The sequence below is a fragment of the Streptomyces sp. NBC_00872 genome (assembly GCF_045161915.1).
In the GTDB taxonomy this organism is placed as follows: domain Bacteria; phylum Actinomycetota; class Actinomycetes; order Streptomycetales; family Streptomycetaceae; genus Streptomyces.
This window is the reverse complement of record NZ_CP108806.1, coordinates 8,398,506-8,513,616: the sequence shown is the minus strand read 5'-3', so window position 1 is coordinate 8,513,616 and position 115,111 is coordinate 8,398,506. Positions and strand designations below refer to the sequence as shown.

Sequence of the window (115,111 nt, the reverse complement as noted above, 5' to 3'; positions counted from 1 at the left end):
GATGATCGCCGGAGCCGCCGCTGTCGTGGTGGTCGCCGGAGCGGGCATCATGTGGGCCGCGCGCAAGCGTCGTACCGTACAGAACTGACCTCACGCTCCACGCACCACCCCGTCGCCACGCCGGCAGCCGTCCACACCTTCACCGCCAACACTCGGCGGCCTGGACGGCGCTCATCCGGCCGAGAGGCATGGACCGGCCGACAGCCCACCAGGCCCCGCCTGGGGCGCGTCGCCCGGATTCCGTAACGGCGGGAGGCGTGCGCGTCGTCGCACCGGGCCACGGTGAACGACGAGCAACGGTCCAGGCAGGCCCCGCGGCACATCCCCCGTCTGCGGGGCCTCGCCATGCGCGGCGCCGGACCCGCGCCGAGAATGGCCGGGACGCGACCGACACCCTGGGGGCGCCCATGGATCCGGTGGAGGCTCTCGACAGGATCGCCTTTCTGCTGGAACGCTCACTGGCCGAGACCTACCGGGTCCGGGCGTTCCGTACCGCCGCCGGGGTGGTGGCGGGCATGTCCCCCGACGAGATCGCGCGCCGCACCGCGGCCGGCACGCTGAGCGGGGTCCGGGGCATCGGCCCCAGAACGGCGGAGGTCGTCGAGGAGGCGGTCGCGGGTTCCGTCCCCGGCTATCTGGCACGGCTGGAACAAGAGGCCGGAGCGCCGCTCGCCGATCACGGGCAGACCCTGCGCGCCGCGCTGCGCGGCGACTGCCATCTGCACTCGGACTGGTCGGACGGCGGCGGTTCCATCGAGGCGATGGGGCGGACGGCCGCGGCGCTCGGTCATGAGTGGGCCGTGCTCACGGACCACTCCCCGAGACTCACCGTCGCACGGGGTCTGACGGCCGAGCGGCTGCGTGAACAGCTCGATGTGATCGCGGAGCTGAACGAGCGGTGGGCGCCGTTCCGGCTGCTCACCGGGATCGAGTGCGACATCCTGCCGGACGGTTCGCTCGATCAGGAACGGGAACTGCTCGACCGGCTCGATCTGGTGGTCGCGTCGGTGCACTCGAAGCTGCGGATGGACGCCGCTCCGATGACCGCTCGGATGATCACCGCCGTACGCGATCCGCTCACCGACGTCCTGGGGCACTGCACCGGCCGGCTGCTGACGGCGCGCCGGGGAACGGGCCGCCGGGACCGGCGCGAGGGCGGCAGGCCCGAGTCGGGGTTCGACGCGGAGGCGGTGTTCGCGGCCTGCGCCGAATCCGGTACGGCGGTGGAGATCAACAGCCGCCCGGAACGGCTCGATCCGCCCCGCCGGCTGCTGCGCGAGGCGGTCGCGGCCGGGGTCTTCTTCGCGGTCGACACGGACGCCCACGCGCCGGGGCAGCTCGACTGGCAGCTCCTCGGCTGTGCGCGGGCGGAGGAGTGCGGCGTACCGGCGGACCGGGTCGTCAACACCTGGACGGCGGAGGGGCTACGGGAGTGGACACGGACCCGCGGGACCCCGTCCCCCGGGAAGACCGGGTCCCGCAAGACCCGGTCCCGCGGGACCGGGTCCCAGAAGTGAGCGGGTGCGGGTCCGGACCCTCGCACCGTGCCGGGTGCGAACCGTCCGGGCCGTCCGACGGGGCCGCTTCCGGCGCCCGCGCGGCGGCGCCCAGCGGTGCTCAGCGGCCGTCGAGCTCCGCGAACACACTCGTGTCGAGACGGGCCAGCAGCGCGGTCGGGTCCTCGTAGACCGCCGTGGCGCCCGCCGACTCCAGCGCGGTACGCGGAATGCCGCCCGACAGCAGGGCGACGGCACGTACACCGGCTCTTGTCGCCGCCTCCACGTCCCAGACGGTGTCCCCGACGAACACCGCCCGCTCGGCGGACGCCCCGGCCAGTTCCAGGGCCCGGTACACCGGGTCGGGCGCGGGCTTGCCCACGACGGCGCCGTTCGAGCCGACCGCGGCCGTGATGACCTCGTCGGCGTCGAGCGCACGGCGCACCGCGGCCAGTTCGGCCTCTCCGGCGGAGGAGGCGAGGACGATCCGCCAGCCGCGGTCGTCCAGTGACCGCAGCAGATCAGCCGCCCCCTCCAGGGCGGGCAGCCGGTCGAAGTAGGTCGCGTACAGCGTGGTGTGCGCGGCGCTGATCACGGCGTCCTGATCGCGGTCGCGCTGATCGCCGAGGAGACGCGCGATCAGTTCACCGGCGCCCAGCCCGATCGAGTGGTGGATCCCGGACATCGACACCTTGTGCCCGTCCTGGCGGAACGCCTCCCACCAGGACGTCACATGGAGGTGATTGGTGTCGACAAGCGTTCCGTCGACATCGAACAGTGCCGCGCGCATGGCCATGGGTGTCGCTCCCGTCCGGTCGGGCCCCAGGGCCCCGGGCCTGGAGCAGCGCCTCGATCATGCCGTCTCCCCCGGCCGCGACGGCCTCTCCCGTACCGCTTCGGCGCGTCTCCGGGCCCGCGGGCTACGCGTAGAGCCCGTCGAGCCAGTTCCGCCACGCGCCCTCGATCCGCTCGGCGTCCGCGCCCGGAGCGAAGTCGTGCACGCTGATCCCGACGGGCGCGCCGAAGTGGTTCCTGCCGAAGAGCCGGTACATCGCCGTATCCGTGCGCAGCCCGACGAAGTACGGATCGCGGTAGTCGACGACGGCGTCCACGGTCCCCTCGGCGGGCACCTCGACCCGTACGGTGGCTCCCACGGCCGTGTCGTCCGGCAGTCCGAGTCCCCGGCTCGCCACCTCGAACGCGCCCGGCGCGTCGGAGGCCGCGGGACCGTCGGTGGTCGCGAACACGACGGACCGCCCGGCGAAGTGCCGCAGATACTCGCGCAGGGTGTGCAGATAGAAGTCGGTGTGCTTGCTCGCACCGTCGTACTGGTTGTCCCAGTCCTCGACGAATATGCCGCTGTGTACGTAGCGCACCCAGGAACCGCCGCCCTCGCGGGGCTCGATGAGATGGTCGACCTGGTTCAGCGTCTGCTGCTCGATACCCTCCGCGCTCTCGGTTCGGGCGGTCAGCCGCCTGTGCGGATCCCATGCGGTGATGGTGCCGCCGTACGGTGCCGCGCCGCCCTCGCGGGGTTCGTACTCCATGGGCCACAGCCAGCCCCCGGTACCCGCGGTGACCGCTTCCCAGACCTGCTCGGGGCTCGCGTCGACCTCGAACTCACGGACGATCTCGAATTCCTTGGGGGATTCCTCGGACATGATGGGTGACTCCTCAGACGCGCCGGGGCGCATGGACGACGTACTTGTCTTTCTTGTCCTACTCATAACGCTTGTCTTACTCATGACACCTCTTCGACAGGGGCGGGGCCCGTGCCGATGGCGGTCGGCGCGGCGCCGTCCGGCGGCGTGCCGCCGTCCGTTGTCATGGCGCCGGCGGGTTTGACGGTGGGGTGGAGCGCGACGACGATCCGGTGGTCACGGCCGGACTCCGCATGCTCGTCGTGATACTTGGCGATCAGCGCGCCGATGCCGCGGGTCAGCTCCTCGACGAACGCGGCGCGGTCGGCCGCCGAGCCGAAGCGCACCTCGCCGTCGAGCGCGTAGGTCGCCAGTCCCTTGCGCGCCTTCGTCGCCCCGGTGATCAGGGCGCCCACGTCCCGTACGAGCCGTGCCGCGAGCGCGAGCAGCCAGCGCGCGGACAGCTGGTCACGGAAGCGGCCCGGGTCGGGCTGGACCGCGGCCAGGGCGAGCGGCGAGATGACGTACGAGGCCGCCGTGGCCCGCATCAGCCGCTCGGTGACATTGCCCTTCCTGCGCTCACCGGCCAGCTCGACCAGTCCGTGCCGCTCCAGTGCCTTCAGGTGGTAGTTGACCTTCTGCCGGGGCAGCCCGACCCGTCCGGCGAGCATCGTCGCCGAGGCGGGTCCGGCGGCCAGCTCGGCGAGCAGCCGGGCCCTCATGGGGTCCAGCGAGACGGCTGCCGCCGCCGCGTCCTCGATCACGGTCACGTCCAACATGGCTTCACCCTATTCACCGACAACTATTTTTGTCCAGACTGATTCAGCTGTCGGTGAGAGGACCGCCGGCGGGACGATTGGTCAGGAGTGCGACGGAGCGGGCGGCAGCCGCAGATGGGCCAGATCGGCGGGGACCGGGCTGTCGGGCCGGAAGAGCGGGGAGGACTCCCCGTCGGGGGCGGTGGCGGGCGCGTCGGCGAGCCGGAAACGCTCGCGCAGCCTCGTGTAGAAGTCGGTGGGACCCAGCCGGACCAGCCGCAGCCGGTACTGGGCCCCGTACACACCGACCCAGTCCCCCGGATCCAGTACCCCCCGGAGCTGGCCGTCGATACTGAGCGCCGCCTCCCCCGAATGAGGCAGGACCCGCACGGCCACCGGCTCGTCGGGAGCGGCCACGACCGTGCGGTCGAAGGTCATGTGCGGTGCCACCGGTGTGAAGACCACGGCGTCCATGTGCGGGGAGAGCACCGGACCGCCGGCCGCGAAGCTGTACGCGGTCGAGCCGGTGGGGGTGGCCACGATGATCCCGTCCGCGGAGTACGAGGCCAGGAGCCGGCCCGCGACATAGATCCCCAGATTGACCTGCCGGTCACGGGCGAGCTTCTCCAGTACGACATCGTTGACGGCGATGATGTCCAGGGCCACCCCCCAGCCCCCGCCCTCCGCGGTGTCGGGACGGACATGCGGCGGCGGCAGCGCGGGACCGCGTCCGTAGCGGAGCAGCGCCTCCACCCCCGACGGCATCTCCAGCGCGCGCGAGGCCCGCATGGTGAGGGTCATCCGTTCCTCGATCGTGGCCCGCCCCTCGTGGACGGCGTCCAGCGCGCGGGTGACCTGTCCGGCGGGGACCTCCGTCAGAAAGCCGACGCGGCCCAGATCGACCCCGAGCACGGCGGCGCCGTTCTCGGCCGCGATCCGCGCACCGCGCAGAAAGGTCCCGTCGCCGCCGAGGGTGACGACGAGATCGGGATTGCCCGCCGAGAACGCCTCCTCCTGGCTGCCGTGGCGCGGTTCGTGCGCCTTCCAGACGTCGATCTCCTTGTAGGGGATGTCGTGCGCGCCGCACCAGGTGTAGACGGCACGGGCCGCCTCGACGGCCTCCTCGCGGCCGTGGTGGACGACGAGACCGATACGTTTCACAGCCATGTTCGCGCTCTCCGTACTCCGTACCTCACGGATCCGTACCGCTCGTCCGGTCCTCGCCCGGTCCTCGCCCGGCCATCGCCCGGCGCTCGTCCCGCACGCGTCCGTCCGGAATCCGGGCCGTCCCCGCGGTGAAGGGCTGCCGGTGAAGGACTACCAGGGACGGCGGCGAAAAAATCCGGATCAACTACCTAATATTCACCCGAATGGCGGATATCCGAAACGGGACGCCATCCCCCGTGAACGCTGCCCGGACGCCAAACGGGGGCCAAACCGCGTGAGCCCCCGGGTCTCCCCCGGTTGCCACCGGACCAGGACGGAGGCGCGATGGAGTCGTGCGCGCCTGACCGTGAGGGGCCAATCCCGCAGACGCGCTTCCCCCACGCGAGGAGTGATCGCTGATGTCAGCCGATGGCGTGTTCAACGACCCCAGCAGGCTCACGGGGCTGCCCGTGTACGACAAGGAAGGCGACAAGATCGGCAACGTCGGCCAGGTCTATGTGGGTGACCGCACGGGCCGCCCGGAGTGGGTCACCGTGAAGACCGGTCTGTTCGGTATGAACGAGAGTCTCGTCCCGCTCACCGGCGCCCGTCGCGCCGGCGAGGACATCCATGTCCCCTACGCCAAGGAGACCGTCAAGGACGCACCGCGTCTGGCGGCCGACGAGCATCTCGACCCCGGTCAGGAGAAGCAGCTCTACGAGCACTACGGCCTGGCGACCACGGGGGCGGGGCTGGGCATGGCCGAGGGTACCGGTACCGCCGCCGCGACGGCGGGGACACGGACGGGGACCGGCACAGCGGCGGGCATGGGTACCGGAGCGGGGATGGGCACCGGACCGGGTACGGGCACGGGAGCGCGCGGCGGTATGTCCGCAGGCGCCGCGATGCCCGCGGAGCCCGCTTCGGCCGCCGCGGGAGGCCAGGGACGGCCCATGGCGGGGATGCGCGGAGCCGAGTCCGGTGAGGGCAAGGAGATGGGCGAGGAACTCATCCGGTCCGAGGAGCAGCTCCACATCAGCACCGAGGAGCACGAGGTCGGGCACGCGCGGCTGCGGAAGGTGGTCGTGACCGAGAGTGTGACCGCCTCCGTGCCGCTCAGCCATGAGGAGGTCCGGGTCATCCATGAGGCGATCGCGCCGGAGGACCGTCCCCGTATGGGCCGCTCCCCCATCAGCGAGGCCCAGACCGAGGTGATTCTCCACGCCGAGCAGCCGGTCATCAGCAAGGAGACCGTTCCCGTCGAGCGTGTGCGCATGGAGACGGAGAAGGTCACCGAGCAGAAGGAGGTCTCGGCCGACGTCCGCAAGGAGCAGATCGAGTACGACACCGACCAGACCGGCCAGGACTTCGGCGGCAAGCGCGGACCCCGGCACTGAGACGCACCGAGACGTAGGACCTGCGTGCCCCCGCCCCCACGACGTGTGTGGCCGGCGGGGGCCAGGCACGTCCGGGCGGTGACGAGATGGTCGTCGGAGGCGTCGGATTCGGAGGCGTCAGAGGCGTCGGAGGCGCCGGATTCGGAGTCTTGGCGGGAGTCGTCGGATGAGGAAGGACATCGGTGGCGGGCGGCCGTCGGCCGAAGGGCTGAAGCCCCGTCAGCGCACGCGATGTCGTCCTCGCGGGTCACGGCTGGTCCCGGTGATCCTCGCGCCCGGTGCGACGAAGAGGGCGCTGGGGGCGTCGGGCGGGAGGGCGGATCTGTCGATGGTGACCTGATCCCGTCCACCGCCGGACCGGGGGGCCGAGCGGGGGTGAGCCGTGGTGGAGCGGGCCGACTTGCCGCCGCCGCTGCTGCTGTTCGAACAGCCGACCAGGGCGGTCACGCGGACGGCGGCAAGTATCGCGGCCAGTGGTGCCCGGCCGGTGCCGTGCGAGCGCGGCATGACTTCTCCGAGCCGTCGGACCCATCGACGGCGGTCAGTAGTCGCTGGAGCTGGGGCTGGCGCTCTCGCCGGCGCTCTCACTCGCGCTCGCGCTCGGACTCGTGCTGGAGACCGGCGTGGTGATGGCCTTGCCTGCGGCGTCGAGGACGTACCACTTGGCGCCGAAGGCCGTCAGACCCTGGCCGTTGGTCTCGCCGGGCTTCTTGTCGCCCTCGAACCGGTACAGCGGGTGGTTGTTGTACGTGACCTGCTTGGTGCCGTCGCTGCGGGTCGTGGTGGAGAGCAGGTTCTGCTTCACACCGCCCGTGCCGGCCTTGGGCGTGCCGGTGCTCTCCAGTCCGGGCGGCCAGGCCTTGGCGCAGCCGTCCTTGCAGGTGGACTCCTTGGTCTTGTCGGCTTCGAAGAGGTAGAGCGTACGCCCCTTGTCATCCACCAGGATCGTTCCGAGTGGCCCGCTCTTGGCGGAGATCGTGCCCACGTCGTCCGACGCGTTCACCGAGGGGCTCACCGACCCGGAGGGGGTGGGCGAGGCCGCCGCGAAATCGGCGGGTGCCTCGGCCCGGGACTCGGAGCCGCTGTCGCCGCTGTCCGAGCATCCGGCGAACGCGGCGGCACACAGCACGGCGGCTGCCACGGCGGTGGCTGTCCTGATGTTCGTCCTCATCCAGGCTCCTCAGATCCGGCCGCCCAGGGGGCAGCGTTCCAACCGCCAGATCGCGGCCACTGAACCCACTACACGACAGACCCGGATCACGGGCCACCGGACAGGGCCGTCCGGCGTACGGCCATGGTGAAGGCACCCGTGCACCCGTGGTGCGGGCGGCGCGGGGCGGGCCGGACGGCCCACCGCCGTACCGGCTTCCGTCACTCTTCCGGGGGTGGGGTACTGTGGGTGACCGCGAAGGGGAGTAGCCCCGCGAACCGGTCGTCGACACACTGGAACCCCAGGGTTCCCGGTGGCCGGGCCCGTCGATACGGCGGGCGGGCGAGACCTTCGGTCAGGCATTGACGTACCCGTGTCCCACGGGTGCACCGTCGTGCCGGGCCGAGTGGTCCTCCTGCTCCTCACGGCGCTTCACGAAGACCCGGGTCCGGCCCTCAGAGAAAGCCACCCGGAATGTCTCTCGACCCCCTGGCGATCCTCACCGCCTTCGGGCTGATCTTCCTTGCGGAGCTCCCCGACAAAACCATGTTCGCGTCCCTGGCCATGGGTACGCGTATGCGTCCGCTCTATGTCTGGTTCGGTACGTCGACGGCGTTCATCGTCCATGTCGCCATCGCCGTCGGGGCGGGCAGTCTGATCGGACTGCTCCCCGGCTGGATCGTCAAGCTCGTCTCCGCGCTGCTGTTCGCCTTCGGCGCCTTCATGCTGCTGCGCGGTGGGGGCGACGACGAGGACGAGGAGACCCGGACGAAGACGGTCACCGGGTTCTGGCCGATCTACTCGACCGCCTTCATGGCCGTGTTCATCAGCGAGTGGGGCGACCTCACCCAGATCACCACCGCCAATCTCGCCGCGAGCAACGGCACCTGGTCGACCGCGATCGGTTCGGCCGCGGCACTGATGTCCGTCTCCGCGCTGGCGCTGCTCGCGGGCCGTTTCATCGCCACGCGTGTCCCCCTCAAGACCGTCCAGCGCATCGGCGGGCTGTGCATGCTCGGCCTCGCCGTCTGGTCCGTCGTGGAGATCTTCGTGGGCTGACGGCCCCTACCGCCGCGATGGGCTGACGGCCCGTACCACCGCGGCACCGGAAACGCGTCGGCCCCCGCCCTGTCCCGGGCGGGGGCCGATCCTGGTCCACGGCCTGTCCCGTGGTTACGGCCTGTCCCGTGGTCCACGGCCTGTCCCGGGCGGGTCAGCCCTTCGGGGCCAGGTGCTCCGTCAGCACGGTGAGCACGTCACGGGCCGCGGTGGGGCCGGTGTTGAGATAGAAGGCGTCGTCGTCGACCGGTATCGCGGTCTTCCCGGCAACGGCGGACAGGGTCGGCCACAGCGGTGCCCCGGTGAGCGCCGAGGACTTGGACCCGGCTCCCTGGACCCCGTAGAACAGCCAGTCGGCGTCGGCCCGGTCGAGTTGCTCGTTGCTGATGTCCTCCGACGTCTCGTCGAAGCGCTGGCTCTCGGGCCGTCCGATCCCGGCGTCCTCGGCGATACCGCCGGTGAACGAGGGCACGCCGAAGACCCGCAGACGGTCTCCGTTGAGCCGCAGGAAGGACACCGTGACCGGCTTGTCGAGCGCCTTGCCCAGTGCGACGGCGTCGGCGTGGAACTCGTCGAGGACCGACCGCGCCCGCTCGGTCTTGCCCAGCCCGTCGGCGACGAGCAGGAAGTCCTGCTTCCAGTAGAGCCCGGTGCCCTGGGTGGCGATGGTGGGCGCCAGCTCGCTCAGCGCGGTGTAGAGACCCTTGGCGTTCTTGCCCGCGGTGTTCATCAGGATCAGATCGGGCTTGATATTGGCGATGGTCTCCAGATCGGGGTCCACCCGGGAGCCCACATCGACGACCTTCGCCAACGCGGCTGCGTCCTGCGGGAAGTCCTCGATCAGATAGCGGGGTACGAGATCCGCGCCGTCGCCCCGGGTCGAGCCGACCGGCACGGTGCCGAGCGTGAGCAGCGCGTCGGCCTGGCCCGTGGAGATGACCACGACCTTGCGTGGCTCGGCGCCGATGGTGGTCCTGCCCTCGAAGTGGCCGACCGTACGCGGGAATTCGCCGTCCTGCTTGCCGCTTCCCATGCCCTTGGGCACGGTACGGGGCGCGGTGTGGACGGAGGCGGCCGAGGGCGCGGCGGCGCCCTTGCCGGCCGACGTGGCGGTGGCGGAACCGGCCGAGTCGGCCGAGTCGGCGGAACAGCCGCTGAGCAGCAGGGCGCCGGCCACGGCGAACCCGCTGACGACGCGGGTGAGATGAGCATTGAGATGAAGATCACGGAAGCGGTACACGAGTGATTAGCTTAGGCTTCCCTAAGTGTCGATGAGTAGGTATGACGGTGATGCGATAGATCACACATCCGGAGGTACGCGCTCCGCGGACCGGGAGCCGCCGGACGGCGAGCCGACGGTCCCGCCTCCGGCCGGTGCCCCGACCACCGGTGCTCCGACCGCCGGTACTTCGCTTGCCGGTACTTCGCTTGCCGGTACTTCGCTTGCCGGTACTTCGCTTGCCGGTACTTCGCTTGCCGTCGGTCCGCGCGAACGCGGACTCCGGCGCGGGCGGCTGTTCGTCGCGCTCGTGGTCTGTCTCGGTGTCGTGTTGCTGCTCGTCCTGGTCAGTCTGGGAGTCGGCGCGCGGAGCATCCCCCTGGAGACCGTGTGGCGCGTCCTGCTGCGTGACGACGGAAGTCCGGAGGCCATCATCGTCCGGCGGCTGCGGATGCCCCGTACCGTTCTGGCCGTCGCGGTCGGCGCGGCGCTCGCCCTGGCCGGGGTCGTCATGCAGGCCATCACCCGTAATCCGCTCGCCGAGCCGGGGATCGTGGGGGTCAACTCCGGCGCCTCCTTCGCGGTGGTGGTCGCGATCGCCGGGTTCCAGGTCACCAGCGTGTCCGGCTATGTCTGGTTCGCCTTCGCCGGGGCCGTTCTGGCCGCCCTGCTCGTCTACACGCTCACCTCCGGCGCCGCCCGGAGCCACCATCACACCCGGCTGGTACTGGCGGGGGCGGCGCTGTCGGCGAGTCTGGGCGCCTGTACGGGAATCCTCACCATGTTCGACACGGACGCGTTCGACTCGTACCGGTTCTGGGTGGTGGGCTCGCTGGAGAACCGCGGTACGGAGGCACTGACCGCCGCCGTCCCCTTTGTCGTCGTCGGAACGCTGATCGCGCTCGCGCTCGGCCCCTCCCTGAACGCCCTCGCGCTGGGCGACGAGACCGGCGCGGCACTCGGGCTCCGGGTGTCCTGGGTCCGCGCGGCCGGATTTCTCTCGATCATGCTGCTGTGCGGTGCCTCGACGGCGGCCGCGGGGCCGATCGCCTTCGTCGGACTGGTCGTTCCGCATGTCCTGCGGCTGGTCCTGGGACCCGATCTGCGCCGGCTGCTGGCCTTCTCCCTGCCGGGCGGCGCCATTCTGCTCCTGGTCGGTGACATCGCGGGACGGGTGATCGCTCCCCCGGGCGAGATCGAGGTCGGTATCGTCACCGCGTTCATCGGTGCGCCCGCGCTGCTGTGGCTCGTCGTCCGTCGCAGGGCGGTCTCCTCGTGAACGCCATGAACACCCCGGACGTGAACGCCCCGGACATGAAAACCGCGGACATGAGTACCCAGGACGGTCCAACTCCCCGCCGCACCGGCGCTCGCCGCGGCGCCACGCGTCACGCCGCCGCATCAGCCCGGGTGCTACGGCTCCCGGGCGGGCTCGCGCTCCGTTACTCGGGACGGGCCGCCGCCGTCATGACCGTACTGCTGCTGGCCTGCGCGGCGGTGTGGGCGCTCACCATGTTCACCGGTACCTACCGGATCGGTACGGGCCAGATCCTCGACGTACTCATGGGAGGCGGCTCCGGCACCGACCGGTTCATCGTCGTCGGCCAGCGGCTGCCGCGCGTCTGTGCCGCGCTCCTGGTCGGGGCCGCGCTCGGGCTGTCCGGCGCGCTGTTCCAGAGTCTGTCGCGCAATCCGCTCGGCAGCCCGGACGTCATCGGATTCACCACCGGCTCCACCAGCGGCGCGCTCGTCGTCATCCTGGTGGGCGGCGGCACGGCGGGGGTGGGGGTCGGCGCGGGCTCGGTGCTCGGCGGACTGGTGACGGCGGCGGCCGTCTACGGCTTCACCGCCTCGCGCGGAGTCTCCGGCAACCGGCTGGTGCTCGCCGGTATCGCCGTCGGCGCCATGCTCGCGTCGGTCAACGACTACCTCATCACCCGTGCCGATCTGGAGTCGGCCGAGAGCGCCAAGGCCTGGACGTTCGGCAGCCTCAACGCCGTCTCCTGGCCGCAGGTCACCCCGCTGGCCCTCGCCCTGCCGGTCCTCGCGGCGGCGGCCCTGGCCGTCGGCAGGCCGCTGCGGCTGATGGAGATGGGGGACGACACCGCCGGCGCGCTCGGGGTGAACGTCGCGCGGGTCCGCGCGGCCGGCCTGCTGCTCGGTGTCGCCCTGGCCGGCACGGCCATCGCCGTCGCGGGTCCCATCGGCTTTCTCGCGCTGGCGGCCCCGCAACTCGCCCGCAGGCTCACCCGGTCGCCCGGTGCCCCGATCGGACCGGCCATGGTCACCGGTGCGCTTCTCCTCGCCACGGCCGATCTGCTGGCCCAGCGTCTTCTCTCCCCGTTCCAGATCCCGGTGGGACTGGTCACCGGCGCCCTCGGCGGGGTCTATCTGCTGTGGCTGCTATCGAGGGAGAGAGGCGAGGCGCGCCCGCGGTGACCGGGCCTCACCGCCCACGGTGACCGGGCTTCACCGCCCACGGTGACCGGGCGTCACATCACTTCACGAGCGCCCTGTGACGTGTCGCCGCTCGTGGGGCGAACGCGCCACGTCGGACGCGCCCGGGTTTCCCCGGATCAGGTGGTGAGCCGTGCGGTGTTTACGATGAGCGCATGAGATGGCCAGCAAGCGGTGTGAACCGGCCCCGGCGGGTACGGGGTCTTCCGCTGCTGGTGCTGGCGATGGTGGCCGGAGTGCTGGCGATGCACGGTCTGGCACCGGTCGCCATGACGACGACGGCCTCGCACACCACGCCGTCGTCCGTCCATGTCATGCCGGCGGGGGCGCGGGACTGCGCGCTGCCGGGTCATGACGGCGGGGGCCACCTCGATCACGCGGACGGCACCTGCGCGGCGGCCGGTACGAGCACCGGGCCCGCACTGTCCGCGCTGGCCGGCTCATCCCTGTCCTCCGGCCCCGCCGATCCGGCGACCGCGCCGCGGCAGGCGCCGGGAGCGGCGCCGGACGACCGCGCCCCACCGTCCCTGAGCGAACTGCAACTCCTGCGCATATAGGCCCGCCCCGCGGCCGACCCCGTTCCTCGGGCCGTCGGCCGCCCCTGGCATGCCCTCATCCCCCCTTCTTCGCACAGGAGTCGCTTCACCATGACCTCATTCCGTCGTCCCACCCGTCATCTCGCCCGCAGGACCGCGACCGCCGTGGCCGTGGCCGGCACCGCGCTGGCACTCGCCGCGTGCGGCGGCAACGACGAAAGCTCCACGGCACGCTCAGGACACTCCGGCCACGGCAACGGCTCGTCCTCCTCGTCGGTCTCACCGTCGGCGTCGGCACCGGCTCCGGACACGGCGCACAACGCCGCGGACGTGGCGTTCGCGCAAGGCATGATCCCGCACCACCGGCAGGCGATCGAGATGGCCGATCTGGCCACCACCCGAGGCTCCGCCGCCGAGGTCATGACGCTCGCCGCCGAGATCAAGAAGGCGCAGGACCCGGAGATCCAGACCCTGTCCGGCTGGCTGAAGGGCTGGGGCGAGCAGGTGCCGGCCGACAGCGCGGACCACTCCGAGCACACCATGTCCGGAATGATGGGCGAGGACGACATGTCCACGTTGGAGGACGCGTCCGGCGCGGCCTTCGACACCGCCTTCCTGAAGCTGATGGTCAAGCACCACGAAGGCGCCGTCACCATGGCCAGGACCGAGCAGTCCCAGGGCGCCAACCAGGCCGCCAAGGACATGGCCGGCCGTATCGTCACCTCCCAGAGCGCCGAGATCACCCGTATGAAGGGGCTCCTCGACAGGTAGCCGGGAGACCGTCCCGGGACCGGTGACACGACGTCCCGGCCGGGGGCCGTGCCCGAGGCGCGGCCCCCGGTTCTCGGACACGGGCGGCTTCCCGGAATACCCCTAGGGGGTATACGGTTCGGATGGGAGAACGCGAACGGGCAGATCACATCCGACGGAGGGTTTCGCCATGGACCACCACCACACGCACCAGCCGCGGACACACTCCGACCACAGCGGGCGTCCCGGACATGGCGAGCACCTCACACACAGCGAGCGTCCCGGGCACGGTGGCTCCGAGAGCTCCAGCGGCTCCAGCGGCTCCAGCAGTCCCGGCGGCTCCGGCGGGGGCGCCAGTTGGCGCGTCGCCGCCCAGGCCACGCTCCACTGCCTCACCGGCTGCGCCATCGGCGAGGTCCTGGGCATGGTCATCGGCACGGCGGCCGGTCTGACCAACGGCGCGACCATCGCGCTGGCCATCGCCCTGGCGTTCGTCTTCGGTTACGCGCTGACCATACGGGGCGTTCTCGCCGCCGGACTGCCCGTGCGTCAGGCGCTCAAGGTGGCCCTGGCCGCGGACACCGTCTCCATCGCCGTCATGGAGATCATCGACAACACCGTGATGCTCACCGTCCCCGGCGCCATGCACGCGGGTCTGAGCAGCGCTCTCTTCTGGGGCGCCCTGGCCTTCTCACTCGCCGTCGCCTTCGTCCTCACCGTACCGGTCAACCGATGGCTGATCGCCCGCGGCAAGGGCCACGCCGTGGTCCACGCGTACCACTAGGTCTCCTGTCCGGTGAAGATCACCGGACAGGGACCACAGCCTCACCGGGCACTAAAATCCCGTACCGCCGTTGTGGGCCGTCGACAGGGCCAGTTCGCGCCACTGGGTGAGTTCCTCGGCGACCAGGTCGAGTTTGGCCTGGACCCGTTCCACGGAGTCGGCTCCCAACTGGAGGCGGCTGGGCGGGTCGGCCATGGCGGCGAGGGTCACGATGGCCTCGGCGGCCTTGACCGGGTCGCCCTCCTGGGCGTGGTTGCTCTCCTCCGCCCACCGGCGGGTACGGCCCACCGTCTCCGCGTAGTCGGCGATGGCCTGTCCCGCACGATGCAGTGAGCTGGCGTCGAGGAAATCTGTGCTGAAGACCCCCGGCTCGACGACCGTCGTGAGGATCCCCAGAGGCAGCAGTTCGGCGCGCAGGGACTCGCTCAGGCCCTCGACCGCGAACTTCGTCCCGGCGTACACCCCCCAGCCGGTCCCCGCGGAGAAGCCGCCCACCGAGCTGATGTTGATGACCCGGCCGGCGCGCTGCCGGCGCATCACCGGCAGTACGGCGCGGGTGACGGCCAGCAGACCGAAGACATTGGTCTCGAAGACCGCCCGCACCTCGTCCGCCGACGCCTCCTCGACGGCCCCCAGCAGTCCGCGACCCGCGTTGTTGACGAGGACGTCGATCCGGCCGAAACGCTCCATGGCGGTATCGACGGCCTGCCGCGCCTGCTCCTCGACCGTGACATCGAGCGGCACGGCCAGCAGCCGGTCCCCGCCTTCCGGCAGTGCGTCATGGACGGTCCGTGGATCGCGGGCGGTCGCGACGACCGCGTCTCCGCCGTCGAGGACCTTCCGCGCGATCTCCAGTCCGAATCCTCGGGAAGCACCGGTGATGAACCACACCTTCATGGTCATGACGACCTCCATTCTGTCCTGGGCACCGCCGCCGCCGTGGCCATGGTCCCGCGCGTGCCCGCTCCGCGGCCGGGACTTTCAGCATGGCGGGCGTGACGGCCGACTGCTCGTCGGAGCCGTCGAGCCCGGTGAGGCCGCGCCGCCGAGAGGACCCGGTGATACCTTGGGGGTATCACGGTGAGTGGAGGCGCCCATGGACGTCGACCTGCGGAAGATCCGCTATTTCGTCGCCGTCGCGGAGCGGTTGCACTTCGGCCGCGCGGCCGAGGAACTGCATATCGCACAGCCCGTGCTGTCGCGTCAGATCAAGGCGCTCGAAAGCGAGCTCAAGGTCCAGTTGTTCCGCCGTGACCGGCGGAGCACGGAACTGACCCCCGCCGGTGAGCAGCTCCTCGCCGATGCCCGCCCGCTGCTGGCGAGTGCCGCGGCGATGCGGCGCAGAGCCGTCAGGGCCGCGCGTGTCGCCGATACGTTCACCGTGGGGTTCATGCCCGGCTTGATCGTGACCGATGCCGTGCGGACGCTGGCCGCCCGCCATCCCGACCTCGACATCGAGGTGGTGCGCACAAGCTGGGAGGACCAGGCCGATGTCGTACGCGACGGGCGTGTGGACGTCAGCCATGTCCGGATGCCGGTCGATCCGACCGGGCTGGAGACCGTACCGCTGCTGGCCGAACAGCGGGTCGTCGTACTGCCGGGCAACCACCGGCTGGCCGGCAAGGAGAGTGTCGGCATCGCGGACCTCGCGGACGAGCGTCTGCTCCAGAATCCCGACGCGGTCCCGGAGTGGCGTGACATCGTCGCGGCCCGGGGCGTCCGGGAGCGGTGGAGTCAGCCCCTGATCCATACGACCGAGGAGAAACTCGAACATGTCGCCGCTCGACGCGGCGTCGTCGTACTGCCTCTGTCCGCCGCGATGTTCTACACCCGCCCGGACATCAGCTATGTCCCGGTGAACGACATTCCTCCCAGCCATGTCTGTCTGGCCTGGGCGAACGGACGTCATCACGGACTGGTCGAGGAGTACGTCGGAATCGCCGTCGGCTCGGGCGGTGAGTCGGGGCGAGCGAGTGCCGACGGACAGTGACGGCAGCCGCCGACGGCTGATGCCCTATGGGTATCACAGACGCCGCATCAGGTCTTGGACAGCGCCGCAGGTATCCCGGCACAGTCGAATACGTAAGAGATTCGAATCGAGCGATACTCGACCGGCAAAGGATTCCGATCCCCATGAAGGTATTCATCACGGGCGGCTCCGGTTATGTGGGCAAAGCTACCGTCAAAGCGTTGATCCGTCAGGGCATCGGGGTAACGGCCCTGGCGCGCAGTGATCAGGCCGCGCGTTTCGTCGAATCCCTGGGTGCCACCCCGGTCATGGGTGGGCTCACCGACACCGAGACGCTGCGCGCGGCGGCGAGCCGGGCGGACGGCGTCATCCATCTCGGACAGCACTACGGCGACGACACCGCGACCGTCGACGCCGCGGCGTCACAGGCGCTGCTGGACGGTCTGGGAGAGCGCGGAACGTACGTACACACCGGTGGCGTATGGGTCTACGGAAATACGAATGGCGTCGCGGACGAAAACGCGCCGCTGAATCCGCCACTGCTCACTTCCTGGCGGCTCAAGAACGAAGAACAGGTCCTGGCCAGGGCCTCGGAAGAAAGCCGGCCGGTGGTGGTGATGCCGGGACTGGTCTACGGCCACGGAGAAGGTCTCATCAAGCAATTCCTCGTCGACCCCGGGAGCGACGGGAACACGGTTCTGTCCATCGGGGACGGACGGAACCACTGGGCACTCGTCCATGTCGACGACGTCGCGGAACTGTATGTCCTGGCCCTGAACGCGCCCGCCGGAGCCGTCTACGCCGGTGTGAGCGACCAGAACATCCCGCTGTCCCGGATCGTCCAGGCCGTGGCGCAGGGTGTCGGCCGTGCCGGACGTATCACCTCCCTCTCGCTGGCGGAGGCGGAGGCCCGGTTGGGCCCGATCGCCGAGGCGTTCGCCCTCGACCAGCAGTTCACGGGCGCCCGTGCGCGCAAGGAACTCGGCTGGACACCGACCCGGCTGGACGCTCTCGCGGACCTCGCGCGGACGCACTGATCACGCGCGGACGCGCTCATCACGCGCGGCGCACTGAAAACGCGCGAACACACTGTTCACCGCGCGGGTCCGCCGATCCGGATTCCGGTGCTGTGCCACGGGAGGCGCCCCGGACCGTGGCATCCAGGGGTGCCATCCGGGCCATGACGTCCGCGCGTGCCCCGCCCCACCGTGGTGTGCTGGTCAGGACGACGCACACCTCGAAGAGGCGGTACTCATGCACAGCGAACCGAAGTTCCTGGTGACCGGCGCGGCCGGTGCCGTGGGCGCGGTAGGGCGCCGGGTGGTGGAGCTCCTCCGCGAACAGGGGAGATCCGTTCGCGCGCTGGTCCATCGGGAGGATGAGCGGGCCGACGCGTTGCGGACCACGGGAGCCGAGGTCGTCGTGGGGGATCTGACGCGCGCCCCCGATGTGCTCGCCGCTCTCGACGGCTGCGAGCGGGCGTTCTTCTCGCTGAGCGTCTCGCCGGAATATCTGGAGGCGGCGGCGACGACGGCAGTAGCCGCGCGCGAGTACGGCGGTCTGGATCTCCTCCTCGACATGTCCCAGATGACCGTCTCGCAGATGAGTCCGGCGAGCACCGGCGAATCCGACCAGCAACGTCAGCACTGGCTCACCGAGCAGGTCTTCGACTGGTCGGGGCTTCCTGTGACGCATGTGAGGCCGACCGTGATGATGGAGAATCCCCTCTTCCGCATCGTGGCGGCCGCCTCCGTGGCGAAGTACGACAGCATCCGTCTCCCCTTCGGCGACGGCCGGACCTCACCCGTAGCAGCCCAGGATGTGGCGGAGACGGTAGCCACGCTCCTCTGCCGGCCCGCGGACCGGACACGGCATGTGTACGAACTCACCGGTGGCACGTCACGGGACATGACAGAGATCGCCGGGGAATGGTCCGTCGCCCTGGGACGGACCATCACCTACACGGATGTGCCGTTCGACGAATGGGAGGACAACGAGCTGCGAGCCCTGCGCCTCCCGGAGCATCTGCACGATCACGTTGCCACGATGGCGCGACTGCACGCGGCGAACAGATACGACCGGGTCAGCCGCGATGTGGAGGAGATCACCGGTCACCCTCCCCTGAGCTGGCAGGACGCCGTGCTCAGCAACAGCCGCCTCTCGACGGCCGAGTGACCGGTCCACGGTCCGCGGTCCGGCTGGCTGGCTGACTGGCAGGCAGGCAGGCAGGCAGGCAGCACGGTCGACCCGGCGGGGTCACGCGTCCGGGCCGAAGGCTACGGCCGGCATGTCAGTGGCGTTCGTCAGTGGCGCGATGTGCCCGTCGGTCCGGGCTGTTGGGGTCCCCCACGCGGGTCATCTTGCGATCGCGTGGGGGCGCGGTTCACGAGGTGCGTGGTTCGGGCGGTGTGTAGTTCGGGGGGTGCGCAATTCGGGGGGTGCGTGGTTCACGAGGTGCGTGCCCGGGGCGGGATTCGAACCCGCGGGATTCCGCTTTTAAGGCGGCTGCGTCTGCCGCTGCGCCACCCGGGCGGGGGGGTGGAGTCCGTACCGCCGAACATCAGCCAAGGCCTGGCACCGACGTCAGCGGCCTTACTGGGTGGGCGAGTTGATGCGAGGACGGACGGGGTACACCGTCGGCCGTCACGTCCGGGTCCGCAGGACCGGTCGACGGCCGCTCACCGGGGGCGATCTCGTCGTAGCGGTCACCCTGCCGGGACCAGACGGGCGGCGATCTCTGTCTGGCAGGTACAGGAAGCTTCTTCGGTCATCATGCGGATGCTCCGTGTTATCGGTCGGGCGCGCGCTCCAATGGGTCGTTGACAGGAACGGCCGGGGCGGGGAGCCGGGCCCGCGGCGCCGGACGCCGACCTGTGTTCCGGTGCGACGCCGTGAGCACCACGGTCCCGCCCGCGAAGTCGCGGACCCCGTCTCGGTGTTCCCGATCGCACGATGCCCCGAAGCCAGAATTAAGACAAGCGAAAAGATTTGAAGACAGAATTAAGGAACGCTACATTCTCGCCGGGCGGTTACCCACCCTTATGGTCAACGCGCTGATCGCCGGGCGTTGTTGCGGCTGAATGAGACGCTGTTTCAGTCTCCGAACAGACGGGTGGATGTGACGCTCGCCCGGTAAGGGAATCGCGTGACGAGGCGGGCTGCATGCGCCGTAGCGTCGGCCGGTAGGCGGCCGGTTGCCTACCCCAAATGCCCAACACGCCCCCGTATAGCCCTGATTGATTGACCTCAGCGACGCCGACGGATCAGAGGCCGAATGCGCCGCCCTCGATCAGGATGAGCAGCCCGATGGCGATCAGGACCAGGGGCAGCAGGATGTGCCCCCACCGGCTGAGGGCCTTGGCGATGACGGGCCGAAATGTCGTCGCCGTTGGTCACGGCGAACAGCCCGGCCGCCCGCCCGATGATCCCCAGATCCACTGTCACGGTGGCCGACCGTACACGCCACGGTGTCCGCTGGATCAACCTGCCGACAGGGAGACCGGATCAGCCCGCCGACAGGGAGACGGTGAACTCGATGTCGACCGCGTCGCGGAGTCTGAGCGCGCCGAAGAAGCCGGAGTAGGGCTTGATGCCCCACCGGGACTGAACCAGGGTCGTGGCGCCGGTGAGGGTGTCCTCGTCCCGCTGTCGGATCTCCAGTCGCTGCGGGTGCGTCTGTCCGGTCAAGGTCAGATCACCCTCGACGGTCGCCCTGCCGTCGTGGAGTTCCACACGGGTCGAGGTGAAGTCCGCGTGAGGGTGACGGTCTGTTCGCAGCACCTTGCGCATGTTGCGCCGGATCTGTTGCCTGTCACCGTCACTGAGCGGCTTCACGCCGCCGGTGCCCTCCCGGACCTCCAGCGTACCCAGGTCTATCCGTACGGTGACCGTGGGCTGGGCGGCGGTGCCCGTGTCCGCGGGTAGGCTGACGTAGCCTTCCCACCGGGTGGCCTCGATGACCAGATCATGTCCGATCCTCGCGGCCACGCCCTCGCGAAAGACCCGCAGGAGCAGTCGGCCGGTCTCCGGGCCGATCTCGTACTCGCCTGCTGCTACAGCCACCACTTCAGTTTAGATCCGACTTTCCGAGTCGGCGGCGCGGATGCCGCCGCGCCCGCCGGGGATTACGGGGCAGCCCTTAGCACAGGGGGGTCGCGAGTGGTCTCCGCTCACCACCAGGAGGTGGGGTAGACCGCTCGCCGCAGACGGGAGGAGACCATCTGCACCAGGACGAGCAGCACCGCGCCGGCGGCCAGCAGGGGCACGAAGCGGTGGGCAGGCGGGTCGGTGAGCATGACCGTGACCGCGGTCGCCATGGCCGGCGGATGGGCCGCCTTGAGCACGAGCGTGAGTCCGCAGGCCGCACCGCAGGCCACAGCGGCGGCCCAGGGACCGTGCCAGCCGAGGGCGAGAACCCCGAAACAGACGAGGCAGGCCAGCATGTGGCCGCCGATGACATGGCGGGGCTGCGCGAGTGGTGAGTCGGGAGTCGCGGTGACGATCGCCGTCGTGGCCGCGAGCGGCGGGATCAGTACCGTCTGGTGGGTGAGCGCTCCGACGCCTACCAGGACGGCCAGCCCGACCGACGTGGTGCCGGCCGCCCACGCGACCGTACGACCGGGCACACGTGGCTCAGCGGGTTTCCCCCTCCGCGCCGGAGGCTGCTTCGCCGGGCGGGCTGGAAGGTCTTCACCTCCGGCATCTTGGACATATGTCATGAGTGTGGTACTCCTGCCCGGAGTGAAGGCCTGCGGCGGCAAAGCGCCCGCAGGGCAGACGGAATCAGCACGGGAACTCCAGAACCGTCCCCGTTTCCGGCCCACGGCGGCTCGTCGTCCGTGAAGACGGGGAACACACCCGGCAGCCTGATGTCCCCGGCCGCCGACTGTCCAAGTCCGCCTTTCGATCGCTCGATCGACGCCGTCGATCAAAAGCGGGCGGGACCTGGAACGAACAACAGCTGATCGCCGGGAGTGATGGGGGCCAGTCAGGTCACACGAGGTCACACGCTGTGGTGTCACGCGTTCCGGAGGCCGACGCGGTGGCTGAATACTGACCGCCACGGATGAAGGTGGTCCGGAGCCGATCCACACGGCTCAGCATGCGCACTCGTCTTGACATCCCCTTGACATCACCCAGTTGCGATGCCGTCGGCTACTCGCCGAGCAGAGCGACGAAGGCAACGAGCGCGCCGGCGGTGCCCATGAGAAAGAGTGTGGTGCCCCACCGTGCCAGCCGGTCGATACGGCGCAGTGTGGAGCGGCGCAGTACGTCGAAGGCCGCCGCCGAGCTGTCGGCGAGCTGGACGAGGCGCGGACGCTGAGCGAGAGCGAAGGCTGCTGCCGCGAGGACGAAGAAGAGAGCGGGTACGGCGGCCCAACGTGCTGTCCAACCACCGTTGAGGGCCGACACGTTGAGATATTGCAGCAGGGCGAAGTACACCGGAACGGCACCGGAGGAGGCGGTCAGCATTGTCCTGCAGTACTCGGTGGCGGTCTGGCGCGAGGAGCGCATCCACTCGGCCGACTCCGTGTCCGCCGTGTCGGCGGTGGTGGCTACCGTAACGTGGTCGGCGGCGTGAGGGTCCGCGATCCGCAGGAATCGCTCGTTGGACCCGATGGTGATCCGGCTCTCGAAGCTCCGGCGGGTCTCGGGGCAGAGGAGTTGTACCGTCATCTCCTGTGTGCCCGCGAAGAGTAACGGCTCTTCGCGTCGGCCTATGAGCAAGGCGTAGCAGTGGCGGCGCGTGCAGTGTGGACACCCGGGCACTTGGTGAGCGAGGAGCCTCTGTCCCTGATCGGCCATGGTGGGACCGATGCTACGCCGGTACGTTCCTCACCATGGGAGCGTGGCGGCGATGGCGCGATCGCATGGGTGCTTCCCGGCGCGACGGGGACACCGATACACCTGAGGTCTACGGGGACACCGGTGCCGGTATACCGGACCTGCTCAACCACCAGGCCGGGCCGGCGGTCACGTCCCAGCGGTCCATAACCGTCCGGCTGGATCCTGAGAGTCATGATGACCGGATCGGCTGGGTACGTGCGCTGGAACAGGCCGCGTATCAACTGCGCCGGGAAAACCCGGCGTTGTACGGCTCGGGTGACCGGGGCGGTACGATCGGCCAGAGCTGGCATCTGACGAACACGATGTTCGGCATCCCGATGGTGTGCGTACTCGTCGAAGGACGCCCGCGTCAGGGAACGGAATCCATTCCCACCGTCGTCACGCTTCCCTGGCCTCGGTTGCTGCACCGGCTCCGCCGCTTCTTCGAGATCGGCGGCAGCGGCGTCGTCGCGTTCGTGCACGACGGACGCTCCGGTCACGTCGTCACACTCACCGGCCACGAGGGCAACCGGTTCGTCTACCACGACCCTTGGCCGGGCGACTCGCTGCTGTGCCGGCACCAGAACACGGCGGGCGTCGACGCCCAGGAGCACGGCGAGCACGGCTGGTCCGTCACCGAGGACGAACTCGCACTGGTGCTGGTCGGCGTCAACATCTGGCCGGGTCTCTGGGCCGAGGCGGGCGGAGAGCCGGGCCCGCTGGGCTACGGCGAGTTGAGGGAATCCGAGTTCTGGTCCTTCTTCGGCGTCCATGAAGTCACTGGTGCGGACGACGAGGATGACGACGGCTCCGGCCGCACCGTGCGTCTGTCCACCGGCGGCTTCCAGGACGAGATCACGCTGGAGCTGAAGTGCGACGACCGTGACCGCGTCGCCCGCGCGACGCTGCGACTGCGCGAGAGCTGGGCCGTTGGCCCGCCCTGGGGGGGCGAACCCCTTCGCGCTCGACGTCGCCCGTTCCTTCATGAGCGCGCTGACACCGCGGGCCGACCGGACGGCGGCGCAACAGGTGCTCCCGCCGCTCTCCCCGGCGGACGCGGTGGCACTCTTACGGAACGTCTCGGGCCAGGGCACCCCTCCCTGGCAACTCATGGCGGCGTACATGGGCATGATCCCGGACATACGGCTGCAGTTCTCGATGTGTGCCCTGGAGGTGAGCCGCCCCGTCGAGGGATGGATCCAGATCGAAATCATGACATTTTGAGCCGGGGCGCGTGGGGTGGGTGCCGTACCAGTTCCCGTATACCGAGCGGTTTCCGTCCCGCGGTCCCGAGCGGTGGGCGAGTCGGCGCCGGTTTACGGTCGTGCCCTTCCATCACACCGAACGGCACGACTCACACACGTGGTTGTCGATCGCGGACAGCAGGTCCTGGGCCGCTCCCCTCACCACCGGATCATCGTCATGGGCGAGCCGGTCCGCCGTTTGCCTGCGACTCAGCACGGCGTGGTGGGCTTCCAGTTGTACCGTCGCCTGCGGAGGGTTGCCGTGTTCGAGGACCGACCGCAGCAACTCGATCACCCCGGCCCGGCACGTCACGGACTCACTCACCGCGAGGTCCCAGAGGAACGGCACAGCGGCGACAGTCGCGTCGAAGACAGCCAGCTCACCGATCCACAGAGCGAGTTCGCTCAGCGCCGCCTCACTCGTCCGGACATCGCCCCACGCGATCCGCGACAGCACACCGGGAACATCCGCCGCGGAGCCATAGGCATGCTCCAACTCGTCCCACCGAACGCGACGTATGCCCTTGAGAATCGTCCCCACCCCAGCACCCCTGTCCCGCCGCCGGCCTCCGGACCCGATCCGAGCCCATTGCACCTCACTGACCGCCATGACCGCGAGCCCAGCCCGACACGCCGTACGAGTGCTCATCGACCAGAGACCGAAGACCCTCGCCCCTGCGGAGACCGCCGTCAGCCGCCCTGGACGAGGACGGACCCACCGGTCCGAGCGGTCCGGGCCGTCCGGACCACCCGGGCCGTCCGACAGCCGGACACACGGGCCACACCGTTCGCCACCGTTTCAGGGCTCAGAATGGAGTCCCAACATCGGATGGCTCCTGTCCGAGCCCCCCCATACCTCATGGCGGTGGGGCGACCCACATGAAATTGCTCCTAGAACCGTGGCGCGTCCGGATGGCGGGGCGTGCGGTTGGCACCTCTCAACAAGTTGACTACGCGTTCGTGAGTATCGCCGACACGATCGACGACGTGCACTTTGACGAACACGTTCTCAACCTCTCGCATGGCCTTCTCGGTCAACCATCCCAGAAATAGGTTGCCTTGCGCGGGGATCGGTCGGCCTTGTCCAATAAAGTTCAACTCGAAATCCTCCCGATGTACGAGACCCCGCGTCTCCATGGACGCGATCGCCTCCTGAGAGGTCCCCCAATGAGTTGAGTCCGAGGCGGAGTCGGATAAAGCCGCTGGGGTGAAGACAACCCAGTAGCTCACCTCTGATGTGACGGCGACATCCTGCGCACCATTCAGTAAATGACACGCCCAGGCGAGCTGATCATTCGGGGCCAGGCCGGCCACGGCGCGGCCGGTATACCCAAGCACCGGCCTGACGGTCTGCGCGTACTGGGCCCGGGCCAGAGCGGCTCCCACAGTGGCGAGCACTGCCGTGATCGCACTCTGCACGTCGAGAAGTTCGACTTTCCAGGGCCAGTTTTGAGTCAGCCGCTCCGGCAGATTCTCCCTGACTAAGAGGATGTCTCACGTGGTGAGTTTGGCGAGTTTCTTGTAGCAGGTCAGGGCGGCGGCGAGGCCGAGGAAGGCGAGGAAGTGGCTTCCTTTGCGCTCGTACCGGACGGTGAGACGGCGGTAGCCGAACAGCCAGGAGATGGACCTCTCGATCTTCCAGCGGTGGCGTCCGAGTCGTTCGGAGGACTCGATGCCCGGGCGGGCGATGCGGGCGATGATGCCGCGTTCGCGCAGCCAGGACAGGGTGTCGGCGGAGTAGTACGCCTTGTCGGCGCGGAGCTTGCCGGGGCGCCGGCGGCGCGGTCCGCGCCGGGATCGTACGGCCGGTATCGCCTTCACGAGTGGCTTGAGGGCCAGGCTGTCGTGCGTGTTCGCCCCGGAGGCGCCGACCACCAGGGGGATGCCCTGGGCCTCGGACAGCACGTGCAGCTTGCTGCCGGATTTGCCGCGGTCGACCGGGTTCGGGCCGGTCAGCGAACCCCCCTTTTCGCCCGTACCGAGGCGGCATCGACGATCACCGACGTCCAGTCCAGCTCGCCACGCGCGCCGAGCTCGTCCAGCACCGCCCGGTGCAGCCGACGCCACAGACCCGCCTTCGTCCAGGCGGTGAACCGGCGGTGCGCGGTGGCCGGCGAGACACCGAAAGTCGGCGGCAGATGCCGCCACGCACACCCGCTGGTCAGCACGTACACCACGGCGGTGAACACCGCCCGCTCGTCCAGCGGCGACGTGCCGCCACCCTGGCGACGCAGCGTGAACGACGGCAGCAACGGCGCGACCAGATCCCATAACCCGTCAGGAACCAGCCGCTGCGACAGATCAGCACCCATAAAGAACAATGATGCCGCAGCTCACGACACAGCCACGTGAGACATCGTCTAAGCTGTACGCGAGAAGCAGCAAAGTCGCGCTCACGAGTCCAAGCAGAAACCTTGAGAACAGCCTGCTCCGATGGATCACGCGCTGTGCTGTCTCCATGATCCCTCTCTCCCCCAATCCGGCTCCCATATCCGGCTCCCCCGCCGTTCGTTGCGACTGTAGAGGGCGCTTCCACCGAACGACAGAGGGCCTGCCATGGTCCGAGTCCTGCCGGTCGCGCTGAATAGCTGCACCGAGTGCCCCGGCGTGATCCTCAACGTTGCGTCGAACGGCGGGGCGAACTCGATCACTCGGTCCGGTGTCCGGCGTACACACAAGGGGCCTTCATCTGCACATGTGCCCAGACAAAGGAACACGCATATTCAGAGCAGGACGGGTTGTTCGAGTCGGCTGATGCTGTTCTGTGCGACCCGTGAGTGGCATCCCTCCCATCCGGTCCCGCTGCGGACGGCCTGCCAGGCTTCACGGCGACAAGGGCTACGTACGATTGCGACCGCCCGGGGTGATGGGGCGAGCGCGTAGCATCACGCCCCGCATCGCCCCCCAGGAAATCGAATCCTCGCAACGACTGGGCCGGTACCGCTGAGTGGTCGAACGCACAGCGTCATGGCCGGCGGGGTGCCGCCGTCGCGCCACCGCTAAGAACGCAAGCCCAGGCACTTTCTCGCCTTCACCAGCATCGCCCGCACCCTCATCTGCTACCGCAGACTCACCAAATGAGATGGCATCCAAGGTGATCCTGCCCGGGAGACGGAGCGTGGAAAACGGGGGACGTTCATGGGGTCGGCGGAAGACCCACGCCGACCCACCCCCGCCTGCGCGGGGAGCACTCTCCTGAGCTGCGGCGTCACAAGGGCTTTGCCGCTGCCTGACCACCCTTCCTCCGCATGCCTCCATCGTCTCAGAGCCGCGTGCTGACGTCCCCATCACGGGGAAGCCGCGCCGGCGAGGTAGGAACACGGCCTTCCCGCAGCCGGCGTCGAACCGAGCGTCCGCTTGGCCCCGCCAGTCAGGACTTGTCCGGGCGATCATGTGAGGGGGCACGTTCACCGGCTCGGAAGGCTCCGGGGGCTCCGGGGACTCCGGGGCTTGGCGGTTTTTCGGCATCGGCCGACTCTTTACCGGCGACGGGAAGCGGCACCCATACCGCAAACGGAATGCCTCTCAATGGCGGAACCGACACACCATCCCGTGCAGTCGATGGGTAATCCGGTCCCACATCCCTATTCTGTGAACGGATCGGCGAGGGCGAAGGACCGGGGCGAAAACGCCCTCTCGCTCATGGCCGCCAAATTCAGACAGCGGTCATCACTATCGGAGATCACACGCATGAACGATCAGAAGAACGCGAACGAATTTCCCCGGCGTCAATTCGTTGCGCTCTCGGGCACCCTTGGTGCCGCAGCGCTGCTGACCGGTGCGGGAGTCATGGCGGGAACGACCGCCATGGCGAGTCCGGCGCACGGAGGACCGTCCCCCGACCCGTCGTGCCCCCCACCCCCTCCTCCCGGTGGGCCCGCGAGCCCCTGTCCGCCTTCTCAGATGCAGTCCCTCTGCGGCCGGCCCACCGACAACGACCCGCTCTGGCACGACGTCCAGTACTGCACGCAGGGCACCGTCCCGCCGGCACCGCAGCCCAGGCCCGACTGCTTGAAGACGACCCCGAATTACGTCGTGCTGCACGGAAAACCGGAGAATACGCACAACTATCTCCTCCTCCCCTCGTGTCGGATCACGGGCATTGAATGCCCGTTCATCCACATGAACTCGGCGGCGAACTACTGGCAGGAAGCATGGGAGAACGCGAGAAGCGGAGGAAGCGTCCCCGTGCAGTACCCGAATATTGGACTGGGGATCAACTCGCAGGGCGCCCGCCGCTACAATCAGCTGCACATTCACATGGCCGGAATCAGGGCGAGCACACAGAGGCGACTCCAGGACCTCGAATCCCAGGGCCGCATGGCCACCCAGCCCTCCCAATGGGCCGCCCCGGGCAACCAGGCGCCCATTTCCGGGCCCGCGGGTTCAGGCGACCGCGTCTACCGCATCCTCAAGCTCCACGACCTCCAGCAGAACCTCTTCACGCTGCTGTACCGGAACGTGGTGGTCCCGAACTCGCTGAGCATGGCGAACCAGACCATGATCGTGGTCCCGAAGATGACGGCCACCGGATTCGCAGGTTCCTTCTACGTCCTCAACAGCGACACGTCCCTCCACGACGGCACGAGCACGTGCGACTACCTGCTGGTGTACAGCAGCTGACGACTACTCGATGGCAGCCGGCCCCGGGCGCAGCACGTCAACGGGTCTGTTCGCGCCCGACTCGGCGTGGGACGCCTTGGCGCAGTTGCGCATGTCCTGCGTTCAGGCATGAGCACTCGTCTCGGCAGCCCCACGACCATCAGCAACGGCGTCCGAGTGTGTTCTGGCCCGCTCGACGGGGGTGAGGCATGCCTGCATCGCGGCTCTGGCTTCCTGGGGCAGGCCCTCGCCCAAAGGCGTCTTGCGTGGGCTGTGTTCGCCGTCGCAGATCCAGCTCTGCTCGTCGGCGTCGAACGACCACGTCTCGGCACCCCACATCGGGTGGCCCGCGAGCAGGCGTCCGGCCAGCGGCTCGCACCCTTCGGGGGCGCCCGAGGCTCTCAGTGCCTCGACCACCATGTCCACGGCCTCCGGAGGTGTCCCGGTATCGCCCAGCACGGGGAGGAGCAGCAGTAGCCGGGCGTGGGGATCGGTGACCCCGTCCGACCCGCCCGGCGCTTGGAGCAGGGCGGCAAGCTCGGGCCAGCACAGGCCCGGCCCGGTCCGATCCTGGTCATCGCTGGCAAGCGTCAGGCAATCGAACCACTCCGGATGGGTCAGGAAGTAGTCCGTGCTCGTGTACTCCTCACCGCTGTTGTAATGCGCAACGATGGCGAATCCGCCTGTCAGAGGCAGAGTGAAGGCCGGCCACGCCGCCTTGTCGTGAAGCCGCTCCAGCATCGCGCCGGCGTCGGCGGCGTCCACTCCGAAATCCTCCGGCGAGAAGCCCTCGCACAGATCAGCGAGGTGCGCGACCCAGAATCCCGGCTCATCGAGCAGGGGTAGACCGTCCACAACGGGAGCCGATGAGTACAAGTGCCGGGCCATCGCCATGTCGTGATTCTCGCTCACAGTGGTTCATCATGTTCGACCGCACCGTCATGATCCCCGGCACACACACTGCTGCGGCTCGCTCACGACCGCGGAGGCGCCTTTCGCCTACTTGGATTCGCCTACTTCGATTCGACCCGTCCGAGCGGGTTGGGGCCGGCCGCCAGCGCGTCACGCGCCGCCTGCCAAGCGGAATCCCCGGGGTAGAGCTCCGTACGGAGGTAGGCCCAGGTGAGCCGCTGGACCGTGGACACCCGCTCGGGGTTCTCGTCCGTGGTCTCGGCGACGTCATATCCAGAGACCCCGCCGAGCCCATGCTCTGCGTCGAACAGCGTGAGCAGGGACTTGGGGCCCGGGGAGAGGAGGTACGGATCGGTGTGCCAGTCCGGGCCCCGAACCGTCAGATGGGCGGAGGCGTCCTTGTCGCCGGCGACCACGAGCGCGGGCGTCGTCATCTGGGAGAAGTCCGTGGTCGAGAAGAAAGAGTAGTTGTCGGCCGCGAACGCGCTGAGGGCATCGCCGCCTCTGCCTGGCGCCGCAAGCAGTACACCCGCCTTGATCCGGGGCTCGGCCAGGTTCACCTCCGTTCCGTCGTGCGGATCGGTGAGCCGGGCGCCCAGCAGCAGGCTCGCGGTGTGTCCGCCCATCGAGTGCCCGGCCACGGCGACCTTGCTCTGGTCCAGGCGTCCGAGGAGCTGCGGGACGGTGGCCTCGATCACGTCGAGCCGGTCGAGGACGCGCTTCATGTCCTCGGCCCGTGACCGCCAGTACAGAGGCGCCCCGGGGGTAGCGGGATCGAGGCTCAGCGTCCTGGAGCTCAGGTGGGTGGGCTGGATCACGACGAAGCCGTGTGCCGCCCAGAAGTTGGCGAGGGGGGCGTAGCCGTTCATCGAGGAGAGGTTGTTCGAGTAGCCATGGCCGTGCGAGAGGAGGATGACCGGCAGATCGTTCCCGGTTACGGGTGCGGACACCCGCACCTCCAGGTCCACGGCTCGACCGGGAGCCGGCAGCACCACCGGACCGACCGAGAAGACCGGGGTGGGCGAGCTGACGATGTCGGTCGCGTAGGTCGATTCACTCATGGGGCGTGTTTCCCTTCGATGGCCTCTGCCGCTGGTCTCATTCGGCCGACGGCAGACGGCGAACGGCAGACGGCAGACGCCTGACGAGGCGGTCAGGAGTGCCCGGCTTCAGCCACACCGAAAGCGGAGCACTGTTCCGTTTAATATACGGAACGTCGTTCCGTTTCGTCAACGCGGCGGACGCCGAGCGTGACGCCCGCCGCAAGCCCATCCAGGGAGAGGTGCCGATCCCGAAGCAGGCGGGCCGACGCGCCGCGCGACCGGCCGCGCGAGTTCCGCCGCCTCCGCGATCTCAGCGTCGGGTTCGGCATCCGGAGCGCAAGCGGCATCCGGACCGCCGGGTGTTCCGGGGCATTCCGTTCGTGCTCCACACCGGGATCGCTCTTGGGACTCGGGACCCAACACCGGTTCGCAGAGCGTGCGTTCGCGTATCCGCGCTGGTTCCGTCGCCTGCGGATCCGACGAGAGATCCGCGACGACGTCCACGAAGCCTTCCTCACCGTTGGATGCACACTGATCCGCTGGCGGCGTCTCACGGCCCGGTCCGAGCGGGCCGGCTGACAGCACGAAGGTGAGCGTTGCCGTCACTCCCAGCTGGTCTCGGGGATGTGGCTGTGAGAGTGCGCGTCCCACCCTTCGTGGTCACGCCTGGCGCAGTGGTCGGCAACCATGCCTTCTCCATTCGCCGGCGGGGTGACGTCGAAGCAGTGCGCGCGGATCGCCGCGTTCACGATCCGCTCCGGCGCGCGTCGGTACGGGCGTGTGCGGCCCGTCCGGAACGTGCTGCGGGCCTTGCGGGGCAGGGGTTACGGGGGCGATGGTGCTACCAGTCGAGCGTTACCGGCATGAAGGGGGCGTCCTCCGGTGCTGCTTTGCGGGCCTCCAGGGCGGTTCTGGCGGGCGCGCCGACCGGGACGCGCAGTGGCGGATCGGGCTGTTCGACGGTGTCGGCGACCGCGGTGGCCACTTCTTCGGGGGTGACGGTCTCGAAGATGGACGTGCCGCGCAGCAGGCCGAACTGTTCGAGCAGGGGGGTGTAGGGGTCGTTCTCCGTGAAGAAGGACTTGGCGCGCTCGGCTCCGCCGGAGGAGACGGAGCCCGGCTGGAGGATGCTCACCTTGACGCCGAAGTGGCCCGCCTCGACGGCCAGCGTCTCGGCGAGCGCCTCCAACGCCCACTTGCTGGCGGCGTAGGGGCCGATGATCGGCACGACGAGTCGGCCCTGGACGCTGGAGACGAAAACCAGTCGGCCCGCGCCTCGTTCGCGCATGGCGGGCAGCACACCCTGCACCACCCGCAGGGGGCCGAAGGTGTTGAGCTGGAAGAGGGCTTCGACCTCGGAGACGGGTACGTTCTCCAGGGGCGCGCGGACCGTCGCGCCCGCGTTGCTGACGAGCACGTCGATCTCTCCGGCGTCACGGAGAGCCTCGTCGACACTCTTCTGATCGGTGACATCGAGGCGCAGACGCTGGTCGACGGGGAGATCGTCGAGGTCTGCGGGCCGGCGGGCAGTGGCGACGACCCTGTGGCCACGGGCGGCGAGTTCGATCGCGATGGCCCGGCCGATACCCCTGGAGGCGCCGGTGATGAGCACGGACGTCATGTCGGTCTCCTGTCTGGGCGGTGCGGTCTGGGCGGTGCGGCGGAAGCGGCGGCGCACCTCGTCGGCCGATCGCCCGGCTCCCGTGAAGGGCGGGGTGATGAGAGCCGCTGCCGCGGACACGCCCGCCAGGTTGGTTCGATTTTCGAATCCACTACCAGCGCCACGGTAGCCAGAGTGAGTCAGAAAAGCGAATCGACACGCCGGTGACTCTCCGCGGCTTTTCCCTCGTCGGCGCACTCGATGCCGTGGGGAAGCGCTGGAGCCCAGCCGAGGACCTGGCGGCCCACGCACCGCCGCCGCCTCGTCCGCGACGTACGGAACCCGTCAGGCCGGCCGAGGTGTCGCCGGTTCCGGACCGGCGTTGGTTTCGAGGCCGAGCCAGACACGGTCGCGGGTGAGCGGGAGTTCGGTGAACCGTACGCCGGTCGCGTCGCGCAGGGCGTTCGCGTAGGCGGGGGCGACCGGGTTGAAGGGGCTTTCGCTCATGGATTTCGCGCCCAGGGGGCCGATCGCGTCGGAGGTCTCCATGAAGTGGACCTCGGTGCGGGGGACGTCGGCGAAGGCGGGCAGACGGTAGCGGCGGAACGCCGCGGTGCTGACCTCGCCGCGCTCGTCGAGGCGTACGTTCTCGAAGAGGGTGGCCCCCAGGGCCTGGGCGACACCGCCCTCGACCTGGCCACGGCACTGCATGGGGTTCATGACCTTGCCGGCGTCGGCGGCGTGCACGCTGCGCAGGATCCGGACCTCTCCGGTGCCGGGGTCCACGGCGACACGGAACCACTGGGCGTTGAAGGCGACGGAGCGCGGGGTACCGCCGAAGTGGCCGTCGGCGGCGAGTTCGACACCGGCCGTACGGGCCGTCGCGTGCAGGTCCTTCAAGGGGATCCGCTGGCCCTCGCCGCCGTACGGCACGGTTTCCACGGCCTCCTCGGTCAGCCGGCAGGCCGAGCGGGCCACGCCCAGCTGGGCGGCGGCGAAGTCCAGCACCAGGTCGGCGAGAGCGCGTGACGCGCGCAGGGTGGCCTTGCCCGCGACGACCACGCCGGTGGAGGCGAAGGCGCCGGTGTCGTGCCGGACGACATCGGTGTCGGACTGGCGGACGGTGATCCGGTCGACGGTGGTGGCGAGTTCGCCCGCCGCGATCTGCCGGTGCACGGTGGTGGTGCCGTTGCCGAACTCCGCGGTGCCGACGGCCAGGCCGAAGGTCCCGTCGGGCAGCAGGGTGGCGCGGACATCGGCGAAGTGGCCGCCCGGCGGGCCGGTGGCGATCATGGCCAGGGCCGTGCCCTCGCCGACGAGCCAGCCCTCGGGGGCCGGGGCGGCGGGCCCGGCCTGGGCGCGGCGTACGACGGCCAGGCACTGGTCGAGCCCGTAGCTGGCGATGTACAGGTCCTCCTCCTCGCCGCTCGCGGTGATCATGGGTTCACCGGGGCCGATGATGTTCTTCGCCTTCAGCTCCAGGGGGTCCATGCCGATACGACGGGCCAGTTCGTCCAGCGCCGACTCCATGGCGAACATGACCTGTCCGAGGCCGTAGCCGCGGAAGGCCCCCGCCGGAACGGTGTGGGTGTAGACCGCGAAACCGTCGGCCTTCTTGTTGGGACAGCGGTACACCGCCAGAGACTCGGCGCAGGCGTGGAACATCACCGCCGGGCCGTGATTGCCGTACGCGCCCGTGTTGGACACCACCCGCAGCTCAAGGGCGGTGAGCGTGCCGTCCCCGCGTGCGCCGGCCTTGACCCGGACGGTGAAGGGATGCCGGGTGGTGGCCCCGTAGAACTGCTCGGCGCGGGTGTACTCCAGCTTCACCGGCCTGCGCAGGCGCAGCACCGCGAGCGCGACGATGTCCTCGACCAGCATCTCCTGCTTGCCGCCGAAGCCGCCGCCGACCCGGCCCGCGAGCACCCGCACCCGCTCCGGCGGCAGGTCGTACAGGGCGCACAGCGCGCGCCGGGTCAGGAAGGGGGTCTGGGTGCTGCTGCGCACAGTCAGCCGGCCGTCCTCGATCCAGGCGACGGCGCCGTGGGTTTCCAGGCTCGCGTGCTGGACGCGCTGGGTGCGGAAGGTCTCCTCGTAGATCTCGTCGGCCTCGGCGAAGCCCGCCTCCACGTCGCCGACCTCGCCGTGCGTCTCGCCCACCACGTTGTCGCGGGGGCGGGAGATCCGGGCCCGCGCGGCGTCCTTGGCGTGCACGACGGGGGCGCCCGGCCGCATCGCCTCTTCCGGGTCGAGGACGGCGGGCAGCACGTCGTACGTCACCTCGATACGCCGGCAGCCTTCCTCGGCGGCGGCCTCGCTGTCCGCGACGACGGCCGCGACGCGCTGGCCCACGTAGCGGACGGTGTCGTCCAGCACACGCGTGTCGTCCGGGTCCTCCTCGGGGTGTTCGTGGCGGGCGGTGGAGAAGTGCCGTTCGGGCGCGTCGTGGTGGGTGAGGACGGTGTGCACGCCGGGCACGCGCAGGGCGGCGGAAGTGTCGATCGCGGTGATGCGAGCGTGCGCGTGCGGGGAGCGCAGCAGCTTCATGTGCAGCAGCCCCGGCACATCGATGTCGAAGGTGTAGCGGGCGGTTCCCGTGACCACCTGCGGACCGGCGGGCGCGGGCAGGCTGCGGCCCACGGCGTCGCCCGCGCCGGGCTCCTCGGTGTGTTTGACACCGCGGATCGCGTCCTCGATGGCCCGGTAGCCGGTGCAGCGGCACAGGTTGCCCTTCAACGCGCGGGGCAGATCGTCCAGTTGCTCGTCGTCGAGTGCCGCTGTGGTCATCAGGAAGCCCGCAGTGCAGAATCCGCACTGGAAGCCCTGCGCGTCCAGGAACTTCCGCTGTACGGGGTGGAGTTCGCCGGTTCCCGGGGCCAGGCCCTCGACCGTGGTGACCGATCGGCCATCGGCGCGGAAGGCCGGATACAGGCAGCTGTGCACGGGTTCGCCGTCCACATGGACCGTGCAGGCGCCGCAGTCGCCCGCGTCGCAGCCCTTTTTCACCCCGAACCAGCCGCGGTCGCGCAGATATGTGCGCAGGCACTGGCCGGCGCGCGGCTCGGCGTCGGAGGGCTGCCCGTTCACCCGGACCGAGAAGCTCATCGCTCGTCGTCCTCGCTCAGCTCGGCGCGGATCTCCTCCGCCAGCCGCGAGGTCATGTGCCGTCGCCACTCGGGCAGTCCGTGGATGTCGTCGAACCACTCGTCGTCGGCGACGGCGGACGCGATGGCCGCCCGGAGTTCCGCCGCGGACGGCGGCAGCGCGAACCACAGCCGTACCGGCCGTACCGTCGAGGCCGTGACGGTGACCGACAGCGAGTGGTCCAGCGGGTCCAGCGTTCCGATGACCAGTACGCCCGAGCGTCCGAGCCCGTGGAGGGAAGCCTGCCGGAAAGCGGTCCTGCTGCTCAGCGCACGCGCGGGCAGGGTCACCGAGCGCAGTAACTCCCCCTCGGCGAGGTCTTTGCGACCTGCGCCCGTGACGAAGTCCACGACAGGGACCTGGCGCGGCGCGCCGTCCTGGGAGCGCAGCAGGCATATCCCGTCGAGGGCGGCGGTGAGGGAGATCATCGGGCCGGCGGGGAGCGCGTTGCAGAGATTCCCGCCGACCGTGGCCATGTTCCAGATCTTGAACGAGGCGAGGAACGCCCGGCAGCACTGCTCGAACAGCGGCGCCGACCGGGCACCCAACGCCCTGCCGAAACGGGACAGTTGTGCGATCGTGCAGGTCGCCGCGATCTCCAGCGAACCGTCGTCGAGGACCTGTGCCGGCACCCAGCCTGTCCGGCTCAGGTCGACCAGGCGCCGCAGATGGGGCTGCGGCTCGGAGAACAGATAGGTCCCGCCACCCAGCCAGGCGTCACCCGGGAGCCATGGAGCGGGGTGTCGCGCATCTCGTATCTCCACCACCGTATTCAGGTCCATGGCTCAGTCAAACAAGCGGGACCCGGCCGGACCACTGGGTCAGGGCACGGAAACAGCGGCCGGAGACTGGAGGATCAAACAAGAGGCATCTCGCCTGTTCCCGCTGGCATTTGCGGTGCGATTTCCCATACGGGCATCACGTATACGAGATACATGCGTGTGGGACGGTTTCTCCAGGACAAGGCCGCCGGGGCGGGCCGGTGGGCGGGCCCGTGGGCGGGCCGTTGGGCGGGCCGGTGGTTCGCGCTATCCGCGCAGGCCGAGAGCGTCTCTGCCCACGTAGCGCGCCTGGGTGCCCAGTTCCTCTTCGATGCGGAGGAGTTGGTTGTACTTGGCGGTGTGGTCGGAGCGGGACATCGATCCGGTCTTGATCTGGCCGCAGCCCTGCGGCTGCCCACCTTCCACGGAGCCGGCCAGACACGGTTCAAGCACGGCGTCCTCGCCCTCGCCCTCGTCCTCGTGCTCGCACTCGCCCGGCAGCGGACCGTACGGCACGTGCTCTTCCCCGTCGGCGACACCCCTCACGCGGTGGAAGAGGCGCGTCGGCTCGCGGCGGCGCTCGCCGCCGGTCACATCCGCCCGTGATCAGTACGGTTGCCGAAACGAAGCCGGTACTCCTACGGTGAGCGATGTGACGGACGAATCCACACGCGCGGCACGGCTCCTGGACGCCCAGGCCAAAGCGGCGTCGCTGTTCGCCGAGATCGGGACACGGCGCCTGATCGCCGCGGGCCAGGGCGAACGCGCGGTCAGCGACCGGATCCGTGACCTGGCGAACGAGATGTTCGGGACCACGCACTACTGGCACAAGCGGATCGTGCGGTCCGGACCGAACACCCTCCTGCCCTACCGTGAGAACCCACCGGACCGGGTCATCGGCGCGGACGACATCGTCTTCGCCGATTTCGGGCCGATCTTCGAGGAGTTCGAGGCCGACTTCGGGCGGACCTTCGTGCTCGGTGACGACCCCGTCAAGCACCGCCTGCGCGACGACCTGTCGACCGTCTTCGCGGCGGGACGCCGCGCCTTCGAAGCGGACCCGGACATCACCGGCAAGCAGCTCTACACCGAGGTCGAGCGGCTGGCGGCCGAAGCGGGCTGGCAGCTCGGCGGCTGGCACGCCGGCCATCTGGTGGGCGAGTTCCCGCCCGAGTACAACAACTGGGAGGACGTCGACTCCCACATCGTGCCCGCCAACGAGAAACCGCTGCGGCGCACGGACGAGGCGGGACAGCTCCTCCACTGGATCCTGGAGATCCATCTCATCGACCGTGAGCGGGGCTTCGGGGGCTTCTACGAGGAACTGCTCGACCTCTGACGCTCGCCGAGGGCGGGCCGGACCGTATCCCCGGAGCTGCCGGAGAGCCCCTCGCCGGTGCCGGAACGGCCCTCCCGCATTGCCGCGCGATCGGTCTTCTTCGCCGGTGTGTGCGGGTCACCTCCGTCAGCCACCCCGACCACGGTGGCTCCTTCCGCGGACGCGCCCGTGCCGGTGCCAGTGCCTTCCGCGGCGCTGGACGGCCCGCTGACCGCGCACGTACGGGGCACAGGCACCGGCTGCCGACGGGGCGCCGACGAGCCGGCCGTACGCGGGGGTCGTCGTGCCCCAGGTTTTCGCCGCGCACGACCGCGGTGTGCCGGTGTGCCGGTGTGTCCGGACGATGCCGGGCACACCGGTCCGAATGGCAGCCCTACGCCCGGGGCAGCGGCAGCGGCGGATTCGCCGGCTGCGGCCCGTAACCGGCGAGATAGAGCCTCAGGGCACACTGGTCCTCGGCCTCGACGAACACCCGCTGCCCCCAATGGGAGCTGAGACGGTGCGCGACATCGACCAGTCGGCGGCGCTCCTCCGGCGAGTACGCGGGGAACCGGACCCAGCCCCGTTCGGCGATCGTGTTACCGAGATCGTTGAAGAGCACCGCCCGCGCGCGCTGCTCTTCCTCTTCGGTCAGCGGCGTGGAGCCGCCTTCCGCGGTCTGCGACTGGACGTTGTACAGGTCTCGGATCACTGGCCGCTCACAGTTCGTCGGGTCTGTTCCGGAGAGGTTATCGGCCCAGCCGGGAACGGAGTTCCGCGTCCAGGTCGGCGATCACTCCCCCGTCCGCTGGTAGGCGGACCGGGGCTCACACGTCCGGTCGGGCTGTCATGATGACGGATTCGATGCTGCGGTGCCGGGCGGCGCCGTGCGCGAAATCGGGTACGACTGACGTGCCCTCGCGCAGGTCGTCCAGGAACTGCCGGTAGGCATGGGCGACCGCGAAGGCCGGCGCGTCGGCTCGGGCGTCCAGTCGCGGGACGCGAACGTACGACTCCGGCACCGTCATGGGAGCGAGTCCGGTGGACGTTCCGCGGCCGCCTTCGAGGGTCACCGGGCTGAGCTGGAGATGGCCGATCGGGGCGGTGAGGACGAGGTCGCCCTCGGTGCCGTTGATCTCCCAGCGGAAGTTGGTGCCCCGGGCCATGCCTCCGCGGTAGTGGAAGGTGGCCACCGCGCCGCCCGGCAGCCGTCCCGAGGCCACCACCTGGTCCGCGGCGGTCATGGGCACGGGCTGTCCGCTCCCGGTGTCCACGGCCGAGGTACGCCGCGACGCCAGTTGGATCCGCAGTTCCTCGGGCTCTCCGAGGACGGACGCGAGCCCGTCGAGGGTGTGGCTGAAGGGAATGGTCAGCAGTGTCGCGCCGTTGGCGGCGTCGAGCACGTAATGATCGTCGGGGCCGACGGTGGGACCCCAGGCGCCGCCGGAGCCGACGACCGTCGTGGACAGCACCTCCCCCACATAGCCGTCGGCCACGAGGTCCCGTGCGTAGGTGAGGGCCGGGTGGGACCGCGCCTGGAGTCCGACGACGGTCGGCACAGCGCGGCTGCGTGCCTGCCGCGCCATGTCCTCGGCCTCCGCGAGCCCGTTGCCCAGAGGCCACTCGCACAGCACGCTCTTGCCGGCGCTCAGCGCCGTCCGCACCAGTTCCCGGTGGTGCGGCACCTTCACCGCCACGACCACGAGGTCCACCTCGTCGCAGGCGACCAGTTCGGCCGCTGTGCCGAAGGTGCGGGACACGCCGTGCTTCTGTCCGGAGCGCTCCGCCGACTGCTTCGAACTCGTGCTCAGGGCCCTCAGCTCGTAACCCGGGACGGCGCGCAGGGCCGGCAGGTGAGAGCGCTCGGCCCAGCTCCCGTGCGCTCCGAGTCCGATGATCCCCGCTCCGATCGGCTTCTCGGACCGCGCCAGCTCGGCGAGCGGTGACGCAGATGTGTTCATGATTCGCAGCCTGTTCTTTGGGCAGTTGGCATCGACGTCACGCGCGGTGGCCGTGCGGGTGTCACGGAGCTGTGCTCGCAGATGGCCTCGGGTCGCGCTCGCTGTCCAGAAGAGCCATGAGGGGTGCGGCGTACCGGGTTCCAGCCACCGCGTCGGCCGGGACGGCCTCGTCGATCGCGCGAAGGTCCGCGTCGGTCAGGGTGACGTCGGCCGCGGCCAGGGCCTCCTCGACGCGGTGCGGTCGGCGGGTGCCCAGGACAGCCACGATGGTGCCGCGCTCGCGGATCTGGGAGATGACCCAGGCGGTGGCGAGTTGCGCGACGCTGATGCCGTGTGCGTCGGCGAGCGGCCGGAGGCGGTCGGCGACGGTGAGGTTCGTGGCGAGGTTGTCGGGGTGGAAGCGGGGCAGCCAGTGGGCGCGCGGGTCACCTCCGGCGGGTTGTCGGTAGGTGCCGGTGAGCAGGCCGTGCGCGAGGACCCCGTAAGCGGTGACGCCGATTTCCAGCTCGCGGCAGGTGTCCAGGATGCCGTTGGTCTCGGGATCACGGCTGAACAGGGAGTATTCGATCTGTACATCGCAGATCGGGTGCACGGCGTGGGCACGGCGGATGGTCTCCGGCCCCACTTCGGAGAGCCCGATGTGGCGCACGTAGCCAGCCTGGACCAGCTCGAAGATGGCGCCGATCGTGTCCTCGACCGGGATGTCGGGGGCGAGGCGCGAGGGGCGGTAGATGTCGACGTGGTCGGTGCCGAGGCGGCGCAGCGAGTAGGCGAGCGCGTTCTTGACGTGGGCGGGACGGCCCTCGATGCCGGCGAAGGCTCCGTCGGGGCCGCGCAGAGCGCCGAACTTGACGCTGAGGAGCGCCTTTTCGCGCTCGTCGGTGCGGAGGGCGCGGCGGATGAGGTCCTCGTTGTGGCCCATGCCGTAGAAGTCGGCGGTGTCGAGGAGGGTGACACCGGCGGCGAGGGCCGTCTGGATGGTGGCGATGGCGTCGGCCTCGTCGGCGGGGGCGGTGTGGTCGGACATGCCGGCGCAGCCCAGCGCGAGAGGGGCGACCTGCGGGCCGCCGGTTCCAAGGGGTCGGGTTCGCATGGATCCTTCTGTGGGGCGAGAGGCGAGAGAGGTGGGCGCGGCCGGCGGGCCGGCGAAGGAGCGGCCACCTGTTAGCGTTGACATCTCAACACTAAGAAGAGGCGAGTTGATATGTCAACACCAGATGGCGGAGCTCCCGAGCCGGACGAGCCCATGGGCGACGCCGCACCGGAGCCCGTCGACCTCTGGTCCGCCTTCAAGCGCGCCCACGAGATCGTCCGAGCCCGCGTGATCGCGGACACCGCCGAGGCAGCGGGCCTGTCCGAGCCGGACCTGACGATCCTCGTCAACCTCGACAAGGCGGGAGGCGCCCTACGCCAGAGCGAGCTCGCCGCGTCGCTCGGCTGGGACCGCACACGCATCTCCCACCAGCTCACCCGCATGGGCAAGCGCGGACTCGTCACCCGTGAACGCGCCGGCGGGGTCACCGTCACCCTCACCGACACCGGACGCCAGGCCATCACCACCGTGCACCCCGGCCTGGACGCCGCGGTACGCCGCCACTTCACCGACAAGCTCTCCGCGCGGGAGATCGAAACACTGAGCGCCGTGTTCCGCCGGCTGTAGCGCCCGGAACACGAAGCCGGCAAGCCACCGGGCGCGCGATCACCGGCCCCCGACCAGGTCGGCCGGGCGGTCGTGAGCAGCTCCCACCCAGGAGGATCCCGACGTACGAGACGGGCACCCCTGGGCGTGGTTCCTTACGTCGGTAACAACATGATCAAGAGATGGTTCACTTTGTCTTCCGCTGGGTTCCGTGCACCCTTGGTGAAGATTATGTGATCTTCATTTGTCGAGCGGGGCGTGGCATCGTCGCGACGTAAGCGGCAGTGCCGACTCGTGGGGGGGGCGAGCGTGCCGACACGTGCCGTGTCGGGGGGCCCTGCTGTCATGCCCATGATTTGTACTGCCGGACAATCGAGAGATTGCAAGGCAGACCATGTCGCTGTTCAGAGACGTCGGCAGACGCCGACGTCGCATCCGGTCCACACTGACCAGGGCCACCAGCGCGACGGCACTCGCGACCGCCTCCGCCGTTCTGCTGGGACTGGTCCAGGCCGCGCCCGCCGCGGCCGACCCAGTGCCGGAGGAGGACACCGGTTACGTCCGGAACACCATCGGCGAGCAGCGGCGTCTGGACCGCTGTCTGACCGGGGTCGCGCTGCACGTCGGCGGGCCTCAGATGAAGACCAAGGCCATCGAGGGCCTGACGGGCAGCGACCAGCAACTCCGCGACGTCGTCGGGGACATCGGCTGGATCGGCTACGGCCCCCTCGGCCTGGCCGGCGACGCCGACGAGGAGGCGGGCGGCGTCTACGCCGACGCGGCCAGGGCCCGCACCAACGGCCTTGACGCCGCCAACAAGCCCTACCGTGAATAGGCTTGGGCCAGCGACGACATGGAGTGGCACGCGCCGGTGTTCGGCGAGGATGTCATCCACTTCACTAGGTCGACGGCTACCAGGACGGCAAGCTGATCGACGCGAAGTTCTGGAGCGACAGCGGCGTCATCGATCCCGTCACCGGCAAGTTCAAGTTCTTCGTCACGGCCCCGGTGACCGAGGCCAAGGCCCAGGTCGCGGGAGCCAAGGCCGCGAGCGGAGACACGTACACGCCCATCGTTTACTACGTCAGCTCTCCCGAGGCGGCAACCGCATTCCGGCACATGGTCGCGGACACTCCCGAACTCGTAGGAAAGATCGACGTCATATACATGCCATAGCATCGTCGGTGAGGCCTTCCCGGGAAAATCCGCTTTCCCGGGAAGGCCTCACCCCGATCGTTTCGGAAAGACCGCGGTGAGGATCCAACAATGAGTCGCATGCTGTTCGTACTCCGCTATCGGAACGGTGAACCCGAGCCCCTCGACATGGAACTCGTGCGGGAAGTCCTGGAGCCCTACATCGTCGAAGCCGACGAGGACCTCATGAACGGCGTGCTGATGCGGACCGCCGACGGCTACGAGGTCAACGTGGACGTGAACGAGGTCTCCGTCGGCGTCAACCGTTTCCCGCCCGGCCAGTTCTTCGACGTCCTGGCCGAACTGGTGGGCCGGCTCGGGGCGAGCGTGCTCCCCATGGACCGGCCGACGATCCTCCGTGAGGAGGGGGACCGGGCCCACCTGCCCGAGACGGCACAGGAGAGCGCCGTCGTCGTCCGGATGACGGGGCCGGCCCTGGAGGGCTTCATCAGCGGCTCCTGACCGGGTCGCGATGAGAAGGGGGCCTCCCCGGGCACAGGGAGGCCCCCTTCTTGTACGTGCCGGGGGGGCGGCGTCAGTCCGCCGTGCCCGCGATCCGCTCCAGCTGGGCCTTGATGACCGGCTCCGGGATCGCGGCCTTCTTCGCGTCCAGCATGTTCACGCCGTAGAACGCGGCGATGACTCCGCCCTTGCGGACCACCGTGTACGTCATGGGCACCTTCTGCTCGCCGATGTCGCCGGTGATCCGGTAGCCCACCGCCTCGTCGCCCAGCTTCGGCGCGGGAAGGCTCTCGACCTCGCCGTACGTCAGGCCCAGGGTCTTGAAGCCCTTGGGACATTCGGCGACGGCCATGCGGAGCTCCTTCATCACCCTGGGTGCGTTCTCCTCCGAGTGCGAGGCGAGCCACATGGACCCGACGGTCGCGTTGGTCGCCTCACCGGGCTGCAGGGAGCGGTGCACCGTGCTCACCGCGGGGATGTGCGTGAAGCCGCCGATCAGGCTGGCGAGTGGCTGGCACGCCTTCTTGTCGGCCTCCATGCCGCGGCCGGCCTCGACGTCCGCCTTGGCGATCCTCTTGGCGTCGAATCCCGCGGTCCTACCGGTGAGGGCGACCTTTTCGAGACTCTTTCCGTCGAGCGCCCCCAGTCGCTTCGCCTCGGCGGCCTCTTCCTCCTCGGCGCTCTTCGCGCTCGTGCTCGCCTTCGGCTTCCTGCCGTCGGATTCCTTCGATTCGCCGCTGCATGCGGATATCGCGAGGAGGGCCGGCAATACGGCGGCAATCGGGAGGGCCCTGCGCAGTTTCATGGTCGTTCCTGGCATCTCTCACTGGCGAAGAATAAGCAGAATGATCTTACCGGCGGCAGAGAGGCGTTCTCATTACGTTTTGACGTCGACCCAGTCCGTGCCGGACATCTCCGTCAGTTCCGCGAGCTCCCTCTCCATGCCGCCCCGCGCCGATCGCGTCCTCGCTGCCCGGCGTGTTCCAGGCCCACCGTCATGCGGCACGCGCTCACCGCCCGTGCCGGTCCCCGCTGATCACCCCCTTTCCCGTTGCGGTCCGCCCTCACCCGAACGGATGTACGTGTCCCCCGGGAACAAGCCCTTGTCCCGTAGGCCGTGCCGGGTGGCGAAGTTGGATCGATACTGAATCGAGCGGCGGACCGCCGCGGAGCGTCCTCGATCGCGCCCCAAGGAGCTGACCATGCGTCAGGAACTTCAGCGTCTGGTCAGCGTCAGTACGGCGGAAAGCCGTTTCGGAGCGCCGGGGACCGCCACGATCGCAGAGTAGCCACAGCACCCGTGACCTGCGAAAACCACGGACAGAGGCATAGTTTCCAACCGACCCGGGAGACACCCATGAAGATGCTGATCAATGTGCCGGAGACCGTGGTGGCGGATGCCCTTCGGGGGATGGCCGCGGCGCATCCGGAGCTCTCCGTCGATGTGGCCAATCGCGTGGTGGTACGCGGGGACGCGCCCGTCGCCGGGAAGGTCGGGGTGGTCTCCGGGGGCGGGTCCGGGCATGAGCCTCTGCACGGAGGGTTCGTCGGGCCCGGAATGCTCTCCGCGGCCTGTCCCGGTGAGGTGTTCACGTCCCCCGTGCCCGATCAGATGGTGCGGGCGGCCGCCGCCGTCGACAGCGGGGCCGGGGTGCTGTTCGTCGTCAAGAACTACACCGGCGACGTCCTGAACTTCGACATGGCCGCCGAGCTGGCCGAGGACGAAGGCATCCAGATCGCGAAAGTGCTGGTCAACGATGATGTGGCGGTGACGGACAGTCTCTACACCGCGGGCCGGCGCGGTACGGGCGCGACGCTGTTCGTCGAGAAGCTGGCGGGCGCGGCGGCCGAGGAGGGGGCGCCGCTGGAGCGGGTCGAGGCGATCGCCCGGCGGGTGAATGACCGCTCACGGAGTTTCGGTGTGGCCCTGAGCGCCGTCACCACGCCCGCCAAGGGCAGTCCGACCTTCGATCTGCCCGAGGGAGAGCTGGAACTGGGCATCGGTATCCATGGCGAGCCCGGCCGCGAGCGGCGCGCGATGATGACCTCACGTGAGATCGCCGACTTCGCCGTGCACACGGTGGTGGAGGATCTGCGGCCGTCCGGCCCGGTGATCGTCCTGGTGAACGGCATGGGCGGAACACCGCTGCTGGAGCTGTACGGATTCAACGCCGAGGTGCAGCGGGTGCTGACCGAGCGGCGCGTTCCGGTGGCCCGTACGCTCGTCGGCAACTATGTGACCTCGCTCGACATGGCGGGCTGTTCGGTGACGCTCTGCCAGGTGGACGAGGAGTTGCTGCGGCTGTGGGACGCGCCGGTGCAGACCGCCGCGCTCCGCTGGGGTCGCTGAACACCGCGAAGCGGACTACGGCGAAGCGGACTACGGCGAAGCGGAGTACGGCGGAGAAGCCGGATACGGCAAAGAAGAGGCAAGGCCGGCCGGGACGTCGGGGCAGGCACAGAAACTGGGACGGCAGGGCACGACCCACGGGCGAGGGAGTTCACGTGACCGATCAGAAACCCGACCGGACGCTCGACACCGACTTCTTCCGCCGCTGGCTCACGGCCGCCACCGCCATGGTGGAACGTGAGGCCGGCCGGCTCACCGAACTGGACTCGGCGATCGGCGACGCGGATCACGGCAGCAATCTCCAGCGCGGTTTCCGGTCCGTCATGACCGTGCTGGGAGAGGAGTCACCGGCCGGCCCCGGGGCCCTGCTGGTGCGGGCGGGACGGCAGCTCATCTCCACGGTGGGCGGGGCGTCGGGGCCGCTCTACGGGACACTGCTACGGCGTACGGGCAAGGCGCTCGGTGACGCCCCCGAGGTCACACCGGAGCAGTTCACCGAGGCGCTGCGCACCGGGGTGGCGGCCGTGGCCCAGCTCGGCGGGGCGAAGGCCGGGGACAAGACCATGCTGGACGCGCTGGAGCCGGCGGCCGAGGCGCTCGGCACATCGTTCAGGGCGGCGGCGGAGGCAGCGGAGAAGGGCGCCCTGGCCACCGTACCCCTCCAGGCGCGCAAGGGCAGGGCGAGCTATCTGGGCGAGCGGAGCATCGGGCACCAGGATCCGGGCGCGACCTCCTCGGCCCTGCTGATCGCCGCGCTCGCCGACACGGCGGAGGCGACGCCATGAGCATCGGGAAACCGGTCGGCATCGTGCTCGTGTCGCACAGCGGACCGGTGGCGGAGGCCGTCGCCGCGATGGCCCGGGGGCTGGCGGGAGGCGGCACGACCGCGCCGGTGGCGGCGGCCGGGGGCACCCCTGACGGCGGACTGGGCACCAGCTCCGAGCTGATCTCGGCCGCCGCCGCGCAGGTGGACCGAGGCGCGGGAGTAGCGATTCTGGTGGATCTCGGCAGCGCCGTGTTGACGGTGAAGACACTGCTCGCGGAGGGTGACGAACTCCCGGACGGGACACGGCTGGTGGACGCCCCGTTCGTCGAGGGAGCGGTGGCCGCGCTCGTCACCGCCTCGGCGGGCGGGGACCTGAACGCGGTCGTCGCGGCGGCGACGGAGGCGTACCAGTACCACAAGGAGTGAGCGAACGGGCAGACGAGGACGGGTGGGTGAGCCCGGGGAAAGGACGGGCGGGACGGGACGGGCAACAGGACCGAGGAGCCGCCCACGCCGTCCGCATGGCTCGGAGAACGGTGAGAACGGCTCACAGTCGTCGTGATCCACGCATCGCCCCACAGGAATACTGAACCCTCACGGATCGGCCGCGGCGGCCGGCCCGTTGTCGGTACAGGACCCCCGGAGGGACGAGCATGGCGAACGCGGCAGACGTGGAGACCGTTGGGGCGGAAGGGGACGGTCCGTACCGCTCCCCCGGCCGCCGGACCCGTCACGCCGTGATCATCGGAGGGAGCGTCGCGGCTCTGCTGACGGCCCATGTGCTCCGCGCCCACGCCGACCGGGTGACCATCATCGAGCGCGACCGCCTTCCCGAGGGACCCGAGCCACGGGCCGGGGTTCCGCAGAGCCGCCACACCCATGTCCTGCTGGAGGGCGGGCAGCGGGCGCTGGACGAGCTGCTCCCGGGCATCGTCGCGGAGTTGCGCGAGCACGGCGCGCCCCGCGTGGGGATGCCCAGCGACATCGTGCAGTGGCAGAACGGGCGCTACTACCGCCGCACCGCCGCCACCGCCCATCTCCTCACCGGTACCAGGCCGTTGCTGGAGTGGCTGGTACGGCGCCGGGTGCTGGCCGAGCGGCGGATCACGGTGCTGGAGGGCACGGAGGTGGTGGGACTGCTCGGTGACTCCGACCGGGTCCGGGGGGTACGGGTGCGCGAGCGCGGCGCGGAGACCCGTCATGACGTACGGCGGCTCACCGCCGATCTGGTCGTGGACGCCTCGGGGCGCGGCTCCCGCGCACCCGACTGGCTCGCCGCGATCGGTGCGGAACCGCCTCACGAGGAGACGCTCGACACCGGGCTCGCCTACGCGACCCGGCTCTTCCGTCAGCCCGGTCCTCACCACGACGGGAGCGACGCCGACACCGGCGCGCACGCCGACGCCGACACGGGCGCGCACGCCGACGCGGACACCGCCGCGAACGCCGATGGCAACCGCGATGACAACGCCGTCGGAGGTACCGGAGAAAGTACCGACGGAGGTACCGGCGGAGGTACCGACAGGGACGCCACCGACGGCACGGACAGCGTCGGCTACTACTTCATCCCCGGGCGCGGCCAGGCCCGCGGCGGGGTCGCCCTCCCTGTCGAGGGCGGCTTCCATCTCGTCACCCTCTCGGGCCTGCGCGGGAGCGAACCGCCCTCCGACGAGGAGGCGTTCATCGACTTCACGGCTCGGCTCGCCCATCCGGTGCTGCACGACTGGCTGATGAAGGCCCGGCCGGAGTCCGGGGTACACGCCTTCCGCGCGACGGCCAATGTCCGGCGCAGGTACGACCGTGCGGGCCGCCGCCCGGCCGGTTTCCTCGCCGTGGGCGACGCGCTGTGCGCCTTCAACCCGGTGTACGGGCAGGGCATGGCGGTCGCGGCGCTGGGCGCGATCGCGCTCCGCGACACGCTGGCCGATCCCTCCCGTACACCCACGACACGCCGGGTACAGCTCGCGCTGCTCAACGCCTCACGACAGGCCTGGAACATCGCGTCCGGAGCCGACAGGGCGCTGCCGGGCGCACGGGGCGACGCGGCCCGGACACGTGTGGTGGACCGGCCCGCGGCCTGGTATCTCGCCCGGGTGGTGCAGCGGGCGCCCGGTGATCCGGTCGTCGGAGAGGCGTTCCGCGCCGCCACCTCGCTGATGGCCCCGGTCTCCGTGCTGTTCGCGCCGCGTGTCGTACGCGCGGCGCTGTTCGGCCCCGTCCGGCCGGCCCCCTCGGAGCCGCCGCCGTGGAAGGAGCGGACGGCGGGCTGACCGCGCGGCGCGCGGCCACGGCCGGCGGCGCGAACCCGTCGGCGTGGCGGCGCGACCCCGCACACGGGACGGAGCGCCCCTCGCACGCCCCTCCTCCCGTCGTCCCCTTGCCCGTCCTCCCGTCGTCCCCTTGCCGCTCTCCCGTCGTCCTCCTGCCGTGTCCTCCCGTTGCCGATCGCCCGCCGCGGGCCCAGGCTCACGGTGAGGGGCGTAGCCAGGGAGCCTCGGCCTCGACACGGAGCCTCGAAGGGAGTGGCATATGACATCGGGCCTGGAGTCCGGCGGCGGGCTGCGCTGTCTGGTGACGGGAGCGACGGGGTACATCGGCGGCCGGCTGGTACCCGAACTGCTGGACGCGGGCCATACGGTGCGCTGTCTGGCCCGCACGCCGGACAAGCTGCGCGATCACCCGTGGGCGGACCGTACGGAGATCGTGCGCGGCGATGTGACCGACGCGGGATCGGTCGGCGCGGCCATGGACGGCATCGACGTGGCGTACTACCTGGTGCACGCGCTCGGCACCGGACGGGACTTCGCCACCACGGACCGCCGCGCCGCCCGGATCTTCGCCGAACGCGCGAAGGCCTCGGGTGTCCGGCGCGTCGTCTATCTGGGCGCTCTCACCCCGGCCGGTGTCCCGGAGCGCGAGCTGTCGCCGCATCTGCGCTCGCGCGCCGAGGTCGGCCGTATCCTCCTCGGCTCGGGAGTGCCGACCGTGACGCTGCGGGCCGCGGTGATCATCGGTTCCGGGTCCGCCTCCTTCGAGATACTGCGCTATCTCACGGAGCGGCTGCCGGTGATGGTGACACCGAGCTGGGTCCGTACGGCGATTCAGCCGATCGCCGTAAGGGACGTACTGCGGTATCTCGTCGGCTGCGCGCGACTGCCCGCCGAGATCTGCCGGTCCTTCGACATCGGCGGCCCCGAGGTGCTGACGTACCTGGACATGATGCGGCGTTACGCGGCGGTGGCCGGACTGCCGCGGCGGCTCATCCTTCCGGTGCCCGTCCTGACGCCGCGGCTGTCGAGTCACTGGATCGGTCTGGTCACCCCGGTGCCGCGTTCGATCGCCCGGCCGCTCGCGGAGTCCCTGCGGCACGAGGTCGTCTGCCACGAACGGAACATCACCCGGTACGTCCCCGACCCGCCGAGCGGTCCGGTCACCTTCGACCGCGCGGTCGAGCTGGCGCTGCGGCGCATCCAGGACGCCCAGGTGAGCACGCGCTGGTCGTCGGCCTCGCTGCCCGGCGCTCCCAGCGATCCGCTGCCCACCGATCCCGACTGGGCGGGCGGCAGTCTCTACACCGACCGCCGCGAGCTGGCCGTGAACGCCTCGCGCGAGTCGCTCTGGCGTGTGATCGAGGGGATCGGCGGCGACAACGGCTGGTACTCACTGCCCCTGGCCTGGGCGGTACGGGGCTGGCTCGACCGGTTCGTCGGCGGGGTCGGACTGCGCCGCGGCCGGCGGGACGCGCAGCGGCTGCGGGTCGGTGACTCACTGGACTTCTGGCGGGTCGAGGAGATCGAGCCGGGCAGACTGCTGCGGCTGCGCGCCGAGATGCGGCTGCCGGGACTCGCTTGGCTGGAGCTGTGGGCGGAGCAGGACGACAAGGGCCGTACGGTGTTCCGCCAGCGGGCGCTGTTCCATCCCCGGGGGCTGCTCGGGCAGGCGTACTGGTGGAGTGTCTCCCCGTTCCACGCCGTGGTGTTCGGCGGGATGGCCCGCAATATCGCCCACGCGGCCGAGTCCGCCGAGTCGGCCGAGGCCACGACAGGCGCCTTGGCGAAAGGCACCGTCACCGAGGAACCGGCCCGGGGCTGACACCACGCGTCAGAGCGGTGTGGCGGCCTTCAGCACGAGAAAGAGAGTGATCGTCGCGTTCGCCGAGGAGAGCGCGGAGCCGAGCGTTCCTGCGGCGGCCGTCCAGACGGCCAGACCCACCGCGGTCGACATCGACGGCCAGTTCACCGCGGTGGGCGCGGGCTCCAGCAGGGCCGCCACCCGGCGCGGCACAGGGCCCGGTGCGGCGAAACCGGCCAGTGTCGGGGTGGGTGTGCCCCGGGAGACCAGCGCGGCCTTGCCGATGGCCCGTGCCACGACCGTACGCTCCCCGGTCACCCGGGCCGCTTCCTCGTCCGCCCACCGCTCGGTCGTGTAGGCGACGGCCGCGCGCAGCGGGCGCAGCAGCGGATTGGCCCGCGCCGCCAGCCGTACGGCCAGCAGATACCGGTGGTGGCCTCCGGTGAGATGAGCCTGCTCGTGGGCGAGCAGCGCGGCGCGCTCCCGGGTGTCCAGACAGTCGAGCATCCCCGTGGACACGACGACCCGCCCCCGGCCGTGCCCACCTCCTCGCACAAGGGCACGGGCACGGAAACAGACACGGATACGGGCACGGGCACCGGCACCGGCACCGGCACGGGCACGGCTACGGCTACGGCTACGGGCATCAGCGCCCGTGCCTGCGTCCGGCAGCCGGGCCGCGGCGGAACCGGGCAGTGCGTAGGCGTACGGCACCGCGTCGGTCAGCACGGCGAGTTCGCCGCCGGGCAGCCCGGCCAGGGCACGGTGTGCGCGGCGGCGCACCCGGCGATGGCGCCCCGCCGCCGCCGTACAGCCGACGGCGACCACGGCGAGGGCGACGATGGCGGCCTTCCCGGCGATCTCGTCGTACGGGACGGCCTCGCGGACCTCGGGGTCGGACCAGGCGTCCGGCAGCGGGTTGCCGGGCAGCTGCGCCGTACCGACCACCACCAGCAGCCCCAGACAGAGCGTGCTGCACAGGGCGAGCACACCGGCCAGTCCGGACAGCAACCGGGTGGCGACACGCGGATGGAGATGGAGTTCGGCCAGGCGCGCGATGGGCAGCGCCGTCAGCGGCAGGACGAGCGGCAGAAAGACGAACACCCCCACCCCGTCAGCCCTCCGCCCCGTCCTCGGGGTCCTCGGGCAGGCCGAGCAGATCGCGCAGCAGCCGTTCGTCGTCCTCGGAGAGCGCGGTGACGAACCGGGCCAGGACCGCCTCGCGGTCCGCCTCCCCGTCCAGTACTTTCCGCATCCGCAGGGCGGCGAGCCCCGCCTCGTCCGAGGCGGCGCGCCATTCGAAGGAGCGGCCCGCCCGCTCCCGGGTGACGGCCCGTTTGGCCTGGAGCCGGGTGAGGATGGTCATCACCGTCGTGTACGCGAGATCCCCGCCGAGCCGTTCCTGCACCCAGGCGGCCGTGACGGGCCCCGGCGCCTGCCGCAGCGCGGCGAGTACCTGGGCCTCCAGCTCACCCTGGCCGCGCCGGCGTGGGCGCTCGTCCGGACCGTTCGGACCGTCCTGCCCGTCCGGTCCGCCGTGCACCCTCACGTTGTCTCCCTCCAGCCACGCGACCGCGCCGCGTGGCAGCCGTTCATGCTACTGAGCCCGGCGTCGCCGCGTGAGCCCGGCGTCTCCGCGCTGACGCGGGCACCCTGGCACTGATCTTCTACACTGCTGTAGATTCTATGGTGGCCGACGGCCCGCCTCGACCACACGTGAGACGGGCACGGCCGAAACAGGGGCACAGGACGCGGGGCGCGCGTTCTGTGCCCCGTCCGTCGTGATCCGGTGCCGTGATCCGGCCGTACCGGTCAGTGGTACCGGTCGGCCGTGACGGGCCGGTCAGCCGTGACTGGGCGCCGCGTCCGTGGCCCCGGAGGCGGGAGCCCCCGAAGCGGGCTTCTCCGCGGCGGCGTCGGCGGATACGGCGGACACGGCAGCCTCGGCGGGCGCGGTGGACGCGGTGGACGCGGTGGACGCGGCCGGCGCCGCGGGCTTCGCCTTACGGGTGAGACGCCGGGCCAGCGGCTCCGTCCAGCGCGCGGCCGGCGGGCCGAGGATCACCAGGATCAGGACATACGCGGTGGCCAGCGGCCCGATCCTGGGCTCGACCCCGACCGCGAGTCCGGCGATGACGATGGAGAACTCACCGCGCGCCACGAGCGTGCCGCCGGTCCGCCAGCGGCCCGCCGTTCGGACCCCGGCGCGCTTCGCCGCGTACCAGCCGGTACCGATCTTCGTCAGAGTGGTGACCGTCGCCAGGATCAGGGCCGGGACCAGCACCGGCGGGATGGCGGCCGGGTCGGTGTTCAGCCCGAAGAAGACGAAGAAGACCGCCGCGAACAGATCGCGCAGCGGGGCGAGCAGATTGTGCGCGCCCTCGGCGACCTCGCCGGACAGCGCGATACCGACGAGGAACGCGCCGACGGCGGCGGAGACCTGGAGCTCCTGGGCCACTCCGGCGACCAGGACCGTCAGCCCGAGAACGACCAGCAGCAGCATCTCGGGGTTGTCGCTGGAGACGGCGCGGCTGATCAGCCGGCCGTGACGCAGGGCCAGATAGAGGACCGCGCCGACCGTACCGAGCGAGATCAGCAGGGTGAGGCTGCCACTGGCGAGGCTGAGTCCGGCGAGCAGGGCCGTGAGCAGCGGCAGATAGACCGCCATGGCGAGGTCTTCTATCACCAGGACGCCGAGGATCACGGGGGTTTCACGGTTGCCGAGCCGGCCGAGATCGCCGAGGACCTTCGCGATGACTCCCGAGGAGGAGATCCAGGTGACACCGGCCAGGGCGACGGCGGCGACCGGACCCCAGCCCAGGACCAGCGCGGCGAGTGCGCCCGGCACGGCGTTCAGGACGAAATCGACGATGCCGGAGGGGTACTGGGTCTTGAGATTGCTGACGAGTTCGGAGGCGCTGTACTCAAGGCCGAGCAGGAGCAGCAGCAGGATGACGCCGATCTCCGCGCCGGTGGCGATGAACTCCTCACTGGCGTTGAGCGGAAGCAGGCCGCCATGGCCGAAGGCGAGTCCGGCGAGCAGATAGAGCGGGATCGCGGAGAAGCCCACCCGACCGGCCAGCCGGCCGAGTATGCCCAGGACCAGGATGACGGAGCCGAGTTCGATGAGCAGTGCGGTGGTGTCGTGCACGGGCGTCTATCCTCCGGTGATCAGTTCGGCGACGGCGTCGACGCCTTCCCGGGTACCGACGACGACGAGGGTGTCCCCCAAGGCGAAGCGGAAGTCCGGGGTGGGCGAGGGAAAGGCGTCCGTGCGGCGCAGCACGGCCACGATGGAGGCGCCGGTACGGCTGCGCACCTGGGTGGCGCCGAGGGTGCGGCCCACGTACGGCGACCTCTTGGTGACCGGGATGTGCTCGGTGAGCAGATCGATCTCCAGGTGCTGATGCAGATGCGCGACGGGGTCGGGCATCAGCAGCTTGGAGAGCGCGGTCGCCTCGTGCGGGGCGAGGGACGCCGCGTCCTTGCAGTTGTCGTCGTCCTCGGGATCGTGGAAGGCGAGAATGCGCCGCCCGTCCTGGTGTGCGACGACCGACAGATGCTTTCCCGCGTCCGTGTTCAGGTCGTAGCGGGTACCGACCCCGGGCAGGGCGGTTTTACTGACATGAGCGGTGGGCTCCATGAATACGCTCCATACGGGCGTGCCGAGAGGTCTTCGGACGCGAGGCCCCGTCCGGGTCGGACAAGGCCTGGGCCCCTGAGTACGCGGCGGATGCGTGCTACCCGCCACCATCAGGAATTCTGCATCATCCGGCGGCGGGACCGGCCGGGACGGGCATGGAGCGGGCTTGGAGCGGGAATTCACGCGGGCCGGGATGGGCAGACAGTGGGTGGCGCCCGCGCGAAGGGCGCGTACCGGCGCCGCACACAGGGAACCGCGCCGGAACGAGCGGAACCACAAGCGGAACGAGGCGAGACATGAACCCGGGCAACCGCTGGGAGTTCACCGACGACCGTGGCCATCTGACCGTCGTACAGAACCGCCCGGCACGGGTGGTGACCTATATACAGGCGGGCGCGACCCTGTGGGACCACGGGTTGCGCCCCTTGGGTGTCTTCGGCTCCCACCACGACGGCGGGACCCCCGATCCGGCGAAGGCGGGGGAGCTGCCCCTCGGCGAGCTACGCGACTTCGGGGCGGGCAGCGCCCTCGATCTGGACGCTCTGTTCGAGGCGGAGCCGGATCTGGTGATCGCCGTCAGCTACGGCGGCGGACAGGTATACGGCATCGATCCCGAGGCGGCCAAGCGGCTGGAGGAGCGGCTGCCCGTGGTCGTCCTCGATGTGGGGAAGGACCGTACGTTCGACGGCATCAGGGACCGGTTCACGGCGCTGGCCCGCTCGCTGGACGCACCCCGTCCGCCCGCGGTGGCCGAACTGGAGCGCGCGGAGTCCCGGCTGCGTGTCTCGGCGGCGCGGCCCGGTGCCCCCCGGGTGCTGGCGCTGTCGGCCGCCGATCCGGAGACGGCGTATCTGGCCAGACCCCTGACCTGGCCGGATCTCCGCGCCCTCGGTGAGCTGGGGGTGGACCTGATCGAGCCCGAGGAGGGCGGCGGTGCCAACTGGCGTACGGCCGGCTGGTCCGAGGCCGCCGCCCTGGAGCCGGACATCGTGCTCACCGACGTACGCGCCAACGCGGCGCCGCGCGCACGGCTCCGTGACAACGCGCACTGGCGCGCCGTCGAGGAGCGGGCACGGATCGTGCCCTGGAATCCCGAGGTGCCGTACAGCCATCTCGCGCACGCCCGGTTCCTCGACACCGTCACGGACGCCGTCGAGAGCGTCCGCGCCGGGTAGAAGCGCCCTACGGTCCGGTGCCGGTCATGTGGAGGCATACACACATATTTGCCCTTGTCCTGATTTATTCCTCTGAATGGGTGGGATGGGTCGCGATCCGGTCGGAAAGCGATCCCGCCGGGGCACGCATGCGGTGTTCGTACCACCACCTGACGTAGGAGTTCCTATGCGTATCCGTACCGCGCTCGCCACCACCGCCCTCGCCGCCGCCGCTCTGCTGGGTGGCGCCGGTTCGGCGTTCGCCTGCGAGGGCCACGACTCCGCCTCCGTGGCGGCGGGCGGCTTCCAGAAGGAGGGTGGCAAGGGCTACTACCACAACCTGGGTGGCCCCGCGGGTATCACCGAGGGCGCCTCCTCGTCGCACAAGGCCGGCGGATGGTTCGGCTTCCTGGAAGTCTGAGTCTCCGCTCCACCGCCGATGACCGCCCTCCGCGCCTCGCGCGGAGGGCGGTCGGCCGTAGGGCGTGTTTCGAAAGTCCCGCCTGGCCCGCGACGCCTGGCACGCACGCTCGCCGCGTTGTCGGAGTCGTCCACGTACGTCCAGTACGAGCACGATCCTCCGCCTTGCGATCGCACGCACCAGACGCCGCGGGCCCCGCCCTCCGGGCGGACGGCGCTACTTTCGAAACACGCCCTAGTGGCGCAAGCGGCGCCCGCGCGCTCAGCGCGGAACCGCGTCCGGCTCGAACTCGCACCAGACCGCCTTGCCGTCCCCCCGTGGCTCGACCCCCCACCGCGCGGCCACGGCGTCCACCATCAGCAGCCCCCTGCCGGAGGTCGCCGCCTCGCCGGGGGTGCGGCGGCGGGGCCAGACACTGGAGCGGTCCTTGACCCAGAGGCGCACACGGCGGACCGGCTCGGGCAGGACCTCCAGGGTCAGCACCGCGCCGCTCTCGGTGTGCAGCAGCACATTGACCAGCAGTTCACCCGCCGCCAGCTCCACATCGTCGACCAGCGCCGCCAGACCCCAGTCCGCCAGGGCCTGGCGCAGCACGGCGCGGGTCTCGACCAGCCCCTCCGGGTCCGCCTGGTGGACGTACTGATGGATACGGGGCGCGTGGTCCGTACCGCGGTCGGGGCGGCGGCGCAGCACCAGCAGCGCCACATCGTCGCCGGTCCCCCACCGCTCCCAGAGCCGGTCCGAGAGATGGTCGGCCAGCGCGCTCGCCGCGCCCGGCCCGGATCTGACGATCTCGGCGAGCGTGTCCATACCGGCCGAGATGTCCCGGCCCGGCTCCTCGACCAGCCCGTCCGTGCAGAGCACCAGCGTCTCCCCCGGCAGGAGATCGAGCCGGGTCTCGGGGAAGTCCTCGTGGCCGAAGGTCGTGGCGAAGCCCAGCGGGAGCCCGCCCCGCAGATTGGGCCAGCCGGTTCTGCCGTCGGTGTGGCGGATGAGCGGGCCGAGATGACCGGCCCGTACGGCCCGTACGACACCGCTGCCCAGATCCACCTGGGCATAGGTGCAGGTCGCGAAGCGCTCGGTGTCGAGTTCCGCGAGAAAGCGCGAGGCACGCGCCAGTACCGTCGCGGGTGTGTGGCCCTCGCCCGCGAAGGCGCGCAGGGCGATCCGCAGCTGCCCCATGATGGCGGCGGCGTGGGTGTCGTGTCCCTGGACGTCGCCGACGACCACACCGACGCGGTTCCTGGGCAGCGCGATGACGTCGTACCAGTCGCCGCCGACCTCTCTGCCGCTCCATGCCGCGTGGTAGCGCACCGCGATCTCGGCGCCGGGGAACTCGGGGATGTCGCGGGGCAGCATGGACGCCTGGAGACCGGTCGCGAACTCGCGTTCCTGGTCGAAAAGGATGGCGCGCTGGAGGGACTGCGCCACGATCCCGGCGAGGCCCAGACACAGCGTGCGGGTCTCGGCGGAGAAGTGCGTACGCCGCCGGTAGAAGAGCGCGAGACAGCCAATGGAACGCGCCTGGGCGATCAGCGGCAGGAAGGCCGCCGCGTTGAACGCGAGCCCGCGGACATACGGCCGCAGCCGCGGGAAACGGTCGACGACGAGATCACTGAGGGAGGTGACGAAGCGCGGCCGCTGCCTCAGGACCGCCTCGGCGAGCGGCAGTGTTCCGTCGAGACGGTGCAGCCGCAGATCGTCCAGTACGTCCATGGACTCCCCGGTCAGCGCGATAAGCCTCAGGGTGCCGCCCTCGACCAGACCGAGCGCCAGTCCGTCGGCGCCGAAGCGCTCCAGTCCGCCCGCTCCGGTCAGTACGGCGGCGACATCGTCCACGGTGACCGCTCTGGACAGGGCTTCCGTGGTGCTCTGCACCAGACTGTTCAGCCCCGCACGGCCCATGTCGCCGGAGCCGGTCGCGCAGAATCCCGTCAGGTCCGCCGTCGCCCGGCGGACGATCCCGACGATGCGGTACGCGTGCCCCAGATCGTCGCGCAGGATCCGCCCGCGCGTATGGGTCCACTGCCGCATACCGGTACGGCGCAGCAGTTGGAAGTACGAGCCGTACGACGACCGGCCGTGCCGGACCGCCGCGTCCACGACGGCCGCGAGACGTACGCGCTCCTCGTGCGGGATACGGGGCAGCAGCGACTCCCCCGTACCGTCGTACTCGTCCGGGCGGAGATCGAAGACGTCGAGGGCCGCCGCGTCCAGTTCCAGGATCCCGGTCTCAAGATCCCAGTCGAAGCCGCCCACGCGAGGGGGCGCGAGTGTGTCGTCGGTACCGGTCGCCGCTCGGTCCCGGTCCCGACTGCGGTCCCGATCGCGTCCTGCCATGCGCCCCGCTCCGGAGGTGGGCCGGGAGCCCCGTCAGGTCGGCCGGGCTCCTCGTCGTCGTCCGGGACACACGCTCCGCGCCCCGTGGTCCGATACCCACGGCCGGGTCCTGTCACCCGGTCGCCAGGGCTCGTCCGTCCAAGCTCGTAGCGTAACTTTCCCGGCGAATCACCGCCAATGGACCCGTCACGCCCGTCACGCTTCGGAGCCGCGGGGAAACACCGCGTCCACCGCCGGCCGCCGGCCGGTCCCGCGTGGCCGGGACCGGAGCGTAACGATGGATACGCATACGCATGAGCAACGTTACTCCTGGTTGGTAGCATCCCTCCCATGAGCACGCGAACACGCATTCTGGAGGTGGCCGCCGAGCTGCTGGCGAAGTCGCCGAACGGGGACATCTCCACGCGCGCGGTCTGTGACGCCGCCCAGGTCGGCGCGCCGGTGCTCTACCGGCAGTTCGGTGACAAGGTGGGGCTCCTCTCCGCCGTCGTGGACTACGGCTTCGACGCCTATCTGGCGACCAAGCGGCTCCGTGAGCCGGGTACCGATCCGATCGAGGACCTGCGCGACGGCTGGGACACCCATGTCGCGTTCGCACTGGCGAACCCGAATCTGTACCGGCTGATGAACTCCCCCTCGATGCGCAAGCCGCCCGCCTCGGCCCTGGAGTCCCATCGGATCCTCACCCGCGATCTGGAACGCGCGGCGGCCCGCGGACTGCTGCGGATCTCCCCCGAACTCGCCGCCCAGATGGTCATGTCGGCCAATGTCGGCGTGGCGCTGACGCTGGTCTCGCGGCCCGCCACCTTCACCGATCCCGATATGTCACGGCGCGTTCGCGACGCGGTGCACGCCGCCGTGTTCACCCCCGGGGCGATGTACGACCAGGCTCCCGCCGTCGCGTCCGCCGCTTCCGACGGATCGGCCGCCGAGACCCCGGTGGCGGCGGCCCGGCTGGGGGCGCTGCTGCGCCGGTCACCGCGGTCGGCGGTCCTGACCCCCGCCGAGACCGCGCTGCTGTCCGAGTGGCTGGAGCGCGTGGCGAACGCACCCGACGCCCCCGTCCCCGCACCGGCGTCCCCCCACCGGGCCTTGTAGCACCCCGCGGACCACGTCCGTCACCCCGCGGCGGCTGTGCCGCCCGTACGAGACGACGTCAACGCGCCTCGGTCACCGGGCCGTTCCGGATCTCGCCCGGATCTCGCGACGATGTTTCAGACACTGCACACGCGCCATCAGATTCTGAAACGACACCTTCCCATCACACCCCGGACACCGCGCAAAGGCCGACAATCGCCGCGTCCCGTCCGTTATTTGTTGTCGGCAGCAGAACCAACCTTGGCTGCTTCGTGCACAACTCTTGACGTGTCCGAAACACGAGAGAAGCATCTCCCCTACCGAGAGAGCGCTCTCCGGTGTCTCTCACGCTCCGCCTGTCCGCTGTCTGACGACTCAGGAGACCTGCCCATGCACGCTCCTCCGCTCACTTTGCCGGTGTACCGGAGATCCACTCCGGGCCGTCGGCGAGGACTGGCCGCTTCGGTCGCGGCCACTCTGATCGCCTCGCTGCTGCTCCTCATTCCCAGCACATCCGCCCAGGCCGCGCCCACCCTGCTCTCGCAGGGCAAGCCGGTGACGGCATCCAGCCAGGAGAACGGCGGCACCCCCGCCTCGGGCGCCAACGACGGGAACACCGGCACCCGTTGGTCGAGCGCCGCGTCCGACCCCCAGTGGATCCAGATCGACCTCGGCTCCAGCGTCGCGGTCAGCCAGATCGTGCTGAACTGGGAGACCGCGTACGCCAAGGCGTACAAGATCGAGTTCTCGGCCAACGGCGTCGACGGGTGGACGCAGGCCTACGCCACCACCACCTCGCCCGGTGGCACGGAGACGCTCAACGTCTCGGGCACGGCCCGCTTCGTACGGCTGACGGGCACCCAGCGGGCCACCGCGTGGGGCTACTCCCTCTGGGAGTTCCAGGTCTTCGGCGGTACCTCGGGCGGCACCGGCGACCCGATCCCGGGCGGCGGTGACCTCGGCCCCAACGTCCTGGTCTTCGACCCGTCGACCCCGAACATCCAGGGCAGGCTGGACCAGATCTTCGACCAGCAGGAGTCGGACCAGTTCGGCACCGGCCGTTACCAGTTGCTGTTCAAGCCCGGTACGTACAACAACATCAACGCCCAACTGGGCTTCTACACCTCGATATCGGGTCTCGGTCTCTCCCCGGACGACACCACCTTCAACGGTGATGTGACCGTGGACGCCGGCTGGTTCAACGGAAACGCCACCCAGAACTTCTGGCGCTCCGCCGAGAACCTCGCGCTCAACCCGGTCAGCGGCACCAACCGCTGGGCGGTCGCGCAGGCCGCGCCGTTCCGCCGTATGCACGTCAAGGGCGGACTCAACCTCGCCCCCAACGGCTACGGCTGGGCCAGTGGCGGCTACATCGCCGACAGCAAGATCGACGGCACCGTCGGCCCGTACTCCCAGCAGCAGTGGTACACCCGTGACAGCTCCATCGGCGGCTGGACCAACGGCGTCTGGAACATGGTGTTCTCCGGGGTCGAGGGTGCTCCCGCGCAGAGCTTCCCGAACCCGCCGTACACCACGCTGAACAACACGCCCGTCTCCCGCGAGAAGCCGTTCCTCTACCTGGACGGCAACGCGTACAAGGTGTTCGTCCCCGCCAAGCGCACCAACGCGCGCGGCACCACCTGGGGCAACGGCGCTCCGCAGGGCCAGTCCCTGCCGCTCGACCAGTTCTATGTCGTCAAGCCGGGCGCGACCGCGGCGACGATCAACCAGGCGCTGGCCCAGGGGCTCAACCTCCTGTTCACGCCCGGTGTTTACCACATCGACCAGACCATCAACGTGACCCGCGCGAACACGGTCGTCCTCGGTCTGGGCCTCGCCACGATCATCCCCGACAACGGGGTGACCGCGATGAAGGTCGCCGATGTGGACGGCGTGAAGCTGGCCGGCTTCCTGATCGACGCCGGTCCGGTGAACTCCCCGACGCTGCTCGAGGTCGGACCGCAGGGCGCGTCCGCGGACCACTCCGTGAACCCCACCACGGTCCAGGACGTCTTCATCCGGATCGGTGGAGCGGGTCCGGGCAAGGCGACCACCAGCATGGTGATCAACAGCGATGACACCATCATCGACCACACCTGGGTCTGGCGTGCGGACCACGGCGCCGGCGTCGGCTGGGAGACCAACCGCGCGGACTACGGCGTCCGGGTCAACGGTGACGACGTTTTGGCTACCGGTCTCTTCGTCGAGCACTTCAACAAGTACGACGTGGAGTGGTACGGCGAGAACGGCAGAACGATCTTCTTCCAGAACGAGAAGGCGTACGACGCGCCGAGCCAGGCCTCGATCCAGAACGGCAGCATCAAGGGGTACGCCGCCTACAAGGTCGCGGACTCCGTGAACAACCACGAGGCATGGGGTCTGGGCAGTTACTGCAACTACACCTCGGACCCGACGATCCAGCAGGACCATGGATTCCAGGCACCGGTCAAACCCGGTGTGAAGTTCCACGATCTCCTGGTCGTCTCCCTCGGTGGCATGGGTCAGTACAACCACGTCATCAACAGCACGGGCTCGCCGACCTCGGGAACCTCGACGATCCCCTCGAACATCGTCTCGTTCCCGTAGCGCACACGGGGTCTCGTTCCCGTAGCACATACGGCGTCTCGTTCCCGTAGCACACCCGGCCCGGCCTCCCCGCGAGGCCGGGCCGGTCTGTCCGGCGGCCGGCCCAGGCCTGCCGCCGGACGGCGCAATCGTTCATACGATCGGCTCGGCGGTATCACCGCAATGCTCCGGCGTGTCAGACCGCGCCGGAGCCCCCGCCGTTCCCGCTCAGCGCACGGATCAGCCCCCGCCGGGGCGGCGCACTCCCCCGGCGCGCGAATGGCGATGCCTCACGCCCCCGCCCAGACTTGACGGCATGTCGGGCAAACGAAGCGCGGGTCTCCTCCTGTACCGGGTCATGGACACCGGTCTCGAAGTGCTTCTCGGACACATGGGCGGACCGTACTGGTCGGGCCGCGATACCGCCGCCTGGACCATCCCCAAGGGTGAGTACGGATCAGCGGAACGGCCCGAGGACGCGGCCCGCAGGGAGTTCCAGGAGGAGCTGGGGCTGCCCGTGCCCGAGGGGCCGTGGACCCCCCTCGGCGAAGCCCGCCAAAGGAGTGGCAAGACCGTCACCGCCTGGGCTGTCGCGGGTGATCTGGATCCCGCGGCGGCCGTCTTCGGCACCTTCGCCATGGAGTGGCCCAGGGGGTCGGGTGTGGTGCGTGAGTTCCCCGAGCTGGACCGGGTCGGCTGGTTCCTTTTGCCGGATGCCGTGGAACCGCTGGTAACGGGACAGCGAGTGTTCCTCGAACGACTGGACGAGTGCATAGGCGGCGACCGCCGTCCGTCTCCGTCCGGTCGCTAGAACACCCGCTGCCCCGAAGCCGTCCAAGGAACCGTCCGAGGAGCCGTTCAAGGAACCGTCCAGGAGCCGTCGGGGCCCCGCCACCCAGTCCAGGAACCAGGAAGGGCATCATCCCCCGTGCACCCTCGCACCTATGTCCTCATCGCCGTCGGTTCGGCCCTGCTGGCCGCCGCGGCCGTCCCCATCACCGTGCTCCCCGCCCTGGCCCAGTCCACCGACGAGCCGCCCCCCGTCCCACGGGCCGAACGCCGAGGAGTCCCGGGACCGCCGGCCGGGCGGCCCGCGGCGGGACCGCCACCGCCCGCCCGAAGACCGCCGGCCGGAGGCGGACCGTCCACCGAGGGGGGACCGGTCACGGCCGAGGCCCTGCTCTCCAAGGTCAGCCACTGCCAGCAGATCTCCAACGGCCTCTACCGCACCAGGGAGAGCTCCACCACCGCGGTTCCGGTCTGCGACGCGAACGGCGCCGTCTTCTGGAAGGCCGACATGGACATCGACTGCGACGGCCAGGTGTCCGACCGTTGCAACACCAGGACCGACCCCTACTTCCAGAGCATGACCGCCTACACCGAGTCCAGCGGCCGGGCGCTCAACGCCAAGGAACTGCCGTACATCGTCGTACCGACCCCCAGCGCCATCTGGAACTACCGCTCGTCGGGCATCCGGGGCGGGTCGGTCGCGGCGGTCATCCACGGGGACCGGGTCCAGTACGCCGTCGTCGGGGACACCGGGCCGCCCGGGATCATCGGTGAGGGATCGCTCGCGACCGCCCAGGGGCTGGGTATCGCGACCGATCCGTCCCGCGGCGGCGTCAACGAGGGGGTGACCTACATCCTCTTCAAGAACTCGGAGGTCGCCTCCCTGGAGGACCAGGACAGCGCCACCCTCCAGGGCGAGGAACTCGCGCGGCAGTTCCTGCTGGAGAACTGACGGCGGGTCGGACCAGTGGGCTGACGGCGGAACGGGGGGTGGTGTACGGCGGGAAGCCCCCGCCGCACACCACCCCCCGTCCGCGGTCGTCCCGGGTCGTCCGGGGTCGTCCGCGTCAGACGATGCCCTCGGAGATCTCCGACTGCTCGCGGGCGTTGCCGTACGCCTGCGGTGTGCTGTACGAGCTACGGGCCACGTACCACCACACCGTGGCCAGGACCAGCACCACGGCCAGGGCGATCACCGCGTAGTTCATCGAGTCGACGGTCACCGGGTTCGACTGCGGCAGACAGAAGAGCACCGTGACCACGGCCACCCACACCACCGCGATCCAGCCGATCGGCTTGCTCCAGCGGCCCAGCGTCCAGGGTCCCGGCTCGAAGCGGTCGCCCGCGCGCAGCTTCAGATAGATCGGGATGGCGTACGCGGGGGTGATACCGATGACATTGATGGCCGTCACGGCGCCGTACGCGGTCGTGGAGTACAGGGACGGCACGGCCAGCAGGCACGCGACGACGACGGAGAGCCAGACCGCGGGGACGGGCGTCTGCGTACGGCTGCTGACACGGCGCCAGAGCGCGGAGCCCGGGAGGGCGTTGTCACGGCTGAAGGCGAACACCATCCGGCTGGCGGCTGCGACCTCCGCGTTGCCGCAGAAGAGCTGCGCCACGATCACCAGCAGCAGCAGCGCGGTGGCACCGCCGGTGCCGAGGGCGTCGATCAGGATCTGCGCGGGCGGCACGCCCGTGTCGCTGTTCCGGGTGCCCGCGTAGTCCTGGATCGCGAAGGTGAGTCCGGCCAGCAGCGCGAAACCGGCGATCCAGGAGACCCAGATGGCGCGGACGATACCGCGCGCCGCCGACACCGAGGCGTTGGAGGTCTCCTCGGAGAGATGCGCGGAGGCGTCGTATCCGGAGAAGGTGTACTGCGCCAGCAGCAGACCGATGGCCGCCACATAGACGGGGTTCTCCCAGCCGGTCTCATTGACGAACTCGGTGAAGACGAACGACGGCGACTGGTGGCTGTCGGGAATGATCGCGAGAGCGCCGACGATGATCGCGACACCGGCCAGATGCCACCACACACTGATCGAGTTGAGCACGCTGACCAGGCGGACGCCGAACAGGTTGAGGGTCGCGTGCAGCAGCAGGATGCACATGAATATGACCATGGTCCAGCCGGGCGTGGGGTCGAAGCCGAACTGGAGATTGAGGAAGGCCCCGGTGAAGAGCGCGGCGCCGTAGTCGATACCCGCGATCGCGCCCAGCAGTCCGAGCAGGTTCAGCCAGCCGGTGTACCAGCCCCATTTGCGCCCGCCCAGCCGGTCGGCCATGTAGTACAGCGCGCCCGAGGTGGGGTACGCGCTGGTGACCTCGGCCAGTGCCATGCCCACGCAGAGGACGAAGAGACCGACGCCCGCCCAGCCCCAGAGCATCACCGAAGGGCCTCCGGCGCCCATGCCGAAGCCGTACAGGGTCATACAGCCGGAGAGGATGGAGATGACCGAGAAGCTGATCGCGAAGTTGCCGAAGCCGCCCATACGGCGGGCGAGGACCGGCTGGTAGCCCAGCTCTCGCAGTCGCTGCTCTTCGTCCTTCTGCGGCACGAGGTCGGCCTTCGACCACGTCGGCGGGGAAACGGACACGGAAGTACCTCCGGTGGGAAACACACCTGTAGGAGTCGGGGACAGGGATCGTGCGGCGGTGCTGGTACATGTGCGGTGTGGTGCGGGCGGAGCCGTGCGGTGGGTACGGTCCCGGTGGAAGCGGCTCAGCCGGACGGTCCGTTCCGCCCCTCGCGCACGGCGCCGAGGCACCGGCCGCGGGCACGGAGGAACACGTCCTCGGCCTGTGCCGCGTCGCCGGGACTCCGCGTACGGTACGCCCATGGCAGCGTGGCGTAGAAAGGGCCCAGCGCCTCGAACACCCTGGCCCCCGCGTCGAATTGGAGCGCTCCCCACAGGGCGTGCGCGAGATGGTTCAGATCGAGCAGGGACGCCTCGGCCAGGGCCGCGTGGTCGAACCAGAGACGCAGGGCCCGCAGGGCGTCCCGCGTCGCGTCCTCCGTCACCCAGTGCAGATCCAGGGCCTTCTCATGGCCGTTCTCCCGGCGGTAGCGCTCCACCCGGACATAGAGCGGCAGCACATGCAGGGCGGAGCCCTCGTGAGCCGCCGAGGCCGCCCACTGCACGAAGTTGACCGCCTCGGAGAGCGATCCGTCGGCCCGCCGCGCGTAGACGAACTGGAGCATGCGGTGGTACGCCTCGCGGTTGAACGGGTCGCGTTTGTCGGCCTCGGCCAGCAGGGCCCAGGGACCGGGGAACAGCATCGGCCCCGGCGGGGCGAGCCGGTGCTCCTCCATCTGCTGCTTGCCGTCGAGCTGGGCCAGTGCCAGCAGACACACCCAGGGCACCGGATCGGCCGGCGCGTGGCGCGTGGCCGCGCGGCACGCCTCCCATGCCTGCTGCCACAGTTCCTGGGTACGCGAATGTCCCTCACGGTGGGCCCGTACGGCGCGCTCGACCATGACGCGCATATGCATCACGGTCGCGGCGAGACTGCGCGGTTCCTCGGTGCGCCAGGCCTGTACGGCGTCGGAACCGGCGGCCACGGCGGCGAAGACCTGGGTCCGCTGGGTCCACAGTCCCCAATCGGTCGTCTCGGCGAGGAGGTTGCGCATCGCGACCCAGCGTCCTGTGCGCAGATCCTGTACCGCCGCGCGCAGTTCGTTGTCATGACCGGCCGGGTGGTACACCGGGCGGAAGTGATCGCCCGCCATCAGCTCGGCTCCGTCCGCCGGGGGCAGGACGGCCGGGCGGGGGAACCTAGCACCAGACCTCCACTCCCGTCCCTGGCGGCCCCTGGACACGGGCATGACACGCACGGACGGCGTCCAGGAACCCGGACGTCCCATGGGCCGTACATGGCCGGGCACGACCGAGGAAATATCCGGCTGAACATATGGTCGTCATAGATCCTCTAGGACGGTGGGGGGGTGGAGCGAGCGAACCGGGGTGCGTCACGCAGGTACGGACCTGTCGTGGCCGCGGGCAAGGGCGAAACCGGTCAAGGATGCCTGTCGCCGCGGCGATCAGTGTAGGGGCCGGAGTGACCGTGCTCGAACACTTTGCTGATCTTTCGCAACTCTCCGTTGATCAAGGCGGGTTGTGCCCTGCTCCGCGCCGTTGCCGGAGCGCTCCACGGGTACCGGAACCGGGCCCGCCGGCAGCGGCGCACGGACGGCCCCGGGAACCCTTGACGCCCGCTCTGACCTGCACCACGCTTTCGCTCAGCGATCACGTCCCAGCAGCGGAAGGCCCCACACGCCCCGAAGAGCCCCGAAGCGACCCGTCCCGGCGGACCCCTCGAAGTCCTGACCGGTCCGAAGCCGTCGAACTCACCGAATTCGCCGAAGAGAACGCCGAAGCGACCGAAGACAAGACCCCTGACACAAAGAATCGGGACATGCCGCCAGTCCACCACTCGCCCCAGCCGCGCGCCGATTCGGCCACCCGGCCGGTGCTCGCCGTCGATCAGGGCACCTCGTCCACCAAGGCTCTGGTCATCTGTCCCGAACGAGGGGTGATCGGCACCGGATCGGCACCCGCCCCGCCCCGGTACGGCCCGGACGGACTGGTGGAGATCGATCCGGCCGTGCTGCTCGGCTCCGTCCTCGACGCGGGACGCGCGGCCCTCGCGGACGCCGCGGAACCGGTCTCGGCCGTCGGTCTGGCCAACCAGGGCGAGACAGTGCTCGCCTGGGACCCGGCCACCGGCGCGCCGCTCACCGACGCGATCGGGTGGCAGGACCGGCGCGCGGAGTCCCTCTGCGCCGAACTCGCCCCGCACGAGGAGCGGTTGCGGCAGCTGACGGGGCTTCCCCTCGATCCGTACTTCGCCGCGCCGAAGATGGCGTGGATCCGGCGCCGGCTGACCCGCGAGGGCGCCGTCACCACCAGCGACTCCTGGCTGATCCGCCAGCTGACCGGCGCGTTCGTCACGGACGCCGCGACCGCCGGCCGCACCCAGCTCCTCGATCTCGACCACGCCGAGTGGTCGTCGGAGGCCCTGGAGATCTTCGGGCTGTCCGACGAGCCGCTGCCCGGTGTCGTCGACACGGCGGGGGCGGTCGGCACGACCAGCGCCTTCGGCGGCGAGCTCCCGCTGACCGGGGTGATCGTCGACCAGCAGGCCGCGCTCCTCGCGCAGAGCGTGACCGAACCGGGCTCCGCCAAGTGCACCTATGGCACGGGGGCGTTCCTGCTCGCCCAGACGGGTGACCGGCCGCGCCGGGGCACGACGGGACTGGTGAGCTGTGTCGCCTGGCGGCTCGGCGGCCACACCAGCTACTGCCTCGACGGGCAGGTCTACACGGCCGCGTCCGCCGTGGGCTGGCTGACCGGTCTCGGGGTCATCTCGGGGGCGGCCGAGCTGGACGCGGTCGGCTCCTCCGTACCGGACAGCGGCGGAGTGACCTTCGTACCGGCGCTCGCCGGGCTCGCCGCGCCATGGTGGCGTGGCGATCTGCGCGGCTCGATCAGCGGTCTGGGACTGGACACCGGTGCCGGGCATCTTGTGCGCGCGCTGTGCGAGGGCATCGCCGCCCAGGTCGTGGAGCTGGCGGACGCGGTGGCCGTCGATCTCGGCGAGCCGCTGACGAGTCTGCGGGTGGACGGCGGTCTGACGCGGTCCTCGCTGCTGATGCAGACACAGGCCGATCTGCTGCAACGGCCCGTCGAGGTCTCCGCGCTGCCGGATGTCACGGCGCTCGGGGTGGGCGCGCTCGCACGTCTCGGTCTCGATCCGGAGCTGACACTCCGTCACGTCGTGCCGGAGTGGAAGCCCTCGGCGGTCTACGAGCCGCGGATCGGCCCGGCCGAGGCGGCCGACCGTCTCGGCGTGTTCCGCGCGGCGGTGACCACGCTGCTCGACCGTACGCCCCCGCCCGCCGCCACCACGGGGCACTGAGCGCCGCGCCGGGTCCCTCACCACCCCCGTCACCGAGTCCGAGAGCCCGGAACTGGAGCATCATGGCTGTCACCACCTCCGGAAGTCTGCCGGACGAGGTGTACGACATCGTCGTCATCGGCGCGGGAGTCGTCGGTACCGCCATCGCGCGCGAACTCGCCTGCTATCCGCTGCGTATCGCGCTGGTGGAGGCGTCCGACGATGTGGGCGAGGGCACGTCCAAGGCCAACACGGCCATTCTGCACACCGGTTTCGACGCCGTGCCCGGCTCGCTGGAGTCCCGGCTGGTACGGGAGGGACAGCGGCTGCTGGCCGCCTATGCCGCCGAGGCCGGTATCCCCGTCGAGCCGGTCGGCGCGCTGCTCGTCGCCTGGGACGACGAGCAACTGGGCGCCCTGCCCCGGCTGGTGGAGAAGGCCGAGCGCAACGGATACCGCGAGACACGGATCATCGGCGCGGACGAACTGTACGCCCGCGAACCACGTCTCGGGCCTGGCGCGCTCGGCGCGCTCGACGTCCCCGGCGAGAGCGTCATCTGCCCCTGGACGACCACGCTCGCGTACGCCACCCAGGCCGTCCGTGCCGGCGCCGATCTGCATCTCAACTGCGCGGTGAAGCGGGTCGACGCCGGATCCCCCCATGAACTCGCCACCGTCCGCGGGCCGTTGCGTACGCACACCCTGATCAACGCGGCGGGACTGCGCGCCGACGAGATCGACCGGATGCTCGGCCATGCCGATTTCACCGTGCGGCCCTGGCGCGGTCAGCTCATGGTCTTCGACAAGTTCGCCCGTGATCTGGTCCGCCATATCCTGCTGCCGGTGCCCACCGCGCTCGGCAAGGGGGTGCTGGTGGCACCGACGGTCTACGGCAATGTGCTGCTCGGGCCGACCGCCGAGGACCTGGAGGACAAGACGGCGACCTGCTCCACCGCGGAGGGGCTGGCCTTTCTGCGCGAGCGGGGCGGGCGCGTCCTGCCCGCGCTGCTCGACGAGGAGGTCACCGCCGTCTACGCGGGGCTGCGCGCGGCCACCGAGGACGACGACTACCAGATCCGCCACCATCCCGAGCAGCGGTATATGACGGTGGGCGGCATCCGCTCCACCGGGCTGACGGCGTCGATGGCGATCGCCGCGCATGTGGTGGGGCTGCTCGCCGGCGCGGGCCGGGAGCTGGGGACGCCACGGGACCATGAGCCCGTACGGATGCCGAATATCGGCGAGGCGTTTCCGCGCCCCTACGAACGCGCCGACCTGATCGCGGCCGACCCGGAGTACGGCCGGCTCGTCTGTCACTGCGAACGGGTGTCCCGGGGGGAGATCCGGGACGCTCTCGCCAGTACGATCGCGCCCAGCACTCCCGAGGGGCTGCGGCGGCGCACCCGCGCCCGGGGCGGCCGGTGCCAGGGGTTCTACTGCGGGGCCGCCGTACGCGCCCTGCTCACCCCCGGGGCGACCGGCGCCTGCGCCGCTTCCGAGGGCGGCGGACCATCCCTGCGGCCGGAGGTCGGACCATGAGCGCGACGACTGACCGGGACGGCTTCCCCGTCCCCGGACCCGACCGGCGAGCCCGCACGGTCGATGTACTGGTGATCGGCGCGGGCCCGGCCGGTCTGGCGGCGGCGGCCCGGCTGGCCGCCGCGGGCGCCGGCGCGGTCGAGGTCGTCGACCGCGAGGAGCAGGCCGGCGGTGTCCCGCGCCACTGCTACCACTCGGGGTTCGGGTACCACTCGGGGTTCGGGCCGCGCGAGCTGTGGCGCCCGATGAACGGCCCCGCGTATGCCCGCCACTGGTGCGATCTGGCGACCGGCGCGGGAGCGGTCCTGCGTACGGGGGTCTCCGTCACGGGCTGGGCGGGACGGCTCGGGCGGGACGGCCGCGGGGACCCGGCGGGAAGACCGGGTCCGCTCGGCGTCGACACCACGGGCCCGGAGGGGCTGGAGCGGCTGACGGCCGGGGCGGTCGTCCTGGCCACCGGCGCGCGCGAACGGCCGCGCAGCGCACGACTCGTGCCGGGGACACGGCCGGCCGGTGTGTTCACCACCGGTGAGCTCCAGCAGGCCGTCCATCTCCACCATCAGCGGGTCGGTCTGCGGGCGGTGGTCGTCGGCGCCGAACCGGTCGGCTACTCCGCCGTACGCACCCTGCGGGGCGCGGGTGTCGAGGTCGCCGCGATGGTCACGGACCAGCCGCGCCACCAGTCCTCCTGGATGTCGGGGATCGGTGCCCGGCTGCACCACCGTGTCCCGCTGCTCACCGGGACGACGGTGACCGGACTTCTCGGCCGGGGCCGGCTCTCGGGTGTCGCGCTGCGGCACACGGACGGCAGGACCACGACCGTCGCCTGTGACACGGTCGTCTTCACGGGTGACTGGATCCCCGACCATGAACTCGCCCGGCTCGGCGGTATCGCGCTGGACCGGGGCACCCGGGGCCCGGCGGTCGACACCGCGTTCCGTACGGCCGCGGCGGGGGTCTTCGCCGTCGGCAATCTGCTGCACGCCGTGGAACCGGCGGGCACCGCGGCCCGGGAGGGCGGGCTGGTCGCGGGGCCCGTTCTGCGCTATCTCGCGGACGGCGGCTGGCCCGGCCGCCAGGTGCCGGTGGAGGTCGACGCGCCCCTGCGATGGGTCGCCCCGAACCGTATAGACCCCCATGGCCCCCGCCCGCCGCTGGGCCGGTTCACCCTCCGTACGACCGGGACGGCCGGCCGGCTGTCGACGCTGGTCGTCACCCAGGACGGCCGTCTCCTGCACCGCGAACGGCTCCGCGGGGCGGCGGCCCCCAACCGTCCCCTGTACGCCTCCGCCGACTGGATGGACCGTGCGCGCCCCGGCGGCGGCCCGGTCGTGATCTCGGCGGGCTGAGGGCACCGCACGGGCCGCCGTCAGAGGGTCTCCGATCCCAGGACCGACGCGAGGAATCCGGCGCGCCGGGCCAGCGCGGTGAGCTCGGCCGCGCGGGCCCCCGGAAGAAGGACCAGCGGATAGCAGTCCGAATTTATGTCGAGCATCGCGAGCGCCGTGCCCCCTTCGAGGTGGAGCCTGCCGTAGTGGCTCAGAAAGGCGAACGTGTCGCGCGCTTCCGCGTCGTCCGCCGCGTCCGTCCCGCCTCCGTCCGAGAGGGTCCACGGATCGACGGACGGACGGGATTCGAGGGCCCGGACCTGGCGTCTGATCTCCTCGCCGTCCTCCTTCCAGTCGACCTCGGCGAGCAGGCCCCGCGCGGTCAGCGCGTCGACGAGCGCGATCCACGCCAGGTCGTCGGTGGGCTCGTCGATCCCCCGGTCCTCCAGCCGCCGGGCATACGTCCGTACATAGGCCGCCGGGTCGTCGTACGCGAACAGGACCTCCTCGGCGACGGCGGGGCGGCCGGGGGCGAGGAGCTCCGCCAACTCGGCGAGCGCCTCGGCGGTGGGTGTCGTGCGCTCCGGCATGACGGCGTCTCCTTCTCCGTATCGGCTCAGGGGCCCGGCGCCGTAGCGCGCCGTTCCCGTCGAAGACTCTGCCACGGGGGTACGACAACGGACCGGCGCACGGCGTCGCCGCGGCGGCGTCCCGCGGCGGCACCCGCACCGGCGGCGGCCGTCGCAGAAGCGGGCAGCCGTCGCAGAAGCGAAGGACAGCCCGGGGACGAAGACATCAGGCCCGGCATCCAGGTCCGGTCGGCGGAAGGTGACACATCAGGCGCCCCGCTTCCCCGCATGGTGAACGGTGAGTGACCGGCTCCCGTCCTGCGGCCATGTACACGGCGACGGTTCGCCGACGTCGGTGATCCCTGTGTGGAGATGGGTGTTCGCAGTTGGAATGTCGTTCACGCGCAGGCCACGCCGCGTGTCGACCATCGAGGAGTAACCCGGGGGCAATCCCCGGGCGCTCTTGCTGATGCGCTCGCACTCGGGAGACCGCACCCATGACACGTATACGCTCCGCAGTCACCGCTGTCGACCGCCGCTCCTTCCTCACCGCGACCGGGGCGGTCGGTATCTCCGCGGGCATCGGACTGGCGCTCGGCGCGGGCAGCGGCTCAGGAGAGGCCGCCGCCGCGCCCGGCGCGGCCACCGCGTCGGCGGTGCCCGTCCCCCTCCCCCCTGCCTCCCCCACGCCCGCCGGCACTCCCACCCGCGCTGTTCCGGCGCGTACGACGCTGGAGGCGGTCGCCGCGCCGCGCGACTCCTCCGCGGCCTTCCGCCGCCTCGGCGACGGGCCCGGCTGGCGCCGGGTCGTACGGGAGTCGCTGGCGGCTCCCCGGGCCGGCCGTACCGCCCGGCGCACGGTGCTCAGCTCCTTCGTACAGCTCACCGATCTGCATCTGACGGACGTCCAGCACCCGGTGCGCACCGAGTATCTGCGCTCGCAGGGGGTTTCGGGGTGGCGGCCCCAGGAGGCGCTCACCGTGCCGGGGGCGGTGGCCCTGATCGAGCAGATCAACGCCATCAACGCCGGACCCGAGACCGGGGAGCCGCTGTCCTTCGCCGTGACCACCGGCGACAACACGGACAACAACTCCCGGGCCGAACTGGACTGGTATCTCACGGTGATGAGCGGTGGCCGTATCTCCCCCAACACGGGTGACGGCCGCCGCTACGAAGGAGTGCAGAACTCCGGCGAGCGGCTGTTCTGGCACCCGGAGGACTCCCGCCGCGACACCGACAAGCAGTACGGCTTCCCCCGTATCGACGGTTTCCTGGAAGCCGCGATCCGCTCGGTGAACAGCCCCGGACTGCGGCTTCCCTGGTACTCGACCGTCGGCAACCACGACGGCCTGGCCAGCGGTGCCATGGCCGACCGCACCGGTTATCTGGCCGAATTCGCGGTCGGCGCGCGGAAGCTGTACGACATCCCGGACGCCGACGCCAAGGCGCTGGCGAAGATCCTCGCCAAGGGCAGCATGCCCGGCGGCGGTGAACTGATCGATCTGCTGCGCCGGTCGAGGCGCTCGATGCGCTCCGTCACCCCCGACCCCGGCCGGGCGCCGTTCGGCCCGCGCGACTATCTGTCCGCGCATCTCGACCCGGCGCGCCTGGGCGCGGGCCCGGCGGGACACGGCTACACCTCGGCCAACCTCGACAGCGACACGCTGTACTACACGTTCCCCATGGGCGAGAACATCACCGGTATCAGCCTGGACACCACCGATCGCGCCGGGCACTTCACGGGCTCGCTCGACACGACCCAGTTCAACTGGCTGAAGCGGACGCTCAAGGAGCACCGGGACGGATACGTCGTGGTCTTCAGCCATCACAACAGCTGGACGATGACCAATTCGCATCCCGATCCGGCCCGTCCCGGCGAGGGCCGGCACAACGGCGAGGAGGTGCTGGCACTGCTCAACCAGCACCGGCCCGTGCTGGCCTGGGTCAACGGTCACAGCCACCGGAACTCGATCAACGCGCGCGGCTCCTTCTGGGAGATCTCGACGGCCTCGCACATCGACTTCCCGCAGCTCGCCAGGATCATCGAGATCACCGACAACAGGGACGGCACCCTGTCCCTGTTCACCACGCTGATCGAGTCGGCGGCCCCGCACCGGACGGATTTCCACGATCTGTCGCAGACCGGACTGGCCGCGCTCTACCGGGAGTTGTCGCACAACGCGCCGGGTTCGACCACCGCGCCCGCGGGCAAGCTGATGGACCGCAACACCGAACTGCTGCTCACGCGCTGATCAGTTGCTGGAGCGCCGGACCGTACACCGCCGCCAGATGCTCGGGCGTGGCGCGCGTGTTGGCGCCCTCGCGGTGCAGGCTGAGCGTGACACCGAGACCGAGGAGCAGACCGACGATCAGCTCGGCCCGCAGGGCGCGTTCGGGGCCGGTCAGGAGAGCGGTCAGCCGTCGGGTGATCTGCTCGTCGAAGCGTTCGCGCAGCAGGACGCGCTCGTCGTCGTTGCCGAGGGCGAACACGACACGCAGCAGCGGGTCCCCCTGGTGCTCACGGCGGCTGCGGACCATGGTCAGCACCAGATGGCGGCCGAGCCCGTCCAGCGGCGCCGCGAAGAGCTGGTCGGCCGCGGGCCCGAAGTCGGCGACGGTGTTGAACAGCCGTTCCTTGGTGCTGAAGTGCTTGACGATCAGCGAGGCGCTGACCCCCGCGTCGGCGGCGATACCCCGCAGGGTCACCTCGGCATAGGGGCGGAAGGCGAACGCGCGCCGCGCGGCCCGCAGGATCGCGTCACGCCCCGTCCCCGTCCCCGTCCCCACCTCGGCCTCGGCCTCCGTCGGAGATCCCCCGTCGGTCGGAGATCCTCCCTCCGTGCCCCCCTCACCGGCCCCGCCTCCACCGCCGGCCGTCTCTTCCACTGCCTGCCCGTTCATGTGCCCTCCTGGGCCAGCGACGCCGTGCGGTCGTCCCGCCCGACCGTACCGGTGGCCATGATCCGCTGCGGCGGCAGACACAGCGTGACGGCGAGGGCGAGCAGCGCGGCACCGCCCGCGATCAGGAAGACCAGCAGATACGCGTGGAGCGTGGGCGCCGTGCGGCCGTCGACCTCGAAGGTGACCCGGGCGAGCACGGCGGCGACGGTGGCGCTGCAGAAGGCCTGTCCGACCGAGCGCATCAGGGTGTTGAGACCGTTGGCGGCACCGGTCTCACCGACCGGCACGGCGCGCATCACCAGCGCGGGCAGCGCCGAATAGGCGATCGCGGTGCCCGCCGCGACGACGGTCGCGCCGAGAATGATCGTCCAGAGCGCGTGACTGGTGAAGAAGCGCACCGCGTAACCGACGGCGAGGACGGCCGAGGCGACCGCCAGCGCGGTCTTCGGGCCGTATCTCGCGGAGATCCTGGCGGACACCGGCGACAGGGCGACCATCGCGAGCCCGCCGGGCAGCAGACAGAGTCCGCTCACCACGATGGAGGCGCCCAGACCGTAGCCGGTGCTCGTGGGTTCCTGCACCATCTGCGCGGTGGCGAGGGAGTTGGCGTAGAAGGCGAAGCCGATCAGCAGCGCGGCGACATTGGTCAGCAGCACGGCGGGCCGCGCGGAGACGCGCAGATCGACCACGGGGCTGCTGGTGCGCAGTTCGTACCAGCCCCAGAGCGCTCCGATCACCACGGCGAGAACGAGCAGTCCGAGGGTACGGACGGACGTCCAGCCCCAGCCGCCGCCCTGGGTGACCGCGAGCAGCAGACAGAGCAGCGCGGCGGAGAGCCCGAGAGCGCCCGGCGCGTCGAACCGGCCGCGGGTGCGCCGAGGCGATTCCGGTACGCAGAGCAGCACCAGCACGATGTCGAGCAGGCCGAGCCCGGCGGAGGCCCAGAACATGGTGTGCCAGTCGTAGTGCTCGACGACCAGCGCGGCGACGGGCAGTCCGACGGCCGCGCCGATGCCCAGCGTCGAGCTCATCAGCGCGACCGAGGACAGCACACGCTCGGGCGCCAGCTCGTCGCGCATGACGCTGATGCCCAGGGGTACGACGGCGAGCGCGGCGCCCTGGAGGGCACGGCCCGCGATCAGCACACCTATCTGGGAGCTGACGGCGCACAGCACGGACCCGGCGGTCAGTACGCCGAGGGAGGCGAGGAGCACCCGGCGCTTGCCGTACATGTCACCGGCCCGCCCGAGTACGGGGGTGCAGATGGCCCCGGTCAGCAGGGTGACGGTGACCAGCCAGCTCGCGGCGGTGGGGGTCGCTCCGGTGAGCGCGGGGACATGCGGCAGGAGGGGGACGACCAGCGTCTGCATGACGGCCACCACCACCCCGCAGAACGCCAGGACGGCGACAAGGAAACGGGGGTGCGGCGCGGCGGCGGGCTCGGATATCGCTTCTGTCGCTTCGGTCATCTCTCTCCGTACGGGCGCGAAGGGGGCGGCCCCAGGGCGGAATCAGGGGTGCACAGCCGTTCACCCCCAGGGTAAACATGTGTGCACCCCCGCGACACCCCGGGGCCGCCCCCGGCGTTCACCGGGCACGCGCCACCCGTGCGTCAGGTGTTTCCGCGACCCTGCACACTGTTCTGGGCGGTTCGCGGTTCGCCGCCCGCCCGACGACCGCCGTGGGAGGCACGATGGCGCTTCAGATCAGCGCGACCAATCCCGAGCAGCCCGCCGTGCTGCTCGACCTGCCGTGGAACGTGCCGCTCGACGAGTGGCCCGACGCCTGTCTGGTGGCCCTCCCCCGCGGTATCTCACGCCATGTCGTACGGTTCGCGTCCGCGGGCCCCGAGGTGGTGGCGGTCAAGGAGATATCCGAGCGGGGCGCGGTGCGCGAGTTCGGGCTGCTGCGCGATCTGCACCGGCTCGGCATCCCCGCCGTGGATCCGCTGGCGGTGGTGACGGGACGCGTGGACGCGGACGGCGAGCCGCTGGAGCCGGCGCTGATCACCCGCCATCTCAAGGGGTCGCTCCCCTACCGCTCGATGTTCGAGTCGACGATGCGCCCCACGACCGTCAAGCGGCTCATGGACGCGCTGGCGGTCCTGCTCGTACGGCTGCATCTCGCCGGGTTCGCGTGGGGCGACTGCTCTCTCTCCAACGCGCTCTTCCGCCGTGACGCCGGTGCGTACGCCGCGTATCTGGTCGACGCCGAGACGGGACAGATCCAGCCGAATCTGAGCCGGGGCCAGCGGGAGTACGACATCGAGCTGGCCCGGGTGAACATCGCCGGGGAGCTGATGGACCTGGAGGCGTCGGGCGCGCTCCATCCGTCCGTGGATCCGGTGCCGTTCGGCGCGGCGATCGTCCAGCGGTACGAGGACCTCTGGCACGAGGTGACACGCGAGTCGGTGTACCCGGTGGACAAACGCCACTACATCGACCGGCGCATCCGGCGTCTGAACGATCTGGGCTTCGATGTGGCGGAGATGCAGATCGAGCGCTCCCCGGTCGGTGACACGGTGACCTTCCTGCCGAAGGTGGTGGACGCGGGCCACCACCAGCGCCAGCTTCTGCGGCTGACCGGGCTGGACGCCGAGGAGAACCAGGCGCGGCGGCTGCTCAACGATCTGGAGAGCTGGATGGCGGGCGAGGAGGACTACGCGCCGGGCGATCCGCTGGGCGCCCGCCCGGAGGTGCTGGCGCACCGCTGGGTCCGTGATGTCTTCCGGCCGACGGTCCGGGCCGTACCGCTGGAGCTGCGCGGGGAGATGGACGCGGCGCAGATCTACCACGAGGTGCTGGAGCACCGCTGGTACCTGTCGGAGCGCGCGGGGCGCGATGTGGGGCTGGAGGCGACGATCGAGGACTACATCGCGCATGTCCTGCCGCACTCGGTGAAGGCGATGATCCCGCCGACGGCGGACGCGTCGAACGCCCTGTCCCCCTGAGCGGCGCCGCCCCGGCACCCGCCGGGCGCGACCCCGGCGGACACCGGTCCGCGACCGGCCGTGCGGCCGACCGGCCGTGCGGCGGAGGGGGCTCCCGGGCCGCGGGCCCGGCGCGGCCCACCGGGCCGCACGCGGGGCTCTCACTGCAAGGCGCGTACCGCCGCCGCGAAGAGCGACGGCATCCGGGCCGCCGCCGGGACGATCAGCCGCGCGCCCGCCGCGTGACCACTGACCCTGAGCAGCCCCTCCGTCAGCAGCCGGTGGCGCCGGGAGAGCCTGCGCCAGGCGTCCTCGTACTCCTGCGGCCGGTCTGCCCGCAGACACCGTACGGCCGCTTCCGCCGACGCCAGCGCGAGCGCGATGCCCTCACCGGTGAGCGCGTCGACATAGCCCGCCGCGTCGCCCACGAGCAGCACCCGGCCCGCCGTACGGCCGCGTACCCGCTGGCGCAGCGGGCCCGCCCCGCGCACCGCGTTCGCGGGCTCCCCGTCCAGCAGGGACAGCAGCCGGGGGAAACCGGCGAGATGGGCGTCGTAGCCGCGCCGTACCGTGCTCAGCACGGCCACCCCCACCAGATCGTCGGCCACCGGCGTCACATAGGCCTCGCCCGCCGACGACCAGTGCACCTCCACGAAGTCCGTCCACGGCTTCATGCGGTAGTGCCGCCGCAGACCGTAACGCCGGGGCCTCCGGTCGGGCAGGCTCAGGCCGAGACCGTGCCGTACGGGCGAGTGCAGTCCGTCCGCGGCCACCAGCCAGCGGGCACGCAGCCCGCCCGCGCTCACGGAGTCCGCGCTCTGGGCGATGTCGCCGACCCGGCCGGTCACGAAGGTCACCCCGGTCTCCGCGGCCCGTCGCGCCAGCGCCGCGTGCAGTTCCGTACGCCGTGTCCCGAGCCCGGGGCCGTCGTCGAACGGCGCCTCCGCCCGGTGGGATCCGCGTACATACCGGATTCCGCGCAGCGGACGGCCGTGCGGGAGGTCGAGTCCGAGGGCGGTCAGCGCGCGTACGCCACTGGGCATCACGCCTTCCCCGCAGGCCTTGTCGACCGGGGTGGCGCGTGGTTCGATCACCACCGTCTCCAGTCCCGCCAGCGAGGCGTGGACCGCCGTGGCGAGTCCGGCGGGTCCGCCGCCCACCACCAGTACGTCGATCACGGACGCGCGCCCGCGACGGCCGTCTCCAGGGCGCCGTTCTCACACCGTATCCGGACGGTCAGCAGCGCCGCGTTGAGTACGGTGAACACCAGCGCGGTGATCCACGCGCCGTGCACGAGGGGCAGCGCGAGGCCCTCGGCCACCACCGCCACATAGTTGGGGTGCCGCAGCAGCCGGTAAGGACCGCCCGTGACCAGCGGCAGTCCCGGCACGACCAGCACCCTGGTGTTCCAGCGAGGTCCCAGCGTACGGATGCACCACCAGCGCAGCCCCTGCGCGGCCACGGCGACGGCGAACATCGTCCAGCCGAGCGCCGGGTCGAAGGGCCGGCCGGTCAGCCACACCTCGGCCGGAGCGCCGAGCAGCAGGGCCGTGTGGAGGACGACCATCGGCGGATAGTGCCCCTGCCCCCGCTCGACGGCGCCGCGCTCCAGACTCCAGCGCGTATTGCGGCGGGCGACGACCAGTTCGGCGACGCGCTCCACGCCGACGGCCAGCACCAGCACGGTGTACCAGATCATCTCTCCCCGTCCCTCTCCGCCGGCCGCGCACGCTCGTCGCGGCCTACCACCGGAGCAGCACCAGCTCGGAGCAGAATCCCGGCCCCATGGCGAGCATCAGCCCCGCGGTCCCGGGTGGTGGCGGCCGTCGCTCCAGCGTGTCGCGCAGTACGTGCAGCACGGAGGACGAGGACAGATTCCCCACGGCCGCCAGCGAACGCCAGGTCATGTCGAGCGCTCCGTCGGGCAGTTCGAGTGCCTCCTCGACCGCTTCCAGCACCTTCGGCCCGCCGGGATGGCACACCCACGCGGTGATGTCCTGGCGCCGCAGTCCGTGCTCGGCGAGGAATCCGTCGACCTCTTCGGGAAGGTTCTTGCGTACGAGGTCGGGAACGCTCGCGTCCAGGACGATACGGAAGCCGGAACCGGTGATGTCCCACCCCATCACCTCCTCGGTGTCCGGGTAGAGATGGCTGCGGGTGTCGACGACGGCGGGACCGGTGGTGCGGCGGCGGGCTCCGCAGGCGACCACGGCCGCCGCGCCGTCCCCGAAGAGCCCGGAGGCCACCAGGTTGGCGGGCGACGGGTCGTCGCGCTGGAAGGTGAGCGAACACAGCTCGACCGAGAGCAGGACAGCCACGTCGTCGGGGCGTCCGAGCAGATAGTCGTGGATCCGGGCGACTCCCGCCGCGCCCGCCACACAGCCGAGTCCGAAGACCGGCACCCGTCTGACATCGGGGCGCAGACCGAGCCGTGCCACCAGACGCGCGTCCACCGAGGGCGCGGCGATACCCGTCACCGAGGTGAACATCAGCAGATCGACATCGCGCGGGGAGAGCCCCGCCGCGTCCAGCGCTCCCGCGACGGCCTCGGCTCCCAGCGGTACGGCCGCGGCGATGAAGGCGTCATTGACCTCGCCGAAGTCCTTGAGCTCCGCGTACCGGTCGAGGGGCAGGGCCGTATGACGGGTGTCCACGCGCGCGCTGCTGTGCAGCCGGTCCAGTACCCGGCGGTCCACCTTCCCGGGCAGGCAGGCCCTGGCGACCATGTCCGTGAGGTCCCGCTGGGAGTGCTGATACGGAGCCAGGGCTCCATGGACGGCGGCGATGCGAGTCATCTGCGGTCCGAGGTCGAGGGGAGGCCGAGGGCGACTGACGAGCAATCCCTGCCCCCGCACCGCCGCGTCACACACGAAGTCGCCTGTACGGCCCCGCGAAGGCGATATCACTCCGGCGGTATCGCCCCGGCGGTACGGCGCCGGGCTCTCGCGGCCACGGGTCCGCTCCCCGGACGGGTGGGACGACGGTGTACTCGTACGGTCACCGCGCCCTGCCTACGATGGCCGCGTGGACGCTATCGACGCGCTGGACGCGACCGGCGGAACGGACCTTCCGGGCTCGGTGGACTCTGCCGGGCGGGCGGTTCCCGCCGACGGGGCGGGCCTTCCCGGCCGGACGTGGAGCACCGGCGGGGGGCCGCGCGGCGGCGCACCGGGGCGGTGGGCGCGCGGGATCGCCGCCCTGCTGGCCGCGTGCCACCCGGGGCCCACGGCCGCCGTGACGCTGCTGATCACCGGACTCGCGGTGGCCGCCGGGCAGAGCGCGTCCGGCTGTCTGCTGGTCGCCGCCGCCGTGCTGACCGGGCAGTTGTCGGTCGGCTGGAGCAACGACGCGCTCGACGCGGCGCGTGACACCGCGGCCGGACGCACCGCCAAGCCCGTCGTGCGCGGGGCCGTGGGCGCGCGGACCGTGGGCGCCGCCGCGCTGATCGCGCTGGCTCTGTGCGTACCGCTGTCCCTGGCGTACGGGTGGCCGGCCGGCGCGGTGCATCTCGTCGGAGTGGCCGCGGCATGGACGTACAACCTCCGGCTCAAGTCGACCGTCCTGTCGTGGCTGCCGTACGCGGTCGGGTTCGCCGCGCTGCCCGCCTTTGTGACGCTCGGTCTGCCAGGGCAGCCCCGGCCCGCCTGGTGGATCGTCACCGCGGCGGCGCTGGTGGGCGTCGGCGCGCATCTGGGAAACGTACTGCCCGATGTCGACTCCGATCTGGCTCTGGGCGTACGCGGCTGGCCGCAGCGGCTGGGGCCGGCGCGGATACGGCTGCTGCTGCCCGCCCCGCTGGTGGCGGCGACGGTCCTGCTCGCGCTCGGCGGACCGGGCGTGCTCGGTGCCGTCGCCGTGGCCCTGGCCCTGGTCGCCGGGGTCGGCGGTGCGCTGATGGGCCGTCACCGGCCGAAGCTCCCCTTTCTCGCGGCGATCCTTGTCGCGGGTGTCGATGTCGCGCTGCTGCTGTGGCGGGGGACGGCTCTCGGCTGAGCCGGGGGTGGTCGGCGCCGGTCCGGCGGCGGCCCCGGGTGTCGGCGGGTCAGCCGGTCGCGGCCGCCCCGGCCGCGGACGGGGCGAGCCGCTCGCGGAGAAAGGCGAGCGTGCGTTCCCAGGCCAGTTCCGCGTCTTCGGCGCGGTACACCTGGGGCCGGGTGTCGTTGAAGAAGGCATGGCCCGCGCCCGGGTACAGCCTGAAGTCCGGCACGATGCCCGACCGGGCCTCGATCGTGGCGCGGAGTTCGTCGAGGGTCTCGGGCGGCACGGTGTGGTCGTCCTCGCCGTAGTGGCCGAGGATCTCCGCCCTGAGGCGGGAGAAGTCCGGCATACCGTCCTGGATGACGCCGTAGAACGGTACTGCGGCGGAGACGCGCTCATCGGCGGCGGCGAGCTGGAGAACGAATCCGCCGCCCATGCAGAAGCCGACGGCCCCGGCCGTGTCGCCGTCCGTCCCGGGCCGCGAGAGAAGGTAGCCGACCGCGCCGGAGAGCAGTTCGACGCCCCGCTCGGTGGGCAGTTGGGTCATCATGCGCAGCGCCTCGTCGGAGTCGTGGGCGACCCGCCCGCCGTACAGATCGGGGGCGAGCGCGACAAAGCCCGCCTGCGCGAAGCGGTCGGTGACGTCCTTGATGTGCGCGGTCAGCCCCCACCACTCCTGGATGACGATGACGCCGGGACCGTGTCCGGCGGGCGGTACGGCGAGATAGCCGTACGCGGTGGCTCCGGCGCTCGGGAACGAGACGTTCTGGAAGGTGGGTTCGCTGGCCATGGACGGCGCTCCTCGACGGTGGCGGGTGACACCGGGACCGGACGGCCGGTGACACCGAGATCGTAGGGAGCGGGACGGCCCGCGCGCGTACGCCGGGTATCCCGCGCGTGTGGGCGCCGCCCGGCCGGCGTGTGGGGAGCGCCCGGCGTGTGGGGAGCGCCCGGCCGGCGCGTGTGGGGGCCGACCGGCCGTGTGCCTTCGCAAGGTGTCCGAGGGCCCGCGCGGCGGTGTCCCACCCCCGGACCGGAATGGCGACTTCACAACCGCAACACAATCCCCCGATCGAGTGAACGCCCCCCTCCCGGGTGATTCGAACGCGGCACGATGACCTGACCGCCCCAGGCCCGTACGGGCCCTCCGGACATCCTCGAAACTCCGTCCGACGATTCGCCCTTCACCGCCCGTTACACGCTCTTGATCAGGTCCGTTGTCCGAGCGCCTGTACCCGTCGTCGTCATTTCAGGAGGACTCGTGTTCCCCGTTCCCCTTGCCGCCCGTAGCTTCCGCGGACTTCGCGCGTTCGAGCACGACACCGCGACGCCCAGCACGGCCATGCACCGCGTTGACGCCGAGGGCGGTGCCGCCGCGTGAAGCCGCTCCGCTTACCGTTCCCTCTCCCCCGCCGGCTTCCGCGCCTCCTCCGGCTCCGCTGGGGCAGGAGGCCGTACATCCAGAACTCCCCGCCCGAGCAACTGCTCTTCGGAGGCCGGCTGAAGGGCTCCTGGGGCTGGACCGTCCATGAGGGCGCACGGCTGCGGACGTCGTTCTGGACGATCCTCCGGCAGATCCCCCGGCTCATCGGCCATACGGTCGCCCTGGCCTGGCGGGCCGACCGCGCCGCGCTGACCGTGGTCGCGATCGCCCAGCTCGGCCAGGCCGCGGCGACGGTCTTCGGACTGCTCGCCACCAACCGTGTGCTGGTCAGCCTCTTCACCGCCGGACCCACCGCGGAGCGCATCACCGAGGCACTGCCCTCGCTGTTCCTGGTCGGCGGGGCCGGCGCGGTGGCGGCGACCCTGCGGGCGGTCACCTTCGGCGCCACCGGGCGACTGGAGCCGAAGGTGGAGCGGCTGGCCGCGCTGACCATGCTCACCCCGGTGATCCGGGTGGAGATGGAGCATCTGGAGCAGCCGGACTTCCACAAGATCCTCGACTCGGGACAGCACGGCCAGACCGCCGCACGCCATCTGATCCAGCACACCCTGGGCATCGTCGAATCGCTGATGGCGCTGATCGCGGTGAGCGGAGTGCTCGCGGTGCTCCATCCCGTACTGCTGCCGCTGCTGATCGCCGTCGTGGTGCCCAAGGCGTGGGGCACGGTCAAGGCTGCCCGCCGTACCTATGAGTCGATCCAGGTGTGGATCGAGCACGCACGGCAGCAGGGCGCGCTGCGCAGACTGCTGATCTCCCAGAAGGCGGGACCGGAACTGCGGGTGCACGGCGCGGGGCCCTTTCTGCTGGAGCAGTTCGACCGGATGGGTGTCGAGGCCGCGCAGGAGCAGACGAAGCTCGCGCACCGGGAGGCCGGTACGGATCTGCTGACCTCGGCACTGTCCGGGCTGACCGCCGCGGCCACCTACGGACTGCTGGCCTGGCTGCTCACCCATGGCCATATGCCGCTCGCCTCGGGCGCCACGGCCGCGCTCGCGCTGACCAACGGCACCTCGGGACTGCGCCGTATGGTCACCCATATCCACCATCTGTACGAACAGTCCCTGTTCATGACGGATCTGATCACGGCGCGGGACGAGGCCACGCTCAGGGCCATCCCCGTGGGCGGCACACCGGTGCCTGGGCCGCCCGAGCTGATCGAGTTCGACCGGGTCTCCTTCACCTATCCGGGCCGGGAGACCCCGGCGCTCGACTCGGTGTCGCTGACCATCCGCCGGGGCCAGATCGTGGCACTCGTGGGGATCAACGGCAGTGGCAAGACGACGCTCAGCAAACTGCTCGCCGGTCTCTACCTGCCGTCGGAGGGGCAGGTCCGCTGGGACGGGACCGATGTCCGTGAGCTGGACCGCGACCAGGTCTTCGACCAGGTGGCGCTGGTGCTCCAGGACTATCAGCGGTGGCCGTTCACCGCGCGTGCCAATGTCGCCATCAGCAGACCGTCCGAGATCCATGACCCGAAGCGGCTGGAGAAGGCCGCGGTGCTGGCCGACGCGCACGCGGTGGTCGGTGAACTCCCGCACGGCTGGGACACCCTGTGCGAGAAGGGGTACGAGGGCGGGGTGGATCTGTCGGGCGGGCAGTGGCAGCGGCTCGCCCTGGCTCGCGCGTACTACCGGCAGGCGGCCCTGCTGATCTGCGACGAGCCCACCAGCAGCATGGATCCCGCGGCCGAGATCGCCGCGTTCCAGCAGATCCGCGATCTCGCGGGCGACGGGCAGACCGTCATCCTCGTCACACACCGGCTGCACAGCGTCCGGTCGGCCGATGTGATCTATGTCATGGAGGGCGGACGGCTGGTGGAGGCGGGCGACTTCACGGCGCTGATGGCGGACGAGCACGAAGGGCCGGGCCTGTTCCGGGAGTTGTTCACGCTCCAGTCGGAGCAGTACCGGACGGGCGGACCGGCGGTGCCGGCCCAGAACGGCGCCGCGGCGACGGACCGGGGCGACCGGGCGGACACGGCCGTACCGGAAAGCGCGGGGTGACCGCCGCACCGGCCCCGACCGTGTTCCCGGCGCGGGCACGCGGCGGCGGTCCCGGACGTTGTCCGAGTGGCTCTGTGCACCACCTGAGGAGAGATGACGGAATGGCCCTGTGGGACCGGTTCAAGGAATCCGCCACGACGATGCAGTCACAGCTCATGGCGAAGAAGAACGATCTGAAGAGCGGCGCCTTCCGGGACGCGAGCATGGCCATGTGCGCCCTGGTCGCCGCGGCGGACGGCTCGGTCGACCCCGCGGAGCGGCAGCGGGTCGCGTCCCTGATCGCCACGAACGAGGTGTTGCGCAACTTCCCTGCGGAGGACCTCCAGCGGCGCTTCGACGCGTCCCTGGACAAGCTGACCGCCGACTTCGCGTTCGGCAAGGTCGGTGTCCTTCAGGAGATCGCCAAGGCGAAGAAGAAGCCCGCGGAGGCGCGGGCGGTGATCCAGATCGGCATTGTCATCGGCGGCGCGGACGGCAACTTCGACAAGCACGAGCAGGCCGTGGTCCGGGAGGCCTGCTACGCGCTGGACCTGCCTCCGCACGAGTTCGACCTCTGATCGCGTAGCCGGAGGGGCGGTGGCCGCTCCCGGCCACCGCCCCTCACCACGCCCCGAACCGGGGTGTCAGCTCTCCCGCTTTGTGGTGTTCTGCCGCGCGGGCTCCTTCTTGAAGGCCCAGGCCATCTCCGGCTCCAGGGCGAACCGGAAGATCCGCTGGACCGGGGGCGTGCAGAGCAGGGTGACGGCCACGGCGGCGAGGACCGAGACGAAGACCGCACCCACGGGCCGGTGCAGCCAGTCCGCGTCGTACCAGCCCCAGGTGCTCGCGCTCTGCAGGAGGAATCCATGCAGAAGATAGCCGCAGAGCGTGCCGGCTCCCAGGGCCGTGACCCACAGCCGCCGGCCGGGGACCCAGGCGAAGAAGCAGGCGGTCAGGACGAGGGAGCAGCCGAAGAGGGCGAAGGTCATCAGCACGCCGGTCCACCAGGGCACACCCAGCTCCTCCGCGCTGTCACGGTGGAAGAACCACGCCATGTTCATCCGGACGACGGCCCAGTAGGCGAAGACGACGGCGAGGGCGAAGACCGGCACGGCGATGATCCGCACCGCGCGGCGGCGGACGAGCTGGAAGTGCTCCCGCTTCAGCACCATACCGAGGACGAAGAACGGCAGGAACTGAAGGACCCGTTGAAGATCGAGGTCGTCGCGGATCTGCGGTGAGGTGGTGGCCAGCGCGGCGATCGCCAGGGCGAGCGGAAGCGGCCACCGGACCAGCCGCCAGATGGGCGCGGTCATCCGCCAGATGAACAGCGCGAGCAGGAACCAGGTCAGATACCAGGGATCGAGCAGGCTGATCGGCATGTCCGGCTCGTCCGCGGCCCAGCGGTGGAAGAGGCTGTAGGCGACCTCGAACAGGATGTACGGGACGGCGATGCCCGTGATGAGCCGGCGCAACCGGTCGGGCCGGAAGTCGAAATTCCGCGAGAAGTGGCCGGAGATGATGATGAACGCCGGCATGTGGAAGGTGTAGACGACGATGTAGAGCGCCGAGACCGCACGGCTGCCGCCCCGCAGCGGCTCCCACGCGTGCGCCACGGCGACGAGGACGATCGCCAGATACTTGGCGTTGTCGAAGAAGGCGTCCCGGCTCTTGGCCCGCGGGGCCGCCGCAGCGGCGGCCTCCGGCGTCCGCGCCGAGGTGCCCGGCACGGACCGTGCCGCCTGTCCGGTGATCTGCGTCATGGCGCCTCCCCAGGGGAACCTGGTGCGGCGGGAACGCCTCTTAGCAGAGTTGTGGGAGGAATAAGCGGAACCAACATTCAAGGCACCCTAACGAGTGCGTCAACCATCCGTTAACCCGGGTGTCGCTCAGGTGACACCGCGCACGGGAACGGGCCTGCGGCGCCGGGCGCCATACGGACGCCCGGACGCGTACGGACGGAGGGCTCGCTCGTCTACGTCCGCACGAGTTCCTCCGCGAGTCGGTCGATCCGGGTCCGCCAGGCGGCCAGGGCCGCGTCCGTGTCGAAGTCCTCGGATCCGGTCTGGACGAGGACGAGCCGGGCGCCGTGCCCCGTCCCCTTCCCCAGCTCCCAGGTGACCGTTCCGCGTGGCTGCCAGGTGTAGGTCAGCGAGTTCGGCGCCCGTACCTCGGTGACGGGGCCCGCCGGGACCTTCTCCGCGGTGAAGCCCTCCGGGACGGGCAGCCCCGCCACCGGCTCGATCCCGGCCGACAGGACGGCCCAGACCGTCTCGGCCGGTCGTACGAGCTGGCGCTCGAAGCGGACCCGGCTGCCGCCCTCGGCTCTTTCGACGGTGCCGCCGTCGAGACCGAACCGCTTCAGATAGGACTCGTGCAGCTCACCGCTCCGGTCATGGCCGCCGTCGGCCCGCCCGCCGCCGAGGAGCCGGTCCAGCGCGGTCATACAGAGATGCCAGCCGGAGGCGAAGCTCGCCGCGCCGGGGCGGTCGCCGAAGGTGTGGACGAGGGTGAGCGACGAGCCCTCGCCGTCGGGGGTGATGGTCCAGCTCAGATGGTCGGCGCCCCAGGTGAAGGCGAAGAGGCGGGGCTCCTCGGCATCCGTGACGGTGCCGGCCAGGCCCGGTTCGGGGTCCCCGGGGAAGTGGAAGCCCATCGCGCCGCCCGGCACAAGGTCCAGCGTCACCTCGGACGGGAACCACCGCGCGAGCGCTACGGGATCGGTGAGCGCGGCCCACACCTTCTCCGGAGGATGCGCGAGCCTGCGCTCCATCCGCAGGGAGGTACGGCCGTCGGCGGAGGTGGAGAGGGTGGCGTCCGACGTGGGACCGGACATGGGACCGGACGTGGGACCGAAGGGCGGGTCGGTGTTCATGGGGAGTCGTCCTCCATCGCGTCGAGATGCCGTTCGAGCGCGTCGAACGCGCCGGACCAGAGATGCCGGTAGTGGGCGAGCCAGGCGTCGAGTTCCGCGAGGGGCTCGGGCCGCAGCTCGTACCAGCGGCGCTGGGCGTCCTGCCGGACCCCGACGAGACCGGCGTCGCGCAGCACCCGCAGATGCTTCGAGGTGCCGGGCTGGCTCAGCCCGAGCAGTTCCGTGAGCTGCCCGACCGTGTGCGGACGGTCGAGGAGAAGATCGAGGATCTTCCGCCGGTTCGGCTCTGCGAGGACGTCGAACGGTATGGGCATGGCCAGAACATACCTGACCGGCTATATAGCCTTCCAGCCATGCACGGTGTGTCTCCACGCGATTACGCGAGGTTTCGGCCATCGATACCGTAAAGGAGCGCCACTCTGGCCGAATCCGCCTCATGACAGGGCGTCAGCATTTCCTTCATAGTTGTAACTTCGGGCCTCCGAAAGCCGATCTCCGCCCACTGGGGAAATCGGCCCTGGGAATCACCCTGCGGTACCACGCGATGTCACTGCCAAGAATTACGGCGCAGACCGTCCGGCCTCACAGAACGGCGCAAGGAGAGCGGCCGTGCATGACGAATTCCTCTGTCATGTCACCGCATACGGAATCAGCGGTGGACAGCGTATCGGCGTACCCCTCGGCACATATCGCGCTCCCACTCTGGCACTTGCACTGTGGTGGTTGCGGGACCGTGCGACATGGATCGCCGAACGACTCGATCCCAGCCCGGAAAGCGCGCGTTTTCCGGCGGGAGCTCTCACCCCGGTGGCGGAGAGCGTACCGGACGTACCGGCGACGCTCCGGGCCTGGCGGGACGATGTGGCCCACCAGGACCTGGTGGCCGAGCACTTGGCCGCCGGGCGGCTGCTGCGTGTGGCCACACGCGACGACACCACGGAATATGAACTGCTCGCGGAATCGGTGGACGCGCTACGAATGGACCGGGCGCTTCCGGTTCTGCTCGTCGCGGCCTCCGCACCGGAAACACACCGCGGGGAGCGCCCGTTGGCCGCTACCGCGGCGATACCCGGCCATGAGTACCGAAGACATCCGGGCCGCGCCGACCGGCAGCGGATGACGGGGGAGGATTCCCCCGGCGAAACCATGCGGCTGGGACGGCTGTACGGATGAATTTCCCGGCGGGCCCGCAGGAGGGAGCAAAACCGCCGCCCCGGTGATCCCCGGCCGCCGCACATCGGCCGCGGGTCACTCCGCCGCGCTTTCCCCCTGCGCGATTTCGATATGCGTATGGAGGTCATTCGCCGCGCCCGCCGCCGTGGCGCCGGACAGCGCCAGACAGCACACCAGACAGCACAGCAGCGCGCCCGCGATCAGCCGCCCGGTCCGGGACGCGGCCGGCGGGCCGCTCTCCGCCCCGCCGAGCAGCGCGGCGACCCGGCGGGGCACCGGGCCCGCGGTCGCCGCCAGGACGGCGCGAGGGCGCGCGGGCCCCGGCGCCTCGCCACCGCGGTCGTGCCGGGCCGCCAGGGCGGCTCTGCCGATCGCGCGGGCGGCGAGCCGCCGGTCACCGACGGCCGCCGCCGCTGCCTCGTCCGCGGTGCGCTCCAGGGCGTAGCGGATCGGCTCGCAGAGGGCGCGCAGGGCGGGATGGCAGTGAGCGGACAGTTCCACGGCCATGAGGAGGAGATGGTGGCGTCCCCGGAGATGGGCGCGCTCATGGGCGAACAGCGCCTCGCGCTCGGCCGGTTCGAGGGCGCGCAGCATCCCCGTGGTCACGACGATCCTGCCGGACCGTCCCGGCAGCGCGTAGGCGTCGGGCCGGCTGTCCCGTACGACCGCCAGTTCGCCGTCCGTTGCGCCCACGGCGCCTCTGGCCCGGCGCAGGTCCGTACGGGTGCGGTGCGCGGCGGCCGTCAGCGCGGCCGCGTGCCGCACCAGCAGCGCCCCGGCAAGGAGCGCGAGCACGACGGTGACGGCGGGCGGTCCCGCCGTCAGCGGTTCGAGGAGTTCGCCCAGCACGGCCACGGGGGGCAGATACGAGGCGCCGGGGACGACGAGCAGCACCAGCGCGGCCGAGCTGCTGACGGCGAGGACCAGCGCGACGGCGGTGAGCAGCCACGCGGCGTGGCGCGGCGGCAGGGCCGTCGCGGCCCGCCGCGCGGCGGGCACGGCGAGGAAGGGCATCAGCAGCGGTACCCAGACGAGGTGGATCATCCGGCCCGCCCGTCCGCCGGCCGGGACTCCCCGGCGCCGGACCCGGTCCCGCCGCCGTCCGGAGCGATGTCCCCGCCGTCGAGCAGGGAGCCGTCGAGCAGGGAGCGCAGCAGCCGCTCGTCCTCGTCGTTGAGCTGGGAGACGAACCGGGCGAGCACCGCGCTGCGGTCCTCGTCCTTGGCCAGCTCGGTGTGCATACGCCGGGCGGTCAGCCCCGGGGCGTCCTCGGTCGGCGTATACGCGTAACCACGGCCTTCCCTGACCCGGGTGACCGTGCCCTTCTCGTACAGCCGCGACAGGATCGTGGTGATGGTGGTGCGGGCGAGCGACATCTCGAGCGCCCCCTGGACCTGCCCCGGTGTCAGCGGTCCCCCGGCGGCCCACAGCGCCGCCAGCACACCGGCTTCCAGCTCTCCGGACGGCCGCCGTTCCGCGCTCTCGTCGCCCATGGGAACGCTCCTCCCGTTTCCTTCGTCTACAGTGAAGTAGACCGTCTACAGCACTGTAGACAATCAGATCGTCACGCAGGACACCCCTGCCCATCATTATGGGAGCAGCCCCCTTATGGCCGTATCCGCGCTCACCGCGATGCCACAAGCCGTGAATCTCCTCGACGCGGGATCCCTGCTCTCCGCGTTCGGCGCCCTCGGTGTCGCCGTCGTCCTCTTCGCCGAGACCGGCCTGCTGATCGGGTTCTTCCTCCCCGGCGACTCCCTGCTCTTCACCGCCGGGCTGCTCTGTGTGCCCGGCACGGCGGATCCCGCGCGTCTCTCGCTGCCCCAGGTGCTCATCGCCTCGGGCGCCGGCGCGCTGCTGGGGGCGCAGACCGGCTACTGGATCGGGCGGCGGGGCGGCCGGGCGCTGCTCGCCCGCGGCCGGGCCCGCAGGCTCCGTGAGGGGGCGGCCCGCGCCGAGGAGCTGCTCGACCGGTACGGCCATGCCAAGGCCATCGTGCTGGCCCGTTTCGTACCGGTCGCACGGACCGTACTGAACCCGCTGGCGGGCGCGCTGAACGTGCCCGCGCGCCTCTTCACGCTCTGGCAGATCATCGGCGGCGCGGTCTGGACGGCTGGTCTCGTACTGGCCGGGTACGCGCTGGGCTCGTCCGTACCGGATGTCGAGCGCTATCTGCTGCCGATAGTCGCCGTCGTGGTGGTCGTCTCACTCGTTCCGCTGGTGCTGGAAGTGCTGCGTTCACGCCGCGTGTCCCAGCAGGAGACACGTTGAGCGCGGACACGGGGACGGTCGCCTCCCGGGCCGGCGCGCCGGTGGCCGCGCGATGAGCCGGCCGACATCACCGGCGCCGCCCGTCCGCCGAGCCGCTCATCGGCCCGTCCGTCCGGCACCGCTGGTGGTCACCGTGCTCCTCGCGGCGGCTTTCGCCCTGCTGGCGGTGGTGGTGACCGGCAGGAACGGCGCGCCGTTCCCCCTGGACCGCGACGCGCTCGACTGGTCGGTGGGCCACCGCCCGGCCGAGGCCGTCGCGGTGGCACGGGGCATCACGGCGACCGGCACCGGGATCCTCCCCTATGTGTGCGCGGTCGTGGCTGGTCTGCTCATGGGCCGGGACATGAGACAGCGGCTGATGGCGGCGGCCGGCGCGCTGCTGTTCCTCCTCGCCGGGCAGGCCGTCCGCTACGGCGTCCTGTACGCGGTCCACCGGCCGCGGCCACCGGCGGCGGACTGGGCGACCCATGCCTCCCGTTACGCGTTCCCCTCCGGGCACGCCACGACCTCGGCGCTCGTGGCGGGCCTGCTGATCTGGGCCGTACTGCGGCGGAGCGGAGCGGGCCCCCGCCGCGAGGGCGGCAGAGGCCGCGAAGGCGGTGGCGCCCCGGGCCGGAGGCTCCTGGCCTACGCGCTCTGCGCGCTGATCGTCTGCTGGGCCGTCGCCGTCGGGCTGACCCGGATCTATCTCGGGGTGCACTGGGCGACCGATGTCCTCGGGGGATGGCTGTACGCGGGTACGTGGATCGGCCTCGGCGTGGCACTGATCCCCCTCGGACGGCTGCTGCCGCGAGACCGGCGCGACGGCAGAGGGGAAGTCAGGGGCGAAGACGGGTGAGGACGTCTTCCGCGGCGGCGGCCCCCGCGGCGTCCGGTTCACCGGCCCGGCGGGCGATGTGCTCGCCGTGCTCCGGGAGCGCCGACCGCTCAGAGCGCGCGGTGCATGATGTGCAGTCCGACATAGCCCTGTACGGGGTGCCTGAACCCCTCGGGCACCGTGCCCAGGATCTCGAAGCCGAGCGACTCGTACAGCTTCACGGCATAGGTGTTGGTCTCGACGACGGCGTTGAACTGGATCGCGCGGAAGCCCGCCGTACGGGCCCAGTCCAGCGTGTACTCGACCAGCGCCCTGCCCACTCCGCGCCCGGACCGCGCCGGGTCGACCATATAGCTGGCGCTCGCGACATGGCCGGCGTTTCCCATCTGGTTGTTCTGCATCTTCGCGGTGCCGAGGACCGTGCCCGCCTCGTCGACGGCGACGACGGTACGGTTCGGGGCGGCCAGCAGCCACCAGTCACGGCCCTCGGTCTCGTCGAGGTCGAGCGGGTAGGAGAACGTCTCGCCCGCGGCGACGATCTCATGGAAGAAGGGCCAGATGGCGGGCCAGTCCTCGGCGGTGGCTTCCCTGATCGGCATGCGGTCAGCATGCCGCGCCGGCCCGCCCGACGGCCAGCGCGTTTCACGGGGCGAGGCGATGGCCCCGCGCCGGCCCGCGCACGGGTCCCGCACACGACCCCGGGCGGCCGGACCTTTTTGCTGGATAATGACCAAGAGAGAGGGGATATCCGAAAAGAGGCGATCGTTCATGTTCGAAGCCGAGGACATCCGGGAGTGGCGGGGCCACGATGTGGTCGACGCCGACAAGAAGAAGATCGGCTCGCTGGAAGCCGTCTATGTCGACACCGCGACCGACGCTCCATCGTTCGCCACCGTCACGGTCGGACTGCCCACCAGAAGGCGTCTGGTCTTCGTCCCGCTGGGCGACGCCACGGTCGGTCCCGGCTATCTGAAGGTCACCTGGGACAGAAACCTCGCCAAGGAGGCTCCCTCCATCGACACCGACGGGGAGTTGCTCGCCCAGGACGAGCCACAGGTCTTCTCGCACTACGGGCTGCCCTACGCGACCGGTGCCGCGGGTGAGCGCCGGCTCGCCCGCCGCTGAAGCGGACCGGCCGGGCCCTGCCCGAGGGACAGGGCCCGGCCGGCAGGCAGGGCCTCAGACCAGGTTCTTCTCCAGGTTCGCCAGATAGGCGGGCATGAAGTGGTCACGGATGCCGTCGGAGGCGGGCGCGAACAGATCGGCCGTACGGCTCGTCACCCGGTCCCTGAGGACATCGACGAACGGCAGCCGGTCATGGATCGTCCCGTGCGAGTCGAAGTACTTGACGGTGTCCACATGGGTGAAGAGCGGCGCCGGCGGGACCTGCGGAACGATGTCGTTGTTGTTGACGAAGCGGTACGTACGGTCCTTCAGGGCGGTGTTGTACGCGGCGGCGAGCAGCCGGTCACAGGTGCGGGGCTGGCCGTAGGTGTAGATGCCGTCGGCCAGGATCCGCGGCTCCTCGAAGTACAGCCGGGTACCGGCGAGCATGGCGAGCGCGCCGCCGAGGCTGTGGCCGGTGAACCACACGGTCTGGCCGCCGGTACGGAACTCCTCGATGGCGTCGCGGACATCGGGGTAGACGGACGCGAGCGCCTGGTGGAAGCCGTAGTGGACGAAACCCTTGTTCCCCGGTCCCGGTACGGGCGGGGTGTTGCCGTCGGTCAGCCAGTCGCGGATCTCGTGGGGGGTCGTTCCGCGGAACGCGGTGATGATCATGCGGTCACTGGCCGCGGTGTACGCCTGGGTGTCCTCCAGGGGGAACGGCATCTGGTGCCGTGACTCGAAGTGCCGGAACCGGTCGAACCCCCATTCGGCCAGGGCGGCTCGGGCGATGTCCTGGTCGCGGTAGGCGAGCTCCGAGGCCTTGGCCAGCCAGTAGGCGTGCGACAGTTGGTAACCGGTCGCGTGATGGTCGAGCGGGGCGAGGGGCACGAAAACCTCCGGTCATATACGGGCATTCAGTGTCAAGTCTGATGATTCGCCAATTTCAGACTCTTCACAGAATCGGGTTCACCCGCACGGGCGGCGCACGGAAGCACTCGCACCACATCACGCGAGCCTCCGATGCAAGCCGTACGGCTCGTACCGCGCACCCATGGACGTCGGCCCGACCAGGCGCCGACCCCGACCACGGGGAGGCGGTTTTCAGCCGTCATACTCTTCGCCACGCTCCGCCCGCGCCGCACCCGAGCGGGTCGGCCGCGGTGCCCCACGCGCACGGCAGGGCACGATCCCGCGCTTCGATGGATGGCCGAAATAGGTCGACCACTCCTCCAATTGGTCTGGACCACATTGCCGGGTGCCCGCTAGGGTCCCTGCCAGCCGACACCCCGTCACGAGCCCTCCCCCGACCGGCCTCACCTGTCCCGCTCCCCCCGTCGGCTCCGCACCGAGGACCGAAGTGCCGTGATTGATATCGTTGTCGTACTCCGGGCCGAGGACGCCGTCCTCGACTTCCTGTCCGTACTCACCGACGACCACGGCGGCGAGACCCGGGTGATCCTCGGTGACCGCGCCGAGATACTGACCCTCCCCGCGGGAACGGACACGGCCGAGCGGCTCGCGCTGCTCTCGTCCCATGTCCGGCCCGTGACCGACGGCATCGCCGCACCGGGCCCGGAGGTCCTCGCCGGTCTCCTTTCCCGGGCCGGAGCCTGGCACGACGGCCACAACGGCCACGGCGACCACGACGGCCAGGAGGGGCCGGACGCGCACGACGGACAGAGCCGGGAGACCGTCCGCGTATGGACACACTCTCCTGCGGACAACCGGCGCAGCCGCGGACGGCTCGGCCGTGACACCGCCCTCGCCCACGCCGGCCGTCCGGGGGACGGCGACGCCGGCGACGGCGGACCCGAACTGCGCCATGCCGTCGGCTACTCGCCGTATCTCCAGTTCCTCAGCGATCTCGACCGTCCGATGACCCGGCGTCTGATCGGCGCGAAGCTCGACTTCGTCAACGGCTCGTGCGGACATCTGCTGGCCGAGCGGGACCCCGACTTTGTCGTACAGACACCGCGCGTCCCCGCCGCCGAGCGCTTCTTCGACGCGGATCCCGTCGAACGCGAACGGCTCTACGCCCTGCTGGCCAGCCTGGACGACGAGGCCGCGTCCGTCGTGGATCCCTGGGAGTTCGGCAGTTCGCCGTACGAGGAACAGCGGCTGGACGCCACCGCGGCCTGGGTACGGGAGGGCCGCGCCGGCGTCGAGGGCCCCCTGGTGGAGGTGGGCGCCTGTGAGGGCGCGCTGACCCGTCGGCTCGCCGCGGCGGGCTTCACCGTACGGGCCACCGAGCCCAACTCCACGTTCAGGGACCGGCTCGCCACCGCGTTCGCCGGCTCGGAAGCGGTCACCGTGGACGGCGCCGATCTGGCCGAACTGGCCAAGGAGGACGGGCCGCCCCGCGCCGCGGCCCATCTGCTGATCGAGATGCTCTACTACGGCCAGGATCTCGATCTGCTCGACGGACTCGCCACGGACCATGTGTTCGTCGCCCTCGAACCCGAGGCGCTCGTCTCCCGGCTGCGGCCCTGGCTCGAACGCTCCACGGTCTGGCGGGCGGACGAGGAGACCGTGCTCGTCCCGCCGCGGCTGGAGACCGTCTGCGCGGGACGCGCCTATCTGAGCAAGCGCGGCAGCGTGGGTCTGCTGCTGCGGCGCACGGCTGGCTGACCTCCCGGGGGGAGCGGATATGTACGACCGGCTCGTCGGTCTCGGCTACCACTGCGAATCCACCTATCAGATCCGCCGTATCACCGGCGACGACCGCGCGCACTTCTTCGACTGGCTCGATCTCGACTTCGAGTCCGTCGTGGAGACCATCGCCACCGACTTCGCGAACGTCCTGCGGCCCGGCATGGTCGAACCGTTCAGCGACGGACTCTGCGCGCTGGACCGCGGCTCCGACATCCGGTTCTTCCACGACTTCCACCCCGCCTCGGGCACCATGCTCAGCGGTCAGGACATCCACGGTCAACTCGGCTCCGTCCGGGCCAAGTTCGCCGCGCTCGCCGACCGCTGGCGCACGCTCGCGGGGTCCCCCGCGCGCGTGCTGTACATACACAACGACGCCTTCGACGAACTCACCGCGGCCGATCTGCGCCGACTGCGGCTGATCATCGCGACGGCGCACCCCGGGCACCGCTTCGATCTGCTCTGGCTGCGCCGTACCCCGCCCCCGGACGCGGACACGCTCGGCCCCGGGATCGGCTGGGGGACCGTGGCCGCCGCTCCCGGGCGGTGGCAGGGCGACGACGCCCAGTGGGACACCGCCCTCCGCGGCATACGGCTCGCCGGCGGTCCGCGGCCGGCGGCTCGGCACCAGCTCAGCACCATGACCGACAGGAGCACTCCCGTATGACCACGCCCCGGCCGACACCGGCTCAGCCCGCCACCGTGATCCTCTCCCCGCACTTCGACGACGCCGTGCTCTCCCTCGCGGGACTGATCCCGGCGCTGGGCTCCCCGGTCACCGTCGTCACCGTCCACGGCGGCGCGCCCTCCCCCGGCCATGACGTCTCGTGGTGGGACAGCACCTGTGGTTTCTCCTCGGCGGGCGAGGCGCATCACGCGCGGCGGGCGGAGGACGCGCATGCCTGTGCGCTGCTCGGTGCCGCGTGTGTCCCGCTGGCGCATCCGGACGGCCCGTACCAGGACGGGGGTGTGCTCCACGAGGTGGACTCGTACCTCACGGCCCTCGCCCCCGAGACCCGGGTGCTGATTCCGCTGAGCACCAATCAGCCCGATCACGCGAAGGTGCGCGACCGTGCCCTGCACATCCTCGCGGGCCTCGGCAGACCGCTTCCCCTCGTCTACGCCGATCTGCCGTACACCGGTCATCTGCCGGAGTGGGGCACCCCGGGGACGGAGGCCGCGCTCGCCAAGGACGTCGACTACGGAGTGTCCTACCAGGACCTCGACAGCCGTTTCGGGCTCCGGGTCGCGTACGAGCTGAACCTCTCCGACGAGCAGTGGGCGGCCAAGCGCGCGGCGGTGCAGTGCTACGCGTCGCAGCTCGCGCCGCTCGCCGTCGACCACGGCAGTGTGCTGGCGCGCGGGGGCCCGCTGCGCGCCGAGCGCGTCTGGGCGCTGGAGGAGCGCGGATGACGGAGGGCACCCATCCGGGGGCCCTGGACAGAGCGTGGCGCCCGTCGGGGTAGTAGACGACATATGACCCGAAAGCGTCTCGGTGCGGCAGAACGCCGGCACCGGCTGGAGCGCGTGTACAGCAGGATCATCACATCGCCCGCCGGGCTCGCCTGGAGCCGCGGCCGTGAGATGGAGCTGATGCACCGGGCCATGAGCTTCGCCGCGCTCGGCTTTCTGACGCTGGTGCCCCTGCTGGTCCTGGTCGCCGCGGCCGACCCCGCGAGCGGCCAGGGGTTCGCCCGCTGGCTGGGGCAGGGGCTCGGGGTGTCGTCGTCGGCGCAGGAGCAGATCCAGGAGCTCTTCGGCAGGCCGGGGCAGGCTCTGCAGCGGACGACGGCGTTCGGTCTCGCCGCGCTGGCCGCGTTCGGTCTGACCTTCGGCTCGGCCGTGCAGACCGGTTACGAGAAGGTCTGGGAGCTGCCGATGGCCCGCTGGCACACCATGTGGCGCCATGTCGTCTGGCTCGCGGTCCTGGTCTTCTTCCTGCTCGTCTTCGTCAACACGCCCGTCACGTCCGAGTCCGTCGTCGAGCTGACCATCTCCACCGTGGGCGATGTGGTCGGGACGTTCCTCTTCTTCTGGTGGTCGCAGCGCTTCCTGCTCGCGGGCCGGGTCCGCTGGCGCGCCCTGATCCCCGGCGCCATCGCGACCGCCGTGGGACTGCTCGGTCTCCGTGTGTTCTCCCGGGTGGTCTTCTCGCCCCTGATCGCCGCGAACGCCGTCACCTACGGTCCGTTCGGCACGGTGCTGGTGCTCCAGTCGTGGCTCGTCGGGGTCGGCTTCGTCGTCTACGGCGGAGCGCTGGTGGGACGGCTCTACCACGAGCACCGCACCCACCTGCGGCTCCAGCGCGAGATCGAGGCCGACCGGATCTGATCCTCCGGTCCGGCCGCGTCGTCCTCGGTTTCCACCGCGCCGGTTCGCGGAGGGGCGTGCCGTGCGGGGACGGCACGCCCCGGCTCATGACCGTCAGAGGTCGAACTCACCCGGCGCGATACCGACGGCGAAACAGGCCTCGCGGACGACCGCTCGCTCGGTCTCGTCGAAGTCACCGTCCGCGCCGCCGATGACGATGCCGATCTGGATGACCGCGCGCGCCTCGGTGGGCTTCTTGGCGACCTTGGCGATGGTCTGGAGGACGCCGACCTTGCCGAACTCGAAGTCGAGTGTGAGCTTCTGGCAGTAGTCCTCGAACCGCGCCCGGAGGTCGTCGGCGGCGAAGTTCTGGAGCACCTCGTTGGTCATGATCAGCGAGGCGACGCGCTGCCGCTCGGGCGGGTCGATGGAGCCGTCCGCGGCGGCGACCAGCGCGCACATGGCCATGCTCGCGTCGCGGAAGGCCCCGCTCTTGAGGTCGTTCTTCTTCGCGTTGAGCTGCGTCTGCATCGACGAAGCGGAATCCTTGATGCGGTCCCACAGGGCCACGGGAACTCTCCTGGGAGTATGTCGGTCACTCATGGTGGTGGTCGGGCTCTACGAAAGGTGCGGTCCGGGCGGCACACCGTAAATCTACAACACTGTAGAAGTTGACGGCCCCGGGGACGGCCGCGAAGCCCGCCCGGCGGCAACCACCCGGATCTCTCTACACGCCTGTAGAGAAAGTAGAGTGCACGAATCGCACAGGGCGAGGACCGGCATGGCCGGCGGGTCGGCAGGGCCCGGCCGGACGGGGCCGGTACGGGGGACGGAGGAACGGTGTGGACACGGAATCCAGGGAACGGCGCGGCACCGGCGGCGGGAACCGGCGCGCCGGGCATGGCGCGCACCGCACCAGACTGACCCGGCGCGGCCGGATAGCCGTCTGGTCGGGCGGGATCCTCGTCGTCGGGCTGATAGCCGTGGCGGGCGCCGCGACCTGGGCCTACCAGGACCTCAACGGCAATATCCACTCCGCCGACGTCGACAGCAAGGTCGGTGGCGGGCGCCCGGTCAACACGAGTCCCGGCTCCAAGAACATACTGGTCGTGGGCTCCGACTCACGGGCCGGCGGCAACGCGAAGTACGGCAGCGACCTCACCACCATGCAGTCGGACACGCTGATGGTCCTGCATCTGGCCGCGGACCGGAAATGGGCCACGGTGGTCTCGCTCCCCCGTGACTCCTGGGTGGCCATACCGGCGTGCGACCGGGGCGACGGCAGCCGGTCCGAGCCCCACCACTTCAAGATCAACGAGGCGTTCGCCATAGGCGGCACGGACGGGGAGATCGCCGGCGCCGCCGCCTGCACCATCAAGACCGTGGAGCAGAACACCGGGCTGCGTATCGACCACTTCATGTCGGTCGACTTCCAGGGCTTCAAGGGCATGGTCAACGCGCTGGACGGCATCGAGGTCTGTCCCGCGGCGGCGATCCATGACACCAAGGCCCATCTCGATCTGGAGGCCGGCTGCCAGACCGTGAAGGACGAGAAGGCCCTCGGCTACGTACGGACGCGCTACAGCGTCGGGGAGGGCTCCGACCTGGGGCGCATCGGCCGGCAGCAGGAGTTCATGGAGGCCCTGGCCGCCAAGGCCCAGACCAAACTGACCAGCCCGAACGCGCTGTACGGATTCCTGGACTCCGCCACCAGGTCACTGACCACGGACAAGGCCCTGGCGGGGATCAAGCCGCTCTCCGGTCTCGCCTCCGAGATCAAGGGCATCCCCGGTGACCGGCTGACCTTTCTGACCGTGCCGAACTATGTGCGCGAGCTCGATGTGCCGACCGACAAGGCCAATGTGGTCTGGCAGTATCCGCAGGCCGCCGAGTTGTTCACCGCCCTGGCGAAGGACAAGGAGGTCGACAAGGAGCGGCTCGCGGCCGACTCCAAGGAGCCGGTCTACGCCCATACCGTACGGGTCCAGGTCCTCAACGGCACCGGCACCCCGGGGCGGGCCGCGAAGGCGGCGGACGCCCTGCGCACGGCCGGATTCACCGTCACGGGCATCGGCAACGCGCCCGAGCGCGTGAAGCGGACCACGGTCACTCATACGCCGGGCCTGCGGGCACCGGCCGAGGTCCTCGCCTCACGGCTGCCGGGAGGCACCGCGCGCGAGGACGCACAGGCCGCCCCGGGGGTGGTGACACTGACCGTGGGTCCGGACTTCGATGCCGTGAGATGACCGCCACGCGGACCTGTGCCGATCATCACATATGACAGTTTTGCGATTCCTTTACCATGAGGGAACGGGGTGCCCACCCCGCCCCCAACACCTGATCCGAGAAGGAGCTGCGGTCCCGCAATGGGTGAGCCTCCCAGTACGAGCCGTGTCATCCCCGTCCCGACGAGCCGAGGGGCGGAGGTGGCACGGTGACCGAAGTGCTTCTGCTGTTCCTCGCTCTCGCGCTCACCCTCGCCTGTGCGGTGTTCGTCGCGGCCGAGTTCTCCCTGACCACCGTCGAGCGCGGCGAGCTGGAACGTGCCGTCGCGGCGGGCGAGCGCGGCGCCGCCGGCGCGCTGGCGGCGGCCAAGCGGCTGACGTTCCAGCTCTCCGGCGCCCAGCTCGGCATCACGGTGACCTCCCTGGTCATCGGGATGCTCGCGGAGCCGTCCCTCGCCGTGCTGCTGCGTGGCCCGCTGGAGGCCACGGGGCTGCCGCCGGGCGGTGTCTCCACCGTCGCCACCCTCCTGGGTGTCGCCCTGTCCACGGTGGTGCTGATGGTCGTCGGTGAGCTGGTGCCGAAGAACTGGGCGATCTCCAGCCCGCTGGCCGTCGCCAAGGTGGTGGCGGGACCGCAGCGCGCCTTCACCACGGCCTTCGGCCCGCTGATCCGGCATCTCAACAACACCGCCAACCGGCTCGTACGGCGGTTCGGACTGGAGCCCGCCGAAGAGCTGGCGTCCGCCCGTACACCCGAGGAGCTGGTCGCCCTGGCGCGGCACTCCGCGCGGGAAGGCGCGATAGAGGCGGACTCGGCCGAGCTGTTCGTACGGACCCTGCATCTCGCGGAGCTGACCGCGGAGAACGTGATGACACCCCGGGTGGATGTCCGGGCCCTGGAGGCCCGTGCCACGGCGGGTGACGCCGCACGGCTGACCCTGGCCACCGGTCTGTCCCGCTTCCCCGTCTACCGCGACACCCTGGACGAGGTCATCGGCACCGTCCATATCCGGGATGTGCTCGCGCTGGACGAGACCCGCCGTGACCACACCCCCGTCACCGAGCTGGCCACCAGCCCGCTGCTCGTCCCCGACTCGCTCCCGGTCGACCGGCTGCTGCGGCGGCTGCGGGAGGCGAGGACGATGGCCGTGGTGATCGACGAGTACGGCGGCACCGCCGGTGTCGCCACCGTGGAGGACATCGTCGAGGAGGTCGTCGGAGAGGTACGGGACGAGCACGACCCGGACGAGACCCCCGATCTGCTTCCGAAGGAACCGACCACGGACGGCCGCCGGGTCTGGGAGGCGGACGGCGGAGTCCGGCTCGACCAGCTCGCGGAGATCGGCTTCGACGCGCCGGACGGCCCCTACGAGACACTCGCGGGCCTGCTCGCGACCCGGCTGGAGCGGCTGCCCGTCGTCGCCGACACCCTCGGGATCGACGGCTGGCGGTTCGATGTCCTGCGCATAGAACACCGACGTGCCGACCGGGTGCGGATCACCGCGTCCGTTCCGGCCGAGGACCCCGTGGAGAACGCCCGATGACCGTTCTGCAACTCGCCGTCGGCGTGTTCACCCTCTTCACCAACGCGTTCTTCGTCGGTGCGGAGTTCGCCCTCATCTCCGTACGGCGCAGCCAGATCGAGCCCCTGGCGGTCAAGGGCGGCCGCCGTGCGAAGACCACCCTGTGGGGACTTGAGCATCTGTCGGCGGCCATGGCCACCGCGCAGCTCGGTATCACCATCTCCTCGCTGGTGCTGGGTGCCGTCGCCGAGCCGGCGATCGCGCATCTGCTGGAGCCGCCGTTCGAGACGATCGGTGTGCCCGAGGCGCTGATCCATCCGATCGCCTTCGTGATCGCGCTGGCCCTGGCGACCTATCTGCACATGCTGATCGGCGAGATGGTGCCGAAGAACATCGCGCTGGCGGCGCCCGCGCCGACCGCGCTCGCGCTGGCACCTGTCCTGGTGGCGCTGACCCGTGCGCTGCGTCCGGTGATCTTCGGGATCAACGCGTTCGCCAACGCCATCCTGCGGCTGCTGAAGGTGGAGCCCAAGGACGAGGTGGCCTCGGTCTTCACCGACGACGAACTCGCCCGGCTGGTCAAGGACTCCAGCGAGGCGGGGCTGCTCGATCCGGCGGACGGGGAAAGGCTGCGGGACGCCCTGGAGCTGGGCACGCGCCCGGCGGGCGAGGTGATGGTCCCGCTCAGCAGGACCGTCACCGTCGACCACCTGATCACACCGCAGGAGTTGGAGCGTGCCGCCGCGTCCTCGGGCTTCTCCCGGCTGCCGGTGACGGGACCCGACGACACGATCCTCGGCTATCTGCACATCAAGGACGCGCTCGGCGCCGACGAGCGGACCCGGCCCTTTCCCCTCGGTGCGCTGCACACCGTGATCCGGGTCGAGATCGACACCCCGCTGGACGACACCATGACGGCCATGCGCGCCGCCGGGACGCATCTCGCGGCCGTGACCGGCGACAAGGGAACCGTCATCGGCTTTGTCACCATGGAGGACGTCCTGGACGAACTGGTCGGCCCCGCCGCCGGCTCACCCGCCACACGGTAGGCGAGTGTCACCGGTCGAAGCGGCCGGAGCCCGACCCGGCCGGTGCCCCGCCTCGGGGCACCGGCCGCTTCGGTGTTCAGGAACGATCGAGGCCGATCGGGCTCGATCCGGCTTGATCGGGCTCGACCGGGAATGTTCAGGGCTTACGTGCCACACCGACGTAGCAGGCCGCTTCCTTGAGCGTGACGTTCCCCGCGTGCTCGTCGGGGTCCGGGCGCCACTCGTGCGACGGTGTGATCCCGGGGTCGAGCAGCTCCCAGCCGCTGAAGAAACGGGCGATCTCCTCGCGGCTGCGCGCCTGTCCGGGGTTGCCCGACGCACGGTAGGCGGCCGTCAGCCGGGCTATGCCCTCGGGGTCGAACTCGGCCGTGACATGGGCGATCGCGAGCGTACTGCCGGACGGCAGCGCGTCCTTGAGCACTTCGACGATGTCATGGGCGCCGTGATCGTCGGTCACGAAGTGGAGCAGCGCGTTGAGGCTCAGCGCGATGGGCTGGGTGAAGTCCAGCGTCGACCGGATCTCCTCGGCGGCCAACAGGGCTTCCGGCGCGGTGACATCGGCGTGGGCGTACGCCGTGCGTCCGGCGGGATGGCTGTGGAGCAGCGCGCGGGCGTGGGCCAGCACGATGGGATCGTTGTCCGTGTAGACCACATGCGCCGTCGGGTCCTCGCGCTGGGCCACCTCATGGAGATTCGGCGACGTGGGAATGCCCGTGCCGATGTCGAGGAACTGACGCATGCCGTTCCGGGCGAGGAAGCGTACGGACCGGTTCATGAAACGCCGGTTGATACGGGCCGTGGCCAGGATGGAGGGGAAGGCCGTCATGGCACGGGCCGCGGCCTCGCGGTCGGCGGGGAAGTTGGTCGTACCGCCCAGGTAGTAGTCGTACATCCGCGCCGAGTGCGCCCGGTCCAGCTCCAGATCCACCGCACTGTTGTCCCCCACCGTCGCGACCCCTTGCCCTCGTTGCCGGTTGACAGTCAGTGGCTGCCCGCCACCGCATACGGACAACCGTACGAGATACATCAACTCCGGTTACCGGCGGGCCTGGTGGGAGAGAAGAAACCAAATGGGCCAAGTAACCTGACTCCAAGGCCAAGTAATCATATGATGACTATCAGCGAAAAGACCCAGAGGTGTTCCGTACAGTGAGGGCACCCTTCCGGTTGGCTGACCAGTGAGAGAGGACCACACCTCTCGCGCCGACGCCCTCTGCCCTGGAGCGGCGCGGTGTCCAGGGAACGGGGCGTCCGTGCACGTCGATCCAGAGATTGCCGAACGGCCGCGGCGGCGGCTGGCGTTGACGTTCGACGCCTTCGACACGCACCACCACACACTCTGGCTGCGCTATGCCCACACCCAGGTCGGCGGCAGGGCCGCCGCCGAGCAGGTGGTGGACGCGGCCTGCGCACGGCTGCTCGACCATTGGCAGTATGTCCTTTCCAGGGAATCGGTACCCCAGTACGCCTGGGCCGTCCTGAAGGAGGAGGTGGCCCGTTGGCTGGACGAACACGGCGCCCCCGAACCCCTGTTGGCCGACACCGCCGCCTTCCACGCCGCGATCCGCAAACTGCTCCTGCCCGACACGGGCGATCAATTCGCCGTGCTGGAAGGGGAGATCGGTCTGTATACGGCGATCTCCCGCCTTCCCGAGCGGCAGTACGATGTCGTGGTGCTGCGCCATGTCCTCCAGGTCCCGGACGAGGAGGTCGCCGAGTACATGGGCATCGAGATCGCCACGGTCCGCTCCCATGTGCGGCACGCCAGACGGCGGCTGGCCAAGGAACTGGACTTACGGGAGACCGAGACGGAGAACATGGACCGTGCACCCCGCCGATGAACCGGCGTCCAGCCCCGTAGAGGTGCTGCTGGAGAACGCCGAAGTACTCACCGACACCTACGACGACTACGACACGGAGGCGGCCCGTGCCCGGGTCACGGCCCGGTGCGCGACGGAGCAGCAGCAGGTGTGCCCCACGGGCGCGGGCGCACCGCCCCGGCACCGCCCCTCCGCCCATGAACAGGCTGCCCAGGACCTCAATCTCGCCGTGGCCCTGATCCTCAACGCCCCTGAGGCGGCGGCCAGTCTGACCCGGCTGGTCGACCATGACCAGATCGATCCCGAGGGCGCCGTCGTCTTCGCGGCCCTGCTGCATCTGACCGGCCACCGGGACGCGGCACAGTTCTGGTGGCAGTTCGCGGCCGGCGGCGGCAGCAGGACCGCCGCCTTCTGTCTCTTCCTCGCCCATCAGCAGCGGGCCGAGTTCAGGGACGCGGCGTACTGGCGAGGTCAGTCGCGCGGGCTGCCCCGGCCCGGCCGGCGGCCGACGGCACCGCCCACGCTCTCCTCGCTGCTGCCCGAGACGGTCGGGCACGATCTGCTCAGCCAGTGCCACCGTGGCCGCCATCCCACGCTGCCGGCGCCGCTGGAAGCCGTCATCAACCGCCTCCGTGTCGACAGCGCGGACGAGGACTTCGGCGAAGTGCCCCAGCCGGACGTCAGCCTGACCCACGATCTGACCCGTGGCCCCGCCCGCGGTACGGCCCGTCGCGCCCACGGCCGCCCGCCCGGCACGGGATAGCGCGCCCGGCACGGGACAGCCCGCGACACCGTCAGGCGAATGGCCCCCTGGGGCGGTCGGGGACGGGCGCGGGCACGGCGTCCGCGCCCGTCGGCTCGTACGGTGGCTTGCATGATCGTTCGCATGAACGGGACCCGGCGGCTGGGTTCTCCGGCCGCCGTGGCGGTGTTCGCCATCGGTATGGCGGGTACGACCCTGCCCACTCCGCTGTACGGCCTCTACCGGCAGCAGCTCGGTTTCTCCGAGCTGCTGGTCACGGTGGTGTTCGCCGTCTACGCCATCGGGGTGATCTCCGCGCTGCTGGTGGCGGGCGACTACTCCGACGAGGCGGGGCGGCGGCCGGTGCTGCTGACCGCCCTCGCACTCTCCGCCGCCAGTGCCCTCTGCTTCCTCCTCGAAGGCGGGCTGCCGCTGCTGTTCACCGGCCGGCTGCTGTCGGGCCTCGCCGCCGGGCTGCTCAGCGGCACCGCCACCGCCACCGTGCTGGAACTCGCCGCGCCGGGACACGAGGCACGGGCGGGATTCGCGGCCACCGCGGCGAACATGGGCGGTCTGGGCTGCGGTCCGCTGCTGTCGGGGCTGCTCGCCCAGTACGCGCCCTGGCCGCTGCGGCTGCCCTTCCTCACGCATCTCGCCCTGGTGGCCGTGGCCTGCGTACTGACCTGGTTCCTGCGGGAAACCGTCCCGCACCCGGTGCGGTGGCCACGGCTCAGACCGCAGGGACTGACGGTGCCGCCCGAGGTGCGCGGAGTGTTCGCGCCGTCGTCGCTCGCCGCCTTCGCCGGGTTCGCACTGATGGGACTGTTCACCGCGGTGACACCGGCCTTTCTCTCCCAGACGCTCGGCGAGCACAATCTGGCCGTTTCGGGCGCGGTCGTCTTCTCGCTCTTCCTGGCCTCCACGGTCGGACAGGCGCTGCTGACAAGGGTCGGGGTCCGTCGAGCGCTGCCGGGCGGCTGTCTTGTCCTGGTGATCGGTCTGCTGCTGGTGGGCGCCTCCCTGGCGGCGGAGTCACTGCCGCTGCTCGTACTGGGCGCGCTCTGCGGCGGATTCGGCCAGGGCCTGGCCTTCCGCGCCGGTATGGCCGCGGTGAGCGGGGCGGCGCCGCCCGAGCACCGGGGAGGCACCATCTCGGCCTTCTTCGTCGTGGCCTATCTGGGGATCTCCCTGCCGGTGGTGGGCGTCGGGGCGCTGACGCTCTGGCTGGGGCTGAAGAACGCGGGACTGGTCTTCACGGTGTGCGTGGTGGCGCTGACGGCCGGCGTCGGACTCCATCTCCGGCGCGGCCTCCCTCCGGAAAGCTGACGGGAGCGGCGCCGCGGAGGATCAACGGCGTTACCGGTCCGGGGACTCCCGGTCCGCCTTCCCGCCCCGGTGGTGTGCGCCGGCCCGGTGACCCGCGATCACATCGGCCACCGCGACCACCAGTGCCGCGATCACGAACGCCACCGACATCACCAGCCCGTGGTCGTACGCCGTCGGCCAGCCGTCGGGCTCCACCTGGGCGAAGAAGACCGAGCCCACGGCGGCGATACCGATCGCGGAACCCACGCGCTGACCGGTCTGGAGGGTGCCGCCGGCACTGCCCGCCATGGCCACCGGCACCTCGGAGAGGGTCAGTGTCTGATTCGGCGCGATGACAAGGCCGCTGCCCAGACCGGCCACGAGCAGTGGCGCCGCCATCGCCCACCCCGCGGCATGGCCCGGTACGAGATGCACGGCGAACGCGGTGGCCGCCAGCCCCACGGTCACCATGATCAGTCCGACCAGGACCAGCGGCCGGCCGAAGCGGCCGACGAGCCGGCCGCCGATCCCCGCCGCCGCGGCGGAGCCGAGGGCGAAGGGGGTGATGGCGAGTCCTGCCTCCAGGGCCGAGTAGTGCAGTCCGCTCTGGAGATAGAGCGTGGTGATGAAGAAGATCGTGGTGAATCCGCCGAAGTAGAGCAGGATCAGCAGACATCCCAGCGAGAACGAGCGGACATGGAACAGCGACAGATTCAGCACCGGCTGGGTGCCGCCCGTACGGCACCGGGACTCCCATTTCGCAAAGGCGGCCAGCAGGGCCGCGGCGACGAGCAGCAGCAGCCACTTCTCGTCGTTGTGCCACTGCTGTGACTGGACGAAGGGAAGCAGCAGGGCCAGCACGCCGCAGCCGAGGAGCAGTACCCCGATCGGGTCGAGGTCCCGCAGCCTGACCCGGCCGGCCGCCGGGGTGTCCGGCAGCAGCCGCCGGGCGAGCAGCAGACAGACCACGCCCAGCGGGAGATTGACGTAGAAGACCCAGCGCCAGCCGTCGTCGGCACCGGCCAGCTGGATGATGAGACCGCCGAGCAGGGGTCCGACGGCCGTCGAGATACCGATCACCGTGCCGAACATGCCGAAGGCCCGGCCCCGCTCACGGCCGGAGAACATCTGCTGGATCAGCGCGGAGATCTGCGGGGTGACCGTGCCCCCGGCGAAGCCCTGCACCAGCCGCGCGATCACCAGCCAGAGGCTGGACTGCGCCGCTCCGCAGGCCGCGGAGGCCAAGGTGAAGAGCGCGAGTCCCACCATGAACACCACACGCCGGCCACGGGCGTCGCCCAGCCGTCCCGCCGGGATCAGGAAGAGTCCAAAGGCGAGCGCGTATCCGGACAGCACCCACTGGAGATCGGAGACCGGGGTCCGCAGGCCCTCCCGGATGGACGGCAGCGCGACATTGACGATGGATACGTCCAGAAGCGTCATGAAGGCGCCGACCAGACAGACCGCGAGCGCCTTCCAGCGACGTGGGTCGGGCGCCGCGCCCGCGGCGGGCGGGCCGGGCCCGCCCGCCGCGGCTCCGCTGTCCCCCGCTGCGTCTCCGGCCATGGATCGGACCCTAAGGGCTCTCCCGTAGTCCCCGGTGGATCGGCGCGCGGCGTCGGATACGGTGCGGCCCGAGGCGGAGGGGAGCCCGGACACAAGGACCGATCGCTGCCGGGACACCGGGTCCGCGAGATCCGCCAGGTCTATTCCGGGTCGTCCGTGGACTCGCCGGTGGTCAGCCGGACCACATTCGAGTCCGCGCCGGTGACGAAGGCACGGATCCGGTAGGACGCGTGTTTCTCGGTGGGCAGGGTGATCAGTCCGGTCGAGTTGACTCCGGGGTCGAGGACCACGATCGGCGCAAAGGCCGAAGCGCCCCGGGGCCGGGCCTCCAGCAGGAACCCCGATTCGTCCGACGTGCGATCCGTCCAGGTGAAGAGGATGCCGTTGGCGTGCTTGATCTGGGCCTTGAGCCCGGAGGGCGCGGCCCGTCGCTCCCGCACGGAACGGCCCGCCGCGGACCGCCCCGGAACCGTACGGGGAGGCAGCCAGTCGTGGCCCGCCTCCTCGTCGGCCTTGGTCGGTCCGCCGGGCGGCAGGGAGACGTCGACGGGCGTGGACGCCGGCCCCTGGAAGGCCCGCAGCCGGTAGAAGAACGTCGTACGCGGTATCAGATCGGGATGACGGTAGGTGGTCGTACCGGGCGGGAGATACTCCAGAACGGTGTACGGGCCCGCCTCCTCCGTCGCGAATTCGAGTACGTGACCGGCGGCGCCGGACGCACCGGCCCGCCAGCTCAGATCGATGTCGGTGGGGGTGACAAGGCGCGCGCGGAGCGTGGGAGCGTCCGGGGAGGCACTCCTCGGGGAGCCGCTCCTCGGAACGGCACCGGCCGGTGTCCCGGGATCGGCGGAAGGGCCGTCCGGGTGGGCGCCGGGGACCCGGGCGGAGTGCCCGGCCGGCGACGGCGCCGAGCACGCCGCCGCCAGCGCGAGCACGAGCGCGGCCGGCACGGCCGCTCGTATGGTCGGTCGCACGGACGGGCTCCGCTACTTGCGCCAGAAGCGGACATCGCTCCAGACCACGGTGGCCGGTCCGCTGCCGCTGTCGGTGCGGTAGGCACCGAACTTGTCGTAGAAGCTGCCGCCGGGGCTGGCGTAGGTGTGCTTCAGCGACCCGTTGATATACGTACGATGCGAAGTGCCCACCTGGTGAACGGTGTTGACGCGGACCGTCGCGCCGACCGTGCCGGCGCTGGAGAGTGTGGTGCCTCCATGGACCGCGTAGAGCCGTCCGCCCCGTTCGACGGCCAGCATGAAGTACGGTCCGGACGCCGACTCGTTGAACGTCTGCTTGAGGCTGATCCGGGTGCCGCTCAGACTGCTGACGCGGAAGTAGCCCTCGAACTGGCGGGTGCCGCCGGTGTAGGTGGCGTACCGGCGCTCGGCGCGCTGGTCGCCGCTCGCGGTGGAGCAGGTCAGCCGGAACGTCAGATCGTCGACCTGGCCGCAGCCCCGCTCCTGCACCGTGAAGGTGGGCGAGACCGAGGTCCATCCGCCGGGCTCCACCTCCGCCGAGGCCTGCGGAACGGCTGTCAACGACGAAACGCCCACCGCGGCAAGCACCGTGAACATCCGGAGGCGATCGGACATGTCTCACTCCCCTGTCTTGAGGCGCGACCAGAGCGGTTCATCCGCAAGATATTCACGCATATGAACCGTGACCCTGTTTTTGAATGGTTGAGTGGACCGTAGGACTGGACCAATCATCCGTCAAGAGCCCCATCGGGCACGCTGAACACCGCAGCCGGCCTCGGGGAGAGACCGGCTGCGGTGGTGAGATATTCACATATCCAAACCCCTGGGGAGCGGGGTCAGATACGGGTCACTTGACGTTGATGGCGGTCCAGGCCGCGCCGACCGCCTTGTACTCGGGGCTCGTCGTGCCGTACAGCGCGCCCGCCGCGCTCAGCGTCGCGGTGCGCGCCTTCGCGTAGTTGGTGGAGGACGTCATATACGTGGTGAGGGCCTTGTACCAGATCTTCGTGGCCTTGTCCCGGCCGATGCCGGTGACCGTCGAACCGTCGCTCGTGGGGCTGTTGTAGCTCACGCCGTTGACGGTCTTGGCGCCGCTGCCCTCGGAGAGCAGGTAGTAGAAGTGGTTGGCCGGGCCCGACGAGTAGTGGACGTCGAGATTGCCCAGGGTGGACGACCAGTAGTCCTTCGACGCGCCGTCCTTGCTCGGCTTGTCCTGGTAGCGCAACGGCGTGCCGTTGCCGTTGATGTTGATCTCCTCGCCGATGAAGTAGTCACCCGGGTCGTTCGGGTTGGCGGCGTAGAACTCCACGGCCGTGGCGAAGATGTCGGAGGTCGCCTCGTTGAGTCCGCCGGACTCGCCGCTGTAGACCAGCTTGGCCGTGGCGGCCGTGACACCGTGGCTCATCTCGTGGGCGGCGACGTCGAGCGAGGTGAGCGGGTGGGTGTTGCCCGAGCCGTCGCCGTACGTCATGCAGAAGCAGCTGTCCTGCCAGAACGCGTTGACGTAGTTGTTGCCGTAGTGGGCGCGGGAGTAGGAGCCGACACCGTTGTTCTTGATGCCGTTGCGGCCGAGCACGTTCTTGTAGAAGTCCCAGGTCGTCGCGGCGCCGTAGTGCACGTCGACGGCGGCGCTCTGCCGGCCGCCGCCCCAGATGTCGTCGGCGTCGGTAAAGAGCGTGCCGGTGCCCGAGGTGCCCTGGTTCAGGTCGTACGTCTTGTGGCTGCCGCGCGTACCGTCGGTGAGGTTGTACGTGGTGCCGCTCTTGGTGGTGCCGAGGGTGACGGAGCCGCTGTAGGCACCGGTGCCGGTGCCCGTCTGGACGGCCTCGTCCCGGAACAGCTCCTTGCCGGTGGCCGCGTCGGTGACCACATGCAGTTCGCTCGGTGTGCCGTCCGGCTGGAGGCCCTTGACGACGGTCTCCCAGGCGAGCACCGGAGTGCCGGTGGCCGCCCAGATCACCTTGCGCGGCGCGGACTCGGCCGCGGGCTTCGCGGTCTTCTCCGCCGAAGCGGCCTTCAGGGCGCTCGACTTGGCGGTGGCCGAGGCGACCCGGGCATCGGTGGAGGCCACGGTTATCCGGGCCGAGGTCGCCTTGGTGACACTGCGCCCGCCGGCCGGGGCCCGGTGGACCACCAGATCGCCGCCGAGCACGGGCAGTCCCGCGTAGGTCCGCTCGTACCGGGTGTGCACCGTGCCGTCGGCGTCCTCGATGACATCACGGACGACGAGCTTCTCCTGGGCACCGAGTCCGAGGGACGCGGCTTCGCCCGCGGTGTCCGCCTCGGCGGACTGGATGGCCGCGACACGCTCGGCGGGGGTGAACAGAACGGCGGTGGCGCCGCGTTCGCGCGAAAGGTCGGGCTGGGCGCTGGCCGTTCCCGACTGGATGCCGACAACCACCATGGCGGCGGAGGCGACCAGGGCCGCGACACGGGCCGCGTTCTTGCGGGGAGTGGAAGCTACAAGTCTCACTCGGTCTCCAAGAGTGATGGGCCGCCCGGGGACGGCCCTTCTGTGGGGGAGCTCGCCGCGCGGTCGACGCGCGTTGAACCGTCCAGAGAGTGACATCGATTGGACACTGAGCAATAGATTGCATACCAGAATTTGACCTTGAGTTGTCGATTCAGGACGCCAAACGAACATCAAACGGTCGTAGTGCCAAGGGAGTTGGGGCGGGGAGCGCCGCCGGAGCGGGACGGCGAGGGAGCGGAGGGCCCCGGCGGGCGACAGCCGGGGCCCTCCGCCGTCGGAGGGGCGCGCGGTCCCGGCTCCTCACCGCGCGCCGCTCGTGGGACGGGCCCTACTCGAAGAGATCGGAGTACGACCCCAGGGCCAGCGCGATGTCCGCCTGTGCCCAGAACCGGTGGTAGGTGAAGGTCGGCGCGGCTCCGCCCCTCAGATACGCCTCGACCTTCGACCAGGCCGGGTCGCTCCGGTAGAAGGACCGGATCGAGTCGAAGGTGGCGGTGGAGTCGATCCGGTCGCCGTTGGGCATGGTGCCGGTCCACCCGCTCGGGATGTACACCGGGTCGTCGAATCGGCTGTAGTCGGTACGGGTTTCGGGAACGGCGACGCCCAGGGCGTCCCGGTGGTGGTCCCACATCCCGTCGAGCAGCGCCTTGGCCGTGTTCCTGGCCGCGGTGTCGCCGGACTTCGCCGCGTAGTAGGAGAGGGTCTTGGCGTAGGCACCGGCCACACCGACGTCATCGGTGTAGTCGGCGACAGTGACATGGAGACCGGCGTTGGCACCGGGAGTGGTGGCGTTCCAGGTGTCGGGTTTGCCGGACCACTGGAGGGTGGACGGGATCCGGTAGGTGCCGTCGGGGTTGACGGTCGTCTCGGACAGGGCCCAGGCGACCCACTTGTCCAGCACCGCCTTGGCGGCGCTGTCCCCGGTCTGGTGGTAGTACTCGGCGACGCGCTCCATGGACCAGGCCTGGAAGCCGAACCACTGGTTGGACGGCGGGTCGTGGTAGACGGGCGCCTCGTCGTAGTACATGCCGTAGAACGTCGGGGTCCCGGCCGGGGGCTGGGCGTACCGGCCCTGCCAGCTGTTGGTGGCGCCGCCCGCGATGGCGCCCTCGGCGGACTGGAGCCAGCGGTAGAACTCCAGCTGGCGCTTGAGACTGGTGCTCCAGTCCTGCTGGCCGGTGGCCGACTTGGGCTTGAGATCCGCGTACGAGCTCAGCGCCCACGCGGCCATCGGGTTCTGGTAACCGCCGTGGGCGAAGCTGGAGCCGATACGCCAGGCCCAGCCCGCCGAGGCGTCGGTGGCGCCGCCCCAGGCGTAGTACCAGGAGAGCAGATAGTGCGAGCTGTTCTTGCCGCTGCCGGCCGGGCAGGCGGTCTCACCAGCGCAGTCGCCCACCTTCTTGAAGTACTTGTCGTACATGGCGTAGCGGAGATAGTCGCCCATCTTTGCGGCCTTGGCGACATTGGCCGCCACCTGGCTGCCCTTGCCCTGCTCCTTGGCCCACTCCGAGGCCCAGTAGGCGGCCTGGACGGCGCGGGCGTCGGCGTCGGGCGCGTTGGTGAACTTCCACTGCTCGGCGTAGGAGGCGTCCCCGGTGAACAGGTCGAGATAGCCGTTGGTGCCGCCGTACTTGAAGGCGTCGCAGGTCGGCTGGGGCACGGTCTCCCAGACGGACTCCTGCGGTCCGCGCTGGAAGGTGTTGATGTACGAGGGGCCCAGGTCGGCGGGACCCGCCTCGCACTCGCCGGGCGCGTTGCCGTATCCGTAGACGTTGTCGACGTCCTGGATCCAGTGCATGCCGTAGATGTCGTCGGTGCCGTAGGCGCTCTTCAGCTCGCCCGCGATCGGATCGCCGCCCACCGGAACCCCGCCGTTGAGCTGGGAGGGATACTGCGAGGGAAGATCCCACTCGGGCGCGTAGGTGGCGGGTTTCGAGGCGGTGTAGAAGCTGTTGGTGGACTGGTCGGCGTGGGTGGGGATCATGTACCGCTCCATGATGTCCCACGCGCCGTTGAATCTGCTCCAGTCGCCGGTGACCTTGCCGTACATGGCCTGGAGCCAGATCAGATAGCTGTACGCCTCGGAGGTCGTCTCGTGCCCGTGGTCGGGCGCCTCGACGATCAGGGTCTCCACGGAGTGGTACGGGATGCCCTCGGGCGAGAAGTAGCCGGCGGCCGGATCGGTGATCTTGCCGTACAGCTCCAGGAAGCGGGCTTCGTAACCGGCGGACGCGGCGAGCTGCGTGACGGTCACCTCGGCCTTGGTCTGTCCCGGGGCGGTCGCGGTGAAGGTGGCGGAGCCCGTGCCGGTGGCCGTGGCGGAGACCGTCACCTGCTGCGCGGTGTCCCAGTTGGCGGTGGTGAAGGTGAGGCTGCCGCCCGCGGTGACGCCGAGACCGGTGTTGCCGGCGGTACGGGCCACGGTGACCTGGACCGGAGCGGTGGGCCGGGCGGAGAGCTTCACCCCGAAGGTGCCCGTCCCGCCCTGCCGTACACCGAGCTGGGAGGGGCTCGCGACGAGTGAGGGGCCTGCGGCGACCCGTACCCCTACCGGGGTGGACTCGGCCGAGGCGCCCAGGCCGTCGTACGCCTTGGCGTACAGCGAGAGATCACCGGCCGGGACGCCGGTGTGGTCGAAGGTGTACGGCGAGGTGGTGTCGGTGCCGAGCAGTGTGGTGTCGCTGTAGAACTCGACCTTGGTGATGCCCGCGCCGTCGGCGGCCGCCGCGGTGGCGGCCAGCGGGATGGTGCCGCCCGCGGTGAAGAGCGCGCCAGGGGCCGGACTGGTCAGTACGGCGATGGGCGGCTGGTGGGCACCGGCGCAGGTCACTCCGTTGACGGCGAAGGCGGTGGGCGCGGTGTTGGTGCCGCTGTAGGTGAAGTTGGCGCCCGCGCCCGCCGCCGCTCCGGGCGCGATCCGCGCGTTGTGCGCGGCGTTCCTGACGGTGACGGCCTTGCCCGACTGGGTCCAGGTGCCGTTCCAGCCGCTGGTGAGCGTCTGGTTGCCGGTGTACGCGTAGGTGAGCGTCCAGCCGTCGACCGGGTCCGTACCACGGTTGGTGATCGTGAGATCGGCGGTGAATCCGGAGCCCCAGTCGTTGGTCCGGTAGTCGACGGAGCACTGGAGGGCCGCGGCGTGCGCGGGGGTGGCGTCGACCGCGGTCAGACCGAGCGGCAGGGAGAGTGCGGCCACCAGCGCGGTGAGCAGCCGGCGGGTTCCGCGTGTCCGGCGGGGCGCCGGACGGGAGGCCCGGCGGGGATGTCCGGGCGGGGATGGTGTCCCTGGTGGTGAGCCTCGTAAGCCTGGTGAACCTCGTAGGCCGAGCATGGTGTGGTCCTCCTCGCGGTCCGGTGCGGGTGTGGGGCGGGAGTGCGAACCAGTGGGAGCGCTCCCAAGCGTCGAGCGGTTGTGGGGAGGTGTCAAGAGTTCGAACAAGACGCACGTCCGGGCGAGTCCGTCCGTAAAAGAAGTCAACGGGACTGTTGACGCACGCCACTTCGGCGCTACCGTCGAACGCAACCAGTGGGAGCGCTTCCATCAGTCATACGCCGTGTCAGGCGGCGTATCGGCCATCGAGGAGTCGCTCCGTGCGAGCACCACCACACCTCGGCGCGCCGCTCCGTGTCCCGGCGTGCCGCTCTTCGCCACGGCCCCGTCCGCGGATCCGGCGTCCCCTGTCGCCGCCGCCTGGCACGCGCATCTCGCACCACGGCACGCCGACCGACTTCGGCGTGGGATTCCGTGACCATCTGAAGGGACTCTCATGAGCCGCACCACCGCTCCTCCACGCCGTGCCCGTACGGCGCTGCTCACCGCGAGCGCGCTGATCGCCGCCGCGGCCGGCACCGCGACCGTGCTGAACGGGCCCGCCTCCGCCGCGGCGGCGGGCTGCACCGTGGACTACAAGATCCAGACGTCATGGGACAGCGGCTTCACCGCCAATGTCAGTGTCACCAACACCGGTGACGCGGTCAGCTCCTGGAATCTGCAGTGGAGTTTCGCCGGCAACCAGAGGGTGACCCAGGGCTGGAACTCGGCCATCACCCAGACCGGCGCGGCGGTCTCCGCCGCCAACGCGGCCTGGAACGGCACACTGGCCACCGGTGCCTCGGCGTCCTTCGGCTTCAACGCCTCGGCGACGGGGACCAACGCCGTACCGGCCGTCTTCAAGCTGAACGGTGTCACCTGCGGCACACCGGGCGGTGGCGATCCCTCGACCCCGCCGCCCACCGACCCGCCGCCGACCACTCCCCCGCCGGCCGGCTCCAAGGTCGACAACCCCTACGCGGGCGCCGGGGTGTACGTGAACCCGGAGTGGTCCGCCAAGGCCGCCGCCGAGCCGGGCGGCACCAGGGTCTCCAACCAGCCGACGGGTGTCTGGCTGGACCGGATCGCGGCCATCGAGGGCGTGGGCGCCG

General features: G+C 70.5%; 103 protein-coding genes, 1 tRNA gene and 3 pseudogenes (2 of these 107 only partly in view). 53 read left to right on the top strand and 54 right to left on the bottom strand.

Translation table 11 applies throughout. The features are described from left to right. Together OG214_RS36290 and OG214_RS36285 are read left to right on the top strand one after the other, a co-directional pair. A protein-coding gene (locus OG214_RS36290; protein ID WP_405987182.1) for an LAETG motif-containing sortase-dependent surface protein crosses the window boundary here: on the top strand, positions 1–88 show its 3' portion. 560 nt of this gene lie to the left of the window's left edge; the window shows 88 of its 648 coding nt (coding positions 561–648); its start codon lies beyond the left edge, outside the window; its stop codon occupies positions 86–88. Between the two features lie 319 nt (positions 89–407). Continuing rightward, positions 408–1,517 carry a PHP domain-containing protein gene (locus OG214_RS36285; protein ID WP_405987181.1) on the top strand — a complete coding sequence of 370 codons (1,110 nt, stop codon included), beginning with the start codon at positions 408–410 and terminating at the stop codon, positions 1,515–1,517. Positions 1,518–1,617: 100 nt separating this feature from the next. Here OG214_RS36285 and OG214_RS36280 read toward each other — a convergent pair whose 3' ends face one another. The 4 genes from OG214_RS36280 to OG214_RS36265 form a co-directional block, all read right to left on the bottom strand. Further along, positions 1,618–2,292, bottom strand: coding sequence for an HAD family hydrolase (locus OG214_RS36280; protein ID WP_405987180.1), 675 nt, complete (start codon positions 2,290–2,292; stop codon positions 1,618–1,620). A gap of 124 nt (positions 2,293–2,416) precedes the next feature. Continuing rightward, entirely contained in the window at positions 2,417–3,157 is a 741-nt protein-coding gene (locus OG214_RS36275) for an SRPBCC domain-containing protein (RefSeq protein ID WP_405987179.1), read from the bottom strand. Between the two features lie 80 nt (positions 3,158–3,237). Then, the gene (locus OG214_RS36270; protein WP_405987178.1) at positions 3,238–3,915 is read right to left on the bottom strand and encodes an ArsR/SmtB family transcription factor; all 678 of its coding nucleotides are present in this window, start codon (positions 3,913–3,915) and stop codon (positions 3,238–3,240) included. An 81-nt stretch (positions 3,916–3,996) separates the two neighbouring features. After that, complete coding sequence (locus tag OG214_RS36265; protein WP_363083006.1) at positions 3,997–5,061, bottom strand: NAD(+)/NADH kinase; 1,065 nt, start codon at positions 5,059–5,061, stop codon at positions 3,997–3,999. Positions 5,062–5,459: 398 nt separating this feature from the next. Between OG214_RS36265 and OG214_RS36260 the strand changes: the two genes are divergently transcribed. Beyond that, positions 5,460–6,437 (top strand): DUF2382 domain-containing protein, encoded by a 978-nt coding sequence (locus OG214_RS36260; RefSeq protein ID WP_405987177.1) that lies wholly within the window; start codon positions 5,460–5,462, stop codon positions 6,435–6,437. Between the two features lie 219 nt (positions 6,438–6,656). Here the strand turns inward: OG214_RS36260 and OG214_RS36255 are convergent, their stop codons facing one another. After that, positions 6,657–6,944: a hypothetical protein gene (locus OG214_RS36255; RefSeq protein WP_363083007.1), complete on the bottom strand. Its 288-nt coding sequence runs from the start codon at positions 6,942–6,944 to the stop codon at positions 6,657–6,659. A gap of 34 nt (positions 6,945–6,978) precedes the next feature. Next, positions 6,979–7,608 (bottom strand): hypothetical protein, encoded by a 630-nt coding sequence (locus OG214_RS36250; protein ID WP_363083008.1) that lies wholly within the window; start codon positions 7,606–7,608, stop codon positions 6,979–6,981. 453 nt (positions 7,609–8,061) lie between these two features. On the opposite strand from OG214_RS36250, the gene OG214_RS36245 reads away from it, so the two are divergent. Further along, positions 8,062–8,646: a TMEM165/GDT1 family protein gene (locus tag OG214_RS36245; RefSeq protein WP_363083009.1), complete on the top strand. Its 585-nt coding sequence runs from the start codon at positions 8,062–8,064 to the stop codon at positions 8,644–8,646. A 154-nt stretch (positions 8,647–8,800) separates the two neighbouring features. Here the strand turns inward: OG214_RS36245 and OG214_RS36240 are convergent, their stop codons facing one another. Further along, the gene (locus OG214_RS36240; RefSeq protein WP_363085701.1) at positions 8,801–9,886 is read right to left on the bottom strand and encodes an iron-siderophore ABC transporter substrate-binding protein; all 1,086 of its coding nucleotides are present in this window, start codon (positions 9,884–9,886) and stop codon (positions 8,801–8,803) included. 307 nt (positions 9,887–10,193) lie between these two features. On the opposite strand from OG214_RS36240, the gene OG214_RS36235 reads away from it, so the two are divergent. From OG214_RS36235 to OG214_RS36215, 5 genes are all read left to right on the top strand, one after another. Next, a complete protein-coding gene (locus tag OG214_RS36235) occupies positions 10,194–11,144 on the top strand; it encodes a FecCD family ABC transporter permease (RefSeq protein ID WP_405987176.1) in 951 nt (316 codons plus the stop codon). Positions 11,145–11,194: 50 nt separating this feature from the next. After that, the gene (locus tag OG214_RS36230) at positions 11,195–12,304 is read left to right on the top strand and encodes a FecCD family ABC transporter permease (protein ID WP_405987175.1); all 1,110 of its coding nucleotides are present in this window, start codon (positions 11,195–11,197) and stop codon (positions 12,302–12,304) included. Between the two features lie 173 nt (positions 12,305–12,477). Beyond that, a complete protein-coding gene (locus tag OG214_RS36225) occupies positions 12,478–12,879 on the top strand; it encodes a DUF6153 family protein (RefSeq protein ID WP_405987174.1) in 402 nt (133 codons plus the stop codon). 90 nt (positions 12,880–12,969) lie between these two features. After that, the gene (locus tag OG214_RS36220) at positions 12,970–13,629 is read left to right on the top strand and encodes a DUF305 domain-containing protein (RefSeq protein ID WP_405987173.1); all 660 of its coding nucleotides are present in this window, start codon (positions 12,970–12,972) and stop codon (positions 13,627–13,629) included. A 169-nt stretch (positions 13,630–13,798) separates the two neighbouring features. Further along, a complete protein-coding gene (locus tag OG214_RS36215) occupies positions 13,799–14,392 on the top strand; it encodes a DUF4396 domain-containing protein (protein ID WP_405987172.1) in 594 nt (197 codons plus the stop codon). 51 nt (positions 14,393–14,443) lie between these two features. On the opposite strand, the gene OG214_RS36210 is transcribed toward OG214_RS36215, so the two are convergent. Beyond that, entirely contained in the window at positions 14,444–15,289 is an 846-nt protein-coding gene (locus tag OG214_RS36210) for an oxidoreductase (RefSeq protein WP_363081794.1), read from the bottom strand. Between the two features lie 199 nt (positions 15,290–15,488). Here OG214_RS36210 and OG214_RS36205 point away from each other — a divergent pair, with 199 nt between their 5' ends. The 3 genes from OG214_RS36205 to OG214_RS36195 all read left to right on the top strand — a co-directional run bounded on the left by OG214_RS36205 (position 15,489) and on the right by OG214_RS36195 (position 18,536). Continuing rightward, positions 15,489–16,382, top strand: coding sequence for a LysR family transcriptional regulator (locus OG214_RS36205; protein WP_405987171.1), 894 nt, complete (start codon positions 15,489–15,491; stop codon positions 16,380–16,382). 143 nt (positions 16,383–16,525) lie between these two features. Beyond that, on the top strand, positions 16,526–17,398 hold the full coding sequence (locus tag OG214_RS36200; protein ID WP_405987170.1) for an NAD-dependent epimerase/dehydratase family protein: 873 nt from the start codon (positions 16,526–16,528) through the stop codon (positions 17,396–17,398). A 217-nt stretch (positions 17,399–17,615) separates the two neighbouring features. Further along, positions 17,616–18,536, top strand: coding sequence for an NAD(P)H-binding protein (locus OG214_RS36195; RefSeq protein WP_363081791.1), 921 nt, complete (start codon positions 17,616–17,618; stop codon positions 18,534–18,536). Positions 18,537–18,820: 284 nt separating this feature from the next. Here OG214_RS36195 and OG214_RS36190 read toward each other — a convergent pair. The 5 genes from OG214_RS36190 to OG214_RS36170 form a co-directional block, all read right to left on the bottom strand. After that, a tRNA-Leu gene (locus OG214_RS36190) sits at positions 18,821–18,893 on the bottom strand. Positions 18,894–19,865: 972 nt separating this feature from the next. Further along, positions 19,866–20,423: a YceI family protein gene (locus OG214_RS36185; RefSeq protein WP_405987169.1), complete on the bottom strand. Its 558-nt coding sequence runs from the start codon at positions 20,421–20,423 to the stop codon at positions 19,866–19,868. A 107-nt stretch (positions 20,424–20,530) separates the two neighbouring features. Continuing rightward, positions 20,531–20,986 (bottom strand): HPP family protein, encoded by a 456-nt coding sequence (locus tag OG214_RS36180; RefSeq protein ID WP_363081789.1) that lies wholly within the window; start codon positions 20,984–20,986, stop codon positions 20,531–20,533. Positions 20,987–21,515: 529 nt separating this feature from the next. Then, entirely contained in the window at positions 21,516–22,037 is a 522-nt protein-coding gene (locus tag OG214_RS36175; RefSeq protein ID WP_405987168.1) for a hypothetical protein, read from the bottom strand. A 41-nt stretch (positions 22,038–22,078) separates the two neighbouring features. Beyond that, a complete protein-coding gene (locus OG214_RS36170) occupies positions 22,079–23,173 on the bottom strand; it encodes a hypothetical protein (RefSeq protein ID WP_405987167.1) in 1,095 nt (364 codons plus the stop codon). Between OG214_RS36170 and OG214_RS36165 the strand changes: the two genes are divergently transcribed. Then, the gene (locus tag OG214_RS36165) at positions 23,172–23,411 is read left to right on the top strand and encodes a hypothetical protein (protein ID WP_405987166.1); all 240 of its coding nucleotides are present in this window, start codon (positions 23,172–23,174) and stop codon (positions 23,409–23,411) included. The two genes, OG214_RS36170 and OG214_RS36165, sit on opposite strands and share 2 nt — an antisense overlap. 111 nt (positions 23,412–23,522) lie before the next feature. On the opposite strand, the gene OG214_RS36160 is transcribed toward OG214_RS36165, so the two are convergent. The 3 genes from OG214_RS36160 to OG214_RS36150 all read right to left on the bottom strand — a co-directional run bounded on the left by OG214_RS36160 (position 23,523) and on the right by OG214_RS36150 (position 25,743). Then, on the bottom strand, positions 23,523–23,972 hold the full coding sequence (locus OG214_RS36160) for a hypothetical protein (protein WP_405987165.1): 450 nt from the start codon (positions 23,970–23,972) through the stop codon (positions 23,523–23,525). A gap of 350 nt (positions 23,973–24,322) precedes the next feature. After that, a complete protein-coding gene (locus OG214_RS36155; RefSeq protein ID WP_405987164.1) occupies positions 24,323–24,850 on the bottom strand; it encodes a hypothetical protein in 528 nt (175 codons plus the stop codon). A gap of 75 nt (positions 24,851–24,925) precedes the next feature. Then, positions 24,926–25,743 (bottom strand): IS5 family transposase gene (locus OG214_RS36150; protein ID WP_405987163.1). Its coding sequence is split into 2 segments (ribosomal slippage): positions 24,926–25,401 and positions 25,401–25,743, totalling 819 coding nucleotides; the frame shifts between segments, so codons are not numbered across the junction. A gap of 461 nt (positions 25,744–26,204) precedes the next feature. On the opposite strand from OG214_RS36150, the pseudogene OG214_RS36145 reads away from it, so the two are divergent. Beyond that, positions 26,205–26,512 (top strand): annotated as a pseudogene (locus tag OG214_RS36145) (IS5/IS1182 family transposase); the annotation flags it as partial. Between the two features lie 447 nt (positions 26,513–26,959). Next, a complete protein-coding gene (locus tag OG214_RS36140; protein ID WP_405987162.1) occupies positions 26,960–28,054 on the top strand; it encodes a CDP-diacylglycerol diphosphatase in 1,095 nt (364 codons plus the stop codon). A 102-nt stretch (positions 28,055–28,156) separates the two neighbouring features. Here the strand turns inward: OG214_RS36140 and OG214_RS36135 are convergent, their stop codons facing one another. The 6 genes and pseudogenes from OG214_RS36135 to eno all read right to left on the bottom strand — a co-directional run. Then, positions 28,157–28,945 carry a hypothetical protein gene (locus OG214_RS36135; RefSeq protein WP_405987161.1) on the bottom strand — a complete coding sequence of 263 codons (789 nt, stop codon included), beginning with the start codon at positions 28,943–28,945 and terminating at the stop codon, positions 28,157–28,159. Between the two features lie 101 nt (positions 28,946–29,046). After that, on the bottom strand, positions 29,047–30,006 hold the full coding sequence (locus OG214_RS36130) for an alpha/beta hydrolase family protein (protein ID WP_405987160.1): 960 nt from the start codon (positions 30,004–30,006) through the stop codon (positions 29,047–29,049). An 823-nt stretch (positions 30,007–30,829) separates the two neighbouring features. Then, a complete protein-coding gene (locus tag OG214_RS36125) occupies positions 30,830–31,729 on the bottom strand; it encodes an SDR family oxidoreductase (RefSeq protein ID WP_405987159.1) in 900 nt (299 codons plus the stop codon). Between the two features lie 204 nt (positions 31,730–31,933). Beyond that, positions 31,934–34,693, bottom strand: coding sequence for a molybdopterin-dependent oxidoreductase (locus OG214_RS36120; protein ID WP_405987158.1), 2,760 nt, complete (start codon positions 34,691–34,693; stop codon positions 31,934–31,936). Further along, entirely contained in the window at positions 34,690–35,514 is an 825-nt protein-coding gene (locus tag OG214_RS36115) for an FAD binding domain-containing protein (RefSeq protein ID WP_405987157.1), read from the bottom strand. Before OG214_RS36115 ends, OG214_RS36120 begins: the two co-directional genes overlap by 4 nt. A gap of 246 nt (positions 35,515–35,760) precedes the next feature. Beyond that, positions 35,761–35,898, bottom strand: a pseudogene (eno, locus tag OG214_RS36110) (phosphopyruvate hydratase); the annotation flags it as partial. Between the two features lie 238 nt (positions 35,899–36,136). On the opposite strand from eno, the gene OG214_RS36105 reads away from it, so the two are divergent. Beyond that, positions 36,137–36,832, top strand: a complete 696-nt coding sequence (locus tag OG214_RS36105; RefSeq protein ID WP_405987156.1) for a M24 family metallopeptidase — start codon at positions 36,137–36,139, stop codon at positions 36,830–36,832. 373 nt (positions 36,833–37,205) lie between these two features. Here OG214_RS36105 and OG214_RS36100 read toward each other — a convergent pair whose 3' ends face one another. The 3 genes from OG214_RS36100 to OG214_RS36090 form a co-directional block, all read right to left on the bottom strand. Next, complete coding sequence (locus OG214_RS36100) at positions 37,206–37,523, bottom strand: hypothetical protein (protein WP_405987155.1); 318 nt, start codon at positions 37,521–37,523, stop codon at positions 37,206–37,208. 115 nt (positions 37,524–37,638) lie between these two features. Beyond that, positions 37,639–38,772 (bottom strand): Gfo/Idh/MocA family protein, encoded by a 1,134-nt coding sequence (locus OG214_RS36095; RefSeq protein WP_405987154.1) that lies wholly within the window; start codon positions 38,770–38,772, stop codon positions 37,639–37,641. Positions 38,773–38,833: 61 nt separating this feature from the next. Then, entirely contained in the window at positions 38,834–39,865 is a 1,032-nt protein-coding gene (locus OG214_RS36090) for an aldo/keto reductase (protein WP_405987153.1), read from the bottom strand. A 111-nt stretch (positions 39,866–39,976) separates the two neighbouring features. On the opposite strand from OG214_RS36090, the gene OG214_RS36085 reads away from it, so the two are divergent. The 3 genes from OG214_RS36085 to OG214_RS36075 all read left to right on the top strand — a co-directional run bounded on the left by OG214_RS36085 (position 39,977) and on the right by OG214_RS36075 (position 42,067). Further along, positions 39,977–40,432 (top strand): MarR family winged helix-turn-helix transcriptional regulator, encoded by a 456-nt coding sequence (locus tag OG214_RS36085; protein ID WP_405987152.1) that lies wholly within the window; start codon positions 39,977–39,979, stop codon positions 40,430–40,432. 373 nt (positions 40,433–40,805) lie between these two features. Further along, positions 40,806–41,246, top strand: coding sequence for a hypothetical protein (locus tag OG214_RS36080; RefSeq protein WP_405987151.1), 441 nt, complete (start codon positions 40,806–40,808; stop codon positions 41,244–41,246). 440 nt (positions 41,247–41,686) lie between these two features. Then, a complete protein-coding gene (locus tag OG214_RS36075; RefSeq protein WP_405987150.1) occupies positions 41,687–42,067 on the top strand; it encodes a hypothetical protein in 381 nt (126 codons plus the stop codon). Positions 42,068–42,140: 73 nt separating this feature from the next. On the opposite strand, the gene OG214_RS36070 is transcribed toward OG214_RS36075, so the two are convergent. Beyond that, on the bottom strand, positions 42,141–42,872 hold the full coding sequence (locus OG214_RS36070) for a hypothetical protein (RefSeq protein WP_363084132.1): 732 nt from the start codon (positions 42,870–42,872) through the stop codon (positions 42,141–42,143). A 552-nt stretch (positions 42,873–43,424) separates the two neighbouring features. Here OG214_RS36070 and dhaK point away from each other — a divergent pair. From dhaK to OG214_RS36045, 5 genes are all read left to right on the top strand, one after another. Further along, positions 43,425–44,417, top strand: a complete 993-nt coding sequence (gene dhaK / locus OG214_RS36065; protein WP_363084133.1) for a dihydroxyacetone kinase subunit DhaK — start codon at positions 43,425–43,427, stop codon at positions 44,415–44,417. A gap of 227 nt (positions 44,418–44,644) precedes the next feature. Then, positions 44,645–45,202, top strand: a complete 558-nt coding sequence (gene dhaL / locus OG214_RS36060; RefSeq protein ID WP_363084140.1) for a dihydroxyacetone kinase subunit DhaL — start codon at positions 44,645–44,647, stop codon at positions 45,200–45,202. Beyond that, positions 45,199–45,609: a PTS fructose transporter subunit IIA gene (locus tag OG214_RS36055; protein ID WP_363084134.1), complete on the top strand. Its 411-nt coding sequence runs from the start codon at positions 45,199–45,201 to the stop codon at positions 45,607–45,609. The genes dhaL and OG214_RS36055 overlap by 4 nt, the downstream gene beginning before the upstream one ends. A gap of 227 nt (positions 45,610–45,836) precedes the next feature. Next, positions 45,837–47,453, top strand: coding sequence for an FAD-dependent oxidoreductase (locus tag OG214_RS36050; protein ID WP_405987149.1), 1,617 nt, complete (start codon positions 45,837–45,839; stop codon positions 47,451–47,453). 259 nt (positions 47,454–47,712) lie between these two features. After that, the gene (locus tag OG214_RS36045; protein ID WP_405987148.1) at positions 47,713–49,275 is read left to right on the top strand and encodes an SDR family oxidoreductase; all 1,563 of its coding nucleotides are present in this window, start codon (positions 47,713–47,715) and stop codon (positions 49,273–49,275) included. Between the two features lie 9 nt (positions 49,276–49,284). Here the strand turns inward: OG214_RS36045 and OG214_RS36040 are convergent, their stop codons facing one another. The 4 genes from OG214_RS36040 to OG214_RS36025 form a co-directional block, all read right to left on the bottom strand. Beyond that, positions 49,285–50,364, bottom strand: coding sequence for a M56 family metallopeptidase (locus tag OG214_RS36040; protein WP_405987147.1), 1,080 nt, complete (start codon positions 50,362–50,364; stop codon positions 49,285–49,287). Positions 50,365–50,368: 4 nt separating this feature from the next. Beyond that, entirely contained in the window at positions 50,369–50,803 is a 435-nt protein-coding gene (locus OG214_RS36035) for a BlaI/MecI/CopY family transcriptional regulator (RefSeq protein WP_363084138.1), read from the bottom strand. Between the two features lie 294 nt (positions 50,804–51,097). Beyond that, positions 51,098–52,405: a cation:proton antiporter gene (locus OG214_RS36030; RefSeq protein ID WP_405987146.1), complete on the bottom strand. Its 1,308-nt coding sequence runs from the start codon at positions 52,403–52,405 to the stop codon at positions 51,098–51,100. Between the two features lie 6 nt (positions 52,406–52,411). Further along, positions 52,412–52,897 carry a TrkA C-terminal domain-containing protein gene (locus tag OG214_RS36025; protein ID WP_363084291.1) on the bottom strand — a complete coding sequence of 162 codons (486 nt, stop codon included), beginning with the start codon at positions 52,895–52,897 and terminating at the stop codon, positions 52,412–52,414. Positions 52,898–53,193: 296 nt separating this feature from the next. Between OG214_RS36025 and OG214_RS36020 the strand changes: the two genes are divergently transcribed. Further along, positions 53,194–54,072 carry an ABC transporter substrate-binding protein gene (locus tag OG214_RS36020; RefSeq protein WP_405987145.1) on the top strand — a complete coding sequence of 293 codons (879 nt, stop codon included), beginning with the start codon at positions 53,194–53,196 and terminating at the stop codon, positions 54,070–54,072. A 166-nt stretch (positions 54,073–54,238) separates the two neighbouring features. After that, entirely contained in the window at positions 54,239–54,472 is a 234-nt protein-coding gene (locus tag OG214_RS36015) for a hypothetical protein (protein ID WP_363084289.1), read from the top strand. A 261-nt stretch (positions 54,473–54,733) separates the two neighbouring features. Here OG214_RS36015 and OG214_RS36010 read toward each other — a convergent pair whose 3' ends face one another. Then, positions 54,734–56,812 (bottom strand): SpoIIE family protein phosphatase, encoded by a 2,079-nt coding sequence (locus OG214_RS36010; protein ID WP_405987144.1) that lies wholly within the window; start codon positions 56,810–56,812, stop codon positions 54,734–54,736. Positions 56,813–57,142: 330 nt separating this feature from the next. Between OG214_RS36010 and OG214_RS36005 the strand changes: the two genes are divergently transcribed. From OG214_RS36005 to OG214_RS35990, 4 genes are all read left to right on the top strand, one after another. Further along, positions 57,143–57,910, top strand: a complete 768-nt coding sequence (locus OG214_RS36005; RefSeq protein ID WP_405987143.1) for a TetR/AcrR family transcriptional regulator — start codon at positions 57,143–57,145, stop codon at positions 57,908–57,910. 369 nt (positions 57,911–58,279) lie between these two features. After that, a complete protein-coding gene (locus OG214_RS36000; RefSeq protein ID WP_363082040.1) occupies positions 58,280–60,475 on the top strand; it encodes a discoidin domain-containing protein in 2,196 nt (731 codons plus the stop codon). A gap of 295 nt (positions 60,476–60,770) precedes the next feature. Further along, positions 60,771–61,265: an NUDIX domain-containing protein gene (locus tag OG214_RS35995; RefSeq protein WP_405987142.1), complete on the top strand. Its 495-nt coding sequence runs from the start codon at positions 60,771–60,773 to the stop codon at positions 61,263–61,265. 117 nt (positions 61,266–61,382) lie between these two features. Further along, a complete protein-coding gene (locus tag OG214_RS35990; protein WP_363082038.1) occupies positions 61,383–62,195 on the top strand; it encodes a glycoside hydrolase family 75 protein in 813 nt (270 codons plus the stop codon). Between the two features lie 115 nt (positions 62,196–62,310). On the opposite strand, the gene OG214_RS35985 is transcribed toward OG214_RS35990, so the two are convergent. Beyond that, a complete protein-coding gene (locus OG214_RS35985; RefSeq protein ID WP_363082037.1) occupies positions 62,311–63,840 on the bottom strand; it encodes an amino acid permease in 1,530 nt (509 codons plus the stop codon). 125 nt (positions 63,841–63,965) lie between these two features. Next, on the bottom strand, positions 63,966–64,973 hold the full coding sequence (locus OG214_RS35980; protein ID WP_363082036.1) for a hypothetical protein: 1,008 nt from the start codon (positions 64,971–64,973) through the stop codon (positions 63,966–63,968). 686 nt (positions 64,974–65,659) lie between these two features. Between OG214_RS35980 and OG214_RS35975 the strand changes: the two genes are divergently transcribed. The 3 genes from OG214_RS35975 to OG214_RS35965 all read left to right on the top strand — a co-directional run bounded on the left by OG214_RS35975 (position 65,660) and on the right by OG214_RS35965 (position 70,028). Next, positions 65,660–67,162 carry an FGGY family carbohydrate kinase gene (locus tag OG214_RS35975; RefSeq protein ID WP_405987141.1) on the top strand — a complete coding sequence of 501 codons (1,503 nt, stop codon included), beginning with the start codon at positions 65,660–65,662 and terminating at the stop codon, positions 67,160–67,162. A gap of 62 nt (positions 67,163–67,224) precedes the next feature. Then, positions 67,225–68,679, top strand: a complete 1,455-nt coding sequence (locus OG214_RS35970) for an FAD-dependent oxidoreductase (protein ID WP_405987140.1) — start codon at positions 67,225–67,227, stop codon at positions 68,677–68,679. Further along, complete coding sequence (locus tag OG214_RS35965; RefSeq protein WP_405987139.1) at positions 68,676–70,028, top strand: FAD/NAD(P)-binding oxidoreductase; 1,353 nt, start codon at positions 68,676–68,678, stop codon at positions 70,026–70,028. The genes OG214_RS35970 and OG214_RS35965 overlap by 4 nt, the downstream gene beginning before the upstream one ends. 20 nt (positions 70,029–70,048) lie before the next feature. On the opposite strand, the gene OG214_RS35960 is transcribed toward OG214_RS35965, so the two are convergent. Then, the gene (locus OG214_RS35960) at positions 70,049–70,597 is read right to left on the bottom strand and encodes a hypothetical protein (protein WP_405987138.1); all 549 of its coding nucleotides are present in this window, start codon (positions 70,595–70,597) and stop codon (positions 70,049–70,051) included. 476 nt (positions 70,598–71,073) lie between these two features. On the opposite strand from OG214_RS35960, the gene OG214_RS35955 reads away from it, so the two are divergent. Then, positions 71,074–72,828, top strand: coding sequence for a TIGR03767 family metallophosphoesterase (locus tag OG214_RS35955; protein WP_363082031.1), 1,755 nt, complete (start codon positions 71,074–71,076; stop codon positions 72,826–72,828). Here OG214_RS35955 and OG214_RS35950 read toward each other — a convergent pair. Both OG214_RS35950 and OG214_RS35945 read right to left on the bottom strand, forming a co-directional pair. Next, positions 72,818–73,477, bottom strand: coding sequence for a TetR family transcriptional regulator (locus OG214_RS35950; protein WP_405987137.1), 660 nt, complete (start codon positions 73,475–73,477; stop codon positions 72,818–72,820). The genes OG214_RS35955 and OG214_RS35950 overlap by 11 nt on opposite strands. After that, the gene (locus OG214_RS35945) at positions 73,474–74,946 is read right to left on the bottom strand and encodes an MFS transporter (protein ID WP_382860682.1); all 1,473 of its coding nucleotides are present in this window, start codon (positions 74,944–74,946) and stop codon (positions 73,474–73,476) included. The genes OG214_RS35950 and OG214_RS35945 overlap by 4 nt, the downstream gene beginning before the upstream one ends. A 224-nt stretch (positions 74,947–75,170) precedes the next feature. Here OG214_RS35945 and OG214_RS35940 point away from each other — a divergent pair, with 224 nt between their 5' ends. Next, on the top strand, positions 75,171–76,427 hold the full coding sequence (locus OG214_RS35940) for a DUF4032 domain-containing protein (protein WP_382860685.1): 1,257 nt from the start codon (positions 75,171–75,173) through the stop codon (positions 76,425–76,427). Positions 76,428–76,567: 140 nt separating this feature from the next. On the opposite strand, the gene OG214_RS35935 is transcribed toward OG214_RS35940, so the two are convergent. From OG214_RS35935 to OG214_RS35925, 3 genes are read right to left on the bottom strand one after another with little or no spacing between them, the layout of a single operon-like run. Next, the gene (locus OG214_RS35935) at positions 76,568–77,584 is read right to left on the bottom strand and encodes an NAD(P)/FAD-dependent oxidoreductase (RefSeq protein ID WP_363085041.1); all 1,017 of its coding nucleotides are present in this window, start codon (positions 77,582–77,584) and stop codon (positions 76,568–76,570) included. Next, positions 77,581–78,105, bottom strand: a complete 525-nt coding sequence (locus OG214_RS35930) for an isoprenylcysteine carboxyl methyltransferase family protein (RefSeq protein WP_363085040.1) — start codon at positions 78,103–78,105, stop codon at positions 77,581–77,583. Before OG214_RS35930 ends, OG214_RS35935 begins: the two co-directional genes overlap by 4 nt. A gap of 43 nt (positions 78,106–78,148) precedes the next feature. Further along, positions 78,149–79,201 (bottom strand): 3-oxoacyl-[acyl-carrier-protein] synthase III C-terminal domain-containing protein, encoded by a 1,053-nt coding sequence (locus OG214_RS35925; protein ID WP_363085039.1) that lies wholly within the window; start codon positions 79,199–79,201, stop codon positions 78,149–78,151. A 229-nt stretch (positions 79,202–79,430) separates the two neighbouring features. On the opposite strand from OG214_RS35925, the gene OG214_RS35920 reads away from it, so the two are divergent. After that, positions 79,431–80,399: a UbiA family prenyltransferase gene (locus OG214_RS35920; protein WP_405987136.1), complete on the top strand. Its 969-nt coding sequence runs from the start codon at positions 79,431–79,433 to the stop codon at positions 80,397–80,399. A gap of 49 nt (positions 80,400–80,448) precedes the next feature. On the opposite strand, the gene OG214_RS35915 is transcribed toward OG214_RS35920, so the two are convergent. Continuing rightward, the gene (locus OG214_RS35915; RefSeq protein ID WP_405987135.1) at positions 80,449–81,174 is read right to left on the bottom strand and encodes a dienelactone hydrolase family protein; all 726 of its coding nucleotides are present in this window, start codon (positions 81,172–81,174) and stop codon (positions 80,449–80,451) included. Between the two features lie 587 nt (positions 81,175–81,761). Here OG214_RS35915 and OG214_RS35910 point away from each other — a divergent pair. Further along, complete coding sequence (locus OG214_RS35910; RefSeq protein ID WP_405987134.1) at positions 81,762–83,831, top strand: ABC transporter ATP-binding protein; 2,070 nt, start codon at positions 81,762–81,764, stop codon at positions 83,829–83,831. Positions 83,832–83,932: 101 nt separating this feature from the next. Then, complete coding sequence (locus OG214_RS35905) at positions 83,933–84,388, top strand: TerB family tellurite resistance protein (protein ID WP_363085035.1); 456 nt, start codon at positions 83,933–83,935, stop codon at positions 84,386–84,388. A gap of 66 nt (positions 84,389–84,454) precedes the next feature. On the opposite strand, the gene OG214_RS35900 is transcribed toward OG214_RS35905, so the two are convergent. From OG214_RS35900 to OG214_RS35890, 3 genes are all read right to left on the bottom strand, one after another. Next, on the bottom strand, positions 84,455–85,573 hold the full coding sequence (locus OG214_RS35900) for an acyltransferase family protein (RefSeq protein WP_405987133.1): 1,119 nt from the start codon (positions 85,571–85,573) through the stop codon (positions 84,455–84,457). Between the two features lie 212 nt (positions 85,574–85,785). Beyond that, positions 85,786–86,685 (bottom strand): SRPBCC family protein, encoded by a 900-nt coding sequence (locus OG214_RS35895; RefSeq protein WP_405987132.1) that lies wholly within the window; start codon positions 86,683–86,685, stop codon positions 85,786–85,788. After that, positions 86,682–86,999 carry a metalloregulator ArsR/SmtB family transcription factor gene (locus tag OG214_RS35890; protein WP_363085915.1) on the bottom strand — a complete coding sequence of 106 codons (318 nt, stop codon included), beginning with the start codon at positions 86,997–86,999 and terminating at the stop codon, positions 86,682–86,684. The genes OG214_RS35895 and OG214_RS35890 overlap by 4 nt, the downstream gene beginning before the upstream one ends. A 295-nt stretch (positions 87,000–87,294) precedes the next feature. On the opposite strand from OG214_RS35890, the pseudogene OG214_RS35885 reads away from it, so the two are divergent. Beyond that, positions 87,295–87,693: pseudogene (locus tag OG214_RS35885) on the top strand (hypothetical protein); the annotation flags it as partial. 240 nt (positions 87,694–87,933) lie between these two features. Here OG214_RS35885 and OG214_RS35880 read toward each other — a convergent pair. Together OG214_RS35880 and OG214_RS35875 are read right to left on the bottom strand one after the other, a co-directional pair. Then, positions 87,934–88,902 carry a M56 family metallopeptidase gene (locus OG214_RS35880; protein ID WP_405987131.1) on the bottom strand — a complete coding sequence of 323 codons (969 nt, stop codon included), beginning with the start codon at positions 88,900–88,902 and terminating at the stop codon, positions 87,934–87,936. After that, positions 88,899–89,351, bottom strand: a complete 453-nt coding sequence (locus OG214_RS35875) for a BlaI/MecI/CopY family transcriptional regulator (protein WP_405987130.1) — start codon at positions 89,349–89,351, stop codon at positions 88,899–88,901. The genes OG214_RS35880 and OG214_RS35875 overlap by 4 nt, the downstream gene beginning before the upstream one ends. A gap of 115 nt (positions 89,352–89,466) precedes the next feature. Here OG214_RS35875 and OG214_RS35870 point away from each other — a divergent pair, with 115 nt between their 5' ends. Together OG214_RS35870 and OG214_RS35865 are read left to right on the top strand one after the other, a co-directional pair. After that, a complete protein-coding gene (locus OG214_RS35870; RefSeq protein WP_405987129.1) occupies positions 89,467–90,129 on the top strand; it encodes a DedA family protein in 663 nt (220 codons plus the stop codon). A gap of 124 nt (positions 90,130–90,253) precedes the next feature. Continuing rightward, entirely contained in the window at positions 90,254–90,967 is a 714-nt protein-coding gene (locus tag OG214_RS35865; RefSeq protein WP_405987128.1) for a phosphatase PAP2 family protein, read from the top strand. 89 nt (positions 90,968–91,056) lie between these two features. Here OG214_RS35865 and OG214_RS35860 read toward each other — a convergent pair whose 3' ends face one another. Next, positions 91,057–91,545, bottom strand: coding sequence for a GNAT family N-acetyltransferase (locus OG214_RS35860; protein ID WP_405987127.1), 489 nt, complete (start codon positions 91,543–91,545; stop codon positions 91,057–91,059). Positions 91,546–91,714: 169 nt separating this feature from the next. On the opposite strand from OG214_RS35860, the gene OG214_RS35855 reads away from it, so the two are divergent. Continuing rightward, entirely contained in the window at positions 91,715–92,071 is a 357-nt protein-coding gene (locus OG214_RS35855; RefSeq protein WP_066956511.1) for a PRC-barrel domain-containing protein, read from the top strand. Positions 92,072–92,125: 54 nt separating this feature from the next. On the opposite strand, the gene OG214_RS35850 is transcribed toward OG214_RS35855, so the two are convergent. Next, complete coding sequence (locus OG214_RS35850) at positions 92,126–92,944, bottom strand: lipase family protein (protein WP_405987126.1); 819 nt, start codon at positions 92,942–92,944, stop codon at positions 92,126–92,128. Between the two features lie 474 nt (positions 92,945–93,418). On the opposite strand from OG214_RS35850, the gene OG214_RS35845 reads away from it, so the two are divergent. From OG214_RS35845 to OG214_RS35830, 4 genes are all read left to right on the top strand, one after another. Further along, positions 93,419–94,684 (top strand): hypothetical protein, encoded by a 1,266-nt coding sequence (locus OG214_RS35845; protein ID WP_405987125.1) that lies wholly within the window; start codon positions 93,419–93,421, stop codon positions 94,682–94,684. A gap of 19 nt (positions 94,685–94,703) precedes the next feature. Then, entirely contained in the window at positions 94,704–95,372 is a 669-nt protein-coding gene (locus OG214_RS35840; RefSeq protein ID WP_405987124.1) for a papain-like cysteine peptidase, read from the top strand. Continuing rightward, positions 95,369–96,118: a PIG-L family deacetylase gene (locus OG214_RS35835; protein ID WP_363085339.1), complete on the top strand. Its 750-nt coding sequence runs from the start codon at positions 95,369–95,371 to the stop codon at positions 96,116–96,118. The genes OG214_RS35840 and OG214_RS35835 overlap by 4 nt, the downstream gene beginning before the upstream one ends. 63 nt (positions 96,119–96,181) lie before the next feature. Continuing rightward, a complete protein-coding gene (locus OG214_RS35830; protein ID WP_363085338.1) occupies positions 96,182–97,036 on the top strand; it encodes a YhjD/YihY/BrkB family envelope integrity protein in 855 nt (284 codons plus the stop codon). A 93-nt stretch (positions 97,037–97,129) separates the two neighbouring features. Here the strand turns inward: OG214_RS35830 and OG214_RS35825 are convergent, their stop codons facing one another. Continuing rightward, positions 97,130–97,585, bottom strand: coding sequence for a tellurite resistance TerB family protein (locus tag OG214_RS35825; RefSeq protein WP_405987123.1), 456 nt, complete (start codon positions 97,583–97,585; stop codon positions 97,130–97,132). A gap of 272 nt (positions 97,586–97,857) precedes the next feature. On the opposite strand from OG214_RS35825, the gene OG214_RS35820 reads away from it, so the two are divergent. From OG214_RS35820 to OG214_RS35810, 3 genes are all read left to right on the top strand, one after another. Then, positions 97,858–99,261, top strand: coding sequence for an LCP family protein (locus OG214_RS35820; protein WP_405987122.1), 1,404 nt, complete (start codon positions 97,858–97,860; stop codon positions 99,259–99,261). Positions 99,262–99,449: 188 nt separating this feature from the next. Further along, entirely contained in the window at positions 99,450–100,784 is a 1,335-nt protein-coding gene (locus OG214_RS35815) for a hemolysin family protein (protein WP_383030894.1), read from the top strand. Beyond that, entirely contained in the window at positions 100,781–101,812 is a 1,032-nt protein-coding gene (locus OG214_RS35810; RefSeq protein WP_405987121.1) for a hemolysin family protein, read from the top strand. Before OG214_RS35815 ends, OG214_RS35810 begins: the two co-directional genes overlap by 4 nt. Positions 101,813–101,948: 136 nt before the next feature. Here OG214_RS35810 and OG214_RS35805 read toward each other — a convergent pair whose 3' ends face one another. Next, positions 101,949–102,758, bottom strand: a complete 810-nt coding sequence (locus OG214_RS35805) for an SAM-dependent methyltransferase (RefSeq protein ID WP_363086167.1) — start codon at positions 102,756–102,758, stop codon at positions 101,949–101,951. Positions 102,759–103,065: 307 nt separating this feature from the next. Between OG214_RS35805 and OG214_RS35800 the strand changes: the two genes are divergently transcribed. The 3 genes from OG214_RS35800 to OG214_RS35790 all read left to right on the top strand — a co-directional run bounded on the left by OG214_RS35800 (position 103,066) and on the right by OG214_RS35790 (position 105,700). Next, on the top strand, positions 103,066–103,653 hold the full coding sequence (locus tag OG214_RS35800; protein WP_382860745.1) for an RNA polymerase sigma factor: 588 nt from the start codon (positions 103,066–103,068) through the stop codon (positions 103,651–103,653). Continuing rightward, a complete protein-coding gene (locus OG214_RS35795; protein ID WP_405987120.1) occupies positions 103,637–104,395 on the top strand; it encodes a hypothetical protein in 759 nt (252 codons plus the stop codon). Before OG214_RS35800 ends, OG214_RS35795 begins: the two co-directional genes overlap by 17 nt. Positions 104,396–104,506: 111 nt before the next feature. Further along, entirely contained in the window at positions 104,507–105,700 is a 1,194-nt protein-coding gene (locus tag OG214_RS35790) for an MFS transporter (RefSeq protein ID WP_405987119.1), read from the top strand. 30 nt (positions 105,701–105,730) lie between these two features. On the opposite strand, the gene OG214_RS35785 is transcribed toward OG214_RS35790, so the two are convergent. The 5 genes from OG214_RS35785 to OG214_RS35765 all read right to left on the bottom strand — a co-directional run bounded on the left by OG214_RS35785 (position 105,731) and on the right by OG214_RS35765 (position 113,888). Continuing rightward, positions 105,731–107,245, bottom strand: coding sequence for an MFS transporter (locus OG214_RS35785; RefSeq protein ID WP_405987118.1), 1,515 nt, complete (start codon positions 107,243–107,245; stop codon positions 105,731–105,733). A 140-nt stretch (positions 107,246–107,385) separates the two neighbouring features. Further along, complete coding sequence (locus OG214_RS35780; RefSeq protein ID WP_405987117.1) at positions 107,386–108,219, bottom strand: fibronectin type III domain-containing protein; 834 nt, start codon at positions 108,217–108,219, stop codon at positions 107,386–107,388. A 12-nt stretch (positions 108,220–108,231) separates the two neighbouring features. Then, a complete protein-coding gene (locus OG214_RS35775; protein ID WP_363086329.1) occupies positions 108,232–108,834 on the bottom strand; it encodes a hypothetical protein in 603 nt (200 codons plus the stop codon). Positions 108,835–109,066: 232 nt separating this feature from the next. After that, a complete protein-coding gene (locus OG214_RS35770) occupies positions 109,067–110,692 on the bottom strand; it encodes a M4 family metallopeptidase (RefSeq protein WP_405987116.1) in 1,626 nt (541 codons plus the stop codon). A gap of 328 nt (positions 110,693–111,020) precedes the next feature. Continuing rightward, positions 111,021–113,888, bottom strand: coding sequence for a glycoside hydrolase family 48 protein (locus OG214_RS35765; protein ID WP_405987703.1), 2,868 nt, complete (start codon positions 113,886–113,888; stop codon positions 111,021–111,023). 568 nt (positions 113,889–114,456) lie between these two features. On the opposite strand from OG214_RS35765, the gene OG214_RS35760 reads away from it, so the two are divergent. Continuing rightward, positions 114,457–115,111, top strand: partial view of a glycoside hydrolase family 6 protein gene (locus OG214_RS35760; protein WP_405987115.1) — the 5' portion only. The gene runs 1,097 nt beyond the window's last position; only the first 655 of its 1,752 coding nucleotides appear in the window; its start codon is at positions 114,457–114,459; its stop codon lies off the right edge, out of view.

Coding starts and splice junctions, on each gene's coding strand:
- OG214_RS35925 (WP_363085039.1), bottom strand. CDS start 79,201: ATGACTCGCATCGCCGCCGTCCATGGAGCCCTGGCTCCGTATCAGCAC.
- OG214_RS36270 (WP_405987178.1), bottom strand. CDS start 3,915: ATGTTGGACGTGACCGTGATCGAGGACGCGGCGGCGGCAGCCGTCTCG.
- OG214_RS36230 (WP_405987175.1), top strand. CDS start 11,195: ATGAGTACCCAGGACGGTCCAACTCCCCGCCGCACCGGCGCTCGCCGC.
- OG214_RS36045 (WP_405987148.1), top strand. CDS start 47,713: ATGACATCGGGCCTGGAGTCCGGCGGCGGGCTGCGCTGTCTGGTGACG.
- OG214_RS36000 (WP_363082040.1), top strand. CDS start 58,280: ATGCACGCTCCTCCGCTCACTTTGCCGGTGTACCGGAGATCCACTCCG.
- OG214_RS36020 (WP_405987145.1), top strand. CDS start 53,194: ATGAACCCGGGCAACCGCTGGGAGTTCACCGACGACCGTGGCCATCTG.
- OG214_RS36015 (WP_363084289.1), top strand. CDS start 54,239: ATGCGTATCCGTACCGCGCTCGCCACCACCGCCCTCGCCGCCGCCGCT.
- OG214_RS35905 (WP_363085035.1), top strand. CDS start 83,933: ATGGCCCTGTGGGACCGGTTCAAGGAATCCGCCACGACGATGCAGTCA.
- OG214_RS36255 (WP_363083007.1), bottom strand. CDS start 6,944: ATGCCGCGCTCGCACGGCACCGGCCGGGCACCACTGGCCGCGATACTT.
- OG214_RS36095 (WP_405987154.1), bottom strand. CDS start 38,772: ATGAACACATCTGCGTCACCGCTCGCCGAGCTGGCGCGGTCCGAGAAG.
- OG214_RS36115 (WP_405987157.1), bottom strand. CDS start 35,514: ATGGACCTGAATACGGTGGTGGAGATACGAGATGCGCGACACCCCGCT.
- OG214_RS35955 (WP_363082031.1), top strand. CDS start 71,074: ATGACACGTATACGCTCCGCAGTCACCGCTGTCGACCGCCGCTCCTTC.
- dhaL (WP_363084140.1), top strand. CDS start 44,645: ATGGTGGAACGTGAGGCCGGCCGGCTCACCGAACTGGACTCGGCGATC.
- OG214_RS36005 (WP_405987143.1), top strand. CDS start 57,143: ATGAGCACGCGAACACGCATTCTGGAGGTGGCCGCCGAGCTGCTGGCG.
- OG214_RS36055 (WP_363084134.1), top strand. CDS start 45,199: ATGAGCATCGGGAAACCGGTCGGCATCGTGCTCGTGTCGCACAGCGGA.
- OG214_RS35775 (WP_363086329.1), bottom strand. CDS start 108,834: ATGTCCGATCGCCTCCGGATGTTCACGGTGCTTGCCGCGGTGGGCGTT.
- OG214_RS35930 (WP_363085040.1), bottom strand. CDS start 78,105: ATGATCTGGTACACCGTGCTGGTGCTGGCCGTCGGCGTGGAGCGCGTC.
- OG214_RS35950 (WP_405987137.1), bottom strand. CDS start 73,477: ATGAACGGGCAGGCAGTGGAAGAGACGGCCGGCGGTGGAGGCGGGGCC.
- OG214_RS36025 (WP_363084291.1), bottom strand. CDS start 52,897: ATGGAGCCCACCGCTCATGTCAGTAAAACCGCCCTGCCCGGGGTCGGT.
- OG214_RS36010 (WP_405987144.1), bottom strand. CDS start 56,812: ATGGCAGGACGCGATCGGGACCGCAGTCGGGACCGGGACCGAGCGGCG.
- OG214_RS35785 (WP_405987118.1), bottom strand. CDS start 107,245: ATGGCCGGAGACGCAGCGGGGGACAGCGGAGCCGCGGCGGGCGGGCCC.
- OG214_RS36285 (WP_405987181.1), top strand. CDS start 408: ATGGATCCGGTGGAGGCTCTCGACAGGATCGCCTTTCTGCTGGAACGC.
- OG214_RS35835 (WP_363085339.1), top strand. CDS start 95,369: ATGACCACGCCCCGGCCGACACCGGCTCAGCCCGCCACCGTGATCCTC.
- OG214_RS36260 (WP_405987177.1), top strand. CDS start 5,460: ATGTCAGCCGATGGCGTGTTCAACGACCCCAGCAGGCTCACGGGGCTG.
- OG214_RS35945 (WP_382860682.1), bottom strand. CDS start 74,946: ATGACCGAAGCGACAGAAGCGATATCCGAGCCCGCCGCCGCGCCGCAC.
- OG214_RS35915 (WP_405987135.1), bottom strand. CDS start 81,174: ATGGCCAGCGAACCCACCTTCCAGAACGTCTCGTTCCCGAGCGCCGGA.
- OG214_RS35860 (WP_405987127.1), bottom strand. CDS start 91,545: ATGCCGATCAGGGAAGCCACCGCCGAGGACTGGCCCGCCATCTGGCCC.
- OG214_RS36120 (WP_405987158.1), bottom strand. CDS start 34,693: ATGAGCTTCTCGGTCCGGGTGAACGGGCAGCCCTCCGACGCCGAGCCG.
- OG214_RS35975 (WP_405987141.1), top strand. CDS start 65,660: ATGCCGCCAGTCCACCACTCGCCCCAGCCGCGCGCCGATTCGGCCACC.
- OG214_RS35875 (WP_405987130.1), bottom strand. CDS start 89,351: ATGGGCGACGAGAGCGCGGAACGGCGGCCGTCCGGAGAGCTGGAAGCC.
- OG214_RS36050 (WP_405987149.1), top strand. CDS start 45,837: ATGGCGAACGCGGCAGACGTGGAGACCGTTGGGGCGGAAGGGGACGGT.
- OG214_RS36280 (WP_405987180.1), bottom strand. CDS start 2,292: ATGGCCATGCGCGCGGCACTGTTCGATGTCGACGGAACGCTTGTCGAC.
- OG214_RS35895 (WP_405987132.1), bottom strand. CDS start 86,685: ATGAACACCGACCCGCCCTTCGGTCCCACGTCCGGTCCCATGTCCGGT.
- OG214_RS36130 (WP_405987160.1), bottom strand. CDS start 30,006: ATGAGTGAATCGACCTACGCGACCGACATCGTCAGCTCGCCCACCCCG.
- OG214_RS35890 (WP_363085915.1), bottom strand. CDS start 86,999: ATGCCCATACCGTTCGACGTCCTCGCAGAGCCGAACCGGCGGAAGATC.
- OG214_RS36085 (WP_405987152.1), top strand. CDS start 39,977: ATGTCAACACCAGATGGCGGAGCTCCCGAGCCGGACGAGCCCATGGGC.
- OG214_RS35940 (WP_382860685.1), top strand. CDS start 75,171: ATGGCGCTTCAGATCAGCGCGACCAATCCCGAGCAGCCCGCCGTGCTG.
- OG214_RS35970 (WP_405987140.1), top strand. CDS start 67,225: ATGGCTGTCACCACCTCCGGAAGTCTGCCGGACGAGGTGTACGACATC.
- OG214_RS36175 (WP_405987168.1), bottom strand. CDS start 22,037: ATGACGGTACAACTCCTCTGCCCCGAGACCCGCCGGAGCTTCGAGAGC.
- OG214_RS36090 (WP_405987153.1), bottom strand. CDS start 39,865: ATGCGAACCCGACCCCTTGGAACCGGCGGCCCGCAGGTCGCCCCTCTC.
- OG214_RS35855 (WP_066956511.1), top strand. CDS start 91,715: ATGTTCGAAGCCGAGGACATCCGGGAGTGGCGGGGCCACGATGTGGTC.
- OG214_RS35995 (WP_405987142.1), top strand. CDS start 60,771: ATGTCGGGCAAACGAAGCGCGGGTCTCCTCCTGTACCGGGTCATGGAC.
- OG214_RS36215 (WP_405987172.1), top strand. CDS start 13,799: ATGGACCACCACCACACGCACCAGCCGCGGACACACTCCGACCACAGC.
- OG214_RS35830 (WP_363085338.1), top strand. CDS start 96,182: ATGACCCGAAAGCGTCTCGGTGCGGCAGAACGCCGGCACCGGCTGGAG.
- OG214_RS35960 (WP_405987138.1), bottom strand. CDS start 70,597: ATGCCGGAGCGCACGACACCCACCGCCGAGGCGCTCGCCGAGTTGGCG.
- OG214_RS36075 (WP_405987150.1), top strand. CDS start 41,687: ATGCTGTTCGTACTCCGCTATCGGAACGGTGAACCCGAGCCCCTCGAC.
- OG214_RS36245 (WP_363083009.1), top strand. CDS start 8,062: ATGTCTCTCGACCCCCTGGCGATCCTCACCGCCTTCGGGCTGATCTTC.
- OG214_RS35880 (WP_405987131.1), bottom strand. CDS start 88,902: ATGATCCACCTCGTCTGGGTACCGCTGCTGATGCCCTTCCTCGCCGTG.
- OG214_RS36225 (WP_405987174.1), top strand. CDS start 12,478: ATGAGATGGCCAGCAAGCGGTGTGAACCGGCCCCGGCGGGTACGGGGT.
- OG214_RS36200 (WP_405987170.1), top strand. CDS start 16,526: ATGAAGGTATTCATCACGGGCGGCTCCGGTTATGTGGGCAAAGCTACC.
- OG214_RS36195 (WP_363081791.1), top strand. CDS start 17,616: ATGCACAGCGAACCGAAGTTCCTGGTGACCGGCGCGGCCGGTGCCGTG.
- OG214_RS36250 (WP_363083008.1), bottom strand. CDS start 7,608: ATGAGGACGAACATCAGGACAGCCACCGCCGTGGCAGCCGCCGTGCTG.
- OG214_RS36070 (WP_363084132.1), bottom strand. CDS start 42,872: ATGAAACTGCGCAGGGCCCTCCCGATTGCCGCCGTATTGCCGGCCCTC.
- OG214_RS36165 (WP_405987166.1), top strand. CDS start 23,172: ATGAGCGCGCTGACACCGCGGGCCGACCGGACGGCGGCGCAACAGGTG.
- OG214_RS35870 (WP_405987129.1), top strand. CDS start 89,467: ATGGCCGTATCCGCGCTCACCGCGATGCCACAAGCCGTGAATCTCCTC.
- OG214_RS35980 (WP_363082036.1), bottom strand. CDS start 64,973: ATGGCGGGCGATCACTTCCGCCCGGTGTACCACCCGGCCGGTCATGAC.
- OG214_RS36170 (WP_405987167.1), bottom strand. CDS start 23,173: ATGAAGGAACGGGCGACGTCGAGCGCGAAGGGGTTCGCCCCCCCAGGG.
- OG214_RS36205 (WP_405987171.1), top strand. CDS start 15,489: ATGGACGTCGACCTGCGGAAGATCCGCTATTTCGTCGCCGTCGCGGAG.
- OG214_RS35900 (WP_405987133.1), bottom strand. CDS start 85,573: ATGACGCAGATCACCGGACAGGCGGCACGGTCCGTGCCGGGCACCTCG.
- dhaK (WP_363084133.1), top strand. CDS start 43,425: ATGAAGATGCTGATCAATGTGCCGGAGACCGTGGTGGCGGATGCCCTT.
- OG214_RS36265 (WP_363083006.1), bottom strand. CDS start 5,061: ATGGCTGTGAAACGTATCGGTCTCGTCGTCCACCACGGCCGCGAGGAG.
- OG214_RS35810 (WP_405987121.1), top strand. CDS start 100,781: ATGACCGTTCTGCAACTCGCCGTCGGCGTGTTCACCCTCTTCACCAAC.
- OG214_RS35840 (WP_405987124.1), top strand. CDS start 94,704: ATGTACGACCGGCTCGTCGGTCTCGGCTACCACTGCGAATCCACCTAT.
- OG214_RS36140 (WP_405987162.1), top strand. CDS start 26,960: ATGGCGGAACCGACACACCATCCCGTGCAGTCGATGGGTAATCCGGTC.
- OG214_RS35790 (WP_405987119.1), top strand. CDS start 104,507: ATGATCGTTCGCATGAACGGGACCCGGCGGCTGGGTTCTCCGGCCGCC.
- OG214_RS36220 (WP_405987173.1), top strand. CDS start 12,970: ATGACCTCATTCCGTCGTCCCACCCGTCATCTCGCCCGCAGGACCGCG.
- OG214_RS36080 (WP_405987151.1), top strand. CDS start 40,806: ATGTCGCTGTTCAGAGACGTCGGCAGACGCCGACGTCGCATCCGGTCC.
- OG214_RS35965 (WP_405987139.1), top strand. CDS start 68,676: ATGAGCGCGACGACTGACCGGGACGGCTTCCCCGTCCCCGGACCCGAC.
- OG214_RS36210 (WP_363081794.1), bottom strand. CDS start 15,289: ATGAAGGTGTGGTTCATCACCGGTGCTTCCCGAGGATTCGGACTGGAG.
- OG214_RS36275 (WP_405987179.1), bottom strand. CDS start 3,157: ATGTCCGAGGAATCCCCCAAGGAATTCGAGATCGTCCGTGAGTTCGAG.